This window comes from Streptomyces sp. NPDC002055, from assembly GCF_040296705.1.
Classification (GTDB): domain Bacteria; phylum Actinomycetota; class Actinomycetes; order Streptomycetales; family Streptomycetaceae; genus Streptomyces.
Genome location: NZ_JBEOXS010000005.1, coordinates 57414 through 172756, shown reverse-complemented (window position 1 = coordinate 172756; position 115343 = coordinate 57414). Strand labels below are relative to the sequence as shown.

The window sequence follows — 115343 nt, the reverse complement described above, 5'->3', positions numbered from 1 at the left end:
CGTGGTGGTGTCCGCGGTCGACTGCCCCTGCGCGGCCGAGGCCGGCGGGTAGGGCGGAACGATGTGGTCGAAGTAGCCGTCGTTCTCGTCGTAGGTGATGAACAGGGCGGTCCTGCTCCACACGTCCGGGTTCGACGTGAGGGCGTCCAGCACCTGGGAGATGTACCAGGCGCCGTAGTTGACCGGCCAGTTCGGGTGCTCGGAGAAGGCCTCCGGCGCGGCGATCCAGGAGACCTGGGGGAGCTTCCCGGCCCGCACATCGGCCTTGAGGAGGTCGAAGTAGCCCTCGCCCTTCTTGGCGTTGGTGCCCGTGCGCGCCTTGTCGTGGAGCGGGCTGCCGGGTTCGGCGTTGCGGTAGGAGTTGAAGTACAGCAGCGCGTTGTCGCCGTAGTTGCCGATGTAGGCGTCCTTGGTCCAGCCCCAGGAGCCCTTGGCGTCGAGACCGTCGCCGATGTCCTGGTAGACCTTCCACGAGACACCGGCCTTCTCCAGGCGCTCGGGGTAGGTGGTCCAGGAGTAGCCGAGCTCGGCGTTGGTGATGACCGGGCCGCCACCGCTGCCGTCATTGCCCGTGAATCCGGTGAACATGTAGTAGCGGTTCGGGTCCGTGGGACCCATCAGCGAACAGTGGTAGGCGTCGCAGATCGTGAACGCGTCGGCCAGCGCGTAGTGGAACGGGATGTCCTCGCGGGTGAGATACGACATCGTGGTGGCGGTCTTGGCGGGCACCCACTGGTCGTACGCGCCCTTGTTCCAGGCGGCGTGGCCGCCGTTCCACTCGTGGTCGAGCCCCGCGAGGAACTGCAGCCCGAGGTTCTCCGCGTCGGGCCGGAACGGCAGCACGTCCTTCGAGCCGTCCGACTGGTACCAGACCGGCTTCCCGCTGGGGAGCGTCACCGGCCGGGGGTCGCCGAAGCCGCGGACACCGCGCAGGGAGCCGAAGTAGTGATCGAAGGAACGATTCTCCTGCATCAGCACGACGATGTGCTCCACGTCCCGCAGGGTGCCCGTGCGGCGATGCGCCGGAATCTCCGCCGCCCGGGCAATACTGCCGGACAGCGCGGACATGGCGGCGGTGCCGCCGGCAAGCTGCATGAAGCGTCGACGGTTCATGGCGGTCATGGGGCTGACTCCTCGAGGTTCCGGAGTGGAGCGGGGCGGGGGCAGTGTCGCCAGGTGATCAAGAACTTTCCGTCGCGGTGGGGAAACGCCGTCGCGAAGTCTCCGTGAATGTCGGTGGCCGATGGCTGAGGGGCGCATTCCGCCGCACGGGCGGCGGAACGGTCCACGCATGCTACGGGCAAGCGGCGGATGTCGGGAGGGTGGGCATCTCACCCGTAACCGGAGCCGGATCCCGGGCAGTTGGCCGCCAGGGCGATCCCGCGCACCGAGGGGGACCCGGCCGAGGTGGGGCCCGGGAGCATCGGAGGCCACGTGGTGATATCCGCCGCGGCACTGCGTTCCGGCCACCGTGGCCGATCCGTGCGGCGCCTTCCCGGGTCGGCACCCGCACGAGCGGCATCCGGGGTTGGATGGATCCATGACTGAGCCAACCGAGGAGTTCGGCCCCACGGTCCCGGGGATGATGGAGGCCAACCGGGCCAACTGGGACGCCCGCACCCCCGTCCACCTCGCCAGCCGGTTCTACGGCCTGGCCGAACCCGGATCTCCCGACGCGTCACGCTGGTTCGCTCCGCAGGAATGGGAGGACCTCGGGGACCTCTCCGGGCGCGACGTACTCCACCTGCAATGCCATCTCGGCACCGAGACCATCGCCTTCGCCGAACGGGGAGCGCGCACCGTCGGCCTCGACATCTCCGGAGCGTCGGTCGCCGCGGCCGCGGATCTCGCGGCCCGCACCGGAGTACACGTCGAATACCTCCGCGCCAACGTGTACGACGCCGCCGACGCCCTCGGCGATCGCCGCTTCGATCTCGTCTACACCGGAAAGGGCGCCCTGTGCTACCTCCCGGACCTCGACGGCTGGGCCGAGCGGATCGCCGGACTGCTGCGCCCCGGCGGCCAGTTGTACCTCGTGGAGTTCCACCCTGTGCTCAACGCCCTGGGCCCCACCCCCGGCGACGGCGAGGGTAACGAACTGCTGCTGCGCCACGACTATCTGGAGGGCCGCGGCCCGGTGCGCCGGGACGCCACCCGCACGTACACCGACGGTCCCGCAGTGCAGGGGGCGACCGAGTGCTTCGAGTGGATGCACGGGCTCGGCGAGGTGATCGGTGCGCTGACCGGAGCGGGGCTGCGGATCAGCGGACTCCGCGAGAGCGAGGAACTGCCCTGGCCCCGCTGGCCGGAGATGGTCCGCACCGCGAGCGGTTGGTGGCGGCTTCCCGACACCTCGCCGCGCATCCCGCTGCTGTACGCGCTGCGCGCGCAGCGGTAGCCGGGGCGCCGCGGAGGGCACGGCTGTGATCCGCGTTCGGGGAGCGGTTGTGGTCGGCCGCGGTCCGGGCCGGCGCGCCGGGAACAGGGTGTGCCGCGGCATGGCCCGCCCTCCGGAGTGAGCGACAGGTGGGCCCGCCCTGGGCTCTCGTCCGGATCCGGCCCGATCCGGACGAGAGGCCCTGAGCCGACAGCGACTCAGAGTGCGGGCTGCTGCTGGGTGGAGCAGTGGATCCCGCCGCCCCCCTCGGCGATCATCGGGATCTCCACGGGCACGACCTCGCGCCCCGGGTGGAGCTCACCGATGACGGAGGCGGCGTTCCGGTCGGACTTCCGGTCACCGAAGCGGGGCACCAGCACCGCCCCATTGGCGACGTAGTAGTTGGCATAGCCGCCCAGGAAATCCGGTCCGCGCCGGCCGAGGCGGGAGGGATCCGCCTCGGGCAGGTCGATGATCTCCAGTTGCCGGCCCCGGGCGTCGGTGGCCTTCTCCAGGATGCGCCGGGACGTCTCGTAGGCCCGCTTCCAGACGGCGGCACCGTTCTCCGGCGGGCGCGACAGGAGGAGCTTGCCGTCCTCGCAGAACCGGGCCAGCGCGTCGATGTGGTAGTCGGTGATGTCCTGGCCCCGGACTCCCGGCAGCCAGATCACCTCGGTCACGCCGAGCAGCCTCTTCAGCTCCGCCTCGACGGCGTCGCGGGACATGCCGGGGTTGCGGTTGGCGTTGACCAGCGAACTCTCGGTCGCCAGCAGGGTGCCGTGCCCGTCGACCTCGAGCGCACCGCCCTCCGCGGTCAGCTGTGCGTCGATCCGCGGAACGCGGTGGCGCTGCAGAACGCCGCGGGCCACCCGAGCGTCCCTGCGGTGCTCCTGCTTCCCGCCCCAGCCGTTGAAGTGGAAGTCGATCGCCTCCAGGCCCTTGGCGCCGGCGACGAAGGTGGGGCCGCTGTCACGTATCCAGAGGTCGTCCACCGGGACGGGAACGATCTCGACATCCGCGCCGCAGGCCCGCCGGGCCGCTTTCAGCTCTCCGGGGGCGGCCAGGAGGGTGACCGGTTCGAAGTCGGCGAGGGCGCGGGCGATCCCGGCGACGTCCCGCTGAGCGTCCTCGGCGTACTGCTCCCACACGGAGTCCCGCGGCGGCCAGGCCAGGAAGGTCCGTGCGTGCTCGGCCGATTCCGCGGGCATGCGCCATGCGCCGCGCCGTGGTGCCGACATGCCCTGGGCCCCCGCCTTCGCCTCCGGACCGCTCGCGCATGCTGCCAGCCCGGCACCGCCCAGCAGGGCGGCCGCGCCCGACCGCATCAGTGACCTGCGTCGCAGGTGCTTCATGACTCTCTCCCCACACCCAGTGATCGTTTCTTGAGCCTCGTGACCGAAATCCTGACTGAAATTTCAGTCAGGAGTGACCTTAGCATTGGGGTGCGGGGTGCCGTTGCGGATTTGTGGGGCGCCTGGTGGGCCCTCCGCCGCCGTGGAGTTCGGTGCGTCCGCTGAGGGACGCTGCTGCTCGGGAGGTCCTGGTGTCCGGTCGGCGTCGCTCGGGGGGCGCTGTCGAGGCCGACACTGGCGGTGGGTGCCGGTGAGTCGGTGCGGCTGAGGGGAGGGGCGCCCGCCCGCTGCCCCGTGCGTCGGGGGCCCGGCGTTCCGCCGTCGGCACAATGCCTCTGCCCACGGCATATTTCCCCACCGCAGCGGACGGCAGCGGCGCAGACTCTGCCGCATGAGACTTCTGGTGATCGGTGGATCGGTATTCCTGGGGCGGACGTTCGTGCAGGAAGCGCTGCGGCGGGGATGGGAGGTGACGACGTTCAACCGGGGCAGGACGCAGTCGGACCCGGAGGGAGTGCACGCGGTCCGCGGTGACCGCGAGAACGAGGCGGATCTCGCACGGCTCGCCGAGGCGGGCCCCTGGGACGCGATCGTCGATGTCTGCGGCTACGTACCCCGGGTGGTCGGTGCTTCGGTCGAGGCGCTGGCCGGGTCGGCGTCGACATATCTCTTCATCTCCTCCATCAACGCCCGCCCGGGGTGGCCCGCGGAGCCGGTGGACGAGACGTCACCGCGTCACGAGAGCAGTCCGGACGCGGGCCCGGACGACGGGGACTACGGCAAGCTGAAGGTCGGCTGCGAGATGGCGGTCGAGCAGGGCTTCCCGGGGCGCACTCTGATCGTGGAACCGGGCCTGATCATCGGGCCGCACGACCGGGCCCGCCGGCTCACCTGGTGGCTCCGGCGCGCCGCGGAAGGCGGCCGGATGGTGGCGCCGGGTGGCCCCGAACGGGAGATGCAGCTGATCGACGCCCGCGATCTGGCGATCTTCGGGCTGGACCGGATCGAAGCCGAGGACTCCGGGGACTACCTGGTCAGCGGCACACCGGCGAACACCACCTGGGGGGAGTTCCTGGGTGCCTGCGTCGCGGAGACCGGCGGCAAGGCCGAACCGGTGTGGGTGGACGACGCCGTGCTCACCGAGCACGAGGTGGCGGTCTGGGAACTCCCGCTGTGGTCACCGGAGAAGGGCGACCTGTCGGCCGTCTGGAAGCCCAGCTCCGCGAAGGCCGTCGCCGCCGGGCTGTGCTGCCGTCCCGTGGCCGAGTCCATCCACGACACCGCCGTCTGGCTGTTCGGCGAAGGAGGCCTCGACGAAGCCTTCGGCGAAGCGCGCACCGGCCGGGAGGCCCGGGGGATCACTCCGGAACGTGAACGGGCTCTGTTGGCTGCGGCGGATGCGGCCCAGGCCGGCTGAGGCCGGAGAGCAGACCGGGCACGAATGCGCACCGGCCGTGGGCCGGGGCACGACCTGCCCGGGCTTCCCGGTGTTGCTGCTGCGATGCTTCGGGGGTGAGGTGGCGCCTACACGGTGCCGGGACCGTCGAGGAAGCGGAGCAGCACGGCGGCTTCCGCGCGGAGTCGCGCGGCTCGCTCGGCGTGCGCGGGCGAAGTCAACTGCGCTGCGGCGTCCAGTCGTTCCGTGACCTCGGCGCGTACGACATCCACCACACCGCGCTCGCTCAGCTCGCGCCGCACCGCTTCGGTGGCGCCGGCACCGACCGGCGACTGCTCAAGGGCCGATCCCCGGAGCTCGGCTTCGTCCACGGGCACCGCCTCGGCGTTGTCCAGGGCGGCAAGCGTTGCGCGCAGGGCGCTCACCGCGGCCTTGTCACGGGCGCGCATCGCTTCCGGCAGTGCTCGGCGCATACGGAGACGTAGAGACATGTCGGCGACCCTATGGCGGCTCCCTTGGGCCCACAACGCGATATATGTGCAGCAACGGAGTTGGGCGCTGACGCCGAAAACGGGGCCGCAACGGTGGGGGCGGTCCTGTGACGGATTGCCCCCACCACTACGGCCCGGCGTCGTGCCAAGGGTGCGGACCACCGGTCATGGTGCGAAGGCGGGCGCGGCCACTCCGTTCACCAGGTCAGCGTGTTGTCGGCCGCGGTCAGCGCGGCGAGCACGACCAGATCGGCCACCCCGAGGAACAGTCCCAGGTAGGCCCGGTTCCGGTGCCCGGTACCGCGGTTGAGGGCCAGACAGCCGAGAATGAGGGCCGCGGGGCCGAGAAACGCGTTGAAGACCAGCAGTCCGATCAGACCCAGTACGAAGGACGCGACAGCCATGCTGTCGGCATTCCGGCGGGACTTCTTGGGCGGGCGCACAGGGGTCTCGACACTCATCGTCTCTCCTTGAAGGCCAGTCGTCACGGCGAGGGAAGCGTGGGCTGTCAGCTTCGGCGGCCGTGGGCGTACCGCTTGCGGACCCCGTAGAAGACCAGCCAGGCGGTGATGGCGGCGGCCATGGCCAGTGCGACCGGCAGCGGCATATGAACCGCGGCGCCGAGGAAGACCCCGAGCAGCATCAACGCGGCTACGAGGAAAAGCATGAACATTCCTTTCTCTCAGGTGGTGTGCAGGTGCACCTGGGGATGTCGGTGGTGCGTGCACACAATCGGGTGCCCGGGGAACTCCGGTGGAAACGACAAGCCCCGGATGTGGGGGAGTTGGCGCATCGGCAGGGGCTGAATCGGCCCATCGGCAAGGGCATGGCCCGGTCCGCGGAGCGAAGAGGAACCGGCGGGCAACCGGCAAGGACGAGCCCGCCGCGGGCGACGGCCGAACCGATGACGCGGTCCTCCGGGTCACGGGACGCCCGCCGAAGGACTACGAGTCCTATGTCGCCGAAGCAGCCGACAAGGGGGCCTGGCGCGACTGAGCTGTTCCGGGCCTCACTGGTTCCGGCGCCCGTCCCACGTTTCACGAGGCTGCTCGCGTTCCCGGGCACCGGCGTGCTGTCCGAAGTCCCGTTCGCTGTGCGGGAGTCGGGCGCGGCACGACCTCACTCGGCATCGGGAATGCGTGGTTTCGGCGGCCCGATAGGTCACCCTTGTCCAGCGAAGGGTGTGAGAGGTGGCGCGCCGCGCGCTCACCCGCCCCTTCGGGCTGCGTGAACAGCGCAGAGGGGAGAAGCGCACGATGGATGGCAGACAGCTCCTGGACGGTGGGCCGGAACACAGCACCCCGGATCGCGGTGGGCCGGAACACAGCACCCCGGATCGCGGTGGGCCGGAACGGCACCTCCAGCAGCGCCCGGAGGCCGCGGCAGCTCAGACCGCCCCCACCGCCCCCTCCGCGCCGTGATCGAGCTGTCCCCCGATCAGGCCGCCCGCGCCGTGGCCTCGACCGGGTCCTTCGTGCCGGAGCCGCCGGGACCGGCAGCGCTCGCCCCGCACATCATCGTCCGTGGCGGAGCGGGCCGCTGGTGGGCCGACCGACTCGCCACCCCTCGGGCCCTGGCCGTCCGTTCCGCCGATCACTGTCTGCTCCGCGGCGACCCGCGGGTCCTCGACCCGCTCCTGCTGGCACCGTTGGACGGGACCTACGTCGATGCGCCGGACCGCTTCCTCCCGTTGCTCGGCGCGGCCTTCCGGCGGCTGACCCCTTGGGAACGCATGGTGTACGTGCTCAGTGAAGCGTCACCGGAGTTATCGGAATCACCGGTGCTGCCCACCGGACTGACGGTGCGAGAACTGGGCCCGGCCGACGCGTCCGCGATCCTGGGTGCGGGCTCCGATCTCGACTGGATCGCCGCTCCCTGGGGCGGCCCGCACCGGCTGCTGGCCGGGGGCCACGCATGGGGAGCGTTCGACGCCCAGCGTCGGCTGCTGGCCCTCGCCGCGACGTACTTCCTCGGCAGCCGTTATGCCGATCTGGGCGTCGCGACGCTGCAGAGCCACCGGCGGCTGGGGCTCGCCCGAGGCTGTGTCGCCGGGCTGTGCCGGGATCTCGGCGCCCGCGGGGTGACCCCCACCTGGACCGCCGGACGGTCCAACACGGCCAGCCGCGGTCTGGCCTGGACCTCGGGGTTCCGGCTCCACCGCGAGCTGGTCCACTACTACGTCGACACACCCGTGGCAGCGGAGACGAGCGGCGCGATGCTCCTGCCCGACGTTCCGCGCCACTCGCGCACCGCGGGGAGCCCCGTGGAGCCCGCTGGCGAGACACCCTGACCCCCCTGTGCCCTCGTCGACAGGTCTCGGGATGTGCACAAGAGCGAGGCCCCGACCGGCAGCGGACGCTGTTGGTAAATCCGTCTCGCTGGATCTCATCCAGCGGGGCGGAGTTCTGCGAAGGGTGTGGTGCGGGTGCGGGCGAGTGGTCTGCCGGTGAGCCAGGCATCAAGGCGGGCGAGGTTGATGGCGGCGCCGGTGAAGTGGTGTTGCAGCCGAGTTTTGGCGAGTCCGCGGTAGCGCGATCTGCGCAGGCCGAATGCCTGGACGCCCTGGGAGATGGTGCCCTCGACGCCGGCGCGGTGCCCGTAGCGGCGACGCCAGTGGGCACTGTCCTGCTCGACGCGGGCCTGTTGGAGGATGTCGTGCTCGGCGCGGGGCCGCAGGGTGAGGTTGCGGCCGGTCCTGGCGGTGGTGCATGAGGTCCGCAGTTCGCACGGGCTGCAGTCGCGGGCGGCGAAGCGGACCCGGGTTACTGGGGTGCCACGATGACTTTGGGCAGCGCGCCATTCGATGCTGGTTCTGCCCCCGGGGCAGGTGGCGGTGTGCCGGTCCCAGTCGATCGTGAAGTGGGTGTTGTCGAAGAAGCCGCCGCTCACTTGCTCCCGGTTGGTGATCTTCCCGACCGGTCCGACGAGGGTGATGCTGTGATCGCGGCGGGCGTGATGGATCTGCTCGGCGTCGACGTATCCGGCGTCCACCAGATGCTCGTCCGGCACCAGTCCACGTTCGGCCAAGGCGGTGTGGATGTCCTCCAACACGGCGTCGTCTCTGACCGGTGCCGGGGTGGTGTGGATGTGGGTGATCAGGTGCGGGGCATCGGGCTCGCAGGTCTCGCTGAGGTGGACCTTGTAGCCGGACCAGCCCAGATCCCGCTTCGCCCCGGTCCGCGCGTCGGGCTCGTGCGGGGTGCGTAAGCGGATCAGGCCAGGCGGGATGTTCTTCGGTTCCCGCCAGCGCAAGGCGCCGTCGACCTGGTGGAACTGCTGCACCCAGGTCTGACGGAGGAACTCCACCGCGGGCAGGCTCCGCAGGCCGGGAGGTGCCGACGCCGACCAGACGGCCTGGAGCAGCACCATGCCATCGGCCCCGCACTGGTCGCCGTGCTCGACCCGGGCGGCCCACCGGGACGGGAAGCGGCTGTCCTCCGGTCGGGCCGAGTACCGGTCGAACCACTCCGGCGCTGCCACTGTCACCAGCCAATCCCCGGCCGCCTCGGCGATCTGGTTTAGCGCCACGCGCAGCGTCTCGACCACAAACTCCAGATGGCTCAGGTCCCTGGTCGTGGCCAGTACATGGGTGGCGTCCGTGCGCTGCCGCTTGCCCGCCGTCACCAGGCCGGCCTCACCGGCGGCGGCCAGTACCGCGTCGAACACCGCCCGGCCTGCGTCCGCCTCGGCCAGCCGGGCCCGGAACTCACTCAGCACGGAGAAGTCGAAGCCGGTGTCCGCCAGTTCCAGAGACAGGGCGTATTTCCAGTCCAGACGTGAGCGGACCGCGTGCGCGGCCTGCCGGTCGGTCAGCCCCTCAGCGAACTGCAACACCGACACCAGCGCCAGCCGGGCCGGTGACACCGCCGGACGCCCCCGCACCGGAAACAGTTCCCCGAAGTCGGCGTCGGCGAAGACCGGCCCGAGCACATCCCGCATCCGCATCGCCAGACACCCCTTCGGGAACACCGCACGCGCCAGGCGCACGGTCTCCTCCGGGATCTCCGCCAGCTCCACCCCATGCAACGACACGAACCCCACCCCAGAAACACGACGACGGCCTGCACAACCCCAACGGGGTCGTGCAGGCCGTCGTCACGCAGGCCCTGGATTTACCAACAGCGTCCGGCAGCGGTCGGGGCCTGTCACCTCCGTGGAACCCTCACGTGTCCCACGGAGGGGCGTCCGGGCCCCGGACCGTCCACGGTGGGGGGGATGGACGAGGACGGCTCGGGGCCCGGTCTTGCATCTGCACGAGGTCGTCTGCCCGGTCCCGTCGCGGGTAATCCTCCGAATCCGAAGACCAGTTCGCCGGGCCTCAATCGCTCACCACCGGCTGGGCGATCGCTCACCCGCGCGGCTGTCGTGCCAGGCTTCCATCGGGACCGCGGCGATCCACCCGTCCGGGGCGGAACCTCGTCTCGGCTGACGTCGATGACATGGGGACTCCGGTACCGGGTCGCCCGTCCGGGCCGCGCCCCGGTGTGCCGGTCACTCCGCCATCCAGCCCACCGCCCGGTGGGTTGGCCGCACGCGACCGGCCGGTGCGGGTAAGGACGTCACGGACAAGGAGGCAGTGATGGCCACTGATGGATTCACCACGTGTCTGTGGTTCGACGGGCAGGCCGAAGAAGCAGCCGACCACTACATGTCGATTTTCCCGGACGCCAAGCGCGGCAAGGTCGGCCGCTACACGGAGGCGGGGCCGGGCCCCGCCGGATCCGTGCTGGCCGTCGAGTTCGAGGTCAACGGGCAGAAGTTCGTCGCCCTGAACGGCGGGCCCCAGTTCACCTTCAACGAGGCCGTCTCGTTCCAGATCTTCTGCAAGGACCAGGAGGAGGTGGACTACTACTGGAACCGGCTCACCGAGGGCGGCCAAGGGGTCGCCTGCGGCTGGCTGAAGGACAAGTACGGAGTGTCCTGGCAGGTCATTCCCGCCGGCCTCACCGACATGATCGGCGACCCGGACCCGGAGAAGGCGAAGCGCACCACGGAGGCGATGCTCTCCATGACGAAGTTCGACGTCGCCGCGCTCCGGCGTGCGTACGCGGGAGAGTAGGACCGTCCGTACGGCCCGGGGGGACCCGCCTGTGACCGGCGGAGCCGCCGAGCGTACCCGCGGCGACCGTCCGCTCAGCCCGCCGGAATCAGGCCGGTCCACCGCCTGCCGCGGGGGCGGGCACCGCGGGGCGCCGGTACACGGTCTGCTGCTCCCCGTACTCCACGATGCGGTCGACCAGTTGCATGCCGATGCCCTCGAGGAGCCGCCGGGACATGCGGTTCGTCGCCTGGGTGACGGCCACCACCTGAGCCGTCCCGGGAACGGACCGCAGCGCCCAGTCGACCGCGGCACCCACGGCCTCCCGGCCCACACCGCGCCCCCAGTGCTCCGGGAGCAGCAGATAGGAGACTTCGGTGCCTTCCCGCGCCGACCAGGGATCGATGGTGACCAGCCCGAGCACCTCGTCCGTTCCCGGCCCGGCAATGGTGAACACACCCGGCGTGCCGGCCAGCCGGGCGCGACGCGTGACGATCTTCGACTCCTCCACCGGACCGCCGAGGTAGCGCCGGACGTCCTCGTCCCGCCACAGGCGCTCGATGGGGGGCAGATCCTCCGCGATGACGGGCCGGAGGGTCAGCCGGGGGGTTCTCAGGGTGACGGGCCACCAGGAGGTCCGCGTGCGGGGAGTGGAGTTCATCCTCCGAGCCTGACATCACCGGGCCGGTCGGGGTGGAGAACTACTCGGGTACGGCTGGATGCCGCTGTGACCTTCGACCGGTTGGCGCCGATCGAAGGGGTCCGGGCATGCGTCGTGTGGCACGGCGCCCGGACCGAAGGCCATGACTCCGGATATTCCCAAGGAATTTCTGCAAAAAGAGCTTTGGAGAGTCGGCCGACGGCTCTACTCTCCGGGCATGGTCAGTGAAGAGCACCAGCGCATACTCGATCCCGAACAGCACCCGGCGGCCCTGAAGGCCCTCACTCACCCGTTAAGGATCCGGCTGCTCGGACTGCTGCGGCAGGACGGCCCGGCCACCGCCAGTGAACTCGCGGTCAGAACCGGCGAATCGTCCGCCTCCACCAGTTATCACCTGCGGGTTCTGGCCAAGCACGACTTCGTCGCCGAGGCCGAGCACCGCGACGGGCGGGAACGCCGCTGGCGCTCGGTGCACGCCGTCACCGCCTGGAACAACACCGCGATGGCCGCCTCGCCGGGATCCCGGGCTCTGGTCGGTGTCTCCCGACGGGCCCAGGTCGATCACCTGGAGCGTTCCCTCGTCCGGCACGAGCGGGACATGGCGGACGGGCGGCTCGACGCCGCGTGGCTGGAGTGCTCCGGCATCAGCGACCTGATCCTGCGTCTGACGCCCGAGTCGCTCACCGAACTCACGGCCTGCCTGAGCCGGAAGGCCGACGAACTCGCCGCACGTGACGCGGACGATCCACGGGCCCGGCCGGCCGTACTGATCGGCGCGGCCCTGCCGTTCGCACCGCACGAACCCTCCGCACCGGCCACGGACGCCGGCCCGGCGGCCGCCCCGGACACCGCGCGCCTCGGTCCCGGCGGCAGGGACCCGGGCCCGGACGGCAGGAACCCGGGCCCGGAAGACGCGACGGGCGCCGACGAGGACGCCATATGAACGGGCCCGTTCCGGATCCCCGTACCGCCGCCCGCCGGTTCGTCACCCTCACCTTTCTCTTCTGGCTCCCGGTGGGCCTTTCCGTGCCCGTACTGGTCCTGCTCCCCACCGAGCGGGGTATGAGCCTGGCCGCCGTCGCCGGACTGTTCGCCGTGCATGCGCTCACCGTCGCCGCCCTCGAACTGCCCACCGGCGGCTTGGCGGACGTCCTGGGGCGGCGTTCCGTCCTGGCCGCGGCGGGGGTGTGTCACCTCACCGCACTGGTCCTCCTGGGGCTGGCGACCACCGTGGGAACCTTCACCCTCGCCATGGTCCTGCTGGGTTCCGGCCGTGCGTTGTCGAGTGGACCGGCGGAGGCCTGGTATGTCGATACCGTGCAGGCCCACTCGGGACCGGGTGCACCCTTGCGGACCGGTCTGGCGCGTGCGGGCACTGCTACCGCCGCCGCGCTCGCTCTCGGCACCCTGGCGGGCGGCGGTCTGCCCTGGCTGCTGAGCCACTGGCCGGACGCGGGTGTGTGGCTGCGCGCCGCCGGCTCCGGGACCGTGCTGCCGCTCTCCGTCCCGTTGCTGCTCGGAGCGGTCGTCGAGCTGTTCTTCGTGGGCTACGTCATGACCTCCCTGCCGGAGCCGCCGCGCACCCGGACGACGCTGCGCGAGGTGCTGCGCACCGTACCGGTCACGGTGCTGGGCGGGCTCGGACTGGGCGTGCGCGATGCTCTGGTCCGCCGAACGCTGCTGACCAGCGGCACGCTCGGGGCAGCTCTGGCCACCACCGAACTGCTCACACCCGGACGGGCAGCCGATCTGACCGGGGCCCGTGAGTCGGGAGCGGTGGTCTTCGCGTCCCTCGCCTGCACGGGCTACCTCTGCACGGCCCTGGGCAGCCATGGTGGACCGTGGCTGGCCCGGCTGACGGGAAGTGCGGAGCGAGCGGTTCCGGTGAGTCTGGGAGTGGCGACCGCCGGTCTGCTGACGCTCGGGCTGACGGTACCGGGGACCGGCACGGGCGCCCTCGTCCTCGCCGGCCTCGGTTATGCCCTGCTCCATCTGGGCATCGGCTCGGCCGGACCCAACGGGAACGAATTGCTGCACCACCGGGTCGACGGTTCCAGGAGAGCCACCGCGCTGTCGGTCCAGTCCCTGGCCTTGCAGGCGGCCGGAGCTCTCACCGGACTGGCCGCCGGCGCGCTGCCGCCCGGCCCGCTGCCCTGGCTGCTCGGTGGCACCGTACTGCTCCTCGGCACGCTGTTGTGGATACGGCGGGGTGAGCAGACGCCGTCATCGCAGGTCGTGACGGTGTCTCAGGCGCATCCGCGTGACCGGTGCACGACGTCCGTACCGGTCACCCAGGCCTCAGGGGCCGGCCCTGGAATGGGCACCGCGCTCCAGCCCTCACGGCCGGGTCCGTCGAGGCAGGCGGACGGCACGCCCTCCCCGTGAACGCGTAGGGCGGAACGGAACTCCGGCCCGTGGTCGCTGCCTTCGCCCTTTCGGGGCATGCGCGGCGTTGTGGCGGCAGGCCCCGTCAGCTGGGCCGGCCAGGTTGTCGCCAGGGTCGGCCGCGACTCAGCGGCTCCGTCGTCCCCGGCGCCGGAAACCACATGCACCAGGGGCGTGGTGGGCGACAGAATTCCCCATGGCCTGGAACACGACGGACTCACTCGAGGAATTCCTGGCGGCCGCGGACGGCTTCCTGCGGGCGGACCCCGTCCCGCACACCGTCCTGCTGTCGGTCAGTGCCTCACTGCGGGCCGGGACCCGCAGCTACGGCGACGACGCACCGTACTACGGATGGTGGAGCTCATCGGACGGCACGGCCCGGGGAGCTCTTCTGTGCACACCTCCCTACCCGGTCGTGCTGTCGCAGATGCCGGAGGAGGCGGCCGTCGACCTGGCGACGACCCTCGCTCACCAGGGGCGTCCGGTGTCCGGTGCCACCGGGGGACGGGCGGCGGTGGAAGGCTTTGGGGCGGCCTGGCAGCGGCGGACCGGTACGGTTCCCCGCCCCGACGGCACCAACCGGCTCTACCGGCTCCACGAGCCGGTTCCGCCCCGGCCCGCGCCCACCGGTGTGGCCCGTACCGCAACCGGCGCGGACCGTGAGCTGCTCATCGCCTGGTTCGGGGCCTTCGCCGCGGAGGTCTCCGCGGGCGGCGGTGACCAGGCGTCCGCGGTGGACGACAAGCTCGAGCACGGTGGCGTCACCCTCTGGGAGGCCGACGGCGTTCCGGTCTCGTTCGCCGCGGTCAGCCGGGCCGTGGCGGGCATGGTCCGGGTCGTGCATGTGTACACCCCGGCGGGGCTCCGGGGGCGGGGGTACGCGGGAGCCGTCACCACGGCGGCCGGCCGGGCAGCGCTGGACGCGGGCGCCGACGAGGTGCTGCTCTTCGCCGATCTCGCCAACCCCACGACCAACGCGCTCTACCAGCGGATCGGCTACCGGCCCGTGGAGGACCACATCGGCCTGTCCTTCGACTGAGACTTGTTTCATTTGGTGAGGCGGCGGTGACAGATGAGGGCTGCGGCTCTGCCGACGAAGGCGAGGAAGTGGTCGGCTTTGCGCTCGTAGCGGCGGTGGAGTCGGCGGCAGCCGGCGAGCCAGGAAACAGTTCGCTCGACGGCCCAGCGGTGACGGCCGAGCCGCTGCGAGGACTCGATGCCCTTGCGGGCGATGCGGTGCCGGATACCACGCTCGCTCAGCCATCGGCGCAGGTGGTCGTAGTCGTAACCCTTGTCGGCATGCGGCTTCGCCGGCCTCCGGCGGCGCGGGCCACGGCGGGAACGGATGGGCGGATGCCACGGACGAGCGGCTCAAGGCCCTGACTGTCGTACATGTTCGCGCCGGAGAGACCTAAGGACAGCGGCAGTCCGTTCCGGTCCGTGACCAGCGGGGCGAGCTGAACTGGGAGTAGGCAGGCCACCCAGCACGACCGTGATCAATGACGGGACAGCTCTTAGCGAGCGGGCGAGCCGGAGCTGGGCAGGTCGTCTTGCAACACCCCGTGACGTGTCTCTGTGACTCGCAACGTAGCTCTGATTTCGCCGGGCACCCCAAGGTCGTGACGCATGGCGTCTCCCATGGTGTGGATCAGTGGCCAGAGTGCGTGCTGAGCTTCCGCGGCTGTTTGCAGACTCTCGCCCGGTCGCGGGTTCCCCTGCTCCTGACGCTTTACCTGCCCGTAGACACGGGTCAATGCCCCATGTACCTCCTGGGCTGCCGCGAGCACTGTGCCAGGGGCAATCATGATGGCCTCGGACCAGCCATTTCGCTGAGCGTCCTTGGCTTCCTCCAGCGTCCGCACGTCGTCGTCTGCGACCGCGCGATCCCGCATGACGTAGAGGTGTCGACTGAGGGCTGTAGCGAATTGCCGAGCATCTCGGTGCAGGTCGGTATAGCACTTGCGGCGCAGCTCGCGATCCTCGCGCGCCTCCTGGATAGCGCGGCTCAGTTCCAGCTCGCGCTGCTTGGTCCGGTCGGCACCGCGCTGAGTGAGCAACGCGCCCCCGAGGGTTCCTGCAACCCCGACTATCGCGATCAGTGCCGCTCCCATGTCCATGGGCAGCACTCTAGAAGGAGGATGAGGGCTCAGGGGAACACGGTGTTGAGCAACAAGCTCAGGGAGCAGGCCTGTTCACAGCTATGCCCGTTCTCGGGTCAGCGCAGCCCGATCGTTGCGACGGGCGCAAAGCCGACCACTTCCTTGCCCTCGTCGGCAGAGCCGCAGCCCTCATCTGCAACCGCCGCCTCACCAAATGAAACGACGTCTGAGACACAAAGGCAGACGTGCCCGGGGCTTCGCCGCCCCCTGCCGTTCCGATGCCGCCGGTCGGTCACCGAGCCGTAGGCCACCCCCGAGGGCCGACCCGTCAGGGACTACGGGAGCGCCCTGAGGCGAGCGGCGATGGTCCGCGCGCACTCCGAGGACGGGGTCCGCGTGGTGTCCACCTCCAGGTCGTACGTGACTCCCTGGTGAACCATCTCCGCCTGGGACTCGGCCATTCCGCGGATCCGGTCCCCACGGGCGAGTTCGCGGTTCGCGGCGACCGCACGCGCGCAGCGGACACCGACCCACAGCACGTCCACGCCACCGAGGGACATCCGCCACCGTCGCTGGGACGCCGCTCCACCGAGGAAGACATCGTCGATGATGATCCGGGCACCTGCCCGAGCCATCGCGGCGACTCCTGCCATCCACGCCGCTTCCAGCGTGCGGAACTCCGGACCGACAGCCACCCCGCCGTCCGCGGCGAACTCGATTCCCTCACCGGACGTCCGCAGGGACGCGGGCATCGCCTCGACGAGGGTGTCGACCCCGAGGGCAAGCCAAGGATGGGGCAGGACCGCCTGCAGACACCGAGTGATCTCGGACTTGCCGGAGCTGGACCCGCCATTCAGCACGATCACCTGGATGGTCACCGCGTCACAGTAGTGGCAGGGCCCACGAGTCCGAATCGAATTCTGTGGGCCCGCCGACATACTGAACCTATGGAGCCGTCCCCACCGATTCCCCACACCAGGTTCGGTGAGCGCCGTACCGACCGGGGCGGAGTATCCGAGGGACGGACGGGAGCCGAAGCAGATGCCCCGGCCGGGAGTTCCGGCAGGCGGGCCGGACGAAGGCCGGGCGGTCCGGGTGGGCCGGGGCATCGACCTTCGTTGTGGTGTTCCGCTTCTGCTTCCGGGACGGCCGGCTCGTCGAGAAGCGGTCGTACGAGGTCGGGGCGTAGCCGGCGGTCTCCACGGCCGGGCGATAATGACGCGCACGCATTCCACGACCTAGCAGAGCGGGAGACCGGTGATCAGGGTTCTCGTCGCCGATGACGAACCGCTCATCCGGGCGGGCATCAGGATGATCCTCACCTCGGCCGACGACATCGCGGTGGTGGCGGAGGCGGCGAACGGCCGGGAGGCGGTGGAACTCGCCCGTGCGCATGCCGTGGACGTCGCGCTGCTCGACATCCAGATGCCGGTCCTGGACGGGCTGTCCGCGCTCGACGGCCTGCGGAGCGCCGCCCCGGGGGTCAGGGTGCTGATCCTCACCACGTTCGGGGAGAGGGAGAACGTGCTGCGGGCGCTGAGCAGCGGCGGGGCCGGGTTCCTGCTGAAGGACTCGGCGCCGGGGGAGCTGATCGCCGCCGTTCGGGCCGCGGCCGGTGGCAACGCGTTCCTCTCGCCCGGTGCCACCCGCCATGTGGTGGACTCGCTGGCCTCGCCGGCCGCGGCCCGGGGCGAGGAGGCCCGGAGGCGGCTGACCGCCCTCACCGAGCGGGAGCTGGAGGTGCTGGCCCTGCTCGGCGAAGGCCTGTCGAACTCCGACGCGGGCGAGCGGATCCATATGAGCGAGGCGACGGTGAAGGCGTACGTCAGCAGGATCCTGGCGAAACTGGACTGCGAGAACCGGGTCCAGGCGGCCCTCCTGGCGCGGGACGCGGGACTGGGCGTCTGACGCCGCCGGCCGACAGCCGGAGGGCAGTAGCCGGAGGGCAGTGTTCCGAGGATGCGGCGCCGCCCTTGGACGCGGCGCCGCCCTTCCGGTGCCGCCCGGGGAAGCTGTCTCGTCCATCCGGCGTCGGGCCCCGGTCCCGGTCGATCCGTGTCCCGGCCGATCGGCCGGGCGCCCTGCCGGGGCAGGGTTTCCGCGGCACGATGGGGGGATGACCACACAGCCCTCGGCGTCCGGACGCCGCACGTGCCGCAATGCCTCCCTGTCCCTCTGGTCCCAGGACTCGGTCCTGTCGATCGGATCGGTCGGTTCGGTGCTCTCCATCGGGTCCGTCGGGTCGGTGCTGTCCGTGGGATCGGTCGGGAGCGCCCTCTCGGCCGGTTCGATCGGCTCAGCCCTGTCGCTGATCTCGGCCGGATCCTGGCTGAGCGTCGGATCGTTGCTCTCGGCCCAGTCGCGCTGGTCGGTGATGTCCTGGCGGTCGTCCCGCGGGCTGTGGTCGGCCGGAGCGGTGCTGGTGGTGACCGCGGCAGCGCTGGGCGCGCGTGGCGGCCGGCGCAACGGTGGGCCCGCCAGCGCTCTGCCGGAGTGAGGGCCCGTAGCGTCGTCGGGTCACCCGTCAGGCGTTACCCGTCGGGGGCTGCTCACCGCAGCGGGCCGTACGCCCCGGGACCGACCCGGGGCGTACGGGCCCACGAACGCGACGTACCGGCCCACGATGCCGGCGCACCGGCTGCCGGGTGCCGCGAAGACGTCAGGACAGCTTGCCGTCGTAGTCGGGCAGCTTGAACGTCTTCTCGGCATGGCCGCCGACCAGGTCGCCGGGGCTGTTACCGATGTTGGCGATGATCGTGTAGCCCTTCGCCTCGATGTCCGCCCGCCGTGCCGTCTTGTAGGCGCTGACCTCATCGAAGAGGTCCGGCAGGTCCCGCACATGGAGGCCGGACACCGGGTATCCCACCCGTTCGAGGTTGTGCCGGGTGAGCCCGGCGATGATGCCCGGGCGGGCGGTGACGAAGAAGATGCTCACTCCGCGGGCGTGGGCGGAGCGCGCGAGATCGAGCGTCGGCCGGACCGCGGGGGTCGGGTACTCCCAGAACGGGTGGAAGTCCGTTTCGAGCGAGGTGTTGTCGATGTCCAGGACGATGGCCATCTTCTCGCCGGAACCACGGGAGATCCGCTGGTCGACATAGGGGCGGGCGGTGTTCATGACCGTGTTCACATCGCGCTGCCAGGTGCCGTAGTCGACGCCCGCGAACCACGCGGGGCCGCGGCCGGACTGCTGCTGCACGGACTGCACGGACTGCACGGACTGCACGGCGGAAACGGTCTGCGTCCCGGCCGTTCTGTGCGGGACCGGGGCGGCCGTGGCCGCACTGCCGAACGGTACGACGGCGGTGACGGCCGCCGCCGCGACGGTCACCGACACCCGGGTTCTCCAACGACGTCCCTGCATGGGCCACTCCTGTAGTCGCGGTACGGCTCGAAGAGGCCCGTGACAGGGGATCAGCGGGCCGATGGCATGTTCGCGACACATGATGCACGGAATGCAACATTCCCACCATGCTTGTGTGGACGATTGGTGCGGTGGTGCTGCGCGGCGCTCTCGCTTCGTCGCAGCGCAGTGGATTTCCCCCGGTTAAGGGTGAATTGCGTGATCCCGATGCGATCTTTTCGGCCACGTGCCGGGGTGCGATCGGTCCGCAGTGCCGCCTGACGTACGCCCGGGGCGGGTGCCGGACAGCCGTCGATGGCGGGGCTTTCCCGATGGTCCCGAGTGCTTCCGGGGGCTCCGGCGGTGCGATGCCGGGCTGCGGAGGGGCCGCCGAAAAACCCGTTGCGCTGTGGCGGAGTCGTCACCTAGTGTGGCCGATGGCTGTACGCACCATCCTCTTTCGTGCGCTCCGACCGGCCCTCCGCCGCATCGAGTACGTCGCACACGAAATCGCCTCGCAGGCTCGGTTTTTCAGGGGGATCAGGAAATGCGCACCATCGGGGACCGGGGATTCGGACGTCGTGCGACGGTGCCGTGCCCGGAGGTTTCTGTCTGATGGCGGCCGCGCTGCCGCGGATCGGCATCACCGCACGCTATCGACCGGGCATCCGCAGTCATTGCATCCAGGAGGGGTACGTCGACCACGTCGCCCGGGCCGGCGGTCTGCCGCTGGTCATTCCCTACGGTGACGTGTCCCGGTGTTCCGAGGTTCTGGGTGCCCTGGACGGTCTCATGCTCACCGGGGGAGAGGACATCGATCCCTCCCGCTGCACGGGGACGATCCGACAGGACGACTACACGTACTACCCGGAGCGCGACGACTTCGAGCTCCGGCTGACGCGGGCGGCGCTGGACGCCGGTCTGCCGACGCTCGGCATCTGCCGGGGCTGCCAGATCCTGCATGTCGCGACCGGGGGCTCGCTGATCTCGCACGTCCCCGACGTCCTGGGTGATTCCGTGGCCCATCGCAGCTCACTGACCGAGCCCTCCCAGCACTTCGTCAGTCTGACGGAGGGGAGCCGGGTCGAAAGGGCCTACGCGCAGCGGTCGCTGCTGGTCACCTCCTACCACCACCAAGGCCTCCGGTTCGACGCCCGGGCGGACTCCGCCTGGCAGGTCACGGCCTGTGCCGATGACTCGCTCGTGGAGGCGATCGAATATCCGGGAGACCACTGGACGGTGGGAGTGCTGTGGCACCCGGAACTCCCGGTGAAGGAGAGCAGCGACACCTGCGACCCGCTCATCGCGGCGTTCGTCGCCGCTGCCGGAGCCGCCTGATGTTCGAGATCGGACGGCTCGGCCCCGAGGATCTCGCCTTGATCCTCGACCTCCAGGAGCGCATTCATTCCGCGCAGCCGGACCGGGACACCTTTCAGCTCAGCACGCCCGAATTCATCGCCTACTGCCTGGGGGAGGGCGGGCGTTGTTACGGCGTGCGGCACCACGGCGAAACGGTGGCCTACCGCATGGTCTACTTTCCGCGGGAGCGCGCCTTCAATCTGGCGCGGGACACCGCGCTGCCCCCGGGTGAGCTGGTCCACGCCGCCCACTGGGACACGATCGCGGTCCTGCCCCGATGGCGGGGACACGGACTGTCCGGACTCATGAACGCCCGGGCCCTCTCCGACCTCGCGGACACCGGAATCCGGCATCTTTTCGCCACGAGTTCACCCCGCAATCCGCACGGTGTCCGCTCGCTGATCGCGACGGGATTCCGTCCCGTCCGGGTGGCGCTCAAGTTCGGCGGCAAGCTGCGCTTCCTGTTCTACCGTCCGTTCCCGGGGGACTGGCCCGCGGGACACGGCCCGGTGCCCGAGCGGACGGTGGCGCTGTCCGACACCGCCGGGCTCGACGACGCCTTCGGGAGCGGCTGGGTCGGTACGGGGATCGGCCTCACTCCCGGCGCCCCCCACCTGCGGATGCAGCGGCATCCGATGCCCTTCGGCCCCTGACACATCGCGTCGCCCAGAGCACCGAGCCGCACAGCACCGGGCCGCACAGCACCACGCCCCGGAGCACCAGGTCCGCAGAGCCCCCGGGCCGCACAGCACCAGGCACCACGGCACCGGACACACGGCGCTGGACCCATGGCACCAGACCCACTGCACCGCCCACACGGCACCAGACCCACGCACCGCCCACACGGCACCGGGTCCACTGCACCAGCGGAGAGGGAACGCAGCACGATGCAGATCCTGCTCACCACACCCGACCCCGAGGTCGCGGCCTCCGACTACCTGAGGCCGGGGAACATCGTCCACGCCCCGGCCCTCCACGACGCCCCGCCCGGTGACCTGCTCGACGCGCTCCGGCGTTACGGGGCCACCGGCCTGGTCGCGGCCCGACGGCCGGAGAGCGAGGTGCTGCGGCAGTGGTCCGGGCACCACCCGGGCGGAGTGTTCGTCGGCTATGCGGCCGGCCGGCCGCCCCGAACGGCCCACCCCGGCGTCTGCGAACACCGGCAGCCGGGCGCGGGCCTGGAATCCGTCGGTGCGTTACTGCGGCGCTGCGAGCAGTGGTTCACCCTGCGGCGGCCGCCCGGCCCCGCCGGGGACCCACCGGACGGGGCGCGCCGCGACGTGGTCGTGATCGGCGCCGGCATCGTCGACCTGATCACCGCACTCCACCTGTCGGAGAGCGGCTACGCGGTGACGGTCCTCGACCGGTCACCCGAGCCCGGCAGCGCGGACTGGCACCGCTACGGCTGCACCTTCGCGGGCGACGACGCCCGGATGTTCACGCTCACCGAGATGGACTGCTACACCAACCGGGACCCCTGGCTGAACAGCCCGGACCACTTCCGCACCCCGGTCGAGAAGCTCGGCTGGCTCGCCTCGGACCGGCCGCATCCGACGCCGGAGGAAGAGAAGTGGATCGACGAGTTCGAGCGGATCCCGTCCTGGCTCACCCGCGCCTACACCGAGGACGTCTTCGCCCTGAACGCCGATGCCGGGGACCGCTGGCGTTCCTTACGGCAGCGGCACTCCGCCCTGTTCGAGGACGTGGTGCTCGCCGACGACATCCTGCGCGTCTACAGCGACCCCCTGCACCTCGGCGCGGCCCTGGCGCGCCATCGCGGCATCGGCGCGGTGCTCCGGGAGTTCACGCCCGAGGACCTCGCGCGGGACGTCCCGGCGCTGGGGCGCGCCCTGCGGGAGGGAGCGCTGAGCGGCGGCTTCCTCGTCCCCGGGTTCACCCTCAACGTCCACAAGTTCTCCCGCCGCATCATCGACCACCTCGTGCGCCGCGGCGTCTCCTTCCACTGGAACACGCCCGTCACCGGAGTGCGCCGGGACGCCGGGGGACAGGTCACGGGCTTCGACTGCCCGCTGCCCCTCCCCGCCGGCGCCCATGTGGTGGCCTCACCCGGAGCGCACGGGCAGCGCCTCCTCGACGGCTCCCCCTGCCAGGGCAGGATCCACGGTGTCCTCGGGGGCTGGCTGCGGATCAGCAACGCCGGGACGGGCCTGCGGACGTCGCTCAAGGTGGCGCGCAGGGGGCATGTCACCGAGGACGCGAACGTCACGGTGGCCCGCGACGCCGACGGCCGGGAGATCCTGGTCGTCGGCTCCGGTTACGGGTACGTCGGCAGCGACCCCGGCGCGGTGGACGGCCGGCAGCTCGACGCCGTGCGGCGCGGCATCCTCGACACCGTCCGGCGGATCCTCCCCGGCAGCGCGCTTCCCGCCCTCTCGTCGGACCCGGCGGAGAACTACGACTTCAAGTTCTGCGTCCGGCCGTGGACCTCCACATCACTGGGGCTGCACCACACCGAACGGACCGCGGGCGGCGGCCTCTTCGTCATCACCGGCGGGCACAACACCGGTGGCTTCGCCCAGGCGCCCGCCGTCGCCGGCGCCGTCCTCGCCTCGCTCCGCGGAGAGCCCCACCCCATGCACCGGCTCTACCGGCCGGACCGGTTCACCGCGTTCGCCGACACCACGACCGAGCCGGCCGCGGGAACCGCGCGGCAGCCCGTCACCTCGGCCACCTGAGCACAACCGCACCAGCCGCGCACCGTTGGGGAGAGACATGACCGGGGACCAGCCGGGACCGCAGCACACCGAGACGCCACCGCGGGCGGCGTCTCCCCTGGAACCCGAGGACTGGGAGGAGTTCAGAGCCCTCGGGAAGCAGATCATCGACGATGTCGTCGACCACTTCGCCGGGATCCGCGAACGGCCCGTGTGGCAGCCGGTGCCCGACGAGGTGCGTACCGCACTCAGTGCCGGACTGCCCACCGGGCCCCTGCCCATGACCGCGGTCTACGAGGAGTTCCGTTCGCTGATCCTGCCGTATCCGCGCGGCAACACCCACCCGCGCTTCTGGGGCTGGGTGAACGGTTCGGGCCTGCCCGTCGCCGCCTACGCCGACCTCCTCGCATCCGCCATGAACGCCACCCTGGGCGCCGGCGAGAACGCCGCGATGCTGGTCGAGGAACAGGTCGTCACCTGGCTCCAGCAGGCCTTCGACTGGCCGGAGACCGGCTCGGGACTGCTGACCAGCGGCTGCTCGATGGGCCAGATCATCGCGCTCGCCGCCGCCCGGCAGTCCCGCGCCGCAGAGTGGAACATCCGGCACGCGGGAGCGCGCGAAGCACCCCAACTCACCGTCTACGGCTCCACGGAGACCCACCACTCCTTCGAGAAGGCGGTCGAGCTGCTGGGCATCGGACGGGCCTTCTACCGCACGGTCCCCGTCGGCCCCGACTTCCGGATCGACGTCCCCGCGCTGCGCCGGGCGATCCGCAAGGACCGGGCGGAGGGCCTGCGCCCCGTCTGCCTGGTCGGCAACGTGGGCACCGTCAACACCGGCGCGGTCGACCCGCTCGACGACCTCGTGGACGTCGCGCGGGAGGAGGACCTCTGGCTCCATCTCGACGGCGCCTTCGGGGCGTTCGCCTATCTGCTGCCGGAGCGGCGCCCCCTGCTGGCCGCACTCAACCGGGCGGACTCCCTCGTCTTCGACCTCCACAAGTGGTTCTACCTGCCGTTCGACGTGAGCTGCGTGCTGGTCCGCGAGCCCGGTGCCCTCGAGGACACCTTCAGCTCGCATGCCGACTACATCAGCCGGACACCCAGCGGACCGGCCTCCAACCCGGTGGCGTTCGCGGACCGGGGCATCGAGCAGTCCCGGCGCTTCCGGGCCCTCAAGGTGTGGTTCGCCCTCCGCACGCACGGCCTCGACGGATTCGCCCGGGCCATCGCCGGAAACATCGACCAGATCGGCCACCTCACCCGTCTGGTCGACGCCTCCCCACGGCTCGAGACCGTCTCGCGCAGCCCGCTGAACATCGCCTGCTTCCGGTACGTCCGGCCGGGAGCCGGCCCGGACGAACTGAACGCCCTCAACCAGGAGATCCTCTCGCGCCTGCAACTGCGGGGTCTCGCCGTCCCGTCCCACACCCTGATCGACGGTAAGTTCGTCATCAGAGTCGCCAACACCAACCACCGGACCGTGCGGAGCGACATGGACTTCCTGGTCGACCAGGTCGTCGCCCTCGGCGACGGCCTGCTCAAGGACGGGATGCTCGACGATGGTGCGGGTGAGGGACATTAGGCAGCGCAACTACACCCTGGGGCTGCCGGCGGCGCTAGCGGCAACGGCCCTGTGGGGCTTCACCTTCCTCGGCCCAGCCGCCGTCGCACCGGTCAACATCTACTGCCTGGTGGTGGGCCGGTACGCGGTCTTCGGCGCCCTCTCCGTCGTCGTCCTCGCGATCCACCGGGACAAGCTGCGACAGCTCGGTATGCCGAACGTGCTCCGGGCGATGCACCTGGGCGTCGTCGGCTACATCGGCTTCTATCTGCTCCTGTCGATGTCCGCCGAGGTCGCCGGCGGCGTGCTCGCCTCGACCCTCACCGGTCTGATCCCCGCGATGGTCGCCCTGGTGTCGAACTCCCTGGAGAAGGCACTGGAGTGGCGGCGGCTGGTCCTGTCGATCGTGGTGATGTCCGGCGGCCTGCTGCTGGTGAACGGCGGTGCCGGCGCCCTGGCATCCGGCGACGGGCACGACACACTCGTCGGCACGGCCCTCGGCTTCGCCGCGTGCGTGGCGTGGTCCTACTTCGTCGTCGTCAACGGCCTGCTCCTCCGCAGGGCCCGGACCCCGGTCGACAACACCGTCTGGACCGCGTGCATCGGGTTGGGCGCCTGCTGCGCCTCGGTCTTCCTCATCCCCCTGGCCCGCTCGGCCGGCGGCCCGTCGCCCTTCGCCGACACGGGCACGTTCTGGACCTTCCTGGCCTGGTGCACCGTGCTCGCCGTGCTGGGCTCGTGGTGCGCCACCTGGTTCTGGAACATCGCGACCCGGCATCTGCCGACGACCCTGATGGGTCCGGTCATCGGCATGGAGGCGGTGTTCGGCGCGCTGTTCAACCTGATGTGGGAGGGCCGGCTGCCCACCTTCCACGAACTGTGGGGCGGGCTGCTCGTCATGGCCGGTGTCTTCCTGTGCGCCTATCTCTTCCACCGGGCACGGGTGGCGGCCGCCGGCTGACCCGCCGTCGGCTCATCCGCCCGCGGCCGTGGCCGGGCCCCCTGCCGACAGCGGCAGGGGGCCCGGCGTACGCCCGGTCCGCACCGGGCGTGAGTGCCTCAGCGGCCGCGTTCGGGCCGTACCGGGGCCCGGTCCTCGGCGGACCGGTACACGGAGGACGCATCGTGCACGGCGAGGTACCCGTGGCGCAGCAGCCTCCGGTAGAGACGGTCGTTCGCGACGGCGCGGCCCCGGAGGGTGACATCGCAGCGGGCCACGCCGTAGGTGTCGGTGACCGCCGCGCAGAGTGCCTGCCGTCCGGATGCGGTGCTGAACCTGACGGTCCGTCCGGCGACCGGGGAGCCGCCCGAGGTGGTGAGCGTGGCGGCCAGGTGGCTCACCGACAGCACCGGCGGACGGGCCTGCCACAGGGCCGTGGCCGGCTTCGCGTCGAGCCGGGTGCGGACCGGTGCCGCGGCGGGGACGGTGACCGCCGGGGACGGCGCCGAGCGCAGGCTGGTGGCGCGACCGGCGTTGGTCGCGGTCACCGTGAACGTGTACCGGTGGCCCGGGGTGAGTCCGGTGACGGTGACGGGGGAGCCGGTGCCCCGCGCGGTCCGGCCGCCGGGGCCGGGTGAGGTGACGTCGCGCGCCGTGACGGTGTAGCCGGTGACGGACGGGGAGCCGCTCGGGGTGAACGACACCGTGGCCCGCGCCGCCCCGGGAGTGGCCGTCACCCCGGTCGGCGGAACGGGGGAGGGCGGGATCGCCAGCCCGGCCGGGGACCCCGGAGCGGTGAGGGGCACCGTGGTCTGCCCGCCCCCTCCGGGGGCGACCTTCACCACGCGCTCGTTGCCGAAGTCCGCGATGTAGAGCTGGCCGAACGCGTCCGTGGCGAGCGCCGCCGGCACGTCCAGACCTGTGGTGGGCACCGTGACCTGCGGACCGCCGCCCGCCGGGACCTCCACCACGCGGTCGTTGCCGCTGTCGGCGATGAACAGGTTCCCCGCCGTGTCCAGCGCCAGCCCGGTCGGCTGGTTGAGCCCGTTGGTGGGCACGGTGGTCTGCGGGCCGCCGTCGGCCGGCACCTTCACCACCCGGTCGTTGACGAAGTCGGCCACGAAGAGATTGCCGAGGGTGTCGAGCGCCAGCCCGTACGGGTGCGTGAGCCCGGTGGTGGGGACGACGGTCTGCGGGCCGCCGCCGGCCGGCAGCCTCACCACCCGGTCGTTGAAGCTGTCGGAGACGAAGACGTCCCCGTCCGCGTCGAGCGCCAGGCCGATCGGCCGGTTCAGACCGGTGGCCGGCAGGACGGTCTGCCCGCCACCGCTCCCCGGGACCTTCACCACCCGGTTGTTGCCGGTGTCGGAGACGAGGACGTTCCCGGCGGCGTCCGCCGCCATGCCGGTCGGCCGGGTCAGGCCCGTGGTGGGAACGGTGCTCTGCCCACCGCCGTCCGCCCGCACCTTCAGGACCCGGCCCCCCGCGTAGTCGGAGACGTACAGCGGCGCGCTGCCCGGCACGGGTGCGGGCGGCGCGGCGGCGGCCGGCGGCGCGGTCACCAGACCCGTCGCGCACAGCAGCGCCGTCCCGGCCGCCGCCGTCGCCCGGCGCCGCCAGGTCCGGTGACCACCCATCAGAAAATCCCCGGCGTACGGACGCTGCCCGCGGCCGGCGGGGACCGGCGTGTCATGGGGACCGGGCACTGCAGTGCGTCGCATGACACACCCACCTCTCCTGGACGGTCGGACAGCCGCCGACCTTAGAAGCCGGTCCACGGAGGGACTGCTGCGCCACGCCCCCGGTGCGGGGCATCCACTCCAACGGCCGGAGGCTGCCCACGCGGCGGCGGTCCGCCGCCCGGGTGCCTCCGGCCGTCGTGGACGAGGCGCGGGGCGGGCCGGCGACCGGCGTCGGAGCCGATCGCCCCGCCCCGCGCTGCCGCCGCCGTCCCGCCCGGGAGCGGGGCAGCGGCGGCAGCCGTGCATCAGCTGCCGGAGGCGACGTCCTGCTGGTCGGGCACGACACTGCCGTCCTGCCGCAGCACCGGGCCCATCGAACCGTCCGGGTTGTTGTAGCCGGCGGTGGAGCACGGGTAGGGCGTCTTCTTGCGGGGCATCGGCTCGATGAACATCGGGTTCACCAGCCACCGGCCGTCCGCGTCGTCGTAACCGCGGCACATGAACTCGTCCTTGTTGCGGTTCAGCACGAGGTGCGCGCCGGTGGCGTCGCCGACGAACGTCACATCGGTGTTCGCGTCGCCGCCGCCCACCACGATGCGGTGCGCAGCGTCCTGCCGCTTCCAGGCCGCCGCACCCTTGATGCCGAAGATCTCCTGGTTGATCATGCAGCGCTTGCCGTCGATGTACGGGATGGCCTCGCCCTGCCCGGCCGGCACATCGCCGCACCCCTGCGTCCCGGTGGTGATCCGGCCCTTGCGGAGCACACTGCGGATGGCGATCGTGTGGTCCCGGTCGATGCCCACACCGCCCGCCCAGGCGTCGGTGATCGGCTCGGCGCCCGCGGAGACGATGTAGACGTCGAACCCGGCCTTCCGAAGGGTGCGGATCAGGTCCTTCTGCTGCGGGTAGTAGCGCAGGTAGCCGGGGATGGTGTGGGTGCCCACGGTGCGCTTGCTCCCCACGGGGGCGGCCAGGAACTCGGCGCGCGCCTGCCGGGCGAACGAGGTGAGCCGGTCGGGGGTGTGCCCGGCGAACAGCTGCGGCACCCAGGCGTACTCCGGCACCGTCCGGCGGTGGTTCCAGCGGCCGGCGAAGGCCTCCTCCCCGTCCATGGTCTTCGCGGTGCTGCGGATCTCGAAGATCTCGTCGGCGCACCGGGTGTCGGTGGAGGTGCGCAGGGGTGCGCCCACCGGGACGGAGGTGCCGCAGGCCTCGGTGAGGGCGCGGTCGGCGGCCGGGGTGAGCCACTTGCTGGTGGCGCTCCAGCTCTTGGGCCGCAGGATCTTGTCGTGCTGCAGGGCCCAGGCGAGCGTGGCGTCCGTGGTGTCGTTCTTGACGACGGTGTTGTCCCAGTCGAAGGCGGCCACCGGACGGCCGTCCGGGCCCGGCTTCCCGCACCGGCCGCGCTCGTCGATGACCTGCTGCAGCCGGGCGCGGTTGTCGCCGTACCAGGTGAGGTCCCGGGACAGCTGCGGACACGGGGCCGAAGAGGTGACCGAGGCCCCGGCGGGGGCGGCGGAGTCGGCCGTGGCGGGAACGACGGCGACGACCGTGGCTGCGGCGGCGAGGCTCAGGGCAGCCGGTATGGACATGTTGCGCATGGACACTCCGGTGATGACGGTGGGAGGCACACCGTACCCGGGGCCGGGCCGCGCCGCGCGGCAAGTATGCACCGAGGAATGCGGCCACGGCCAGGGGCTTTGTGCCCGGCACGGGACACACCGTCCGGCCCCGCGGGCACCGGCCGGACGGTGTGTCGGGTGCGGTCCGGAGCGCGCGGCAGCGGTGCGCGCAGCACCGGCGTTCGCACGCGGGGCGGCCCGGGCGGACCTCCCGGATTCCCGGTTCCCCGCCGGAACCCGCGTCCCGCCGTGGCAGGCGTCAGCGGGCGTCCACGCGGACGGCTCCCGTACCGGCCGGGAGGTCCTTCCCGGGACTCCCGGGAGCGGAAGTCGCCATCCCGGCCAGCGCGGTGACGATGCTCCGGGTCCAGGAGAGCCGGCACTCCTCGCGGCGGCCGGGGTCGTCGCAGGCCGGATATCCGAACCCGCCGTCCGGATGCTGCTGGGCGAGCAGGAAGCCGGCCAGGTCGCGGGTGAGGCGGTGCCCGGCATGGCCGGCCCGGACCAGTTCGCGCAGCAGATGAGCCGCCTTCCCCAGGTGGTACGTCCGCCGGGCGTCCAGCAGCTCCGCGACGCACGCCTCCGGGGTACGGCCCGCCGCAGCGGCCGCGCCCCCGGTCAGCTTCGCCGCGCGCCGCACGTCGATGAGGCCCAGACCGGCGAGGCGGCGGACGTTCTCCGCCGCGTCCGCGGGCACCGCGTCCAGCGAGCCGATGACCGCGGCGGTCGCCCCGAGGAACCGCTCCAGGGACGGACAGGCCGCTCCGGACGCGCGCAGCGCGACGGCGAACTCCCCGGCCACCTCCATGCCCTGCTCCTGCCACACCTCCGGTCCGGCGTCGGCGAGCCGGTCCGCGAAGTGGCGCAGGGCCGGTACGGCGAGCTCCGGCTCCCCGAGGGCGGACGCCCCGCACGCCGCCGCGGCCACCGCCGGAAGCCCGGTGCGCACGGGATGGCGCACTCCGTTCCCGGCCAGCCACGCGACCGCTCGCCGGAGGGGCCCGGCCGGCTCGGTCCCCGCAGGGGGAGCCGGCGGCGGGGGAGTGTCGGTGATGTCGGGGCTGCGGTCCAGCAGGCCGGCCAGGGCGGCGACGATCGTGGTGTGGTAACCGTCCGCCCAGCGCCGGTACTCCGGGTCGCTGTCGGCGAAGTGCGGGTGCACGATGCCGCTCGGCCCGTTCACCCGTCCGTCCGGCTCCTGAACGGCGGCCAGGAACTGCCGGGCCTCGTCCGCGGCCGGTGACTCCTTGACGCCGAGGCACAGCAGACAGCAGAGGAGTTCGCCGACCAGATCGGCGTTCCGCCGGGCGCGGCAGACGACCAGGAGGGCATCGAGGAGCTCCACGGCCTCCCCGGGGGCGAAGCCGCGCGGCCAGCGGGGGCGCCGCAGTCCGAAGTCCGTGACATAGAAAACCGTATGGGTGACCGCGTAGATGTCGCGGTCGGTCAGCTTGAGGACATTCGGACGGTTGCAGAGCAGGGAGAACGGCAGCACGTCGTCCATGGCGGGCAGGGTGTGCTCGATTCCGCAGACCTCGAGCGTGTGCAGCAGGTCCAGTTGGCGATAGGGGATCCGCTCGAAAGCGGTGGCGTACCCGCCCGCCGCGGCCTGTTCCACGAGATGCCGGAAATCCGGGTCCTCGAATCCGCAGAGGCGCAGCGCGGCATAGGTTCCGGCGTAGAGCAGCAGTGCGTCCTCGTCGCGGGCGATGAGTTCGCGATAGGACGGCCGGGCCGCGATGTGCCGGATCTGTTCCAGCAGCGACGCGTAATCGTTCTCCAGCGGGGACGGAACGAGCCGTGCCCGCAGTCCGACCAGGAACGCCGTCTCGATCAGCGCCTTGCGGACGAAGAGCACCTCGTCGGGGCCGACGTCCCCGGGGTCGATCAGGGTGCGGCGCGCAGCGAGCCAGGCGACCGCCCGTTCCTCCACTGCGCGCCCCGACGACGATCGGCGGCCGGGCCGGTCATGGTCCATGGAATGTCTCCCGCCGATCATCGACTTACCGGTGAATTCAGTTGGCTGCGCCGGCTTCGGCCGACTCGGCGACCTCATTGGCGACGACGAGGACGTACCGCTCCCAGGCAAGGACATATCCTGCGACGTCCTCGAGCTGGCTGACCTGGCCGACTATGCGCTCCAGCGGAACGGTGAGATCGACGAGGCCACTGGTTCTGACGAAGTCCAACGCCTTACGGGCGTCGACGGGCGGGGGGCACGGTGTGGACATGGTGTTTCTCCTGTGGGTGGTCCGACAGTTGTCGCGAATATCGCCACCCCGCATGGTCAAGTAACCAATTTCCCTTTTCCATGCGCCAGTTCGAAGTGCCGCAGCCCTTTTGCCACGGTGAATCGCCGGAGTCAAACCACTCGGACGGGGGACGCATTGGTCCCGCTTTCGAGCCGCTCCCCAATCTACTGTCGAGGCGCTCCGCGGCCCGTCGGGAGTGGGACTTCCGGGGCAGGCGGGACGGGCGGGGCGAGGTCCGGAGGTGGCCCCGGTCCCGTCGGCGGTGAGCCGGCACAGTCGTTCGCTCGTCGCCGCCCCGCCCCGCCCCGCCCCGCTGCGCCGGCCGGGGCGTCGGCCGCCCCGGCCGGGCTCCGTGTCACGACGGGTTGGGCGGTCCGGGCGGGAACGGGATCTCGGCCAGCACCGGGATGAGTGACTCCTCCTCGTAGTCGAGGTGGGCGGTCAGTTCTTCGGACATCCGCTCCAGTTCGCTGCGGAACCGGTGGGGATCGGCGGTGCCGATGCTCCCCAGCAGGCCGACGAGTTCGTCCTTGATGCGGCCGACGGTCCGGTGTTCGGTGCGCAGCCGGTCGAGAGCCGCACGCAGATGAGGATGATGGGCGTCGAGGGAAGGAAAGACATGGTCGTCCTCGCTGGTGTGATGGAACGTCAGGGCCTGGCAGAAGGCGAGACAGTGCTGCCGGATCTGCAGTCCCAGGCCCGGCGCGGGCGGCGCACCGGAACCCTCCGCCGCTGTGGCCGGGCGTGCGGCGAAGTGGGCGTCCGCCTCGGCGCGCACCTGCTGCAGCTGTGCGCGCAGCCAGGTGTGGACCTCGATCAGCTTGTCCGCCAGATTGGTGATCTCGCGGGGCGCCTCGTCCGGGCCCGGCTCGGAGCGCTCCAGCATCACGACCGGCAGGGTCCGCGCGGTGCGGGCCTGGTAGTCGGCGAATCCGGGCGCCGCGTCCACCACCTGGGCGAACAGCCGGTCCCTATGTGCGCCCTCGGCGGGCACGGCGACGGCCGAGAACTCCTCGGTGCCGGACTCCACTTGGACCAGCGGGTGGGCGAGCAGGTTGTGATACCAGTCCGGATGGCGTGGCGCACCGGCGGCGGACGCCACGACGAGCAGCCGGTCGCCGTCGCGGAAGCAGGCGAGCGGGGTGGTGTGCTCCTTCCCCGACGTGGTGCCGGTGGTGGTCAGCAGCAGGAGGTCGCTGCCTTCGAAGGGACCACCGACCTTTCCTCCCCGGGCTCGGAACTCCTCGATCACCGATCGATTGAAGGGCGGGGTCATACGGTGTGGGGTCTCCCAACAGGATGAAGTGGACCCGCGACGGGCGCGCGGGAACGGAGATGGCGCGGGGCGCAGGCAGCACGCCGGGACGCACGACCCCTCATCCGGAGGCGGAAACCCGTGGCTCACACCGAGCGGGGAACGGACGCCGTGACGGCTCCACGAGGGAGGCGAGGTCGGACGGCTCGGTGCGTGAGGTCACGCCGCGACGGCGCGGCCTCGCGGAGGACGAGGGACGAACGCGGACGTGGCTGCGTCGGACGCGGAAGGCGTCGGATGCTGCTACGTCAGACGCGGAAAACGGAGTGTGTACTCACGGCATCGTCCCTCTGTGACAGTGCTCGCCCGGCTGCCGACCTGCCCACTGCTCTCCGGTCGGCGCCACGTGGCACGCGGACCATTAGAGCCAGCCGGTGGCGGCATGTCAACGCGGAATCCGGGCCGGGCGGCCCGGTGTTCCCCGTGCGGCCCGGAACGGCCACCACGAAGCCCATCGCTGTGAACGGAAGCGGAGTCGCCGCGAGGTGTGGACGGGACCGGGCGGGCTGCGCCGACGCAGGGCCCCGGTGGCGGTCGCCCCGGCGGCGGTGACCGCCGCCAGGGCCCGCGGATTCGTGCGGTTCAGAGCTCCCGGGCGGGTTCCGGGTCCGGCCGGAGCTGCTTCTCCAGCAGGGTGACGTCGTAGACGCCGCCCAGCCCGCCGTCCTTCGGCCGACGGGCGTCCACGACGGTGTAGCCCGCCGCCTCGTAGTACGTCCGGAGCCGGGGGTTGGAGGCCAGGCAGTCCAGCCGGCACACCTCGCGGCCGGTGGCGGCGATACGGCGCTCGGCCGCGGCCAGCATCCGGCGCCCGGTGCCCGGCGAAGCCACCCGGCGGTCGGTCATCAACCGGTGCACATAGCCGGCGTTCGGCGGCCGGTGGCCCCAGGCCGCCCGGTCCTCCCACCACAGCTCCCAGGCCCCGGCGACGGGTCCGTCGGGAGCGAGGGTGGCGATCCACACCTCGCCGTCCTCGAGCCGGGCCCGGAAGTGCTCCTCGCCGAGTTCCCCGGGCTTCCACTGGTCGATGCCTTGGGCGGCCTGCCACTCGGCCGCCGCGTCCCGGAGGCGGACGAGCTCGCTCAGATCCCGTTCATCGGCACGCCGGAAGGAGAGTTCCGTGTCCGGTGCCGGTTCGAGCAGCTTCCGGCGCAACGCGGAGACGACCCGGGCGCCGTCCGGCCCGAGCACCTGACTGCTGTAGTTGCGCACCGAACCGTGCCGCTGCGCCAGGGCGGACAGGAACAGGCTCATCACCTCGCCCGGTGCCCGGCCGTATCCGGGCCAGGCCGGTACCCCGCCCCCGTGGTCGGTCCGCCAGTCGGCGAGAAGCCGCTCCGTGGCGAGCCCGGTCAGGGCGAAGTCCGCGACGATGTCGGCTTCGGAGACCCCCAGCAGGTCCAGGACAACGGCGGAGAGCAGACCGGTGCGGTCCTTCCCCGACGTGCAGTGGAATACCACGGGGCCGTCCTCGGCGGCGATCACCTCGAGGGCCCGCCGCAGTTCCCGGACGCCGTCCTCGGCGACTTCCATGTACCGCTCGGCGAGGAACGGCCCGGTCTCCACCTCCGGGCCGAGGCCCGCCTGATCGTAGGGGCGGTGCTCGATGCCGAGGTGGTGGTAGGCGAAGGACGGATGCTCCGGAATGCGGCCCTTGGCCTCGATCTCCCAAGGATGGCGCAGGTCGATGACCGTGCGGATCCCCAGGGCCAGGAACCGTTCCCAGTCATCGCCCCGGAGTTTGCCCAGTGAGTCGGAACGGAACATCCGTCCCCGGCGCACCGTCCGGCCGTCGTCGGTCGCATAGCCGCCGAGATCACGGAAGTTGTGCAGTCGATCGAAAGGCAAAGGTATGTTTTTGTCCACGGATCAACACTCTATGTCCGGCCGACACTGTCTGCTCCGCCAGGCCTGGAGCACCAGGGTTCCCTCGTGAGGATGGTGTACATCGCGGAGCTCCTGGACCCGGCCGCCGACTCGGCGGGATGCGGGGGAGTGCGCAGGGAGAGGTGACGGGGCTGCCCCGCCCGTCCAGTCGGCCTGGTCGTCGGAACTCTCTTCGGCGCGTAGGGCTCCCTGGGACGGCGGTGGGGCGGGAGCGTCGGCGTCGGCTGAGGGGTCCTACCGCGTGACGGTGAGGTCCACGTGCGCCGTCACCGCGTCTCCCTGGCGCCGTGGTGCGATGCCGATGCGGGTGATGAGGCGGTGGACGGCGGTGTTGTCGGGCGTGGTGTGCACGATCAGCGCTGCGGACCCGTCGGCGCGGGCCCGGCGGACGAGCAGGTCGAGGACCGCGCCGCCGATGCCCTGACCGCGGTGGGACCGGCCGATCCAGAGTCCCGCTTCGACGGTTGCCGGTGTGTCCGCGACCGGGCAGAGCCGCGCCGCCCCCACCACGGTCCGGTCCACGAGGACGGCGAAGGTCCTCTCCACCGGATCGGCCGCCAACGACCTCGACCGGTGGAAGCGTTCGAAGGCCTGACGGCGGGCGGCGGTCCACCCCGGTGGCCCGGGCAGCGGTGGCATCACCTCACCGGGATCCGCGTCCGCCACCGCGGTGCGGAGCAGTTCCTCGAGGAGCGCGTGGTCCAGGAGGCGGAGGGTCACGTCGGAGCGCATGAGCCCACCTTGTCATGGTGGGGCTTCCCGTACCGGAGCGCGGCGAGGCCGAATGCCAGGCCACCGAGAGCGAACCACGGATTCCACAACGCCAGCGACCACGCCCGCTGTTCCGGGGAGACGGAGACGACATCCCCGGATGTGTCCGCGAGGAGCAGCACCTCGATGCCGATGCCGCGCGTCAGCAGCAGGATGCCGATTCCCCAGCCCGCCGAGCCGATGAGCAGTCCCGGAACGCCGCCTGGCCGGGGGCGGGTGAGGAGCCAGGCCGGCAGCGTGGCCGCGAGGCAGAGCAGTCCCACGCCCCACAGGCCGAACACCACGAACCACTGCGGGCGTTCGGCGGCCAGTGCCTCGCCTGCCGACACGCTGAGGCCGCGGTCGCCGCCGAGGGCCCAGTAGAAGTGCAAAGCGGCGAATGCCACCGCCCAGAGCGAGGCCGCCCGGCCGTACACCGCCGTCGGCTTGCTGCCCGTCTCCATCTCTCCCCCGCCCCGCGAAGTCCGTCCTCGCTGCCACCACGACACCGTAGCCGCTCCCGGCTCCGCCTCGGCGGTCCGCTCGCCGAGGGTGCCCCTTCGGTGAGCGCGCCGGACAACGCGGCCGGCCGGGCACCGGCGGTGCGGGCCACGGCCCTTGAACAGCCGGGGTCCGATTCATGAGGGTGTGCCGGTGCCGGGAGCGCGTACCGTGCCCGTATGCCCGAGCTCCAGTTGCTCCGCCTCGACCACGCAACGGCCCTGCTCGCCTTCGAGCGGGAGAACCGTGCGTACTTCGCCGCCTCCGTACCGGACCGCGGTGACGACTACTTCGCGCACTTCGACGCCCGGCACCGCGGGCTCCTCGCCGAGCAGGCCGAGGGTCGGTGTCTCTTCCATGTCCTGGTGGGTGATGCCGGCGAGATCGTGGGGCGGGTCAACCTCGTGGACGTGGCGGACGGTTCCGCCGAGCTCGGGTACCGGATCTCGGAGAAGGCCGCCCGCCGGGGCCTGGCCACGGCAGCGGTCCGGCAGATCTGCGGACTCGGCGCCACGGAGTACGGCCTGAGCACACTGAGGGCCGCTGTGACGCTCGACAATGCGGCGTCGCACGCGGTACTGATCCGTACCGGCTTCCGGGCTGTCGGCGAGACCGTCCTCGACGGCCGCCCGGCGACCTCCTATGTGCGGTACCTGAGCGGAGGGTGTGCGGAGGCCGAGGGCAGCTGAATCGGCAGTGCGGATGAGCCGATGTCGAAGCCGAAGCCGAAGCCAAAGCCGAAGCCGAAGCCGAAGCCAAAGCCGAAGCCGATGTCGAAGCCGGTCCCGGGCCGCGGATGAGTGTGTTGTCGGTAGAAGCGAATCCGCGGAAGCAGAAGGGTTCGGACCCGCCCTGACCCTGTGTGCGGACCGGAAGCACGCGCAGGGATATATGATGGATAATCTATCCAAATCGGCGTGTTGCTCAGAAAACGGGCATAGCCGTCATAGCGTCTCCCTCGCCAAGGACTCGATCAATCGCGGATCGTGTCGACTCGCATGAAGGTGGAGATGTGATGCGCAAGCTTCGCAAGGCTGCTCTTGTGGCCGCCATGGTCGGTAGCGTCAGCATGCTCGGGGGGACCGTTGCCTCGGCCCACGACGCCCACAAGTCCCACAAGCACCGGGACGCCGACGTCGTCGACGTGAACTACTGCAACCAGCGCTCGGAGAACCACAACGAGACGTCGCAGAACGGTCTCGTCAACCTCTCGAACACGCCCATCACGCTGCTCGGCTCCGGTCCTTCGGAGGCGACGGCGACTCAGCAGATCTGCGGCGACAAGAACTGGCGTAACGACATCGAGGCCGACACGGACTCGGGTGACGCCGACGGTGAGCTGAACCTGGGGCTCCCGCTCTGAGACCCGCACCGCTCTGAGGGAACAGTCCCCGACCTGGGCAACCGGCCCGGGTCGGGGACTGTTCCTGTTGTCGTCGCCGACTGTGACGCGCGGGTGCGGGTCAATGGGGCCGGCTGTGACGCGGTGCGGGTCAGCCGCTCCGGCTGTCGGGGACGCGCCGGAGCCGACTACCGCCCGGGGCGCCGCGCAGTACCAGTGCGACCACCACCGCGCCGACGGCGAGCGCCACAGCGCTGCACCCGAAGGCGGTGCGGTAGCCGCGCAGGGCCGCCGCCGGGCCGCCGCCCGCGGCCGTGACCACGGTGGCCAGCACCGCGGAACCCAGGGCTCCGGCGATTTCGATGACCGCATTGAACACGGCGCCCGCCACCCCGGCGTCCCGGTCCCCGACTTGGTCCAGTGCCGTGGCCGACCCCGCCGCGAACATCGGTCCCACACCCGCGGACAGCACCAGCAGACCCGGCAGCACATGAGCGCCGTAGTCGCCGCCGCCACTGACCCGGCTCAGCAGCAGCACACCGGCGGCCGCGGTGACCAGACCACCCGCCATCAGGGGGAGCGGCCCGGTACGCGGCAGCAGCCGCCCGCCCGTTGAGGCCGCCGCGGCCATTCCGGCCGAGAACGGCAGGAAGGCCAGACCCGAGGCCAGCGCCGACATCCCGAGGCCGCGCTGCAGGTAGTAGCTCAGCAGGAGGAAGATGCCGGTGACGGCGAGCCCCCCGAGCCCCACCGCGAGCAGTCCGGCGGCCCTTCCGCGGTGGGCGACGACGTGCAGGGGCAACAGCGGGTGCTCGCCCCGCCGTTGCAGCAGCAGGAACACCCCGAGCAGGGCCGGCGCCGCGATGAAGGCGCCCAGTGCCTCCGGCGAGCCCCAGCCGTGCTGTTCGGCGGCCGTGAACCCGTACACGGGGGCGCCCAGGCCCAGTACGGCGGTCAGCGCGCTCGGCAGACCGGGGAGCCGGACGTCGTCCGCCCGGCTCTCGTCGAGGACCCGCGGCGCCGCCGCTGCCGCGAGCAGGGTGAACGGCACCGCGATGAACATGCACCAGCGCCACGACGCGAACTGCGTCAGGACGCCGCCCGAGAGCAGGCCGATCGCGGAACCCGCGCCGGTGACCGCGCCGTAGACGCCGAACACCGCCGCACGCTCGGCCGGGTCGGTGAACGTGACGGTCAGCAGCGACAGCGCGGCCGGTACCAGCAGGGCCGCGAAGGCCCCTTGGCCGGCCCGCATCGCGAAGAACATGGGCCCGTTCACCGCCAGTCCGCCCAGGGCGGAACAGCCGGCGAACCCGCAGAGGCCCAGCACGAGCGCCCGTCGGCGTCCGGTGCAGTCGGCGATCCGGCCGCCGGGCAGCAGCAGGGAGCCGAAGGCCAGCATGTAGCCGGTCACGCCCCAGGAGCGGGCGGATTCGGAGATGTGCAGTGCGCGCTGCACCGAGGGCAGCGCGATGTTGGTGATGGAGGCGACCAGCACCACGGTCAGCTGAGCCAGGCAGATGACCGCGGCACCCAGCCTCCGGCGGCCGCGGGCCGCCTCGGGACACGGCGTCGTCAGAGGGGTGAGCATGGACAGGGGGAACCGTTCCGTCTACGGGACGGCCCGCGGGCCGCCCCGGTCTGCAGGGGGGGATGCGAGGAGGACGGACAGCCCCAAAACCCGTGAAGGGAGCGGCGCGCGGAACAGTGGAGCCGTGGCGCGTCAGGCCGGGGCAGCCGTCGTGCGCGGGCGCCTGGTGATCCACACCAGCCCGGCGGGCCGACGGTCCATGGCCCGGGCGACGCGACGGAACGTGGCCATCACGAAGCGGACCGCGCGCCGTGCACGGTCTGCAGCTTCGGACATCAGGAAGGCCACCATCGCCGCCACTGTACGGATTGTGGTCCGGAGCCGCACATCTGATGTGCGGGTTGCGGTACGGGGCCGCCCATCCGACGTCCGCCGGAATCGGGAGGTGACGCCGGGCCGGTCATCCGTCCGCTCCTGTCATGCTGCTGCCTGCCTCTTCCCGTCCGCCCGACGGTCCGCCCCTCCCGGGGACGTCGGCGCCGTCCCCGGGACGAACCGATGGCGTCGCCCCTCGCGACAGCGTGCCCCACCTCCTCCCGACAGAGCGCCCCCACGACTACCGGCGCCGGGCCCTTGGTTAGGGTGCTCCGGCGTCACCGCATCCGGGTGCCGCGCACGAACCGAGGGGGAACCACCGTGGCCAGCCCGCCGCCGCACGGCTCGAACCCGTACGCCCAGCCGCCCCGACCGCAGCCCGGCGCACCGTACCCGCCGCAGCCCGGCGGCTGGGGAACCCCGCCGCACTGGGGTGCACCCGGGTACCCCCAGGGACAGCCGGGGGGACCGGCGTTCGCCGGGCCGCACGCGCACCCTTATGCTCCGCAGCCCGCGCCGTACCCCGGCGGTGCGCCCGGCTGCCGGTTCTGCGGTGCGCAGCCCGCGGTCCAGGCCACCGTGCGCGGTCACCAGGGCATGGTCGTCATCATGCGGTTCCTGAAGACGACGGGGCCGTTCTGCCGGAACTGCGGGCTGGCGACGCTCCGCGACATGTCGGCCAACACCCTGGTCGCGGGGTGGTGGAGCCCGCTCTCCACCATCTTCACGCCGATCACCCTGCTGATGAACTTCCTCGGGCCGCGCTCCGCCCTGGCACGGCTCGCGCCCCCGGCCGGCGGTTTCCGGCCCTCCCTGGACCCCGGCAGGCCTCTGACGCGTCGGCCCCAGGCCCTGCTGTTCCTCGTCCCGATGCTGCTCGTCCTCGTGGCGATCCCCGTGCTGATCGTCATCGGTGCGGTGGCCGGTGACGGGAGCCCGGACGGGGGCGTTGAGCGGGCCGAGACGCTGACCGTCGGCGACTGCGTGCGGAACGAGGGCGACTGGAAGGACCAGGACCTGCGGATCACCGACTGCGGGGCGCCGCAGGCGGAGTACACGGTGAGCCGCAGTCTGGACGAGCAGGGCGAGAAGTGCGCCGACGGCGAGTACTACGCGGACCTCAAGTACGGCAAGGGCGGCACGACGAGCCTCTGTCTCAAGACCCTCTGGTAGCGGGGAGACGGCCCCGGACGGGGCCTTGGGCAGTCGGCCCTCCCCTGAAATGCGGTTCCACCGCCGAACACTCGCCGCCCGTACGGACGTTGCGTGCCTGCCGTGCCTGCCGTGCCTGCCGTGCCTGCCGTGCCTGCCCGGGCTGACCGGGCTGACCGGCGGGGCGGCGACGGCGAGCGGTGACGCACGGCTGCGGGCAGCACCCCGGCCGGGGGCGGCGCGGACCGTTCACCCGGCCGTCGGTGCGGCGAATTGCCCGGCCGCTGCTGCGGCGAACAGGTGATGACGACGGGTCGGTGCAGCGGCGCAGGGGGCAACTGCCCCGCCCCGGTGGAGGATGTCAGCCGGACGCCGGGCCGGTGCCCGGCCCGGACGGCCGACGGCCCCGGGAGCCCGCGGAGACGGAGAGGCCGTATGTACGCAGTACTCGTGACGCTGACGATCGAACCGGTGCTGGCACCGGTGGCCGCCGCCGCGTTGATGGAGGACATCATGCCGAGCGTGCGCTCGGCCCCCGGCTTCATCGCCGGGTACTGGATGGAGCCGGTCGACGGCCGCGGGCTCTCGATGGTGCTGTTCGAGAGCGAGGACGAGGCCCGAGCGGCGACCCCGCCCGCCGTCGACTGGACGGCCCCCGGGGTCACGATCGAGGGCACCGAGGTCCGGCGGGTGGCCGCCACGGCACCCTGAGGCGACCGGTGCGGCCCGTGGTGCGCCCAAGGTGCGCGGAACCGGGTGGCCCCGGTTCCGCGCACCGGGAGGTGCCGCCGGCTCAGACCAGCGCGTTCTTGTAGAAGATGTTGGAGCGCCGGTCGCCCTGGTCGCCGGAGGCGAAGCCGAGGAACAGCCGGGCCTCACCGGAGTCCGTGCGGTAGACGGCCATGCCCTCGGCCTCACGGAAGGACAGCGACTCGCCCGCCTTCGTCAGCACCGGACCCTCCTTGATCCTCCCGGTGTTGAGATCGATGCTCGTGATCTCCGAGTCGACCACGTTGCCGTTGGTGGTGTAGTCCGTGCCCGTCAGGCAGTACAGGTACTGGCCGTACGCCGTGTAGCCCTGGAACTTCGCGGACTTGGTGGGCAGCGCGGGCTGGGGGAAGTTCACCTTCGGGGTGCCGAAGGTACCCGCGGACGCCGCGGCGAGGTCGTAGACGGCGATGCGCTTGGCCCCGTCCTTGTGGTAGCGGGTGACCAGGTTGTTGTGGACCGGGTCGATGGCGCAGGTGTACTCCGTCGCGCCCGCGATCGGGGCGAACTTCCGGATCGCGGTTGAGGTGTTGGACAGCGAGCCGCCCTTCACGAACTTGAAGCGGCCCAGCCGGGTCCCGAAGCCGTTGTCGGCGTCGACCTCGGTCCACAGGTAGCTGTCGGTGCCGCTCGGCTCGACGCCGAAGGCCACGCCGTGCCCGAACCCGGAGAGGTGCATGTACGAGACCTGGTCGCCGGCGAAGTCGAGCTGGGTGACGCAGAGGTTGCCGAGCTTGTCCTGGCCGCTGCCGTTGCGCAACTGGGCCACGAAGAGACGCTTGTTGACCTGGTCGAAGGCGAAGCTCTGCTGCACGGTGTCGTCGTGCAGCGTCTTGCCGCGGAACAGGTCGTAGGACGGCTGCGTCAGATCGAACCGGGCGGAGGCCGGGACGGCGGCGGAGGCCGCGGCGGCGCCGTGGCCGAGTCCGAGGGCGGCGAGGCCGAGGCCGCCGCCGGCGCGGAGCAGACCGCGGCGGCTCAGCGGGGAGCCGGAGTTGCGGGGAGACATGTGTTCCTCCAAGGGGGAGTGCAGTCGAGTGAACGGCAGGTGGCGCCCGGGAGCGGGAAGGGGGCGGGCGCGGTCCGGACCGGATGCGGACGCCGGGGCGCTCCCGCCGCGGGGTGCGGCGGGAGCGCCTTCGGCGGGTGCCGGCCGGTGCTCCGAGGCGGCTACGCCTTGCCCGAGTAGTACGGGGAGCAGTAGGAGTTCAGGCCCTTGACCAGGCACACCCGCAGCCGGACCGTGGATCCCTCGGTCAGATCGCCGGTCTTGTACGGGCTGAGGTACGGGGAGTCGTGGCCCCGGGTGGAGACCGTGCGGTAGCCGCCGCCGGTGTCGAGGATGGCCTCGACGCCCCAGCCGTCCGCCAGCGGGTCGACCGCCTGGATCGCGTCGCCGGGGACGTCCTGCGCGGGAATCGGGTCGGCCTGCCAGTAGGCCATACCGGCGTAGCGGCCGTGGTTGTAGACCACGACGCCGAAGGACTTGCGCGGATCGTCCTGGAACTTGTAGGTGACGCTGGGTTCCGCGGCCTGAGCCGCGGTCGCCCCCGAGAGCGTCCCGCCCATCAGCAGGGCGCCGGCCGCGGCCAGGACGGCCGCCCGGTTTTCGGTCTTCACTTTTCATCCCCCCAGGGATCATCTGTCTGAACCTGATCATCTTTAGTGGCCGAATATCGATGCAACAGCAGGTTTTCGGACGCTTTCTCGGCGATATTCAGTCAGAACCGGACCTCGGGAGGCACTCACCATCCGGCCCCCGGCCCCCGGCCCCCGGCCCCTCGGCATCCGCGGTCGCACCGGGAGTGTCGGGGGTGCGGTCCCTTCACGGGCACGCCTCCACTCGACTCCGAAGGGGGACGCGATCGTCGGTGACTGTGGCTCACCGCCGGGCTCTCCCACCAGATGGCCGAGCACCGGCCGGACGCGTTCGCGGGGGTGCGCCGCCTGTTCACCGGCGGTGACGTGGTCTCCCCGCACCACGTCAACGCGCTGCTGTCCCGCCACCCGGGGCTCACCGTGGTCAACGGCTACGGCCCCACCGAGAACACCACGTTCACCTGCTGTCACCTGCTGCGCGAGCCGCTGCCCGCCGGGAGCGCGACCGTGCCGATCGGCACCCCGGTGGCCGGCACCCGGATCTTCGTGGTCGACCGCGGTGGCCGGCCGGTGCCCCCGGCGTGCCCGGCGAGCTCTGGGCTGCCGGCGACGGCCTCGCGGCGGGCTACCTGGGCCTTCCCGAGCAGACTCGGGAACGTTTCCCCGTCCCCGGCACCGGGCGGCTGACCGGCATCCGCTGCTACCGCACCGGCGACCTGGCCCGTTTCCACGCTGACGGAACGCTGGAGTTCCTCGGCCGTGAGGACGGCCAGGTGAAGATCAACGGCCACCGGGGTCGAACTCGGCGAGGTCGAGCAGGCGGTGCTGGCACAGCCCGGCGTGCGCGGCGCATGCGTCCTGGTGGAGACCGACCCGCTGGGCGGCAAGCGCCTGGCCGCCCATATCGCCGGGGACGACAAGGGACTGGCCAGGGCGGTGCGGGCGGCGTTGCGGGCCGTCCTGCCCGGATATCTGGTGCCGGCCCGCTACATCGTCACCGACAGTCTCCCGTTGACCGCCAACGGAAAGATCGACCGAGCCCGGCTGCGAGCCGGTGAGAGCGAGTCCCGATGAGCACGACCGTGCGGCAGACAGTCGCCGACATCTGGTCCGAGGTGCTGGGCACCGCGATCGACGAGGAGTCCGACTTCTTCCTCCTCGGCGGCCACTCCCTGCTCGCCACCCAGATGGTGGCCAGGCTGGAAACGGCGCTCGGCGTCAAGGTCTCCCTGCGCGAGGTCCTCGACCACGCGGAGTTCGGCGAGTTCGCCGACCTGGTCACCCGGCGCCTCGACACCGCCGCCCAGAGCGCCTAGGAGCCGTCGCACATGTCCGCACCACAACCGCTGCCCACGCTCAGCCTCAGGAGGGCAGACTGCTGATGGACCGGCGCGGCGACCTGGGCTTCCCGTCGATCCGCACCATTCCGCAGGCCTTCCGCGTGCGCGGCCCGCTCGATGTGTCCCTGCTCGACCGGGCCCTGACACTCTTGACGGAACGTCATGAAGCGCTGCGCACCCGCCCGGTCGGTCCTCCACGGAGGACCGACCGGGCTTCATGGCGGGATCAGGGCAGGTCGAACGGCAGAGTGAGGCCGTCGAGTGCCCTCGCACAGCGGCAGTCGTGGCCCTCCGGGAGAGCACGCAGCGTCTCCAGCACCAGCCCGCGCAGTCGTTCGGTGTTCTCGGCGAACACCGCGAACACCTCCTCCTGGCCCACGCTCTCCTCCGCGTCGATGCCCGCGTCGAGGTCGGTCACCAGGGCGACCGACGTGTAGCAGAGGGCCAGTTCACGGGCGAGGACGGCCTCCGGGTGGCCGGTCATGTTGACCAGGGACCAGCCGGCCGAGGCGAACCACTGAGACTCCGCACGGGTGGAGAACCGAGGCCCCTCGACCACCACCATGGTGCCCCCGTCGGTGGCCCTCGTACCCGTCGCCACCGCCGTCTTCAGTACGGTCTCCCGGCCCCGGGCACAGTACGGATCGGCGAGGGACACATGCACCGCGCCCCGGTCGTAGAAGCTCTGCACCCGGCCGGAGGTGCGGTCCACGAACTGATCGGGCACCACGATGCTGCCCGGTCCGAGGTCCCGCCGCAGCGAGCCGACGGCACACGGCGCCAGCACTTGGCGCACTCCGAGCGAGCGCAACGCCCATAGATTGGCACGGTAGTTGATGCGGTGCGGCGGGAGTGCGTGCCCATGGCCGTGCCGGGGCAGGAACGCCACCCGCCGGCCGGCGACGGTGCCCACCGCCGGCGGGGCGGACGGCCGGCCGTACGGGGTGTCGACCGCGACCTCCTCGGCGTCCTCGAGCAGGTGGTAGAAGCCGCTGCCGCCGATCACGCCGAGTTCGGCGATCGGGCCCGGCCGGTGGTCCGCTGTCATGTCGGGGGTACCTCGCGTTCGGGGGGTGGAGTGACCGGTGGGTGCGTCAGGGGAGTCGTCGGGGTGGCGGAGCAGCCGGATCCGGTCGAGCGCCGGCACCGTGCGATGGCCGGGGACGACCGGCCCTCCAGGGTCACCCGCCCGGCGCAGGCCGATGGTCAGCCAGCCGGCTGCCGCTGCCGCGTCGAGCTCCGCCGCGACATCGCTGAGGAAGAGCGTCCGCTCCGGAGCGGTGGTGATCGCCCGGCTGATGGCCCGGTAGGAGTCGGCCTCCCGCTTGGGGCCGGCGTTCGCCAGGTCGAAGTGGTCCAGCAGCAGTCCGGACAGATCGCCGTGATTGCTGTGCCGGAACCAGTCCCGCTGTGCTGCCGCCGAGCCCGACGAGTAGACATGGGCACGGATGCCCTCCGCCTGCCAGCGCCGCAGCGCCTCCGGGACGTCCGGGTAGACATGACCGGTGAGGGCCCCAGCGGCATATCCTTCGGCCCAGATCAGGCCCTGGACGGTCTTCAGCGGCGCCGCCTTGACGTCCTGGTCGGACCAGGCGGACAGGGCCGCGACGGCTTCGGCCTCGTCCGGCCGCGGCGACCCGGTCACCGCGGCGACCTCCGCCAGCAGTGCGGTGTGGTCCGGGCTGCCCCGGTGCTCGACGAACCACGCGGCCAGCCGCCGCCGAGCGTAGGGGAAGAGGACCTCGTGCACATGGGTCGCGGAGCCGGTGGTCCCCTCGATGTCGACGACCACGGCCGTCACCGTCTCGGTGATCACTGGCCGCTCGCCGTCAGCGCTTCGAGCCGGGGGAACCGTTCTGCGATACGGGTACCGGTGAAATCGCCCACCCAGCCGTTCTCCTCCTGGAAGAACCGGATGGCGGCGAAGTCCGGGCGCGGGCCCATGTCGAACCAGTGCGGGGTGCCGGCCGGGACGGAGAGCAGATCGCCCGCCTCGCAGACCACCGCGTACACCCGGGACCGCAGATGAAGAGAGAAGCAGCCTCGCCCGTGGACGAAGAAGCGCACCTCGTCCTCGGCGTGCCGGTGCTCGTCGAGGAAGGCGGAGCGTGCCTTCGCCGCCCGTTCGGCCCAGTGCGGCCCCTCCTCGGGGTGCAGCCGGGCGACGTCCACGACCTGGAGGCCCTCCCGCGTGCACAGCTCGTCGATCTCTGTCCGGTAGCGGTCCAGGATCTCGTCGGTCGCGGTCCCGGCGGTGAGCGTGCCGTGCAGCGGCCAGCGGCGGAACTCCACCGCGCACTCCAGCAGGGCTTCTGTAATCTCCCGGGGGTCGCGGGTCCGCAGCAGGACGGTGTCCGGTGCGTCGTCCGGCATGACCTGAAGCAGGGTCATCGGCTCTTCCTCTCCGTGGTATCCACGGCATCCGTGGCGGGCGCGGTGTCCGGCGCGGGCCGGGCACCGAGCAGCAGGAGCCGGCAGATCGACTCCAGGCACTCCAGCCGGTTCCGGGCCTGGGCCAGGTCGGATCCCCAGGCGGTGATGCCGTGGTCGGCGATGAGCAGGCCGGGCGGTGCCTGCGGGGTGCTGCCGAGGTAGCGGGAAACGTCCTCGGCGATCCGCGGCACTTCGGACCAGTTGGGGAAGACTGGCAGGTCAGTGGCGGCCGGATCGGCCAGGCCCAGTCCCTTGAGCAGTTCGAAGCGCTCCAGCCGCAGTGCGGTCACCCGGTCCGTGGACACCCGGGAGGCCACCGCGGTGGCGTACGGCGCATGCACATGGATCACCGCACCGGCCCCGGTGGTCCGGTAGACCGAGGCGTGGATGGCCGTCTCGGCGGAGGCGCGCAGCGTTCCCTTCCCCACCGGCTCCCCGGTGGCCGCGTCCACGGTGACCAGGTCGTGCTCGGTCAGTTCGCCCTTGTCCCGGCCACTGGCCGTGATCAGCGCATGGCCGGACGGACCGGGCAGCCGGACGGAGAGGTTGCCGGAGGTGCCGGGCATCCAGCCGCGCTCGTAGAGGGCCCGGGCGAAGGAGGCCGTCCGGCACGCGAGTTCCTTGCGCACGGGTGCGTCTCCGTCGGGCACCGGGGTCGGCGCACCCGAGGCGAGGGCGGCGGCCGGCGCGCCGGGCTCGGTGACACCACCGCCGTGCGGGGTGCGCACCGCGGGGCCGTCCGCGTCGGGGCGGAAGACCCCGTCCTCCGAGACCACGGCAGTGATCAGCGCCCCGGGGGTGATGTCGAACGCCGGGTTGAACACCGCCGCGTGAGCCGGGGCGACCGCCCGGCTGGCGAACCCGGTCACCTCGGCGGCAGGACGCTCCTCGACCACGATGCCGGATCCGTCGGCCAGGTCGCGGTCCCAGGACGACTCGGGAGCGATGACCACGAACGGGATCCGGTGCCGGGTGGCGGACACCGCCAGACCGTAGGTGCCGATCTTGTTGGCCGTGTCGCCGTTCGCGGCGATCCGGTCCGCGCCCACCAACACGCAGTCCACCATGCCCCGGGACATCGCGGCGGCGGCCGCGGCATCGACGCACAGCCGGTGCGGCACCCCCGCCCGGCCCAGTTCCCAGGTGGTGAGCCGGGCTCCCTGGAGCAGGGGCCGGGTCTCGCCCACCAGCACCTCGGCGACCCGGCCGCGTTCGGCCAGTTCCAGGATGGTGCCGAGTGCAGTGCCGACCGCGGCGGTGGCGAGGCGGCCGGTATTGCAGTGGGTGAGAATCCGCAACGGCCGGTCCGGCACCAGGGCGCTGACCAGGTCGGCGGCGTGCCGCACCGCGGCCCGGTTGACCGCCGCGTCCTGGGCGAGCATCGACCGTGCCTCGGCCAGCACTGCCTCGGGCCCTTCGCCGAGCCGCGCCAGGGCCCGGCGCACGGCCCACGCGAGATTGACGGCCGTGGGCCGGGCCGCGGCGATGGCCGCGCTGTCGCGCCGCACCGCGTCCTCGTCCACGCGGCCGTCGCCGTCCTGGTGGAGCCGGGCGGAGAGAGCCACGCCCAGGGCGCCGGCCAGACCGATGGCGGGCGCGCCGCGGACGGCCAGGGAGCCGATGGCGTCGATCAGCTGATCGACCGTCTCCAGCCGCAGCAGCCGGTACTCGTGGGGCAGTGCCCGCTGGTCCACCACGACCACGGCGCCGTCGTCCCAGGTCAGCGAGGAACTGTTGTGGACCGGGTCGGTGCTTCCGCCCGGGCCGGGTGCCGGGGGCGGCGCGGAGCCCTCGGCCCGGCCGGGGCCGGAGGCCGGGAGGGAGTCAGGGCCCGGTGTGTGCACGGTGCGTCGGTCCTCCCTCATGCGGCCACCGCCCTGCGGGGTCCCGCCACCCGGTCGGTGCGTTCCCAGGAGTCCGGAAGCTCACGGCCGACGCGGGTCTCCACCGCGACACGGCCGGCGGGGTCCTTCCGCAGCAGCGCCTTCAGGGGGGTGTCGCAGATTCGATCGGCGATGGTGTCGGGGGGACCTTCGGTCACCGACTCCGAGGTGAACAGACGACGGGGCATGGCTCTCCTGGGGTTCGACTGGAGTCAGACAACAGGGAAGGCGGCCGTATCCGAACAGGCGTCGGACGGCATCCGCACGGATTCGGCGGGGGAACGCTGAGCATTACGGCGGCGAGGCCCGGGAGTCGCGCGTCGGCCCGGTAGAAACGGCGGCCGGGAGGCGAGGGTGCCGGGGTGCTACGGCTTCCATGTTCCGTGGCACGTAAGGGAGTTGAGCCTCCGGAGCCGTGGGTCGGCCCGATGGCAGTCAGGACACTACCCTCGATCAAGTACCCTGGCGCTGTTGCGCACGTCACACCGGTGCGGTCCCGGACGGAGCCGTCGTTCCCGGACGCGGAGCGGCATCAGTGCCGACGGGTGGTTCAGGGGAGCGCGGTGCCGGGTGCCGCCGGCACGGACGCCGCCGTGGCCCGGCTGCGTTCTGCCCAGCGCGCGGTGGGCGGCACCGCCAGCCCCGCCGCCAGGAACACTCCGCCGAGCAGCAGCGCTCCGGTCCCGCCGCCGTCGACCAGCGCCCCGGTGGCCACCACCGGGGTGAGGATCTGTCCGAGGTCGCGCCCCATCCCGTACAGGCCTTGGTACTGGCCGACGGCGTCCTCCGGAGCCAGTTCGAAGGAGAGCCCCCAGGAGCCCGCCGCCTGGAGCAGTTCACCGGCGACGTGCACGGCGCAGCCGGCGATCAGGAAGGCGCCCGCCACCCATGCGGAGCGTCCGTCGGCAGCGGCGAAGAGGATGCAGCAGGCCGCGAGCAGCAGACCGCTGCGCGACTGCGCGGAGGCGGCGCCCGCGACCGTGTCGGTACCCCGGCTGGCCCGCACCTGAAAGACCGTGGCCGCCACCGTGTTGATCAGGGCGAGGAGCGAATAGAGAGCCACCGGAGCGTTGGTGCGCGCCGCGATGAACAGCGGCAGGGCGACGGTGAAGAGGCCCAGATTCATGCCGAGTACCCCGTTGAGCAGGGTCAGGGCCGCGTAGGGGCGGTCGCGCAGCGCGACCCGGCGCGGGCCGTCCTGCTTCCTCGGCACCGGAGGAACCGCGGGTACGCGCAGCGTGGCAAGTGCCGAGGCGAGGTAGCACGCGGCGGCGCCCAGCATCACCAGGACGTAGGCGGTGCGGGTGTCCCGGAGCAGCGCGGCCCCGGCCAGCAGTGCGCCCAGGGACCAGGCCGCATTGGTCACTGACCGCAGATAGGCGCGGGTGCGCACCCGGTGCTCGGTGGGCACGGAACCGGCGATCAGTGCGCCCTCGGCGGCGAGTCCGGCCGATTCGAAGAAGGTGACCAGGCACGCCACCACGAGGAAGGCGGCGAAGTTCCCGACCAGTGTGTAGCCGCACAGGAGCAGGGCCTCCGCGGCGCGGACCACAGCTCGTACGCCCCGGGGGCCGAGCCGGTCGGCGAGGTGTCCGGCCGGGATGCCGGCCAGCAGCCCCACGAGCGAGGCGAGAGTGAGACCCAGCGCCACCCGGGAGGCCGGCAGGTCGACCGAGCGGGTCAGATAGAGGGGGAGCACCGTGTAGAAGAGGCCGCGCCCGACTCTGCTGGTGAAGGTGGCGAGGGCGAGCGGGCGGACGGGCCCGGGAGCCGGCACCACCGCCCGCCGCAGTGCCTGGAGTTGGGGGCCCGGCATCGTTCTCCCTCGGTCGTGGGGGCCCGAGGCGCGAGGAAGCGGGCGGCGGTCCGGCACGCGGCGGCGGACCCGCCGCCGGTGCCCCCGGGTATGGCGAATCTGTCGGGCGCGGGGAACGGATCCGGACCGCGGGAACGGCTCCGCGATCGCTCTCCCAACCCCCGACCGGTGGCGGAAACCCGCCGACCAGACAGACGATCTTGCTGTGGGCGGCACGGGGAATCAAGGCGCTGAACCGGCCACTCCGCGTCTAAATCCGGCCAGCTGATGCGGAATGGAGTCAAGAAAGGGGTCCGGTCACTCTTCGTGACGGAGTGTTCTTCGTCACCTCGACAGGATGTGTGGCCCATGCATAAGGTCACGATCAAGGTCCGGACAGGAAATCTCATAAACCTGGACTGCTTCCCTTACGTTCATAGAGCCGGGAGCAAACTGTGTCCTCTTCCGTTCCACCATCCCTCTCGACGTCCGGCAGACCCTCTCCACTGGGCGGCGGATGGTCGGGCAGTTCTCTTGCGGACCATGAAGATGCGTGGCGAATTCCCCTGCCTGCCGATGTGGCGGCCGAGTTGACCGCCGCGTCCCGCGCGGCAGTCGCAGGAAACCTGCGGCCCGATCTCATGGCACCCCGCCCCGTCGGGCTGGAACTGACCGAAGCCTTCACCGCCGAACTCCACAGCAGGATCGCCGGTAACCCAGGATTCGCCGTCATCACCGGATTCCCCGTGGACGCGACCGATCCGCGGGAAACCGAAATGGCCTACTGGTTCCTCGGGCTTCTGCTGGGGCGCCCGGTTTCGCAGAGCGCCAAGGGGGACCTGCTCGGCCGGGTCGAGGACCGGGGCGCGGACATCGCGAGCCCTGTCCAGCGAGGCTACGAGAGCTCCGCGGAACTGCCGTTCCACGTCGACCGCACCGACGTGATCGGGCTGCTGTGCGTGCGTCCCGCGGCTTCCGGCGGGCTGAGTCGCCTGGTGTCCTCCCGGACCGTTCACGACCTGCTGCTCGCGGAACGGCCGGAACTCCTCGCCGAGCTCCGCCGGCCATACCCCAACGACCGGCGCGGAGAGGAGCAGCCCGGCCAGCCGCCCTGGTCCGGCATCCCCGTCTTCAGCCAGGTCGACGGCTCCTTCGCAACCCGCTACGTACGCCGGTTCATCGAGGGATCCCAGCGCCACCCCGACGCTCCCCGGCTGACCGGGCGACAGACAGCCGCCATGGACGCGGTGGACGAGATCCTCCGTCGCCCCGGGGTCAGCCTCGACATGGAGCTTCGCCGGGGCGACCTGCAGTTGATCAACAACTTCCACATCCTGCACGCCCGTACCGCCTTCGCCGACGGCGGCGGACGGGGCCGGCTGCTGTTGCGTCTGTGGCTGGCCTTCGCCGGCAGCCCCGCACTGCCCGGTCACTACACCTCGCTCTATGGAGCCACCGCTGGGGGCAGTTACCGCGGCGGGGTCTGGCCGACCGGGGCGACCCCGGCCGAGTTCGGCCGCCCGGTGGCCGAACTCGGATGAGCGGTGCCGCCCCGGAACCGGACGCCGGGGCGCACCACCGTGCACCGGAGCTCGCCGGGATCCCGCGGGTCGACCTCCTCGAGTGCGCCTGGGTACCGGGTGCCCCGAACGCTCGCGGGGCCCCCGGCTCGCTGCTGCTGCTGCACGGTTTCGGCGACGACGGCACCGCGCTGCGCGGAATCGGCGACGCCCTGTGTCCCGCCGGGACTCTCGCGGTCTACCCGACGCTGCGTGCCCATGGCGGTAGCCCCTTTCCCGAATGGGGCTACTCGCCGCTGGACTTCGCAGCCGACATTCACCGGATCGCCGACGCATTTCCGCGTCCCGTCCATGTGGTCGGGCATTCCTACGGAGCCTTGATCGCTGCCATTTCGGCGGTTATGCTGGGGCCCGATCGAATCGGTAGCGTCGCCCTTCTCGACCAGTCCTTCGAGCCTTTCGAGGATCGTTACGAGGCCGATGAATGGGCCGAGGCCAGCTTCCTTAAATGGCACTACGACTACACGCATCTCTTCGATTCCCTCACCGCTCTTGGTATTCCGGTTCTCACGGTGATCGCCCGTGAGAGTCCCGTGGTTCCGGCAGAGGAAAGAGAACGCATGCTCGCCCGTCGCGGCGACAAGTTCTCCTGTGTCCTCGCCGGTGGCACCCACAAAGGTTTCCTGCAGCGCTCCGCCGCCGAAATCCTGCGTGATTTCTACGGCCACCATTTCCCGAAGGCTCCACCCCTGGAGACGTGTACGTGACAGCAGAGAACGGCCCGGCCGCGGAGGACACCCTCACGGCCCTGCTCCGGATCCACCGTGAGGTACTGGAGAAAGAGGCCGTCACCCCCACCGACAACTTCTACGACCTGGGCGGCAACAGCCTGCTCGGCATGCGGATGATCAAGCGGATCGCCGAGGTCCTGGGCGTCCGTACCCCGGCCAAGGCCGTGTTCACCGCTGACTGCGTCCAGGATCTCGCCGCACAGGTCGACGCGGCCCGGGAGCGTGCTGCGTCGGCCGCAGCACCGGCCGACGCCGGGAGCGGTTCCGGCCACCGCGGGCGCGCTTCCATGGCCCAGGAGTGGGCCGTGCTCGCGAGCCTCGACGACCCGGACGCCCCCGCCCTGCAGTTCCACGTCGTCTACCGGTTGCGCGGCCCCCTCGACTCCGACGTGCTGCGCGGGGCACTGCAGGCCCTGATCGACCATCACCCCACCCTGCGCACCGGCTTCCGGGTCCAGGACGGCACCGTCCTCCAGGACGTCGTCGCCGGTGCCGCGGCCGACCTCGTCCTCGAGGACGTCTCCCGGCTGCCGGAGGACGAGCGCACCGACCAGGCCCTGCAGATCCTGGAGAAGGAGGTGCGGCGTACCTTCGACCGCACCACGCCCCCGCTGGTCCGTGCCGTCCTGGTGCGCTCCGCGCCCGAGGACCATCATCTGGCCCTGGTCTTCGACCACATCGCCGCCGACGGCTGGTCGCTGGACATCATCACCGAGGACCTCGGCGCCGCCTACCGTGCGCTGGCCACGGGGGAGCGGCCCCAGCTGCCCCCCGCCGGTGCCTACCCGGACTGGGCGGCCCGGCAGTGGGAGGGCTACGGGAACGGCCGCGCCGACGAGGTCGCCGACTACTGGAAGAGCCAACTCGGCCCCGACCCGGCGACCTTCGCCCTGCGGCTGCCCGGTTACCGGACCAACACCGGGCTGAGCGAGCCGGACGCGCTGAGCGTGGATGTCCCGGCGGAGACCGGGACGGCCCTGCACGGACTGTGCCGGGAGCTGCGCACCACGCCGTACGTGGTCGCCCTCGCCGCGCTGAAGGCGCTCATCGCGCGGCAGACCGGCCTGGCCCGGGTCACCGTCCTCACCAGTTGTGCCAACCGCCTGGACCCCGAATTCCAAGGCACCGTCGGCTGGTTCGCCAACGGTGTCTTCCCCACCACGGACATCGGCACCGCGCAGAGCTTCCGCGACGCCGTCGAAGCCGTCCGCGAGACCACGCTCGCCGCCACCGCACACGGCGACCTGCCGGCCTGGTACGTCCGCCGCCGGATGTGGCCGGAGATTCCCAGCGGCTTCCGCAAGGACCCCGGCGTGTACTTCATGTTCAACGAACTGTGGGGCAGGTCGCTCCGACTGGGCGACGCGGCCGTCGAACCGGTCTTCCTCGACGAGACGGCCGACTCGCCCGGCCTCCATATGTGGCTGCTCCAGGACGGCGCGGTGCTGCGTCTGCAAGCCCTGTTCCACCGGTCGGAGTACCCGGCCGACTACGTCCGCGGCTTCGCCGGGGAGTTCCTCGCGGCCATCGCCGCACTGGCCGGGCGGCCGGACGAGCCGTTGCGCGACGTCCTTCCGCACGGTGCCTCCTGACCAGCCCCACCACTCACCGAAACAGGTACCGCATGCCCGTCATCGATCACGACGCCTATCACCGGGACGGCTACCACCTGCTTCCCGGCCTCCTCGACGAGAAGGACCACCGCCGCGCCGTCGAGTTCTTCGACACCCTCGACGCCGCCCGTGACGTCCCGGCCTCCTACGAACCCGAGTACGACGAGGCCGACGGCGTCCGCAGGCTCCGCAAGCTCCGCCGGCTGCTGTGGAACGACCCCGAGATGTGGGGTCCGCTGCTGAACCGCACCGGCGCCACCGAACTGGCGCGCCGGGTCATCGGGGACGGCGCCGCCGCGGTCTTCCACGCGGCCTTCCTCAAGCCGGCCCGCGTCGGCACCGAGGTGGCCCTCCACCAGGACCAGGCGCTGTGGACCTACGAGTACCCCAAGGCCTTCAGCGTCTGGTTCGCCCTCACCCCGGTCTCGCCCGCCAACGGAGGACTCTTCGGCTGCCCCGGATCGCACGCGGACGGCCGCATCACCCACCGGGACCGGCCGCACTACCGCTGGCACCCCTGCCTGGACGTCGCCGAGGACGGGCTGCGCGAGCCGGTGCAGTTCGAACTCCGCCCCGGCGACGGGGTGATGTGGGACCGCCACTTCGCCCACGGGAGCGCCGCGAACACCTCGGCCCAGGACCGCCGCGGCATGGTGGTGGTCTTCGCCGACGCGTCCGACCCCGAGTTCCGTGCCAAGGACGGCTTCCCGCTCGCGGACCTGACCGCCATGGGCAGTGAGTGACATGACCGCGCGCCGATCAGAACCGCAGGAGATCATGTGACGTACATCATCGACAGCACACTGCGCGAGGGGATGCAGTCGGCGCACGGCCGCTTCACCCTCCAGCAGAGCGCGGAAGTCGCCTCGCTGCTCGCGCGCTGCGGAGTGGACACCATCGAGTGCGGCCACCCGGCCAGGGACGAGGACGAACTGCGGCGCGTGGCCGCCGTCGTGGAGGCGGCGGGCGCAGTGCCAGTCCTGGCCCACGCCCGCGCCGATGCCGACGACATCGAGGCCGTCGCCAAGACCGGCGCCGCCTGGGTGGGCATCTTCCTCGGGGTCAACGAGACCTCCCGGCGGTCCCGGCTGCCCGGCCGCACCCTGGAGGACCTCTACGGCCGGATCCAGGAGAGCGTCAGCCACGCCCGGAGCCTCGGCCTGCGCGTGCGGTTCACCGTGGAGGACAGCAGCCGCACCGACACCGGCGAACTCGTCGAGGCCTACCTCATCGCGCTCGAGGCCGGAGCCGAGCGGATCTGCTTCGCCGACACCCTCGGCGTCATGGAACCGCAGGAGGTCCGCACCCGCATCCAGGAACTGCGCCGGCGATGTCCGGGCAGCGACATCGAGGTCCATCTCCACGACGACCGCGGACTCTCCCTCGCCAACGCCCTGGCCGCCGTCGACGGTGGTGCCACCTGGATTTCGACCTCCGTCAACGGGCTCGGCGAGCGGGCCGGCATCACCGACTACGCTGCCCTCGCCGTCAACCTGCATCACCGCGGCAACCGGGACATGGCCGACGGCGACCTGCTCAACGAGCTCAGCCGGCGCGTCGGCGCCTACTCCCGGTCCATGCCGGACCACCGCCGGCCGGTTGTCGGCCGTGACGTCTTCCACCACGTGGCCAAGTTGCACGTCCGAGCCGTCGAGCGCGACCCCAGCTCCTACGAGTGGGTCGACCCCACCACCGTGGGCCGCACCAGCACCGTGCAGCGCGACGCACTGCCGGACGAGCCCGAGCAGTGGATCGTCGACCCCAAGGTCATCTCCGCCACCGAGCTGCGCTACCACCGCGCGGGCCCCGGCGAGCGGTACGTCCTGGTCGACAACCGCTTCGTGCCCGGCGCGGACCAGTACTGCATCGCCCGCCGGATCCCGCAGCTCGACGACTACGGCGCCGGGCACGTGGACACCCATGTCCACCATTGCGACAGCCTGTTCATCTTCCTCGGCGAGAACGCGGGCTACGACGGCCTCCGGGTCGAGGTGACCCTCGGCGACCGGGTCTTCCCGGTCCAGAGCCCCGCCTCGGTGTTCATCCCCGCCGGGGTCGCCCACGGCTACCGCGTCGTCGGCGGCGCGGGCACCTACCTCAACCATGTCCTCGCGGGCGACTACAACTCCAGCCTGCTCGACCCCGTCGGGAGCCACCGATGACCACCACCACAGAGAACACCGAGAACACCAAGTCCGCCGCCTGGGACCTCATCGGGTCCCTCTTCTGGGAGTCGGGGCGCACCACGGCCAAGCCCAGCGACGAGGAGATCGGCCTGTTCCTCGACGGCATCCCCGCCGGCGCCCGCTGCACCGTCATCGGCGCCTCCACCAAGGACCTGGTCGAGGCCCTGCTGGCACACGGCGCCCAGGTCACAGTCCTGGACTTCTCCCAGCGGATGTGCGACGACCTGCGGGAGGCCCTGCCCGTCGGCTCCTGCCGGGTCCTCCGGCACGACATCACCCGGCCCGCCCCCGACGAGCTGCGCGGTACCCAGCAGTTCGTCCTCAACGACCGACTGGTCAACCGGTTCAGCGAGACCGAGGCCCGCCGCGGGCTCGAGGGAATGCTCGACCTGCTCGCCGACGGCGGCCAGATCCGCGCCTCCATCAAGCTCGGCCTGTACCCGATGGACGAGCGCATGATCGCGACCGGCCGGGAACGCGGCTGCCTCGACCGCTTCTACGACGCGGAGGCCAAGGTCGTCGACTTCTCCGCGGCCGGCGACGTCCTCGACGACGCGCTGCTCCCGCACGGCGACATCGACCCCGAGCTGCTGCTGGAGTGGTACCGCGGCCGTGGCCGCGAACAGCGCTTCGACCACGAGGACATCATCGCCCTGCTGGAGCGCGCCGACGTGGCCGGGCGCGGCCTCGAACCGGTCTCGGCCACCGAGTTCGGCCAGGCCCCGAACACCCGGATGTACACCGCCGCCGCGGTCGCCACCCGTCGGGGCGCCTGACCGATGTGCGGAGTCGTCGCAGTGAGCCTGGCTCCCGCGGCAGCCGGAGCCGGGCCCGGCACGGGAGCCTCCGGCCTGGCCCGCTCCGGGATCCGACGGCTGCTCCACCGCGGGCCCGACGGATACGGTGTCACCGGAGACACCCGGTCCGCGGTCGCCATGTGCCGGCTGCGGGTGCGCAGCCGGCCGGCCGACACGGTCCCGTTCGGCACCGGCGCGGCGTCGCCCGCCCACGCCTACAACGGTGAGGTCTACGCGGTCGGCGACCGGGCGTGGGCCGGGACCGGGCCGGTCACCGTCCCGGCGGGCGGTCTCGACGAGTGCGAGGCCGTCGACGGCCACGAGGCGTCCTGCCTGGACGGGATGTACGCGCTCGTCCGCCGGGCTCCCGACGGCTCCGTGGAGGTGAGCCGCGACCCGCTCGGGATCAAGCCCCTCTACCTGCGCCGTCACCCGGACGGCGTCGCGGTCGCCTCGGAGATCCCGGCGCTCCTGGGCCTGTTCGGCCCGGCCCGGATCCGGCCCGCCGCCATCGCACAGTTCCTGCTGCTCGGCCGAGTGGTGGACGGCGGGACCTGCTACGAGGACATCGAGCCGGTACCGCCCGGTGCCCGGCTGCTGCTGAAGGAGGGCCGCACCGGGGGCCTCGCAGGCGGACCCGCCTGGGTGCGGGAGGCGGACCCGCCGCTGCTCCCGGCCGCCTCCCGGGAAGCGGCGGCTTCGCCACAGGCGCTGCGTGAGGCAGTCTCCCGGGCTGTGGACCGGGTACTGGTCTCGGACCGCCCGCTGGGCCTGGCACTCAGCGGCGGCCTGGACTCCACGGTCCTCGCCACCGAGCTCGCCCGCCGCGGCGTCACCGATCTCTCGACGGTGAGCGTGGTCCCGCAGGGCAACGGCGACGGGGTACGGGACATCGCCTCCCTGGGCCTGCCCGGCACCGCCTGGCGCAGCTGGCGACACCGCTGGATCGAGTTCGGCCCCCGGGACCTGCTGGACGGCTGTGCCGATGCGGTCGCCGCGCTCGGTGAGCCGACTGCCATGACCAGCGTCCCGATGTACGCGGCGCTGGCCCGGCTCGCCCGCGAGAGCGGCATTGTGGTGCTGCTCGTGGGGGAGGGCGCGGACGAGCTGTTCGGCGGGTACCGCAGCTATCTGGGCCTCACCGGGGCCGGGAACGCCGCCGGATTCTACCTTTCGCCGCAGCGGGACCGGCTGGTCCGCCGCCTGCTCGGCGAGGAGGCGTGGGCCGCCGCCCGGGACGCCCTGGTGGCGGCACTGCCCGATCCACAGGGCAGGCCCCCCGCCGAGGTGGTCCGGGAATTCGAGTACCAGCACAGTCTGGAACCCCTGCTGCGTCGCGCGGACCACCTGCTGATGGCCCACGGCGTGGAGGGCCGGACCCCGTTCCTGCACGGCGGACTGCCTCGGCTGGCCGCGTCGATTCCGTTCGCGGAGCTGGTGCGCGAGGGGCGCACCAAGGTGCCGCTGCGCCGGGCCTTCGCGGCCGAACTCCCGCACTACCTCGACGAGGTCAAGAAGCCGTTCCGGGCGCCCGTCGACGACTGGCTCACCGGTCCGCAGTATCCCGTGGTGGCCGCGCGGCTCTCCGCGCACCGCGCCGGACTCACCGCGGCCGGACTCCGGCCCGAGGGCCTGGACGACCTCGAGCGCGGGCTGGCCGCGGGCGACCCCACGGCCATCGGCCTGGTCTTCGCGATGCTGACGCTGGGCGCCTGGCTGGACGGGGCGCCCGGATGACGACGGCCCGGCCGCCGGTCCGGACGACCCGGAAAAGAAGGTGACGACATGTCAGACAGCAATGCCCCCCGAGCCGCCCGGCGTCGAGGCCCTGCGACCCTGCACGGCGCGGTCGCCCGGCAGGCCCTGCTGCGCCCCGATGCCATCGCACTGGTCCACGGCGAGAAGCGCGTCGGCTACGCCGAACTGGACGCCGCTGCGGACTCCTTCGCCGCTGTCCTGCAGGACCTCGGGGTCCGCCCCGGGCACCGGGTACCGGTACTGCTGCCGCGCTCCCCGGAGCTGGTGGCGGTGCTGCTCGCGGTGCTCAAGTGCGGCGCCGCGTATGCCGCCGTGGACCACCGGTGGCCCGTCGAACGGGTGCGCTCGGTGCTGCGGACCCTGGACACTCCGGTGCTGGTCGCCGATCCCACCGATACGGCGCTCGCGGTGCCGGCATGGGCACCGCCCCCGGGCGGACTGCCCGCCGCCGTCGCGGCCGGAGGGGCTCCGCGCCCCACCGACGTCGACGGGGCCGCCCCCGCCATGGTGTTCTTCACCTCGGGCACCACCGGAACCCCCAAGGGGGTGCTCTCCCCGCATCGTGCCACGCTTCGGCTGTTCAGCGGCCCGACCTTCGCCGACTTCGGCCCCGGACGGGTCATGCCGCAGGCGGCACCGGTGCCCTGGGACGCCTTCGGACTCGAACTGTGGGGCATGCTCACCACCGGCGGGTGCAGCGTGATCGTCGACAGGGACCAACTGTTCCCGGACGACCTGCGCGACCTCGTCAAGTCCGCCGCGGTGGACACCCTGTGGCTCACCGCGTCGCTGTTCAATCTCTTCGTCGACGAGGACCTCGACTCCTTCACCGGGGTGCGGCAGGTGATGACCGGCGGGGAGCGGCTGTCCGTGCCACACGTGCGAGCCTTTCTGCAACGTTTCCCGCAGACGGCGCTGCTCAACGGCTACGGACCGGTGGAGAGCTGCGTCTTCGTCACCACCCGGGCGGTCCGCCCCGCCGACTGCGGCCTGCCCGGCGGCATCCCGGTCGGCCGGCCCGTCCCGGGCACCGCGGTCCACCTCCTCCACGGCACCGCCTCCGTACCCGCCGACGAGCAGGGCGAGATCTGCGTGGCCGGGGACGGACTGGCGCTGGGCTATCTCGGGGATCCCGCGGCGACCGCCGAACGGTTCGTCACGGTGCGGTTCGACGGCGTCCCGACACGGCTGTACCGCACCGGAGACCTGGGCCGGCTGGACGAGGCGGGAGTACTGCACTTCGTCGGCCGGGCCGACCGACAGGTGAAGATCTCGGGCTACCGGGTCGAACCCGCCGAGATCGAGGCCACCGCGCTGACCCTGCCCGGCGTCCGGGAGTGCGCGGTCGTCCCCGTCCCCGGGCCGGACGGCACCGTGGACCGGCTGGCCCTGTTCTACACCGCCGACGCGGAAGCCGAGGAGCCCGGGAGGATCCGCGATGCCCTCGCGGCTCGGCTTCCCCACTACATGGTGCCACCCACCGTGCGCCGTACCGCCGGCCTCCCCAGGACCGCCAATGGCAAGCTCGACCGGGCCGCACTGTGCGACCGGCTGGGCGCGACGGCGTCGAACCCCACAACCGGAGAGTGAACCCGACGCTATGACGAGCAGTCAGATTCCCCGAACGCCGCGGAACGGCGCGCCGCACGAGCAGCCGGCCGGCGGTCCGGGAGCAAGCACACCTGCCGGGCCTTTCGCCCCCGCCCACCTGCCGGGGCCGGGCCGCGACGCGCTCCACTACCCCCTGGCCCGGATCGCCGCGGCGGTCGGCGCCGAGCTCGCCACGATGCCCTACACCGTTCGCCTGCTCCTGGAGAACGCCGCCCACCTCGCGGCCACGGGGCGGGCGGCTCCGCAGGCGGTCGAGGCGGTGGCCCAGTGGGCGGGCGGCGCCGGTGCCGACGGCGACATGGCCTTCCAGCCGTCCCGGGTACTGCTCCAGGACTACTCCGGCGTACCCGTCGTCCTCGACCTGGCCGCGCTGCGGGCCTCGGCCGTCCGGCAGGGACTGCCCGCCGACCGGGTGCGGCCGGTGATGCCCGCGCATCTGGTCGTGGACCACACCGTGCGGGTGGACGCCGCAGGCAGCCCGGACGCCCTCCGCATCAACACCGACCGGGAGTTCGCCCGCAACGGTGAGCGCTACGCCCTGCTGCGCTGGGCGGAGCAGGCGTTCCCGGAACTGCGGGTGGTCCCGCCGGGCAAGGGCATCATCCACCAGGTCAACCTGGAACGGCTGGCGCAGGTGGTGGCCCTGGGCGAGGACGCCGACGGCCGGCCGCTGGCGCGTCCCGACACCGTGCTCGGCACCGATTCCCACACCCCGATGGTCGGCGGGCTCGGCGTGCTGGCCTGGGGTGTCGGCGGTATCGAGGCGACGTCCGTCCTGCTCGGCGAGCCGGTGCTGCTCAAGCCGCCGCGCGTAGTGGGGGTGCGGCTGACCGGACGGCTGCGCCCCGGATCCACCGCCACCGACCTGGTGCTGACGCTCACTCACCAGTTGCGTCGGCACGGCGTCCTGGGGGCGTTCCTGGAGTTCCACGGTGAGGGCTTGGCCGGTCTCGGGGTCCCGGACCGGGCCACCCTGGCGAACATGGCCCCCGACTACGGTGCGACGACCTCGCTCTTCCCGGTCGACGCGGAGACGCTGGCGTTCCTGCGTGCCACCGGCCGGTCCGACCGGCACGTGGAGTTCGTCGAACGGTACTGCCGGGCCCAGGGGCTGTTCCACGAACCCGGCAGCGCGGAGACGGTGCGGTATGCCGAGGAGCTGACTCTCGACCTCGGAACCGTCGAACCCTGCATGGCAGGGCCCAGCAGGCCCGACGAGCGGGTGCCGTTGCACGCCGTTCCGTCGAGTCTCGACACGGTACGCCCCGGCCCGGCGGCCGAGGCCGCACCGGCCCCCGCCGCTCCGGCCGACGGCGCGGTCGTCATCGCCGCTCTCACGAGCTGCACCAACACCTCGCACCCGGGTTCGATGATCACCGCCGGTCTGGTGGCCCGGCGCGCGGTGGAGCTGGGACTGACCGTTCCGTCGTGGGTCAAGACCAGCCTCGCACCCGGCAGCAGGACCGTTCCCGCCTATCTGGACCGGGCCGGTGTGCTGCCCGCACTGGAGAAACTCGGCTTCGGCGTCGTGGCCTTCGGGTGCACCACCTGCCACGGCATGAGCGGACCACTCACCACGCGGGCCGCCCGGGCGGTCGCTGAGGACGACCTGCTCGGTGTTGCCGTGCTCAGTGGGAACCGCAACTTCGAGGGCCGGATCCACCCCCAGGTACGGGCTTCCTACCTGGCCTCCCCGGGACTCGTGGTCGCCCACGCCCTGGCGGGCACCGTGATGCGTGACCTGACCGTCGAACCGGTGGCCCTCGCCCCTGACGGCCGTGAGATCCACCTGAGCGATCTGTGGCCGACGCCCGAGGAGGTCTCCGCAGCGGTGCACGACGCGATCGGGGCCGAGCTCTACGAGGCCGCCTACGCGGACCTGTTCGACGGCGACGCCCGCTGGCACGCGCTCGATGCCCCCGAGGGTGAGCTCTACGCCTGGCCCGAGCAGTCGGACTACATCCTGGAGCCGCCTTATGTCGACGCCGCACCCGGCGTCGGCTCGCACGGCGACGAACTCACCGGTGCCCGGGTGCTGGCCCTGCTCGGCGACAGTGTTTCCACCGACCACATCTCTCCTGTGGGCGCCATCCCGCCGGACGGTGAAGCCGGGCGCTACCTCACCGGACTCGGTGTCCTCGAGGAGGCGTTCAACAGCTTCGGGGCACGTCGCGGCAACCACCATGTGATGCTCCGGGGCACCTTCGGCAGCCCGCGGCTGCGCAATGCCATGGCGGACGGCAGGGTGGGTCCGTGGACCCGGCACCAGCCCAGCGGCGCTCTGCTGTCCGTCCACGCCGCGGCCGAGGAGTACCGGGCCGCCGGCGTCCCGCTGGTCGTGGTGGCCGGCCGGGAGTACGGCTGCGGCAGCGCCCGTGACTGGGCGGCCAAGGGCACGGCCCTCCTGGGGGTGCGGGCGGTGCTGGCGGAGAGCTTCGAACGCATCCACCGGAGCAACCTGGTGGGGATGGGCGTGCTTCCGCTGCTCTTCCCCGCCCGGGAGAACGCGGGCAGCCACGGCCTGGACGGTACCGAGGAGATCGATCTGTGCGGTCTGTCCGGGCTCCGTCCCCGCGGGCCGGTCACGGTCCGGCTGCGGTGCCGGGACGGATCCGTGACCGAACTCGTAGCGACCGCTGCTGTGGAGACCGACCGGGAAGTGGAGTATCTGCGCGCCGGGGGAGTGCTGCCCTGCATTGCCGCCGGACTGCGCCGGCCCTGACCGTGCGGCGACAACCGGGGGCGCGTACCCGCCGTACGGACAACCGGAGGGGGAGAGCCCGGGGTGCGGACTGTCGGAGTGCGGCGCCGCCGTCGGGCTCCATGCCGGTCTCCGCTTCGGCACGTGCGGGGCTCGGCCGCCGGGGCCCACGCCGGTGGGGGTCGGACAACCGCAGTGCGGACAGCCGGGTTGCGAGCCGACCGAGGGGTCGGCCGAGGCCCCGGCTGTCCGCACTGTGGCGAGCGGAAGCGGTCTCAGCGGGCGGATTCGTCCGCGGTCTCCGGCGCTGTGGGCTCGAAGGTGACGCTGCTCGCGAACCAGTCGGCCAGGCCCCGCATCCGTGCTTCGGTCTCCCGGACGTCGGCGCCCGATACGACGGCCAGTCCCGCCCGCAGGTGCGAGGCCACGGTGACATCGGGCATCACCGCACCGGCCCGGGTGTCGATCTCGGCGTGGACGACACCCGGACGGGCCAGCACCTCGGCCGCTGTGGGGACCGAGCGGACCAGTCCTTGCGGGGCCGGCAGGTTCATCCCGCCGAACACGACACCTTCGGAGTGGACGGGTTCGGCGACCACCTCTGTGGGCCGGCCGAGGACCAGCCGTGCCCACTCGTCCCGCAGACCGACCCCGAAGGCGCGTTCCACGACGTCGTCGGTCCGGCCGCCGCCGACCCGGGCGGCACACTCGCCGAACACGACCCTGCCCTCCTCGACGAACACCTCGAGATGGAAGACCCCGTCCTCGCATTCAAGAGCCTTCAGTGAGCTCTCGACGACGGCGCGGGTATCGGCATAAAGGTCCGGACACTCCGCGGGCGGCAGTGCGATATGAGCGACCAGACCGCCGTTGTGGACCTCGATGAGATTCTGCAGGTAGCGGGAAATGGACAGTACCTTGATTTCCCCGCCGCGTATCAGGCCGTCCACCTGGAACTCCTGGCCCGGAATGAATTCTTCCACCAGCCAGGGGCCGCTGCCGCTCTGTGCAGCACTTTCCAGCGACGTTTGCAGGGACTCCGGACCGTTGATGAGGAAGGTATTCCGGGCCCCTCCGCCGTCGAGCGGCTTGAGGACGCTCGGGAAATTCACCGCGGCGGGCACCGCGTCGAGGTCGTCCACGACCGCGCAGCGCGCCGTCGGGACGCCGGCGTCCCGGACCCTGGACTTCTGTACCGCCTTGTCCCGCATCGCCAGGGTTCGCCGGGTCGCGGCGCTGCCGGATCCGCCGAGGTCGGAGATGACCGCGGCGGACGTCAGGCAGAACTCCAGTCCGCTGCAGACCGCGGCGAAGTCGCTGGTGAAGAGGTTGTTGCGTGCCAGGGCGGCCAGGACGCCCTCGGTGTTCGTCGGGTCGGGAACCACCAGGACGCGGGGCCGGGCCTCGGAGTTCCGGGCGGTCTCGGCATCGGCCGGGGCCACCACGCAGGTGACCCGGGCCCCGGCCCGTCCCAGCGCGGCGACCGCGCGGGTCATCCAGCCGACGTGGAGAACCTCAGGGGGCTGCGACATCTCATGACTCCCGGATGTGTGGATTCGGAGGAGATTCATCCCAGAGGGGAAGCGCGTTTCCCCGTTAATTCGCGTGCGCGACTATGTGTGAATGCGGGCAGCCGAAGAAGTCGCTGCCTGTAGATGGAAACAAAATCTAGTGTCCGGCCGCTCCGGCTGTCCATGTGATCAAGGTCACCGGGATCCGGTATCCGCTTGCCGGTATTTTTCGACGTGTTGGTCGATAGCGTGGTGACGCATGGTCAGGAGCCGTAAATAAGGCGACCGGCGCGGCCCTCCACGCCGACGGGCCTTGAACGGGGAAATGAATGAACCGAACGAAACCGACGCGGCTGATGCGATCCCTTCTGCCGCGGTCGCGAACGGTGTGGGTGCTCGCCCTGAGCACCCTGGCGCGCAGCATCGGCCACGGCATCGTCGTCACCGTCTCCGTCCTGTACTTCACCTACTCGGTCGACATCCCGGCCGCCCGGGTGGGTCTGGGACTCACCGTGGCGGCCGTGGTGGGCATGGTGGTGAGCATCCCCGCCGGGCACCTCTCGGATCTGCTCGGCGCCCGCACCGCATCCACGGCCTTCGTCCTGATGCAGGGGCTGACCCTGTGGGGTTACACCCTGGTGGGCGGGTTCGCCGGTCTGCTGGTCGCGGCGAGCCTGGTCGCCGTCGCCGAGTCGGCTTCCGGTGCGGCCCGCGGGGCGCTGGTCGCGCTCGCCGTCGAGGCGCCGGAGCGGGTGCGCACCCGGGCCTATCTGCGCTCGGTGACCAACGTCGGATTCTCCCTCGGCACGGTCGTCGGCGGCCTCGCCCTGAACCATGACACCCGCACGGTCTACCTGGCCGAACTCTTCGTCGGTGGAGCCGTGTTCCTGGCCGCGGGCCTGGTCTTCCTCGCTCTGCCCCACCTCCCCCCGGTGCCCCGCGCGGACCCGGGGGCATCCCGCTGGCTGGTCCTCAGGGACCGCCCGTTCGCCGTGGTGGGCCTGCTGAACGCCGTACTGATCATGAACTCCGGCATCCTCAACGTCGCCTTGCCGATCTGGATCGCCGAACGGACCGAGGCCCCCGCATCGGTCTTCGCGGCGCTGCTCCTCGTCAACACCGTCCTGGTGGTGCTCTGCCAGGTTCCGGTCAGCAGGGGGGCGGAGGACATCCCCGGCGGCGCCCGGGCGCTGCGCCGCTCCGGACTGTGGCTCGCCGCCTGCTGCGGCGTGTTCGCACTGGCGGCCGGTCAGTCGGCCTGGGTCGCGGTGGGCGTACTGGCCGTCGGCGTGGTCCTGCACACCATCGGCGAGCTGCTGTACAGCGCCGGATCCTGGGCGCTCTCCTACGAACTGGCTCCCGACCACGCGCAGGGGCAGTACCAGGGCATGTTCGGACTGACCACGCAGCTCGGCACGGCGGTGACCCCGGCGGTGACCACGGTGCTGATCGTGGGGTACGGCTGGGTCGGCTGGGCGGTGCTGGCCGCGGGCCTGGCCGCCGCCGGGCTGGCGGCCCCCGCCGTCTCCCGCTGGGCGGAGCGCTCCCGTCCGTACGCATCCCCGGTGCCCGTCGAGGGCTGAGGCCGACGTGCGGACCGGGCCGGATGGGGGAGCGGTGTCCAGGCGCTGCGAGCACGGCAGGGAGCACGGCACAGTCTCGAGTGGTGACCGGAGAACTCCACCGGAGCGCAAGGGGCCCGGCAGCACCGACCCTCGCGCCCAAGCCCTGCCGGGCCGCCTGCGCACCACACAGTCGCTCCGCTGACAGGCCTCCCGGGCAACCGCCCCGCGGGCCGCTGCCCGTACCGCCCGTCGGCCGGATCCGGTCACCGGCCCGTGCCGCACCGGCCCGTCCACAGCCGGCCCGCACACCGCGCACACCAACGCACCGATCGCACACCGCTCCACCCGTTTCAGGAGGACTCGCGTGACCAAGGAATTCGACCCCGACTTCGGCCTCACGGCCCAGGACTACGGACGCCACCGGGCCGGCTTTCCGCCTGCCCTGATGGAGCGTCTGAGCTCCTCCGGCATCGGCGTGCCCGGGCAGGACGTCCTCGACATCGGCACCGGAACCGGCAGCCTCGCCCGGCTCTTCGCCCGGTCCGGGGCCACCGTGACCGGCATCGACCCGGCCGCCCCACTCCTGGAGCAGGCCCGGGAACTCGACCGGGCCGCCGGAGTGGAGATCGGCTACCACGTGGCCACCGCCGAGCGAACCGGCCTGCCCGACGCCTCGTTCGACGTGGTGGCGGCCGGACAGTGCTGGCACTGGTTCGACGCACCGGCCGCCGCCGCCGAAGTGCGGCGCCTGCTGCGCCCGGGCGGCCGGGTGGTCATCGCCCACTTCGACTGGCTGCCGCTCCCGGGCAATGTCGTCGAGGCCACCGAGGCGCTGATCACCGCCTTCAATCCGGCCTGGACCATGGGCGGCGGCACCGGGCTCTACCCGCGCTGGCTCACCGACCTGGCCACGGCGGGGTTCACCGGCATCGAAACGCTCTCGTTCGACCTCGACGTTCCGTACACCCCCGAGGCCTGGGAAGGCCGCATCCGCGCCAGCGCCGGAGTCGGGGCCAGCCTGACACCGGAGCGTGTCGAGGAGTTCACCGCGCAGCTCGACGCGGTGCTGCGCAAGGACTTCCCCGGCGAGGTGCTCCAGGTCCCGCACCGTACCTGGGCGGTCACCGCCGTCGAGCGCGCTGCCGGGGAGCCTGCGTGACCCCCGCCCCGTCGGTGGCCCCCGGGGGAGCGGGGCCGGCACTCGCCGCTCTGCTCGGCGCCTTCCGCCCCGCGGGGCCGCCCGGCATGGAGGTACGCGAACGCCGCAGCCGGCTGGCCGACTTCGTCAGAGCCGCCGAACCCCGCTTCCACCGCGCGCCGCAGTCCGACCGCGAGCGGCTGCGCCGGCTGCTCGGCTGGGACGATGCCTCCCTGCATCGCTTCGTCGAGGCACCCATGGTGGTGCACAGCTCGACGCACGCGAGTATGAACGCCTTCGCCCCCATGGTGGCGTTCCCCTGGTTCGCCCTGCGGATCATGACCGAGGCCGCGGGACGGGCCGACGCGGGCGGCCACACTCATCTGCGCACCTTGCTCACGCACAACAACCTCAGCGACAACCGGTGGAAGCCGCACGTGTGGTGGCGGCTCGACGACCGCGGCAGGCTGGTGCGCCACCAACTGTTCAGCAAGCAGCCCCGCTTCAAGCACCGGATCCTGCTCCGCCAGCCCGTCCCGGATCTCTCCGGGACGGCCGCCGACGGATTCTGCGAGGCGGACCGGGAAGCGGTCGGCCTCGCCCGGTACACCACGAACTTCGCGTATTTCGCCACGGTCTATCGGCTGGCGCTGGAACGGCGCACAGAATTGCACGTCCCCGGCGGAACCGTGGAAATTCCCGTCGACATGATGAATGCGTTCTCCCTCGGCGGAAAGGCCTTCCCACGGTGGCGGGAGGCGCTCTATGATCAAGGCCTCGTCCTCCGGCGGGCGGGTGGCGACGACGAACTCCACGCACTCGACCGGAATGCGGCCGCCGGATGCGACGCACCGGACCCGCTGCACGTGAGATCCACCCTCTTCTGTCCCAACTACATCAACGTCGGGCACGCATTCCGCATGGGGCTGAGCGTGTCCATGGGAGCGGACCGGATGGCCTCGTACGAGGCCGATATGTCCGGGGTCCTGAGCACCTTCTTCCGGGCGATCGGCGAGGACGTCCCGTTCCCGCAGTTCCTCGGTGTGTCCGGTATCGACCTCGAGCGGCTGCTGCCGCTTCCCGACTCCCTCACGGCCCGGCTCGTGGAGGAGGGCGGCAAGCCGTCCCTCCCTCTGTACGTGGCTGTCCACGGTGACCGGCTGCGGCCGGCGCTCGACGCGGCGCTGAGCGAGCCCACGGGCTCCCTCGCTTCCGTCGTCACCCGCCGGGTACCGGTCCCGGCCTGATTCCCGCCAGGGCCCGGGCGGCCCTCCGCCCGGCCCCCGGCCGCACTCCGCAATTCCGCTGTGGAACCGCCGCGCCCGCGCGCGTACCGTCCCCGCATGAATGACGAACACCGTTCCGAAGGTGTTCTCCGCCCAGCTCGCAGCAGCTCGCGAAGCCTTTATCAGGCGACAGGAGAAAGCATGGCCGAGTACAAGGAATTCGGTATCATCATCCGCCGCGCCGAACTTGAATTCACGGAGGAGGACGGGGTTCTGGTCAGCCGCCCCGTGGGCCCTCACGTGGCAGCGGAGCACGTCTCCGTGGACATCGTCCGCATTCCCCCCGGCCGCAGCTGGAATCACACCCGGTACACCGAGGAGGAGACCACCGCGATCGTCTTCACCGGATCCGGAACGGCGCGGATCGGCGACCGCACCGAGACGGTGAACAAGGGGGCCACCGCCTATGCCCCCACCGGGCTGCCGATCGGCTACACCGCCGACGGCGACGCGGAACTCACGGTCTACTTCTGGCGTGCCCCGCTGCCCGAGGGCGCGAAGCGCGGCAGCGACCCCACGCTGTTCAACACCGTCCACGACTCCTCCGCGGGCATCCGGCAGTTCGCCGGAACCGGTGAGATCGCTCCGGTCGACAACGAACTGCGGGCTTTCATGAACTTCCCGCACTGGCCCGGCAACGGCTGCGCCCATCTGTGCATCAACACCGGCATGGCCGCCCCCGGCAACACGTTCAACATCCACGGCCACCCCGGGGCGGAGGACGCCCTCTTCGCGCTCGAGGGCCGCGGCCAGTTCTTCCTCGGTGACCAGTGGATCGACGTCGGGCCCGGCGACGGTGTCTACGCCCGCACCGGCGCGCTGCACGGTACTCGCAACCCCGACCGAGCGGACGCCGCACCGCTGTTCATCTCGGTCGGCGGACCGGCACCGTTCGACGCCGCTCTGTACCGCGCGGCCGGGCTCTCCCCCGAGGTCGTCTGACCCGGGCCCACGCCCAGGCGTGTCACCGGCCGCCCGCCGGCGCGGGCGGCCGTCCTCACCACGACCAACGACCGAAAGGGGCCGGACATGCCCGTAGTCACCGTCGACTGGTGGAGCGGTCAGGACCATGACCGTCGCCGCCGGCTCGTCCAGGAGGTCTCCGAGACCGTCTCCCGCATCGCCGACTGCCCGCTGCAGGCCGTCACCGTGATCGTCCGCGATGTCGAGCCGACCCACTGGGGAAGCGGCGGCACTCTCGCGGCGGACCACTGACACCGGCCGCCACACCGTCGTCACATCTCGAGAAAGGTCATTCCATGGGTCTGCCGGCCAAGGACGGCACGGTCGTCCGGGCACAGGATCTCGTCTACCGCCCCGTCGGGGGCTGCTCCGTGGCCACCGCGGTCGGGCCCGGCCTGGGGGCCGGTATCGTGCGCCTCGACGTCGTCGACGTGCCTGTCGGGGGCCACTGGGAGCCCGCCGACGCCCTCGAGGAGGAGAACGTCGTCGTCGTCTTCGCCGGCGGCGGGCACGCCACGTCCGGCACCGAGCGGGCGCCGGTCCGGCGCGCCGACACCGTCTACGCACCCACCGGCGACGGCTTCAGCCTCGCCGCCGACGGCACCGAAGGGCTCACCGCATACATCTGGCGCACCCGGCTGCTGCCCGGCCGCACCCCGGGTTCCAGCCCCCGGCGGTTCAGCAACCTGTGGGCGGAGGAGACTCAGCTGCGAGGCTTCTCCGGCACCGGCCAGACGTCCGCCTCCGACCGCACCGCCACCATGAACTTCCTGTTCTGGCCCGGCACCGGCACCCCGCAGCTGTGCCTGCACTGCGGGGTCATGCAGCCCGGCGAGTACTTCAATGTGCACGTCCATCCCGAGAGCGAGGAGGCCTTCATCGCCTTCGAGGGCCACGGACAGCTCTACCTCAAGGACCGCTGGATCGACGCGGCACCCGGCGACGTGCTCTTCGCCCCGCCGGGAGTGCCCCACGGCACCCGCCATCCGGAACAGGACCCGGCGGCCGGCCGGTTCGTCACCTGCGGCGGCCCCACCCCCTTCGACCCGGTTCTCTATCAACGGGCCGGTGTCCCGGCCGAGGTGAGGTGACGTCACGGTGTGCCGCATCTTCGGATACTTCGACGCCCGCACCACCCCCCACGAACTCCGGGCCGCCTCCGCCCTGCAGCGCCACGGCGGTCCCGACGCCCAGACATTCGCCACCGGGCCCGGCTGGGGCCTGGGCAGCAACCGGCTCGCCGTCACCGACCCCGGCGGCGGCGTTCAGCCCTACCGGCTCGGCGACGGGATCACCGTCGTCTTCAACGGGGAGATCTACAACCACGCCGAGCTGCGCCGGCGGCTCGCGGCCCGCGGCCACCAGTTCGAGGACGACTGCGACGGGTCGGTTCTCCCGGCTCTCTACGCCGAGTACGGCCCGGACTTCACCGATCACCTCGACGGCATGTACGCGGTCGCCGTGCTCGACCGGCGCCGCGACCCCACGCTGCTGCTGGCCACCGACGATCTCGGCATGAAACCGCTCTACTACCACTGGGACGCCCAGCGGCGGGAGCTCCACTTCTCCTCGGAACTGCCCGCCCTGCTCGCCTTCCGTGCGGTTCCCGTCGAGGTGTGGGAGCCGGGGCTGGACGCGTATCTCTCGACGAAGACCCCGTTCGGCGAGGAGACCATGTTCCGCGGCATCCGGGTGCTGCCCCCGGCGGCCACCGCGCACCTCGACCGTTCCCGGGGCCTGCGGATCGTCCGCCGGGACACCGCTGTAGTCCCGGCCGCACCCGAATCTCCGGCCGGCCCGGGCGCGCGGGTGCGGTCACTGCTCACGGCCGAAGTGGACCGGCTGGTCCGCGCCGACGTTCCGGTCGCCCTCGTCACCAGCGGCGGCCTCGACTCCGGTCTGGTTTCCGCCCTGGCCGCCCGCCGGGTCCCGGGGCTGCACAGTTTCAACATCGCCTACACCGGGACCTGGCCCGCCGACGAACGTGCCTTCGCCCGGGAGACGGCGGAGTGGAACGGCACCCGGCACCATCAGATCGAGATCGACCCGGCCCGCTTCCCCGAACTGCTGCCGGACGTGGTGGGGCACCTGGGCCAGCCCAACGCCGATCCCATCACGCTGAGCACCCGCGCCCTCTTCAGCGCGGTGCGCGAGGCGGGCTTCACCGTGGCGCTCACCGGCGACGGCGCGGACGAGGTGTTCGGCGGCTACGACAGGATGGTCACGGCGCTGCGCACCCCGCCCGGCCAGGACTGGGTGACCCGGTACGTCGACGCGCTGGCCGCGGTCCCGCGACGGCTCCGCAACGAGCTCTACTCCGCGGAGTACCGGCACTTCGTCGCCGCCCGCGGATCCGCCGCCGACCGCATCGCCGAGGAGCTCGGCGCGTCCGTCGGCCCCCGGGTCCGGACGCTGACCGAGTTCGAGTCCGGAGTCCGGATGCCCGCCTACCACCTGCGGCGGGTCGACCACCTGTCCATGGCCGCCTCCGTGGAGGTCCGGCTGCCGTTCTGCCAGCCGTCGGTGCAGCGCCACGCCCGCGCGCTGCCGGAGGAGGCCAAGGTGGCTGCACGGGGCGGCGGGAAGCGGGCGTTGTACGCCGCCGCTGAGGGGCTGCTGCCGCCGTCCGTGCTCCAGCGCCCCAAACAGCCGTTCACGCTGCCCGTCACGGCGATGCTCGCCCCGGGGCAACCGCTGCTGGAATACGTCCGGGAGCTGCTGGCACCGGGCCGGCTCGCCCGCAGCGGCCGACTGGACCCGCACCGTGTCGAACAGCTCTTCCAGGAACAGCTCACCCGGCCGAACGACCGTGCTGCACTCGCCCTGTGGGCGCTGGCCGTCCACGTGCTGTGGCTGGACCGGTTCTTCCCCGCGACGGCCACGGCGGACGCCTCCGCGACCGACCCGTCGGTGCTCACCGCGCAGGCGGCCGCCCCGGCACCCCCGGCCATCCGGCCCCCGGCGGCAGCCGCTCTCTCAGCTCTCCCGGGGGCCGCCCGGTGATGGGCCAGCTCGCCCAGGCGGTCGGGGCACCCTGCCCGACCCTGGTGCTCGAGGCCGCCGGGCTGCCTGCCACCGATGCCGCACTGCGTCCGCTGCTCACCGAGGTCCGCGGCCGACTCGCGGCAGCCGGTGCCGGGCATGTCCTGAAGATCGCTCTCCTCGCCCCCTCCCCGCACCCGCTGTTCGACTTGGACTACCGCTTCGTCCAGTGCCTGCCGGGCGGACCGGACGAGTTCGACTTCCTCGGCAGCTGCGGCCACTCCATCCTGGCCTCCGTGCTGGTCGCCGCCCGGCGCGGACTGCTGCCCGGGCTCGCACCGGGGGACCGGATACGGCTGCGCGTGCTCAACAACGGTGACCACGTGGTCTGCGAGGTCGACGCGTCGGCCCGCCGGGACGCCGCCTTCACGCTGCACTTCCTCCAACAGCCCGACACCCCGCTCCGCCGACTGCTGCTTACCGGCCTTCCCGTCGACCGGCTCCCCGTGGACACCGGCGTTCAGGACGCGTCGCTGGTCTCCCTGGGCAACCCCTATGTCTTCGTCGACGCGCGGGACCTGGGACTTCGGACCCGGGAGGAACTGTTCCACGCCGGTGACGAGATCTTCGAACGGATGGGCAGAATCCGCACGGCCGCGACCGACCTGCTGCGCTGGCCGAGCGGAAGCGTGTTCCCGAAGATCGCCGCGGTCGGGGTCTACGAGCCCGGCCTGCTCAGCGCCCGGGCGATCTCGGTGCCCCGATGGCACCCCACCCTGGCGTTGACCGGCATCACCTGTCTGGCCGCCGCGGCCTGTCTGGAGGGCACTCTCCCGGAGCTGCTGCAGCGGGAGGCCGCGGGCGGCGCCGGGCCCCCCGGGCCTGCCGCACAGCAAGGCACCGCGGGCCGCTCCGTCCGGATCGACACGCCCGGCGGCGCCGCCCGGGCAGCCGTCCACCTCGCCGACACGCCCGGCGGGCCCGTTCTGCAATGGGTCAGCGTGGGCCGCAAGCACGTCCGCCTGGAGTCGGACCCGCTGGACCTGACCTTCCGTGACATCTCCGTGGCCGAGGAGGCCGAACCGTGTCTTCCGCTGACGGTCTGAACGACCTGGCGACTGTTCCCACCCGCGAGGCGCTGTACGAGGACCACCGCCACCTTCTCGACCTGCTCCGGTCGGGCGCCGCCGAGGCGGACGACGCCGGGCGGCTGCCGCAAGCCGTGCTCACGGCGATGCGCTCGTCCGGCATCCTTGCCGCTGCCGTGCCCCCGGAGTACGGCGGGCCGGGAGGCGGAGCGCTGCTCACCAACCGGCTGATCGAACACGTGGCGGAGGCCGATCCGTCGGCCGCCATCATCCTCTACCAGCACTACGCGGTCAGCGCCCGGATCGGCGAGCGGGGGACTGCGGAACAGCGGGCCCACTATCTGCCCCGGCTCGCCTCCGGGGAATGGATCGCCGCCTCTGCGTGGAGCGAGAGCGGAGCCGGGGCCGACAAGCGCAACATCGCCACCACGGCCCGCCGGGTGGACGGCGGATGGATCCTGGACGGCGCCAAGACCTTCACCACCGGTGCCGGACTGGCGTCCTTCTACTTGGTGCTGGCGCAGTCCTCGGAGCCGGACGGCCGGGAGCTGGCCTACGGCACCGGCGGCCAGACCTTCTACCTCGTCGCCGCCGACAGCCCCGGCCTGGTCGCCGACGCCGGCATGGACCTGGTGGGCATGCGGGCCTCCGCCACGGGCTTCGTGGAACTCCACTCCTGCTTCGTCCCCGATGCGGCCGTGCTCGGCCCGGTCGGCGAAGCTGCCTCGATCATCGCCGAAGTCCGCGACTGCGGCGCCACCCTGGGCGCCGTCGCCGTCGGGATCGCCGAAGCCGCCCACCGGCTGGCCGAGGCGCACGCCCGCGCCCGCGGCCTGGACGGACAGCAGGCGGTCCGTTTCCGGCTGGCCGACCTGGCCGGCCGGGTGGAGAGCGCGCGGGCGATCGTCGAACGGGCGGGCCGCCGGGAGAGCGATGCCCCCGGCCTCACCACTCTGCGCAGCAAGCTGGTCGCTTCCACACTCGCCGAGGAGACCTGCCTGGAAGCCCAACGGCTGCTCGGCAGCACCGGTTTCCTGCGCAGCCACCCGGTCAACCGGCTCGCCCGCGACGTCCGCGCGGTGGGCTTGATGGGCCCCACCAACGACCTGTGCCGCCAACTCCTGAGCGAGAAGTGAGGACCGGACCATGGACGAGTACCCCACACCCGTGCGATACGACCTCGTGATCAGCGGAGGCCGGGTGGTCACCCCCGACGGCGTACTGGAGCGCACGGTGGCGGTGCACGACGGGCGGATCCACGCCCTGCTGCCGGCCGGCGCAGCACCCCCCGCACTCCGCACTCTCGACGCCGCCGGCCGGCACGTCCTCCCCGGTGTCCTGGATTCCCATGTCCACTTCCGGACACCGGGACTCACGCACAAGGAGGACTGGGCGCACGGAAGCCGGGCCGCGGCGGCGGGCGGCGTGACCACCGTCATCGACATGCCGAACACCCGCCCCGCACTGCACGATCCGGACGACGCGCCCGCCAAGGCCGCACTCATCGAGGGCACCTCGCTGGTCGACTACCGGTTCCACTTCGGCGTCGGCACCGGCACCGTGGACGCCCTGCAACGCCTGACCCCGCGCGTGGCGACATCGGTCAAGGTCTTCATGACGGGCCATCACACCGCTCCCGACGTCATCCGGGACCCGGTGCTGCTCGACCGGATCTTCGCCGTGGCGGCCGAGCGGGGCCTGCGGGTGGTGCTGCACGCCGAGGACGACGCGGTCTTCTCCCTGCTCGACGCGGACCGGCCGGAACCGAGCAGGTACGAGGCGTACGAGCCCGCGCGCCCCCGCACCGGCGGCATCGTCGCCGTTGCCCGGGTGATCGAGCTGGTGCGCCGGCACGGTACCGCGGCGCATGTCCTGCATGTGTCCAGCGCCGAGGAATGCGAGCTGCTGCTCGCCGCCCGGCGGACCGGGCTCCCGGTCACCTTCGAGACCACCCCGCACCACCTGACCTTCACCCGGGCCGACACGCGCAGGCTGGGGGCGCGGATCAGGCTCAGCCCGGCCATCCGCGAACCACGGGATCAGGACCGGCTGTGGGACGCACTGATCCACGAGGGGCTGGCCACCATCGGAAGCGACCACGCCCCGCACACCATCGAGGAGAAGACCCGGCCGCCCGCCGACGCCCCGCCCGGGCTGCCCGGGGTGCAGGAGTTGCTGACCGCGGTCGTGACCGGGATGCGCCGCCGCTGGCCGGACCGTCCGGTGGACGACCTGCTCGCGCTGGCCGCCCGGCTCTGCTCGACCCGCCCGGCGGACCTGTTCGGGCTCGGCCACGGCAAGGGCCGGATCGCGGTGGGCTACGACGCGGACCTCGTTGTGTTCGACGCCGACGCCACCTGGTTCCTGACCGCCGACGCGGTGCGTTCCAAGTGCGGCTGGTCGGCGTACGAGGGGTCGACGTTCACCGGCCGTCCCGACATCACGGTGCGGCGCGGCGAGGTCATCTGGGACCGGGCCACCGGCACCTTCGGCCGCCCCGACGGCCAGTGGCTGGACGCCCGCGCCCCGGCCGACGGGCTGCCCCCGGCCCCTCCCGGCCCGGCCCGGCAGTACATACCCGCCTGACACCGGCAGGGCGCGGAGCGGGGCTGCTCCGCCCGCTCCGCGCCCGTCGCTCACCTCGGCAGCGGCACAGTCACCCGGAGACGCCGGAACCGGACCTGCCGGGGCGACGGACCGCGGCGCGGAGGAACCTGCTCCGGAAGGCCGGGAAGCCGAACGGATGCGCCCGCTCACCCTGAGTGGTGCAGCGAGTGGTACAGCGGGACGAACCGGTCATAGTTCCGGGCCTCCGGCATCCACTCGCGAGAACTGGATCACATCAGGGCAGCATTTTGAGCCACCTGGGCAGTACTGTCACCGACAAGCTTGGGTTTTGCACGGGGCAGGTAGAAGGGATCGGGCAATGTTCCGCAAGGTGCTGGTCGCCAACCGTGGAGAGATCGCCATCCGCGCTTTCCGGGCCGGCTATGAGCTCGGGGCGAGGACCGTCGCCGTGTTCCCGCACGAGGACCGTAACTCGCTGCACCGGCTCAAGGCCGACGAGGCGTACGAGATCGGCGAGCCGGGACACCCGGTGCGTGCCTACCTCTCCGTCGAGGAGGTCGTCCGGGCCGCGCGCCACGCCGGTGCCGACGCGATCTACCCCGGATACGGATTCCTGTCCGAGAACCCCGACCTCGCACGGGCGTGCGAGGAGGCGGGCATCACCTTCGTCGGCCCGAGCGCCGACATCCTGGAGCTCACCGGCAACAAGGCCCGTGCCGTCGCCGCGGCCCGCGCCGCCGGTGTGCCGGTGCTCGGCTCCTCCGAGCCGTCGACCGATGTGGACGAGCTCGTGGGGGCAGCCGACGAGCTCGGCTTCCCGGTGTTCGTCAAGGCCGTCGCCGGCGGTGGCGGCCGCGGAATGCGCCGCGTCGAGGAGCCCGGCGCGCTGCGCGAGGCCGTCGAGGCGGCGTCCCGCGAGGCCGAGTCCGCGTTCGGCGACCCGACGGTCTTCCTGGAGAAGGCCGTCGTCGAGCCGCGCCACATCGAGGTGCAGATCCTCGCCGACGGCGAGGGCAACGTCGTCCACCTCTTCGAGCGCGACTGTTCGCTGCAGCGCCGCCACCAGAAGGTCATCGAGCTGGCGCCCGCCCCCGACCTCGACCCGGAGCTGCGCGCCCGGATCTGCGACGACGCGGTGAAGTTCGCCCGGCAGATCGGCTACCGCAACGCCGGCACCGTGGAGTTCCTGCTCGACCGCGACGGCCGGCACGTCTTCATCGAGATGAACCCCCGCATCCAGGTCGAGCACACGGTGACCGAGGAGATCACCGATGTGGACCTCGTGCAGTCGCAGCTGCGCATCGCCGCCGGCCAGACCCTCGGCGACCTCGGCCTCTCCCAGGACACCATCCGGCTCCACGGCGCGGCGCTCCAGTGCCGCATCACCACCGAGGACCCGGCCAACGGCTTCCGCCCCGACACCGGCATGATCAGCGCCTACCGCTCGCCGGGCGGCTCCGGCATCCGCCTGGACGGCGGCACGGCTCACGCCGGTACGGAGATCAGCGCCCACTTCGACTCGATGCTGGTCAAGCTGACCTGCCGGGGCCGCGACTTCGACACGGCCATCGGCCGCGCCGCCCGCGCCGTGGCCGAATTCCGCATCCGCGGTGTGTCCACGAACATTCCCTTCCTGCAGGCCGTGCTGGACGACCCGGACTTCCGGGCCGGCCGGATCACCACGTCCTTCATCGAGCAGCGCCCGCACCTGCTGACCGCACGGCACTCCGCCGACCGCGGCACCCGGCTGCTCACCTACCTCGCCGACGTCACGGTCAACAAGCCGCACGGCGAGCGGCCCCGGCTGGTCGACGCCCGCAGCAAGCTGCCGGCGCTGCCCGCGGGCGAGCCGCCGGCCGGCTCGCGGCAGAAGCTCGCGGAGCTCGGCCCGGACGGATTCGCCCGTTGGCTGCGCGAGTCGCCCACCATCGGCGTCACCGACACCACCTTCCGGGACGCCCACCAGTCGCTGCTCGCCACCCGCGTCCGCACCAAGGACCTGCTCGCCGTGGCCCCGGTCGTCGCCCGGACCACGCCGGAGCTGCTGTCCCTGGAGTGCTGGGGCGGCGCCACCTACGACGTCGCCCTGCGGTTCCTCGCCGAGGACCCCTGGGAGCGGCTGGCCGCCCTGCGCGAGGCCGTCCCCAACATCTGCCTGCAGATGCTGCTGCGCGGCCGCAACACCGTGGGCTACACGCCGTACCCCACCGAGGTGACGAACGCCTTCGTCCAGGAGGCCACCTCCACCGGGATCGACATCTTCCGGATCTTCGACGCCCTCAACGACGTCGGACAGATGCGCCCCGCGATCGACGCCGTCCGGGAGACCGGCTCGGCCATCGCCGAGGTCGCCCTCTGCTACACCTCCGACCTGTCCGACCCGTCGGAGACGCTCTACACGCTCGACTACTACCTCAAGCTGGCCGAGAAGATCGTCGACGCGGGCGCCCATGTGCTCGCGATCAAGGACATGGCCGGACTGCTGCGTGCCCCGGCCGCGGCCACCCTGGTCTCCGCCCTGCGCCGGGAGTTCGACCTCCCGGTGCACATCCACACCCACGACACCGCGGGCGGTCAGCTCGCCACCTACCTCGCGGCCATCCAGGCCGGCGCGGACGCGGTGGACGGAGCCGTCGCCTCCATGGCCGGCACCACCTCCCAGCCGTCGCTGTCGGCCATCGTGGCCGCCACCGACCACTCCGAGCGGCCCACCGGGCTGGACCTCCAGGCGATCGGCGCCCTCGAGCCGTACTGGGAGGCCGTCCGCAAGATCTACGCCCCCTTCGAGGCCGGTCTCGCCTCCCCGACCGGGCGGGTGTACCACCACGAGATCCCCGGCGGCCAGCTCTCCAACCTGCGCACCCAGGCCATCGCGCTCGGCCTCGGCGACCGCTTCGAGGAGATCGAGGCCATGTACACCGCCGCGGACCGCATCCTCGGCCACCTGGTGAAGGTCACCCCCTCCTCGAAGGTCGTCGGTGACCTCGCGCTGCACCTGGTCGGTGCCGGGGTCTCGCCGGAGGACTTCGAGGCCGAGCCCAACCGGTTCGACATCCCGGACTCGGTCATCGGCTTCCTCCACGGCGAACTGGGCACCCCGCCCGGCGGCTGGCCCGAGCCGTTCCGCAGCAAGGCCCTGGAAGGCCGCAGCGCCGCCAAGCCGACGCCGGAGGAGCTCTCCGCGGAGGACCGCGAGCAGCTGGACACGGACCGCCGCAGGACCCTCAACCGGCTGCTGTTCCCCGGCCCCACCAAGGAGTTCGAGGCACACCGCGACGCCTTCGGCGACACCAGCGTCCTGGACAGCAAGGACTTCTTCTACGGTCTGCGCCCGCAGCAGGAGTACACGGTCGACCTCGACCCCGGTGTGCGGCTGCTGATCGAGCTGGAGGCCATCGGCGACGCCGACGAGCGCGGCATGCGCACCGTGATGTCGAGCCTGAACGGCCAGATGCGGCCGATCCAGGTGCGGGACACCTCGGCGGCGTCCGACATCCCGGCGACGGAGAAGGCCGACAAGTCCAACCCGGGCCACGTCGCCGCGCCGTTCGCCGGTGTGGTGACGCTGACGGTCTCCGAGGGCGACCGGGTGGAGGCCGGCGCCACCGTGGCGACCATCGAGGCGATGAAGATGGAAGCCACCATCGCGGCGCCGAAGGCCGGCACGGTCTCCCGCCTCGCCATCAACACGATTCAGCAGGTGGAGGGCGGAGACCTGCTCGTCGACCTCGGCTGAGCCGACGGTCCTGACGGGCCGGCCCCGGGCCGGAACCGACGGACCGGGAGTGGGGTGCGGGTGTGGGCGGAGTGCCGCCGGCCCGCACCCCACTGCTGTCTGTCTGTCTGTCTGCCTGCCGCCGCGGCCGGCCTCCCGCCGGTCGGGCGTGTGCGCACCTCCGGTCGGTCGCGTGCGCGGCTGGGAGGCGGTCGCCCCGCACCGCACGGCCCCCGTGCCCGTCGTCAGCCCTCGGGGTCCCAACGGTCCAGTGAGAGAGCGTTCTTGGCGTGCTCCATGGACGCCTCGGAGGCGGGACGGCCGGAATTCTCCGTGGCCAGCGCCTGGTTGAGGGAGACGAACTCACGCATCCGCCGCTCGTAACGGGAGTACCCGGCACGGTGCTCGCCGTGCGCGTCGGCGAGGCAGTCGGCCAGTACATAGGCACCCACCAGCGCCAGGCTGGTGCCCTGCCCCGACAGCGGGGACGGGCAGTAGCCGGCGTCACCGAGCAGCGCCACCCTGCCCCGCGACCAGTGGTCCATCCGGATCTGGGCCATGGCGTCGCAGTAGAAGTCGGGCGCGTCGCGGGCGGCTTCGGCGAGACGGACGCCCTCCCATGCCAAGGACGCGAGCCTGTCGGCAATGAGGCCCCGGAGGGTGCCGTTGTCGCGGAGTTCCGGGGCCAGGGGAGCCGACTCGAAGCCGAAGGCGATCCTGAGCTCGGTGTTGTCGCGCACGGGCATGATGCCGAAGCCGGCGTCGCCGTCCCGCAGCCACAGCTGCCAGTCCTCCAGGCCGAGGAAGTTGTCCGCGCCGAACACCGAGAGGTAGCTGCCCAGGTGACGGGCGAAGCGCTCCTCGGGGCCGAAGGCCAGCCGCCGGACGGTCGAGTGCAGCCCGTCGGCCCCGACCACGAGATCGAACCGGCGGCACGCCGCGTGGGCGAACTCGACGTGCACGCCGAGTCCGTCCTCGTCGAGCGCGGTGACGCTGTCGCCGAAGAGGTACTCGACATCGGCGCGCGTGTGCTCGTGCACCATCCGCACCAGGTCCTCGCGCAGCACCTCGATGTCGTCGCTGTCGAGCCGGCCGCTGCTGAACGTGGCCTCGGTGGAGCGATCGATCTCCTGTCCGTCGGGGCCGAGGACCGACATGCCGCGCATCCGTGTGCGGACGCGGCGCGCCCGGTCCAGCAGGCCCATCCGGTCGAGCACGTCGAGCGCGACGCCGCGGACGTCCACCGCCTGACCGCCGGGTCGGGGAGCCGGGGCGCGTTCGACGGCGGTGACCCGGAAACCACGGCGGTGGAGCCAGTGGGCGAGCACGGGCCCGGCGATGCCGCCGCCGGAGATGAGAACGGTCTGCACGGTGAATCCTCCAATACGCTGTACGCGCACTGAACGTACGGCGTACGTGCACCCGCTTCAACTGGCTCAATGAGCCTTCTGTCCTAGGGCAGTTGGGCTCCGTCCGGCATCCTCGCTGCTAACCTCTGCGCTAGTACAGGACAGGAAGGCGGCGCGACGTGACGGAGCACACAGGACCATCCGGCCGGCCGCCCTACCGGCGCATCGTCGACGACATCCGGCGACGCATCCTCGACGGTGACCTGGCCCCCGGGGACCGGGTCCCCTCGACCCGACGGATCGCCGCGGACTGGGGCGTCGCGCTCGCCACCGCCACCAAGGCGCTGACCACCCTGCGCCTGGAGGGCCTGGTCGAGGCCCGCCCCCGGGCCGGCACGGTCGTCGCCGGAACCGCGCCCATCGCCCCGCCCCGCAGGCACGCCTCACCCGCCCCGGCCCCCGAACCGGAGCTCACCCCCGAACCGGAGCTCGCCCTCGACCGGATCGTCCGCGCGGCCATCGACATCGCCGATGCCGAAGGGCTGTCGGCACTCTCCATGCGCGGGGTCGCCACCCGGCTCGGCGTCGCCGTCATGTCGCTCTACCGGTACGTCCCCAGCAAGGACGATCTCGTCCTGCACATGGCCGACGCGGCGTTCGGCGAGGAGAGCTACCCCGACGATCCGCCCGAGGGCTGGCGCGCCCGCGTCGAACTGGGCGCCCGGACCTTCTGGACCCTCTACCGCCGGCACCCGTGGCTGGCCCAGCTCGGTTCCCTCACCCGCCCGTTGCCCCTGCCCCGTCTGATGGCCCATGGCGAATGGATGCTGAGCGCTCTCGACGGCCACGGCCTGGACCCCACCGTGCTGTTCGACATCCACGTACTGATCTACAGCCATGTGCAGGGCCTCGCGGTCCATCTGGAGCGGGAGGCGCACGCCGAGGCCGCCACGGGCCAGTCGGAGGACCAGTGGATGGACAGCCGCGCCCCCGACTTCGAGGGCCTGATGGCATCCGGCCGCTTCCCGGCCTTCACCAAGGTGGTCGGGTCCTTCGGCGAGGGGTACGACTTGCGTCTCGACGCCCTCTTCGCCTTCGGCCTCGGGGCACTCCTCGACGGCCTGACGCCCATCATCGAAGGCGGCCGGGGCCGCACGCGGCCGGCCACGGGGAATCCCGGAGTCCGGGTCGCGGGCTCGACGCCTTGAGCGATGTCCTGCTACCGGCGATGCTCGCCGCGCGGCCCGTCATGGTCCTGGGGTGCTGAGTGCTGTCGGCCTCGCGGGTGTGCAGGGGCTCTCGCCGGCGCCCTTTGATGCACGCCACCGGACCACGCGACGTCATCGGGTCCTCATAGCGCAAGCACCCCTCAGAACGGACGGGCGTACGGCCGCTCCCGCACCCGGTCGTACACCTCGCGCAGCCAGGGCTGACGCACCGCGGGCAGCCGGGCCAGGGTGTGCAGGAAGGCTTCCCCGTCGGGCCGGAACCGTTCCCAGGGATGCAGGGGCAGCGGATCGTCCCGGAGTACGCCGTCGGGCAGTCCACCCGTCACGGGAACGGGCAACCGTGCGCGGGGGAACGTCAGATGCAGCCACACATCGGCCGCCAGCGGCACGGCGGTGGTGGGGCCCGGCGGCTGCCACACCTGCCCGGTCTGCGGATGGCGCGGCACCAGGGCGATGTCGGAGGCCGGGCCGGGCGCCGGCAGGCCGGGCCCGGCCAGGACCACGCGCCGCGCGGGCCGCCCCGGCGGGAGCAGCATGTCGAGTGCGGGGCCGAACGTCTCCGCCGGCAGCCCGGCGGGGACTGCCACCGGTGTGCCGGCCGAAGCGGCCACCAGGTGGGCCAGGGACGTCCCGACCGCCGCCGCCCACCCCGGACTCCACGCCCCGGACGGTTCGACCGGCGGCGTGTCCTCCCATTCCTCAGCCAGCGCCTCCCAGGTGACCGTCGGGCGATCCGGGCCGGCGGGGAGGCGGCGCACGGCGCCCGGGTCGAGCCACACCGCCTGCCAGTACGAGCAGTCGTCGACGCGGGTCGCCACGGCCCGACCGCAGTGCACGCAGGCCAGGTTCGGCCCGTCCCGCCCGTCGAGCCCCAGGCAGTAGCCGTCGCACCGTTCGGGGATCAGGTCGACGGTGCCATCAGGAGTCGGGGAGAATGGTGTGATGAGGTCATATTCCCGTTCCGTCGTGCTGGTCTGTGCCGGAGTCCTCGCCCTGCTGTCCGGCTGCACCGCCGACGGCGCGACCCGCTCCGAGAAGCCCGTCGCCACTCCCGGCCCCACGGCCACCACCACAGCCGCCTCGGCGGACGCGGCCCGGCTCGCCCAGCGCTACCGGCGCGCCGGCGGACTCCGGCAGGTCTACGGAATCGAGCGGCGCGACGGCCCCGGCGGCGCACCGCTGCTGATCGTGCGGACACGCGATGCGGACGAAAGTGCCGCGACCTTCGACGAACTGAAGGGCTCGATCACGAGGTTCCTCGCCCGTGAGCAGGGCCTCCCCTTGCGGAAGGGGTACTTGATGGACGTCCTCGGCCCGGACGGCTCGCTCCAGCACCGCTTCGACGCCCGGCCCTGAGTTCCGATCCGAACGGCAGGCCGGAGGCCGAACGTCGGGGCCCCGGGCGCGGTGAGGCTCGTGCCGCGACCCGTGACCGTGGCGGCGCCGTCTCCCCGACCCTGACGCAAGTGTGGTGGTGACCGCCGTTCGTCAGGCTTCCCTTCGGCGGGTCTCCAGCAGGAAGCAGCCGAACTCGACGGCCCGCAGGTGGACCGCTGCGACCTCGGGGTCGGAGTACAGCTCCTCCAGCTCCTTCTCGAGAGCGGTGCGCCCGCCCGCCGACCGGGCCGGGGCGGAGCCATCGGACTCCTTGTAACGCCCGCCCAGAATGCGGCCGTCCGCGGCGTACGCCCGCAGCACGCGGCGGTCACCGCACAGGGCCTGCGGGAAGCCGGCCCCGGCGGGCCCGCCGCAGTCGTCGATGTGGATGAACACCGGACCCGTCTCGTTGTGCGGTCCCGGGTCCGCGCCGGTCTCCGCGGCCCAGCGTCGCAGCGGTGCGTAGGAGACCAGCGCGATCCGCTCGCCGGGCTCGGTCCGCCCGAAGCAGCAGCGGAGTGGGTTACCGCCCTCCGCATTCTCGGTCAGCAGCCGGGGAGGGTTTCCGGAGTCGTCCCGGTCGCGCAACTGCCGCAGCACATCCCGGGGAATCGCCCGGATCTCATAGCTCGTCGTCATGTGCTCATGCTGGCCCGCCGTCCCTGGCGGGCACCGGCGGCAATCGGACAGCGCGTTCGTCCCGGGGAACGGGCAGGGAGCGGCTTCACGGGCCCGGTGCGGGCGCATCGACGAGGTGCGGCTTCCGTCGGGACGGTCCGTCGTCCGTCGTCCGAGGACGTCGTCCGGGGTCCGGTGAGCGGGAGGAGGAGGTGAGGAGTGGCTGCGTCGCTCCGTTGGCCGGACCGCGGTCGGCGCGCCGGTCGCCCTCGGGACAATGGGGGCGTCCGCCGCAGGGTCCACGAGCCGTACCGGAAGCAGCAGACCGGACGTGTCGGGCAAAGGTGAGGGAAAGGTGCGCTCCGGGCGAAGTGGCCCCGCGGGTGCGGCGCGACAGCATCACCCGGAGGGGCGGCGTGCCCGGCGGCCCGTCGGCGGGCCGCCCGGATCCGTCGGGCTATCCCGCGGTTCTGCCCGGGATCCCGTTCCGGCGGCGCAGCTCGCTGAAATCGAGGGCCTCCTCCGTCTCCCGCTTCACCTGCTGCATGGTCTGGCGGGCCTCGGTGAGGACGTCACCGTGTTCCTGGACGAGGCTGTCGTAGATCGGCGCCTGGGGACGATCGTCGGCCGGCATGGGGGAGTGCTCCCTGAGATCGGGTACGTGGGGAAGGCCGTCCGTGGTGTCAGCGGTCGGCCGGAGAAGACCTTACGTGCCCGGAAGGCAACCGTGAGCACCGGACCTCCTCCCCGGAGGAACCGGGGTGCGCAGGACGCGCCGCGGAGCGCCGCCGGTCGCGGGTCTGCGCGCCTCGCGCGCCGCTGACCTGGTGCGATGCGCGAGGCGGGTGGATCGGGCCGCCTGCGCGGAACACCTCCGGCGCGCCGTGACGTTCTGCGTCTTCTGCCGGGTAGCAGGGGTGATGTCGGGTACTCGGAGGCTATGCCTGGATACACCGTTTCTCCGACGAAGAATCCTGTGCACTCCGCCCTGCGCGCGGCTCCGGACGGACCGGGGCGGCATCGCCGCCCGACGCGTCGTGCCGGACGCCGGCGGCGGAGGCTGTTCGCCTACCGCGACGTCGAAATCGTCGCGACCCCGGCCCCCTCTCCCGAGGACGCCCGGTGCCTGCTGCTGGTGCACGGCCGGTGCGTGATCGGCAACCTCACCTACCGGCTCTGTGAGCACTGCTCCACCGGAGTGATCACAGCGGCGGAGTTCTCCGGCGCGCTCCGGGCCGGTGGTCTGGGCACCCGGGCCATGTGCAGCCTGCGGGCACGCCATCCCGGAATCTCCTGGTGCACCGTGCTGCACCGCAGGGCCACGCGCGTTCTCATGCGCCGGCTGCGCATCCCTGAGACGTCGAGCAGCCCCTGCCGCCATCTCGCCGCCCGTTCTCGGTAGGCGCCGCACCTACGCTCTCGTCCGTGTCCGCCACACACCGCGGGTCCCGTCCGCGGTGTGTGGCGGGCCCGTTCGGCGAAGGCCCGCAGAAGGGCCCCCGAGGAAAGCCCTGAACTTGCCCTGAGGCGGGGGAGGAACGTCGGCGTCGGCACGCAAGGCCCTCCGGTCGTCCCGCCTCCGGTGGCGGTGAATCCGGCATGGCCTCTCCCGTGTGGCCTCGGCAGGCAACCTGCGGGCCTTCCCGGCGGTCCTCACCCAGGAGTGGGTGATCGGTCGTCCGCCTCGTGGGCACCGCGCGGTTCCCGCTGCGGTGCCCACCGGTAACCGGCCGGCCGTCGACCGCAACGTGTCGAAGATCACGGCATACCTCGGCGGATCCGCCCTCCCGGCTGGAGGCGCCCCCAACAGTCCTGGTCAGAGGGGTGTTTGCCCCAGGTCGGGGGTTCTCGGGAGGTGCCGGAAAAGGTGTGTCACGTCCCTTCATCAGGCTGCTTGCCATGATCAAGAGGCAATCATTCGGTAAAAACAGTTCAACTTCTTTCATGTGGCGGTCATTCTCTCTTCGTTCTTACTGACTATTCGTCATCCCCCACGAGGAGACCGAGTGATATCTGCCTCCCCGCAGCGCCGTCGCATCACCGCGGCGGCGCTCACGGCCACGGCGGCCATGGTCGCCGCCGGACTTGCCGGATCCGCTTCGGCGCAGCCGCTGTCGGCCGCCGAAGCATCCGCGCAGTCCAGTCGGGACAGCGCCATCACCCACGCCGAGGCGAACGTGGCCCGGAACGCCGCCGCGTTCGGCTTCGGCAAGGGCCAGGAGCTCAAGGTCAAGGACGTCGTCATCGACTCCGACGGCACCCAGCACGTCCGCTTCGACCGCACCTACCGCGGACTGCCGGTCGTCGGCGGTGACTTGGTGGTGCACCAGTCCCGCACCGGCTCCTACCAGGGCAGCACCCGGGCGAGCGAGGGGAAGGTGGCGGTCGAGTCCGTCTCTCCCGCCGTCTCGCCCAAGAACACCGCGTCGAACGCGCTGAAGCGTGCCGACGGTGTCCGCAACGCCACCTCCAAGCCGGTGCTCGTCGTCTGGGCGGCAGCCGAGGGCGCCCCGCGCCTCGCCTGGCAGACCACCGTCAGCGGCTCCGGAGCCCACGGCGAGCCCGCGGGCAAGGTCGTGGTCACCGACGCCGCCACCGGCCGGCAGATCGAGACCTATGACGCCAAGCACCAGGCGAATCGTTCCGGCATCGGCCGCTCGGAGTACACCGGGAAGGTCCGTCTGGACACCACCCGGCAGTCCAACGGCCGCTACGCGCTGAAGGACCCGAAGCGCGGCACCGTGACCAAGGACGCGCGCAACGCCGACGCCGACTCGGTGAACGCCTCCACCGGCAAGCTCTTCACCGACGCCGACAACGACTGGGGCGACGGCAAGAAGTTCTCCACCAACCGCGCCACCGCGGCGGTGGACGCCCACGCCAACACGGCCATGACGTGGGACTACTACAAGAAGAAGTTCAACCGTCGGGGCATCAAGAACGACGGCAAGGGCGCCACCGTCCTGGTCCACGTGGGCAACAAGTGGGACAACGCCGCCTGGGACGACGCGTGCTTCTGCATGATGTCGGGTGACGGCAACGGGTCCAACGACCCCGAGCAGGTCGACCTGGACACCATGGGCCACGAGATGACCCACGGCGTCACCAGCGCCACCGCCAACCTGCGCTACAGCGGTGAGTCCGGCGGCCTCAACGAGGCCACCAGCGACATCCTCGGCACCATGGTGGAGTGGCACGCCAAGAACCGCTACGACAAGCCGGACTACCTCTTCAGCGACCAGTCCACCCCGCCGTGGCTGCGCCGCTTCGACAAGCCGTCCCTCGACGGGGCCTCCAAGAACTACTGGAGCTCCCGGGTCGGCCAGGAGGACGTGCACCACTCCTCCGGCGTGGGCAACCACTGGTTCTACCTGGCCAGTGAGGGCAGCGGCAAGAAGAAGATCAAGGGCATCACCTACAACAGCCCGATCTACCGCGGCTCCTCCAAGGTCACCGGCATCGGCAACGGCAAGGCGTCGAAGATCTGGTACCGGGCGCTGACCCGCTACATGGTCTCCACGACCAACTACCACGGTGCCCGCAAGGCGACGCTGAAGGCCGCCGCCGACTTCTACGGCAAGCGGAGCAAGGAGTACAAGACGGTCGGCAAGGCCTGGGCCGCCGTCAACGTCCGCTGACCCCGGCACCTCCACGGTGCGGCCCCTTCCTCCTGTGAGGGGGCCGCACTTGGGCGTTCGGGTCGCTCCGCGCGACGCAGGGGGCCCGGCAGGCGTCTGCCTGCCGGGCCTTCGCGGTACCCGGTGCGGGCTCGTCGACGTCGGTGCACCGAAAGGAAGGCGGCACCGTTGCCGGAGTTCGCCATCCGGCCCACCGGACGGCCTCCGACCTCCCCACGCCTGTGGCGGCGACGGCCCGCACGGTGGACACCGCTGGAGGCTGTCCCGGATCTCCCTACCTGGAATGCTGGAATGGAACTCCGGGCAGCTTCCGGCATCCTTGGCGCCGAGTGCGCACCCGGCCCCCGGCCCGATCCCGGCCCGATCCCGGCCCGGTGACGGCTGCACGGCCGCACGGCTGAGGGGACACCGGCCGGTGGGCCGACGCCGTGGGGCGTGACGAGACGACAAGAAGGTGACGCATGAGCGAAGGTGGCGCATGACGGGGCGGAGCGAGCTGGAAGCGGTGGCCGCATTGCAGGACTCCTGGGACACGGCCGAAGGCTGGGCGCGGCAGGGCGACGCGGAGCGGGTCGGCGCTCTCGGCCGGGTGCTCGCCGAGCGGTACGAGGCTGCCGCGAAGGCGGTGCGCGGTCTGGACTCGCAGCTGGGGCACCTGATGCGGGTGCTCGCGCTCACGCCCGGCAGGCCCTTCGTGGAGCAGCTGCTCGTGCTGCACCGCGAGAGCCGGGAGCGTCCCGAGGGGATGCGTCCCCGCCTGCTCGCCTCCCTCATCGCGGAGGGGCAGCCCCTCCGGGACGCGGCGTACGTGCTCTCCGACGAGGCGACCAGGTCGGGCGACGAACTCAGGGCCTGTCTGTACCACGAGTTGCTGCTGCGCGGTGAGAACGCCGACGAGCTGCACCGCCTCGCGGGCACCGCGTTCATCGTTCCCGAGTGGCACCGCCTCGCCTGGCTGCCGGACCGGCTGGCCGACATGGAGTACGGCGGGGAGTTCCCCGGCCGCTCCTACCGGGGAGCCGTCGGTGTGGGCTACCCGGACATGGCGTCGCGGCAGTGGGTGGACGCGGCCGCGCGGCGCGCCGCCGCCCGGTACCCGGTGCACGAGTCGACGCCGGCGCATCTCGTCGAGGCCATCGGCGGGCCGCCGTCCGTCGGCGGATGGGGCGGCTACGAGGTCCGGGTCTTCACCTCGCGGGAACGGATCGACCCGGCGGACCTCCCCGGTGTGCTCGCCGGGCTGCCCATGGACTGCGTGGCCGGCCTGGGGGAACTGAGCCGCTTCGAGGCCGGGCCCTGCCCGCTGGACGAGGTGTGGCAGACGCTGTTCGCGACGGCCTCGGCCGGCGGAATGTACGCATCCGGAGTGCACGGTGCCTATGGGCGCCTCAGCGCCTGGCGCTCGATCGCCGGACTCGTCGGCGCGAAGCGGGACGCCGGTGCGGCGGAGGTGGAGCGGCTGGCAGCGGCCTGCACATGGTTGCGCTTCGAGGCCGGCACCGAGTGGTTCCACAACGAGATCAACGACTACGGGATCGCCGCCGTGGCGCCCGGTGGCCGCCGGATCGCCGTGCTGGCGGCCACGGACACGGACTGAGGCCCACCCTCCACGGCTCGTTGCGAGGGGCCTCGGAGCCCGGACTCCCGGGGGACTCCGTGCACCTCTCTCCATCGGATCTCGATCTGACGTATGACGAGTGGGCGACGGAGACGGCCGACCGGACCGTGCATGCCGTGATGCGGCCTGACGGCCGTCGGCGGACCTCAGCGCCGTTCGAGTGCTCCCCGGACGAATGCCGCCTGACCGGCGTGCTGGAGGTCGTCGGCGATGACGCTCACCAGCCGGACCCCGAGGGTCACCGGGGGATTCCACGCCTCGTCCACGACCCGGTCCAGCGTCGAACCGTGGAGCCCCCGCACGAAGCCGACCGTCCGCTCGTGCACGGCGTCGGCATAGCCCAGCAGCAGACCGGCGGAATCGACGCGTACCTGCCCGACCTGGCTGCTGGAGTGGCCGAAGCCGGTGGCATCCACGGGGAACGGCAGCACGAACCGCTCCGCCCACCCCTCGGCGCTCCACACCTGCTCCCGGCCTGCTGCGTCCGCGATGTGATCGTCCTGAATCCGGGTGAGGTGCCATACCAGCCAGGCGATCGAATTCGCTCCCGGATCGAGGCGTGCGTGCAGATCCTCGGCCGAAAGACCCTCGACGGCTCCGTGCACGGACTCCTGAATGCGTTCGAACGCATCGATGAGCAGGCCGGCGGTGTTCATGAGGCGGTCCCCGGTGGTCGTGGCAGGGGTGCGGACCCCTCACTGTGGCGTGCCTCGGTGTGCGGTGCCGTGTGACACGCCCCTCCGGGGCGGCAGCGGGCGGCATTCGCCCCGGAGAGGCCGCGAGCAGGCTCCGATGAGGTGTTCCGCGTGACGTGACCGCGGCCTGCGGGCGGGGCTCCGGTGCCGGGTTCCCGGCCTCCCGCTCACCGGTCTGTCGGGCGGTGTCCCCGGCACCCGTTCGGATGAGCGGGCGTCCCACGTCCGGCTCCATCGCACCCGTCAGGAGTACCGGCCCGCCGGAATCCGCAAGGCAGTCGGTCGTGCGGCACCGCACGGCACACGACGCTCCCCGTGAGCCACCGGGGTGAATTCCCCGAACCCGCTCTGGTTGCGGTGTTCGGACGCGCTGACATATTGGTAACGCTCGCGTCATTCTCCAGCCAGTCGGGAGAAGAACACCGGGCATGTCCCCGAGTAAGGAGTGAGGAATGCGCACCTCCGTCACAGTGTCTCTCCTGGCTGTACTTTCGGCTGCCACTCTTGGCATTGCGGGTTCGGCTGCTTCCGCCGAGGAGCTGCACACCCCCGCGAGCAGCCGGACGCAGGACGATCCCGCGGACAGCCGAATGCAGGATGAATACACGGATGGCCAGATGCAGGAGGAATCCGCGGACAACGGTCAGCGTGACGAGTCCGAGGAGAATGCATCGCGGCAGGACGAATCCGCCGAGAGCCGTGGACAGGAAGAATCCGCGGAGAGCCGCGGGCAGGACGAGCCCGCGGTCGAGAACTGGCAGGAATGGCCCGCGGGCAGCATTGAGTGTGCCAATGGCGAGCAGACCGTTTCCCCGTCCGTCGGCGGAGTCGTCGGCGAGGCGTCCCAGGAGCCGCAGGGGTCGGTCGTGTGCCAGCTCGGTGAGGGCAATTCGGCCGTCACCTACCAGCCGAGCATCTTTTTCGTGAACACCGGCACGATCGCCATTTCCCCGCCGCCGACCCAGGCCGCCTCGGCCCCGGCGCAGGACGCCTCCGCCCCGGCGCAGGCCGCCTCCGCCCCGGCGCAGGACGCCTCCGCGCCGACCCAGGACGCCTCCGCTGCGGCCCAGGCCTCGCCCGCTCCGGCCGCCTGAGCGGATCCCCGCACGCCCGTCCGCAGGCCCTCACCTCTTCCGTGAGGGCCTGCGGCACGTCCCGTGGGGGTCGGTCCACTGGGCAGTGCGGCGGTTCGAGCCCGGGGGCGGGGCCAAGGCCTGCCGCCGTCCCCGGGGGTGACGGGCGAGGGTCAGCGCAAGGTGTTGCGTGCGGCGGAGAGTGACGGCATGGCGCCGGCCGATGCTGCGGACGTGCCGCACAGGGCTTTCGACACCAGCTTCTCGAAGTGCGCGCCCTGCGAGGAGTCCTCGCCGTAGGGGTTGACCGACATCGCCAGCCGGTGACGGCCGTTCTCACTGCCGAGCATGACCGTCGAGTATCCGTCGATGCCGCCGAGGTGACCCCACCGCGGTCCGCAGGAGGTCCGCATGCGGACCACTCCGAGTCCGTAGTCCGCGTCCAACTCGGGCGCCGGAACGGTCCTCTTCATCTCCTTCAGCTGGGCGGCCGGCAGCAGGCGGCCGCCGAAGAGCGCAGCGAAGAAGCGGTTGAGGTCCCGGGTGGAGGAGATGCCGGCGCCGGCCGCGTTCGCGACGCTGGGGTTGAGGCGGCTGATGTCCACCGGCCCCTCGGGCAGCGGCAGATAGCCCTTGGCGTGCGGTCCGGGGATGCGCGTGGAGGTGTTGGGCATGCTGGTGTCCGTCAGCTTCAGCGGGCGGATGATCCGCCGTTCCACCTCGCGCTGCCAGGTCCGTCCCGAGACCTTGTCGATGAGCATCCCGATGAGAAGGTAGTTGGTGTTGGAGTACTTCCAGCCGCGGCCGGGCGGGAAGGAGGGGGCGTGCCGGCTCGCGATGTCGGCCAGCTGCTGCGGGCGGTAGCTCTTCCAGCGGCCCTCGGCCAGGTACCGGCGCAGATCTGCCTCGTTCTCGATGGCGAACTGCGGGTCGTTGGTGTAGTCGAAGAGTCCGCTGGTGTGATTGAGCAGCTGCCGGACGGTGATCTTCCCGGCGTTCGGCACCACGCCGGGCAGGTACCGCCCCACCGGGTCGTCGAGCCGGATCCGCCGCTCTGCCACCAGCTGCAGGGTCACCGTGGAGACGAAGGTCTTGGTGACGCTCCCGATCCGGAACCTGCCGTCGGCCGGGGCCCGTTCCCCGGTGGCGAGATCGGCCTTCCCGGCGGCTCCGCGCCACTCGACCCGTCCGCGGTCACGCAACTCGGCGAGCGCCGCCGTCGCGCCCGCCTTGTCGACCAGGGCCTTGAGTTCCGGCCCCAGATCGGTGGGGCCGCGCCGGCCCTCGGACACCGGTGCCGGTGCGGCCGGGGCGGCCGACGCCACCGGCGCGAACGCCGGCAGACTCGCTCCGGCCAGTACCAGAGCGCACACCCGGAGTCCGATACGCCGTCGCACCGATAACTGCATGTCGGTCATGTGCTTCCCTCCCGGGGCCGGATGGTCGGCCCCCTCACGCCAAGGTTCTCAGCCCGGGCCCACGCGGCGCGTCCTCCCACGGGAGCAGACCGCGCTTCCACCTCAAGGAGGATCCCGGACCGGTCGGGCGGGTCCGGCTGATCGCCGGGACCCGCCCCGCCCGGCCCTCCCGCGATCGGCGGACCGCCGCCCGGAGGGCCGTCGAGCCCGGCGTGTCAACGCGTGGCCGAGCCGAATGCCTTGGCGAAGTCGTTCGCCGACTGGTCGACGCCGCTGCACGTTGCGGCGGCCCGGCCGCCGGAGCCACCGGGGCACGCCTTGTCGCGGCTCGCCGACCACATCGACACCCATGCCATGTCCTTGGACCGGGCGAAGCGGGCGACCTTGGCCGCGTCGGCGACGGTGAAGACCTCTTCCTTCACGTCGTTGACGCCGATCATCGGGGTGACGGCGATGTGCCGCCAGGTCTCCGCGTCGGAGGTGCCGAGGACGCCCTTGAGCGCCTTGTGCGTGTTCTCGACGGCGTCGATGGCGTAGTCCCCCATCCTGCCGTCCGGGTCGGGTGCCGGGGACGCGCCGTAGTTCATCGCCATCACGTTGACCGCGCCGATGTCGACACCGTGCGACTTCGCGTTGCGCAGCAGCGACACGCCGTCCGGGGTGAGGCCGCGGGGCAGCACCGGCAGAGTGAACGACACATCCAGGCCCGGGTGCGACTTCTGCAGCGCCGCGATGGCCCGGTTCCGCCGGTCGTTGCCGGCGTCGTCGGCCAGCGCACCGTTCTCGATGTCGAAATCGACCCTTTTCAGCTTGTAGTGGTCGATCACCTGGGAATAGGCGGAAACCAGCTTCGGGACGGACGGGCACGACCTGGCCAGCTCGTGGCCGCTCTGGCCGCCGAAGGAGACCCGGACATCGCCGTCGGCCGACCGCAGGTCGCCCAGTTTCGCCGCCACCCGGTCCCGGCCGAGCGGGGTGGAGCCGCCCCACGCCGGTGTGCAGCGGCCGCTCGGCCCCACAAAGGCGAGGGTGTAGTCCTTCACGCCGATGGTCCGTGCGGCGCCCGTCACATCGAAGGACGCCGCCAACGAGGTGTCGACGTACGGGGCGAAGGGCACGGACACCGGCTTCGGCTCCCGGGGGGAGGGGGCCGAGGACGGCGGATCGGCGTCGTCACGGCCGGTGGGAGCGGGGTTCGCGGCCGGCGGCCGGTGCGCTGCCGTGTCGCCGTCGCCGCTCAGGGCCCACGCCGCACCGCCGATCACACCCGCGATCACCACGGCGCCGCCCGCCAGCCATGCGCCCCGGGCCAGGCCCCCCGTGGTGGACCGGCGGGATATCGCACCGTCGGTATCGGGCTCGCGGGCCGCCGTTCCGTGGCGTGCCTTGCGCCGTCGTCCGGTGGGGCGTTGGGGCGGGAGGGAGGTCATAAGACCCTTTCGGCAGGGGGTGGTGCAAGATTCACATGGTAGTGCGGCGTCCTGTCGCGTACCCCGGGATCGGCCGGACGCCGCCGGACCAGCGAGGATCACCCGCCGACGGGAATGCGCAGTCGCGTCGCTGGAGCTGCGGAGCCCGCGGGCCGTCCGCGCGGGGAGCCCCGGCCCGCATCCGTACCGCGGTCCGGCGCCGAGCACCGGTTGCCCATCCGGCGGTGGACACCCCGAGGACGGCTTCCCGTCGGAGGACGGGCAGGGATCCCCGGCGCGCGGCGGGCGGAAGCGGTAGAAGGGAGGTCATGACCGAACCCCACAGCACGCACCACATCACCATCACCGGTGATGAGGTCACGAAGGTCTTCACCTCCTGGAGCCGCGGTGAGCCGCTGCGGGAGTGGCGGGGGCTGACCCTGCTGGACACCTACGCTCCGGGGCTCGCCCCGCGGCCGATCGCGGCCCGGCTCGACTCCGAGCCGCCCGCACTGACCATGACCCGGATCGACGGCACCCCGCTGCGCGGAACCACCTGCACACGGCGGTCGATCCGGGCGCTCGCCGATGGCCTGACCGCGCTGCACGACGCCGTGCCCGCCGGTGTGCTCGCCGAGGTCCCCCGGAGTGCGTGGAGCGCGGACCGCGCCGACGCACGCGTCCGCCGCTGGATGGCCGGGCGCCCCGCCGTGCCGCGGTCGCCGGTCGTCGGCAGGGCGCTCGCGGCGGGGGAGACGTGGCTGGCCGTCAACCGGCTGGAGACGGTGTCCGGGGCCGACGCGGTCCGCCCGGTCTTCGGGCACGCCGACGGAAACCTGGCCAACGGTCTCGACGACGGCCGCACGGTCCGACTGATCGACTTCGAGGACTCCGGCCGCAGCGACCGGGCCTTCGAACTCGCGGAGATCGTCGGTCATCCCTCCACCTGGGTCGACACCGCCGGATTCGATGTGCCGTCCTTCCTGGCCCGGTTCGACCTCCCGGCTGCCGAACAGGCGCGCCTCGAGCACATCCGCCGGCTCATCGCCCTGCTCTGGCTGGCAGCTCTTCTCGACGATCCGGGGGCGTGCCGCCGCAACCCTCCGGGAACCGATGAGCGCCAGGCCCGGCGCGTGCTCGCTCTCCTCGAATGAGCTCCGGATGGGGCCGACTCCGGAACGGAGCCGTGGTGCTTTGCCCCTGGTACGGCACATCGGCCGTGATGTCCGCATGCGCCAGTGCCGATCGCCTCATTCCTCGGTGAAAGAGTCCCACCCGATACCAAAGGCCGGGAAACGGGCACGAGGTGCGGGGGTCGATCAAGCCGGACCGGCTGCGCGAATCGGAATTCACGCAGCCGAACCGGCCGGTGATCGCGTACCGCGAGGCCGAAATCCCCATAACAGTGGATTGTCCTCGCGGGCGCCGGATCATTTGGGGTCGTGGTGCCGTTGATGTCGGGAATGGGGAATCCGAAATGATGCCGACTGGTTATCGAATCGCAGGCGCGGGCCTGGTTTTCACGCACTCGGCCCCGGCTATGTGCAGGACATGAGCGATACCCGCGAACCCATGCCCGCAAACAGCCCCTATGGCGCCTATGACCGAAACCACTCCGGTGCCGGTGCACATCGGACGGCCTTGGTCCTGCACACGATCGGTGATGTGGCCGCAGGCTTCCTGGGGCTGTGGATCCTGCTGTACCTGCTCGAAGCCAACCAGGGGAATGTCTTCGTCGATTTCGTGCACGGAGTGGCCGACTTGCTCGCCTGGTGGTCCCAGGACATCTTCACCATGGAGAGCGAAGGCGTCCGTGTTTTCCTCAACTACGGTCTCCCGGCGGCTCTTTATCTGCTGATCGGGCACGGGGTCGCCGCGCGGGTTCGCCGCGTCTGACCCCGGACCACCGCCCCCCTCGGATCCGGCAGAAGGTCCGCGATCGTGTCACGCGGAACGATCGCGGACCTCTGGCCCCCCGCCCCTGGGTGGAACCCACGGCTGCTTCCGGTACCGCCCTGTCCTCCGCGTTCTTTCCCGGTCGACGAACCTGAGCATCCCGGGCCCCGCTCGCGTCCGCCTCGCCGACGAAGAGCCTTCGCCCGAGCGCCGGTCGCCTTCGCCGGACGGCCCCCTCCCGCGCCGGAGCAGCCGCACCGTCCTCACGACCTGCGGAGCCCCGCGAGCGCCGGGCCGCGGACACCTTCTCCTCACCACCCGGACACCGCCCGTTCCGCGGATCCGCGCATCCTCCCGCCGTCGTGCTGCTGTGCCGCACCACGTCGGCGAGAATCCTGGGCCCAACCCAGGTGAACAGCAGTCCCCGTCCGCGTTTTCCCTGCCCAGGTGGGGGATGCGAGCAAGTCCCGCGCGGCGGCTCGACTTGACGCGGGAGTCCCGGAGGATCAATCTCCTGACCAAGAGTTCGAGGGCACCCTCGCAGCTCCGTCGATGCCGGTGGTCCCCACCCGGCCGTCGGCGCCTGTCCGTGCACCGTCTCCCCATGTGAAGGTCCCGCCAGCGACATGCACCGCCCATCGAGCAGCCCGGTGTGTTCACACCCGCTGCGATTAAGGGTGCCGACGTCGCCCCTCACCCCCGCAGGACCTGTACGTGACCCACCCGCACGAGGAGACCCGTGTCCGACCCCCTGGCCGCGCCCGACGACTCACCCCTGTCGCAGGCCTTCCGCGAGCTGTCCGAAACGATGCGGACGGACCTGTCGAACGCCCTTCGCGACCACGCCGACAGCGAGGCGCCGCTGCTGGAACCGGGGACCGACGCCGACTCCCCGCCGGCCCTCGCCCTGGACGGGTTGTACGAGGCCTACCTCCGGGCCTATGCCGCGCGCTCGCGCAGCCGGACGTGCCGGCACCTGACCGCGGTCCTGGGGGACACCGTCCGCAACGGCAACTCCACCCGCTCCCAGGACTTCGACGAGCACGCCGACACCTGTGAGAACTGCGCCCGGGCCCGGACCGACATCGTCGCCATCCGCACCGGGGAGTACGCCTTCCTCTCGGCGGTGCTGTCGGCGGGCACGGCCGACGGGCCGTCGGACCGCCCCGCCGCACGGAAGGCCGCCGCCTCGAAGACCTCGGCCCCGCCGGCGCCCGAGACCAACAGGACCTGGCCGGTGGGGCTGTTCGGAACCTGGGACGGCGGCCGGCGGTTCCTTCCCGCCACCCCGGCGGGTCTCGCCGCGGTCGTGGCCGTCGCGGTGGTGGTCACCACGGTGGCCGCCGTGGGCGTCACCGTCCACATCCTGACGGACGACACCCCCGCGCCCCCTGAGCCCCTGGCCCGGGAAACCTTTCCCGTCCCCGGGACGACGGCAGCCGCGCCGACCGCCACCCGCACCGTCTCGGCGTCCCCGAGCCCCACCCCGAGCCGCACCACGGACAAGCCGCGTGAACGCCGGAGCAGCAAGCCGGCCGCTGAGGCCGTCGCTTCCGCTTCCTCCGCCTCGCCGACCGCTCCGGCGGGGTTCCAACTGGTCAACCGGGCGACGGGCCTGTGCGTGGGGATCGTGGACGCCGCCAAGGACGAGGGCGCCATGCTGCAGCTCCAGACCTGCGACACCTACGACGCGGCGCAGCGCTGGCGCCGTGACGCGGCGAGCCAGGGCAACACCTACGCACTGCGGAACACGGGCAGCGGAAAGTGCCTCGACGGGACGTCCGGTGGGGGAAATGTCGTCCGCGTGGTCCAGCAGAAGTGCGCTCCCGCCGAGAGCCGGCCGTCCCAGCTGTGGACCTTCCAGCCCGAACCGGATTCCTCCGGCTACCGGTTGCTGTTCGTTCCACAGGTCAGCGACACCGACTACGCCTCGCATCTGTTCGGACCCGAGGACTGGCACGAGAGCAAGCCGCCGGGGAAGGGGACGTACCTGGCGCACCAGCCGAATTACTACAACTCCGCGAGCTTCGTGTTCACCATGCGCGACGGGGCGTGACCGGAATTCCGGTCACGGCCAGTGGGTGAGGGGCGAGGCTTCGCGGAACTGGCGGGGCCTCGCTCGCAAGGTGGCCGGTGCTCCGCCCTTCCGGCCGAGGCAGGAGAGAGGGGGGCCGGGAGCGCGGTTGCGGCGGCCCGCGATCGGCGCACACTGGAATAGGACGGCTGCACCGGAAGGATTGACGTCATGGCCACCATTCGCCGGCCCACCGAAATCGAAGCCTCCGCCATCGAGGTCTACCGCATCGAGCTCGACGACGACGAGCAGAAGGAGCTCCTTGCGGACCCGGAGAAATTCATCAGGGGCCTTCTGGAACGGGATGGTTACACGGTCAACCGAGTGCTGATCGATACGCGTATCGGGGACGCGGAGGGGTGTCCCGGAGGCTCCTACGAACTGGTCCACCTCCTCTCGCCTCCCCACCGGCGCTCCGATCACGCCCTGCGCTGCATTCCTCTCAAGTGACGCCCTGCCTCTTCAAGTGACGCCCTGCCTCCCACGTGACACGGAGCCGGGACTCCTTCCTTACCGGGCGGGCCGGGTGACGGTGCCGCACCTCTTCGGGATGCGGCACCGCGGTCTGAGGTGATGGCCGGGAAGCAGTGGTACCGGTCCGGGCCGCCGACGAGGGTGCCCTGTGCGAGACGCCCCGTGCGAGGGAGAGGCCGGACCATCCTCCCGTCGGGCGGAGGGGCTGCCTCCACCGATGCGTACGGTTTCCTCGCCGTGTGGCGGCTCCCCATGGAGTCGTGGTTCCTCGACGTACCCCCATTTCTGAACGGCGCCGGTGCGGAGTGTCGCGCGGCGCCGTCGCTGATCAGCGCCCGTCCCGCATGGGGCGTATGCGGGGGTGTTCCCGGATGCCGCGGCTGCCCGCGCGACGGTTCTCTCCGGGAAGCCGGCGCCCGGGCCGAAACGGAATCCTCCGTTTCTGCCGGCGCCGCCAGGTGGATTCGGCCAGCCTGACTGAAACTGTCTGATTCTCGATGCCCGGTGTTCGAGATTGCGCATGGAAGTGACAGTTTCGTTGTGCTTCTTGGCTGATGCGTGCCAACATGCTCAAGGTTGTTGATCACTGCTCAGGGCTGCGGGTGCAAGGGGGACATGGGCGTGCGCCACTTCAGGATTCTGGTGGCTGCCAACGGAATATCCGCGTACGGCAGTTATCTCAATCTGGTGGCGCTGAATGTATTCGTCTACCACCTCACCGAAAGCGCCTTCCTGGCCGGCCTGTTCATGGCGGTCCGGCTGCTGACGAGTGTGGCGGCCGGTTTCGTCAGCGGAGCGCTCGTGTCCCGGGTGGACCGCAAGCGGCTGATGATCGGCGCCGACCTGTCACAGGCGACGGCTCTCGTCGCCATGCTGCTGGCCCCCGAGAGCGTGGACCTCGCGGCGCTGTTCGGGCTCGCGCTGATCGCGGGTACGTGCTCGACCCTGTCGCAGGTCTCGCTGCGCAGCAGCATCCCCGAAATCGTCGGGGCGGAGCACCGGGCCAAGGCCAACGCCAGCCTGGTGACGGCCCGTTCGCTCGCCATGATCGCCGGATTCGCCTCCTCCGGCGTGGTCGTGTCGGAGTGGGGCTACACGGCGGCCTTCGTGCTGGACGCCGTCACCTTCGCCGTCTCCGCGCTGGTGCTGTCCCTGCTGCCGATCAGGACCCGCGCCGAGGCACCCGCGCCGGAGGAGCCGGAGCCGGCGGAGGGCACCGGAAAGCCGCGGTGGGCCGCCCTGGTCCTGCTGCGCTCGATGCCGCTGGTCGCCCTGATGATCGCCGTCCGCGCCGCCGACGGCCTGGGCTCCTCCTCGCACAACGTCGCGCTGCCGGTCTACTCGGCCGGCCTCGACCCGGCCGATCCGGCCGTCTTCATCAGCCAGTTCTGGGCGACCTGGGCCCTGGGCAACATCGCCGCCCAGGTGGTGCTGGAGCGCTACGTCAAGAAGGCGGGACACACGCCCGGCGAGCGGGTCTTCGCGCTCGGCGCCTGTGTGATGTCGCTGATGTTCATCCTGGTCTTCTCCGGCCTGCCCACCCCCCTGGCCGTCGCCGTGGCACTGCTCGCCGGAATGGCCGACGGGCTGACGGAGATCGCGTACGTCTCCCGGCTGCAGAGCACCCCGGACGAGCAGCGGGGGCGGCTCTTCGGGCTCTCCGCCTCGGCCGAGAACGCCGGCTTCGGCCTCGGCATGCTGGTGAGTGCCGCCCTGCTGGAGCGCTTCACGCCGCTCCAGGTCGTGGCCGCCTTCCACGGTTCGGCCATCCTGCTCTGCGCAGGTCTCCTCGTCCTCCTGGTCCGGCGCGGTGCCGGACAGCGCCGCGCCGCGGCCTCCGGCGTGCCGGAGCCCACGGAGGCGCGCGGTCCGGACGGTCGGTCGCGGACGGCCGAGGCGTCCGGGGCGGCGCCGCCGTCCGACAAGCGCAGACCGGACCGCGCGTCACGGAGCGCCGCGACGACCGGGGCGGTCGCGCCACCGGACGGCCGCGGCCCGGACAGCGAACGCACCTGACCCCTACCCGGAAAGACCCCACGGACATGGCACTCCCTGACGACCGGCGTGTGGCCGTGATCGGCCTCTCCTTCCGCTTCCCGGGCGCGGACACCCCGCACGACCTCTGGCGCCTGGTGCGCGGCGGGGAGAACCACATCCGGCGGTTCACCGCGGCGGAACTCGCCGCCGCCGGCGCGACCGCCGAGGACTGCCGGTCACCGGAGTTCGTCGGAGCCAGCGGCGTCCTGGAGGACGTCGCGTCCTTCGACGCGCCGTTCTTCGGGATGAGCGCCCGGGAGGCCACACTCACCGATCCGCAGCAGCGGATGTTCCTGGAGTGCGCCCACCACGCGCTGGAGAACGCCGGCTACCCCCGGGAACGCGGGGGAGCCCGTACCGGTGTCTTCGCGGCCACCGGCTACCACCTGTACTCCCTGCACACCTACCTGCTCAACAACGTCCTGCCGGGGCAGACCGGTGACGACTGGGTCACCCGGATGCAGACCACCGTCGGCAACTACGCCGACTTCACCGCCACCCGTACCGCCTTCCGGCTCGGTCTCACCGGTCCGGCCGTCAACGTGCAGACGGCGTGCTCCAGTTCGCTCGTCGCCGTGCAGCTCGCCGCGCAGTCGGTGGTCACCGGGGACTGCGACATCGCGCTCGCCGGCGCCGCCGCGGTCCATGTGCCCCAGGCCCTGGGCTACCGCTATGTGAAGGGATCGATCCTCTCCAAGAGCGGCCGGTTACGCCCCTTCGACGCCGGGGCGGACGGCACCGTCGGCGGCATGGGGGTCGCCGCCGTGGTCCTCAAGCGGCTGGACCGCGCCCTGGCCGACGGCGACACCGTCCACGGCGTGATCCGCGGCTGGGGCGTCCGCAACGACGGTGCGGACAAGGCCGGGTTCACCGCCCCCACCGTCTCCGGCCAGCGCGCCACCATCCGCCGGGCACTGGACGTCGCGGGAGTCGGCGCGGAGACGATCGGCTACCTGGAGACCCATGGCACCGGCACGTTCAAGGGCGACCCGATCGAGTTCGAAGGGGCCCTGCTCGCCCACCGGGACGACACCGACCGGACCGGCTACTGTGCGCTGGGCTCCACCAAGGCCAACATCGGCCACCTCGACGTGTGCTCCGGCCTGGCGAGTCTGATCAAGACGCTGCTGGTGCTCCGGCACGGGGAGATCCCGCCGATGGCGGGCTACTCCCGGCCCAACCCGGCGCTGCCGCTGGACGGCAGCCCCTTCTACATCCCCACCGAGGTCCGCCCCTGGCCGGAGCAGGACGGCCCGCGGCGGGCGGGGGTCACCTCGCTCGGCGTCGGCGGCACCAATGTCCACCTCGTGGTGGAGCAGGCCCCGCCGCCCGCGCCGCGGCCCACCGGCACCGCACCGGCCCCCGGCCTGCTCCTCGTCTCCGGACGGAGCAGGGAAGCACTCGTCGCCAACGCGGCAGCCCTCCGCGACCAGGTGCGGGCCCACCCCGGGACGGCCCTGGAGGACGTGGTCACGACCGCATCGGCCGGCCGCTCCCACGGACGCCACCGCCTCACGGTCCGCGGTACGGATCCGGCCGCGTTCGCCGACGCGCTGGACACCTGGCTCGCGGAACCGGACGCGGCGACGGGCCTCGCGGAACCGGACGCGGCGACGGGCACGGAACCGGTACGGTCCGGAAGCGGCACACCGGCAGGGGCCGCGGTGGCCACGGAGGTTCCAGCCGGCCCAGCGGCGGACATCGCCTTCCAGTTCTCCGGTCAGGGCAGCTCGTACCCCGGCATGGCCGCGGACCTGTACGAACGGTTCTCCCCGGCGCGGGACGCCCTCCGCCACTGCGACCGGCTCCACCGGGACCTGTACGGCACGTCGCTGCTCGACCCGCTGCTCGGCACCGTACCTGCGGAACAGCGGCCGCTGCCCGACGGGCCGGACGGGATCCGGGACACCGCGACCGTCCAGCCCGCGCTGTTCGCCCTTCAGTACGCCGTCGTCCGGCTGTGGCACGCCGCCGGAGTGACGCCCGCCCTGGTGGCGGGGCACAGCGTCGGGGAGTACGCGGCCCTGTGCGCGGCGGGCGCCCTGCCGGTCGAGGACGGCCTGCGCCTGGCGGCCGAGCGCGGCCGGCTGATGCAGCGGCTCTGCGCACCGGGCGGGATGGTCGCCGTGCTCGGAGACCGGGAGACGGCGCGGCTGTTCGCCGCCGAGGTACCGGGAATCTCCCTCGCCGTGGTCAACGGGGAGCGCAACCACGTGCTGGCCGGGGACGCCGACGCGGTCGACCGGCTGTGCAAGCTGCTGGCCGACCGGGGGCAGCTCCACGAACGGCTGCCGGTGGACCGGGCCTTCCACACCGCCCTGATGGAGCCCGCTCTCGAGCCGCTCCGGGCCGTCGCCGCGGGCATCACGCTGCGGCCCACCACCGTGCCGTTCCTCAGTGGCGTGGACGGCCGGCTCCACCCGGCAGGCTGGACACCGGACGCGGAGTACATCCTCCGGCAGACCCGGGAGCCGGTGCGCTTCGACACCGTGCTCCGGGAGATCGGACACCACGGACCGGCGGCCGTACTCGAAATCGGCCCGCACACCACCCTGAGCGGGCTGGCCCGCCGCGCCGTCCCCGGCCTCACCGCCGTACCGACGCTGCGCCGCGGGGCGGGAGAGGACCCCCTGTGGAGCGCCGCGGCGGCCCTGCACGGGGCGGGCTGTGACATCGACTGGGAGACATTGCTGGAGGGCTGCGGGGGCCGGCGGATTCCGCTGCCCGGCTACCGGTTCCAGCACAGGACGTACTGGACGGGTCCGGAACCGGTACTCGACCGGGCCGGGGCAAGTGCAAGGGCAAGCGAGGGGAACGCAGTGGTACAGGACAAGGCATCCGTCGAGCGGGTGCTGCGGCACGTGATCGAACTGAGCGCACAGCATCTCGGGTACGAGCAGGACGCCATCTCGGCGACGACCTCCTTCTTCGATCTGGGTGCCGACTCGCTCCAGATGATCCAGGTGCTGCGCGAGCTGGAGGAGACCCACCGGGTCAAGGTCTCGATGCGCGAGCTGTTCGAGGAGGCGAGCACACCCGGCCTTCTCGCGGAGCTGATCGCCGACCGCACCGGGGACGGCGCCGCCCCGGCCGGGGCCGGGCACGCGACCGCCCGGCCGTCCGCGGAGGCCGACGCGCTCTCCGCAGCCCCGCCGGCCTCGCCGGTGGCACCGCTGAACGGGGCGAGCACGGTGGTTCCGGCCCCTGCTCCGGAGCCCGTTGCTCCTGCCGTGCCGGCGTTCCCCGCCTCCGGAGCGTCCGCCGAACCGGCTGCTCCCGCGGCGTCCGCCGAACCGGCCGTTCCCGCGGCGTCCGCCGAACCGGCCGTTCCCGCGGCGTCCGCCGAGCGCATCGTGCCCGCCGCCCCCGCCGCATACGCCGAACCGGCGGCCGGTCCCGACGGGTCCGCCGCACCGGTGACCCGGGCCGAGCTGGAGAATCTCGCGCGCCAGCTCCAGCAGCTCACCGGCATCCAGCGCACCATGCTGGTGCAGATCTCCCAGCTGACCCAGCTCATCGCCGAGCGGCAGCCCGCCGTACAGCCGGCCGGGGAGCTCACCGACGGCCAGGTGCAGCGGTGACCGGGCTCGGACGGATCTCCGCGGCCATCGAGGACGATCTCGCGGCGATGGCAGAGCAGTTGTCGGCCGCCCTGCCGCAGCCCGTCGCTCCCGCATCGCAGCCCGCCGCTCCCGCATCGCCGCCCACCCCTTCGGCATCACAGCCCGTTGCTCCGGCATCGCGGCCCGGTTCCGCCGAGCCGGACCTCGGCGCCGCGGTGTCGCAACCGCCCGCCGCCGAGCCCGCCGCCTCCGCACGCGGGCAGCTCGGCCCCCGGATGACGGTCTCCCGTACCTCCGGCATGGCGTCGGAGGGCGACGGCGGATCCCGCCGGGCGCACGTCGACGACCTCGTCCGCCGCTACACGGCCAGGACCCCCACCTCGAAGCAGCTCGCGGACCGCTACCGGCGGGTCCTCGCCGACAGCCGGGCCGTGGTCGGATTCCGCAGCAGCACCAAGGAGATGCTCTACCCCATCGCGGGCCGGCGGTCCTCCGGATCCTCGCTCGAGGACGTCGACGGCAACCGCTACGTGGACATCACCATGGGTTTCGGCACCCTGCTCTTCGGCCACGAGCCCCCGTTCGTGCGGGAGGCGGTCCGGGAACACCTCGGCCGCGGCATGCAGTTCGGTGCGCGTAACACCGAGACCGGTGAGGCCGCCGAGCTGCTCGCCGGGCTGACCGGGATGGACCGGGTGGCGTTCGCCAACTCCGGTACGGAGGCCAATGCCGCCGCGATCCGGCTGGCCCGCGCCGCCACCGGCCGCAACAGGATCGTCACCTTCCACGGTGCGTACCACGGCCATGCGGACAACGTCCTGGGCCGCTCCTCCCCGACGGCCGACGGCCGCCTCACCGTCCCCGTCTCCACCGGCATCCCGCGCAGCGCGGTGGCCGACCTGACGGTGCTCGACTACGGCCGCGACAGCAGTCTGGAGGCGATCGAGCGGCATGCCGCCGACATCGCCGCGGTCGTCGTCGAGCCGGTGCAGAGCCGCAACCCCGCCCTGCGGCCGGTCGAATTCGTCCGCCGGCTGCGCGAGGTGACCAGCCGCCACGGCATCGTGCTGCTCTTCGACGAGATGCTCACCGGCTTCCGGCCGGCCCAGCGCGGGGCGCAGGAGCTCTACGGCGTCACCCCCGACCTCGCCACCTACGGCAAACTGCTCGGCAGCGGCTTCCCGATCGGCGCCATCGCCGGCCGGCCGGACATCATGGACGGGATCGACGGCGGCTTCTGGCAGTACGGGGACGACAGCTACCCGGAGCGGGAGACGACCTTCTTCGGCGGCACCTACATCCAGCACCCGGTGTCCATGGTGGCCGCCACGGCCGTCCTCACCGAGCTCCGGCAGCAGGGCCCCGGCCTCCAGGAACGGCTCAACGCCCGCACCGACGCCCTGGCCGCCTCCCTCAACGCCTTCTTCGAGGCCGAGGAGTTCCCGCTGCGGATGCGGCACTTCGGCTCGATGTTCCGCTTCGAGCACCAGGCCGACATGGAGCTGCTCTACCACCATCTGATGCTCCGCGGTGTCTTCGTCTGGGAGTGGCGTAACTTCTTCCTCTCGACGGCCCACTCGGACGAGGACATCGAGTTCCTCGCGGACGCCGTCCGGGAGTCGCTGCGCGAACTCCGCCGGGCCGGCTTCTTCACCGGCACGGGCCGGCGGACCGCCCCCTCGACGACTCCGGCCGCGGTCGCTCCGGCCCGCGAACGCGCTCGCACCGTCGCGCTCAACACCGCGGCCGTCCGCACTGCCGCCACGGTGACCGCCGCGACCGGAACCGCCGAGACCCGGACTGCCGCGACCCGAACGGCCGACGCCGGGACTGCCGACACCAGGATTGCCGAGACCGGGACTGCCGACGGGCGGACTGCCGGCGGGCGGACCGCCGACAGGGAAAGCGCCGTTCCCGGACGTCCCGCGACCGGCGAAGCGCCCCCGCGCACCACCGACTTCAGCCTCTACTACTTCGGCGACTATCCGCAGGAGCACGCCTCCCGGCACGGCAGGTACGAGCACATTCTGCGCACCGCCCGCTACGCCGACGAGCACGGCTTCCATGCGCTGTGGATGCCCGAGCGGCACTTCCACGCCTTCGGCGGCCTCTTCCCCAACCCGGCCGTTCTCGCGTCCGCCCTCGCCCGCGAGACCAGCCGCATCCGGCTCAACGCCGGGTCCGTCGTCCTTCCGCTCCACGATCCGATCCGGGTCGCCGAGGAGTGGTCCATGGTCGACAACCTCTCCGGAGGCCGGGTCGGCATCGGCTGTGCGAGCGGCTGGCACGCCAACGACTTCGTCTTCTTCCCCGACCGGTACGGGCGCCACAAGGAGACGATGTACGAACAGGTCGCCCAGGTGCGCCGGTTGTGGCACGGCGACGCAGTGCGGCGCCGGACCGGCGACGGGGACCAGGACATACGCATCTTCCCCGCGCCCGTCCAGGACACGCCCCCGATGTTCACCGCCGTGGTCGGCAACCCGGACTCCTACCGGCTCGCCGCCCGGCACGACCTGGGCATCGTCACCAACCTCATGGCGCAGAGCGTCGAGCAGCTCGCGGAGAACATCGCGCTCTACCGCCGCACCCGCGCCGAGCACTCCCTCGACCCGGACGCGGGGAGGGTGGCGGTCCTGCTGCACACCTACCTCCACCCCGACCACACGACGGCCCGCACCGAGGCCTACGGCCCGCTGTCCCGCTACATGCGGTCCTCGCTGTCGCTCTTCGGCGGGTTCAGCAACAGCCTCGGCCACCGGGTCGATCTCGCCTCGCTCAGCGAGGACGATCTCGACACGCTGTTCCGGCGCGCCTACGGCCGCTACTGCGACCAGCGGGCCCTGATCGGCACCGCGGAGACCGCCGCCCCGGTCGTGGCGGCGGTGCGCGCCGCGGGAGCCGACGAGATCGCGTCGCTCATCGACTTCGGTGTGGCCCCCGACGCGCTGTACTCGGGCCTGGCGGAGCTGAACACCCTCCGGCGCACCGTCCAGGAGCGGGAGCGGGCGGAGCAGCGACCGGACCGGACGGAGCAGCGAGGGGGCCGGCCGGAGACCGCGGCCCGGGAGCAGGCGGTGACCGGTGCGCCGCGGCCGGCGCACCCCGCACCGCAGCCCGCTGCCGACCCCGCCGCGGGGGCCGGCCGGCCCCACGAGGACGACGCACCGCTCTCCAGCGGCCAGCAGCGCATCTGGTTCCTGGAGCGCATGCTGCCGGGCCGGACGGCCTACAACGAGGTCGCCGCGATCGACCTCGACGGCCCGCTCGACCTCGACGCCCTGCGCACCGCGCTCGACCGCCTCGTGGCCCGGCACGCGAGCCTGCGCACCGTCTTCCGGGAGACCGGCGGCGAGCCGCGTCAGATCGTGTCGCCGCCTGCCCCGGCCGACTTCGAGGTCCTCGACCGCCGGGGTGACGAGGCGGCGGTCCGCGCGGTGCTGACCGCCGAGAGCGCCCGCCGCTTCGACCTCGCACAGGGCCCGCTGTTCGTGGCCCGCCTGGTCACCACCGACGAGGACCACCACGTCCTCGTCCTCTCCATGCACCACATCGTGGTGGACGCGGCCTCGGCGACCGTCCTCGCCCGCGATCTGTCGGCCTTCTACCGGGCCGCCACGACGGGAACGCCCGACGGCCTCCCCGTCCTCACCCGCCGGTACACCGACCACGTCCGCACCCGGCTGGCGGAGCAGGACACCGCCGACGTCCGGGCGGACCTCGCCTACTGGACCAAGACCCTGAGCGGCACACTGCCCGAGACACAGCTGCCGACCCGCGGGCCCCGGCCCGCGATGATGACCTCCAACGGACGGGCCGTCTTCCGCACCCTGGACGCCGGACTCTCCGAGCGGCTGCGCGCCCTGGGCCGCGCCCACCGCAGCACCCTCTTCATGGTGCTGCTCGCCGGCTACGGGGCCATGCTGAACCGGGTCACCGGGCAGCGGGACATCATCATCGGCACCCCCGCGTCGGACCGCCCCCGCGGCACGGAGGACCTGGTCGGATTCTTCGTCAACACCCTCGCCCTGCGCCTCGACCTGAGCGGCGATCCCGACTTCGGCACCCTGCTGCGCCGGGTGCGCGGCGTGGCCCTCGACGCGTACGACCACGCATCGGTGCCGTTCGAGGACGTGGTCCGGGCCCTCGGCCCCAGCCGGGGAACGGACCGCACCCCCGTGTTCCAGGTGATGGCGGAGTTCGAGAGCGACGAGCCCTTCCGCTTCGACCTGCCCGGGGTCCGCGCCACCGCCCTGGAGGCCGGCCCTGACAAGGCCCTCACCGACCTGACGGTGTACTTCACCGACCGGGCCGAGGGCATCCGCTGCCACATCGAGTACAACACCGACCTCTTCGACGCCGCGGCGGTCGACGGGTTCTTCGACTCCTTCCACGGCATCCTCGCAGCCGCGGCCGGCGCCCCGGACACCCCGCTGTCCCGCCTCGCCGCCGACCCGCGGCCCCGCCCCGTCCCGACAGCCGACGGGGACGAGAGCCACGGCGGTGCCGTCACCGCCGAGGTCCGCACCGACTCCGGGAGCGGGAACGTCTCCGAGGGCGACCCGGTCCCCGGGGCCTGGGAGAACGGCCCGGTCCACGCGGTCGACGCGACCACCGTCCACGAGCTGGTGCTCCGCCGCGCCGCGGAGCACCCGTCCCGCACGGCCGTCGTCTCCGACGGCTTGGCCCTCAGCTACGGGCAGCTGGCGGACCGGTCCGCCCGGCTCGCCGCCGCCATCGGGGAAGCGGTGGGGGAGGCCGGGCCGGACGGCGTGGTCGCGCTGTGGCTGCCCCGCTCCCCGGATCTGATCGTCGCCATGCTCGCGGCGCTCCGGGCCGGATACGGCTATCTGGCACTGGACCCGGCGATCGGCCGGGCACGGGCCGAGTCCGTGCTCGCGGGGTCCGCGGTGCGGGCCGTGGTGAGCGACGCCACCCACACCGGCACCGCCCCGCCCGCACCACCGGCCGGCGCGGTGCTGCTCGACATCGCGGACCGGCCCCGCGGCGCCACCGCCACCAGCGCTCCGCACTCCTCGGCCGCCCCGGGCGCGGAGCCGGCGTCCGCAACGGCCTCCGGGCCGTCGGGAAGCAGCGCCGACGCACTCTGCTACGTCGTGCACACCTCAGGAACGACCGGACCGCCGAAGGGTGTTGCCGTCACCCACCACAGCGTCGTCAGCCTGTGCCAGTGGTACCGCCGCCGCTTCGGCCTCCGCCCCGGCGACCGCAGCGCGCTGGTGTGCAGCCAGAGCTTCGACGGCTCGGTCCTGGACATCTGGCCGGCCCTGACCGCCGGCGCGTCGGTCGCCGTCGCCGACGACCGGACGCGTCTCGACCCGGTCGCCCTGGCCCGCTGGTACGGGGCGTGGCAGGTCACCCACTCCTTCCTGCCGACCGCCCTGGGCGAGGCGGTGACCGGCCTCGGCCCGGACCGCCGACCGATGAGCCTGCGTCACCTGCTGGTCGGCGGGGACGCCCTGCGCAGCCGGCCGGCGGCCGGCACACCGTACGAGGTCGTCAACATCTACGGGCCGACCGAGACCACCGTGCTGTGCACCACCACGACCGTCGAGCCGGACGGGGCACCGGGCACGCCCATCCCGATCGGCCGGCCCGTCGACAACGTCCGGCTGAGTGTCCTCGGGGCCGCGGGGGAGTCCGTACCGGTGGGCACCGTCGGCGAGCTGTACGTCGGCGGGGCGGGCCTGGCACGCGGCTATCTCGGCCGCCCCGAGGAGACGCAGCGGCGCTTCGTCTCCCTGCCGGGATCGGACGGCCGCTGGTACCGCACCGGCGACCTGGTGCGCTGGACCCCGGACGGCGTCCTGGAGTTCCACGGGCGCACCGACGACCAGGTGAAGATCCGCGGCTTCCGGGTGGAGCCGGAAGAGGTCACGCGGACGCTCGCGGACGCGGCGGACGTGCGGGAGGCCGTGGTGCTCGCCCGGCGGAACGCCGCGGGCGAGGCGTATCTCGCCGCGTTCGTGGTCCCGGCCGGGCCCCCGCCGGAGACGGAGCACGAACAGCAGCGGTGCGCCGACCGGTTGGCGGACCTGCTCGCCGACCGGCTCCCCGAGTACCTGGTACCCCGCGCCTGGGTCGTACTGCCGTCGTTGCCCCTCACCGGCCACGGAAAGCTGGACCGCGCGGCCCTGCCCCCCACGCCACTGGTGACCGGGCGCCCCGGAGCGGCGGAGCACCCCGAGCCAGTGGCACCGAACGAGCCGACACCTCCGGCACCGTCACGGGACTCCCTGGAGACCCGGCTGCGGGAGCTGTGGGCCGCCGAGTTCGAGGTCGAGGTGGACGCCATCGGCCCCGACACCTCGTTCTTCGACCTCGGAGGCCACTCGATCACCGCGATCCGCCTGCTCAACAGCGTGTGGGAGGCACTGGGCACGGAGTACCCGATGGCCCGCTTCTACCAGGAGCCGACGGTACGGGCCATGGTGGCGGAGCTGGCCGGGCCGCAGGAAGCCGGACGCTCCGCGGAGCCGGAAGCACGCGTCGGAGGCCTGCTGTGACGCCGAGCGGGACCTCCACCGCCATGGTGGAGGAGGAGAGACGCAGGTCGGCGGGTGCCGGCACGCCGAACGTCGGCTCGCCGGACAGGGCGACGCACGACACCGGCACACCGGACCTCGGGACGCTGGACGGGCTGTCCCCCGAGGACCTGCTCTCCCGGCTGGGAGAGCTGGGGGTGCGCCTCGGCGCCGAGGGCGACCGGCTGCGCTACGACGCGCCGGCCGCCCTGGCCGGTCCGGCCCTCCTCGGGCTGCTCCGGCGCCACAAGCCGCACCTCCTGGCCCTGCTCACCGGTGGCAGGCCCGTCACCGGCAGCAGGCCCGTCACCGGTAGCGGGTCCGGGGCAAGCCTCTCCGGAGCAGCCGCTCCCGGGCCGGATGCGCTCGGATGGTCCGCTTCCGGGGAGACCGCCCCCGAGATCGAGACGGTCGCCCCGGCCACCCTCCAGCAGACCGGCTTCATGACCGCGCACTACAGCCACCCGATGCCGCAGGTGCTCAACGTCGCCATGCGCCTCACCCTCACCGGCGCACTGGACGTGACGGCGCTGCGCACCGCCCTCACCCGGCTCGTGGCCCGGCACGAGTCGCTCCGGCTCCGTTTCGCCCGCGGCAGTGAGGACGCCGATACGTGGCGTCAGATCGTCCTGAGCCCCCGGCCCGTACCGCTCCCGGTCGAGGACCTCACCGCCCTGGACGAGCGGGCCCGCGTGGACGCGGTGGACCGGATCGGCTCGGAACTCGCCGGCACGCCCTTCGACCCCGAAGCCGGAGTGGCGCCGGTGTTCCGGCTGCTCGCGCTGGGGGAGTCCCACTGGGTGCTGATGTTCTCCCTGCACCACTCGACCTGCGACGGCTGGGCCGTCAGCGTGCTGCTGCGGGACTTCGCCGCGCTGTACGCGGAAGCGGTGACGGGTGTGCCGCACGGTCCCGACGATCCGGCCCCGCGCTCCACGGCGTACGTGCGATGGCAGCAGGAGCACTCCCGGCTGCGCGCCGACGAGCGCAAGAAGGCCTACTGGGCACGGAAGTTGGACGGAGCCTCCTTCCGCCTGGAGCTGCCCACCGACCGGCCCCGCCCGGAGCGGTTGAGCGGCCGGGGCGACACGGTCGTCTTCACCGTTCCCGCCGCTGTCCGTGCCGGTGTGGAGGCCCTGGCCCGCCGGCGCGGCACCACACCGTTCGCCGTGACCGCCGCCGCCCTGGGAACGCTGCTCTGCCGTCTCTCGGGCCGGCCGGACGTGCTGCTCAACGTCCCCTACGCCAACCGAGAGCGCCGGGAGTTCGAGACGCTGCTGGCCTGCACGGCGTCCTCGATCCCGCTGCGGATCCGTGCGGACGGCAGTCGGTCCTTCACCGAACTGGTGGAGGAGACCGGCCGGGACGCGATGGCGGCGATCGACCACCTGATGCCGATGTGGGAGGTCGCCAAGGCGGTGCGGGAGCGAACGACGTCCGACATGCCCGACCGCATACCGGTGGGCTTCCACTACCAGAGCTCGCTGGAGCTGGAGATCGAACTGCCGGGGGTGAGCGTGGCGGTCGACGACCTCGCGGCCCCCGTGGCCCGCGCGGAGTTCGGCTTCGGCCTGATCCCCACCGGCGATGTGCTGATGGGCTACATCGGGTACTCGACCGACCTGTGGGACCACGCGCGCATGGAGCGGCTGGCCGAGTCCTACGTCCGCCTGCTCGCGGACTCCGTCCGGAGCGAGGGCGAGCTCACGGGGAGGACCGGGGACGGAGCCCCGCCGGCCGGCGCCCTCGGCGTGTCCTGACCGGAGGGTCGCGGCGATGAACGGCCGCGCCCGCGGAGGCACACCTCGCGCGGACGCGGCCGGCCCGCCGGGAGGGCCGCCGGAGTCCCCGAACCGGGCCGACGGCCCTCGGGCCGGAGAGGGCCCGGGGCACCCCTTCAGGGCCGACAGACCCTTCGGAGCAGCCCACAGCCCTCTCGGGGCCACGGATTCAGGGCCAACGGCCCACCCCGGTGCTTCGGGCCCTCAGGCCTCTTCCGGGCGCCCGAACGGTTCGACACCCACGATGCGGCGCACCCGCAGCGGCTCGATGACCACGCTCACCCGCCGCTCCTCGGGGAGCAGCCACTCGTACGGCGTCCCGAGGTACTTGTCCGCCAGCCGGTCCATGTCCCGGTCCGCCTGCTCGCCTTCGACGAAGCGGATGACGCGGCCATGGATCTGGACGCGGTCGAAGGGGTTCTCATGGTCGGCGTGGGAGAGGCACACACGCGGGTCGTGACGCAGGTTGCGTTCCTTCACCCGGCCCACCGAGGTGTTGAACCAGGGAGTGTCCCCGTCCAGTCCGACCCACATGGGGCTCACATGCGGCGATCCGTCCGGGTTCGTGGTCGCCACGAACCAGACCGCCGCCGAGGTGAGGCGCTCCCGAATGTCCTCCGTCAACTTCCGCACGTCGTACCTTTCATGATGGTGCCTACGCGGCCGTCGCCGGCCGTCCGTACCCACCCTGTCAGGTCACTTCGGAGCCGGTTGACGCGGGATCAGACGCGGAGGCGGTCCGCGGTGCCGGAGTGCTCCCTGAGGAAGTGCAGGACGAGCGGACCGGCGACGGCCCGGAACTCGTCGAAGTACGCGTGCCGCGCTCCGGCGATCAGCTCCAGCCGGGCACCCGGGATGCGCTCCGCGAGCAGGGGAGCGTTGGCGGTGGGGTTGAGGAGGTCGTCGCTTCCGTGCACGACCAGCGTGGGGGCACCGATGCCAGGGAGCGCGTCCCAGGTGTCGTGGCCGTTGCTCGCGGCCAGATGCCGACGGCGCGCGTAGGCGGGCATGGTGGGGTCACCGAGCGTGGTGCAGGGCCCAGGGTGGGCGGCCGTCCAGGCCGGGGTGTACATCAGGGCGAGCAGGGCCTGCCGGGCCGCGGGCTCCGGCCGGGCCAGTGACGCGCGCACGTCCCGGTCACGTTCGATGCCGTGCCGGCCGCCCGGTGAGGTGCAGCCGAGGACCAGTGCCCGGACCCGGTCCGGATGGTGGGCGGCGAGACACTGGGCGACCCGGCCGCCCATGGACGTGCCGTAGACGTGGGCCCGGTCGATGCCGAGGTCGTCGAGTACCGCGAGCGCGTCCCGGGCGAACCCCTCGGTGTTGTACGGCTCGTCGGGCTTGTCGCTGTCGCCGGTGCCGCGGTAGTCGAGGGTGATGGTGCGGTGGGCTCTCTCGAAGTCCTCCCGGACACCGTCCCACCAGTGGTGGGAGTTTGCCTGGCCCGCCAGGAGAACGAGCGGGTCACCGGCCCCTCGGACCTGGTAGGCGATGCGGACCCCGTCCGCGCTCACGGCGTGCGGCACAACATGTCTCCCAACAGTGCGCGTGCGTTCCCAAGTATCCCCGGATTCCCCGGTATCCCCGATTCCGCGTACCGCTGTCGGCCGGGTACGGCTCTCCGCTCCGGACCTGCGCGCGGGACTGCGGACCGCGCGCAGGTGCCAGCGGCTCGCGCTCGCCGGCAGTCCTCTGTTCCCGCGGACTTCCCGCAGACCTTCCGCGGACTTCCCGCGCGCCGGGCCGCCGCGGCCCACGTCCGGCGTGGCCTTGCGGTGGCGTAAGGTCCCTGGTCGTGACCGTGTTGCGTGGTGTCTCCGTCGTCCTCCGTCCCACCGCACCCGACGACGTTCCCGCGCTGGCCGCGATCAGGGCCACCCCCGAGGTCCGCGCCCGGTGGAGGGGCGAGGACGATCTCGGAGCGGACGTCGCGGCGGATCTGGCGGACCCCGACGTCCATCCCTTCACCGTCGAGCACGAGGGGCGCGTCGTCGGCATGATCCAGTGGTACGCGGAGGAGGAGCCCGACTACCGGCACGCGGGCATCGACATCTTCCTCGCCCCCACGGTGCACGGCAGGGGCCTCGGCTGCGACGCCGTCCGCACGCTCGCACGGCATCTCATCGACGACCACGGCCACCACCGGCTGGTCATCGACCCCGCCGCCGACAACACCGCCGCGATCCGCTGCTACGAGAAGGCCGGCTTCCGGCCGGTCGGGATCATGCGGCAGTACGAGCGCGGCACGGACGGCACCTGGCACGACGGACTCCTGATGGACCTGCTGGCCGCCGAACTGGTGCGCTGACATTCCCTGTCGAGGCAGCGTGCGGAGTCGAGACAGCGTGCGGAGCTTGCGGCTGTCCTGGTGGGCCGGCCGTCGAGTGGTCAAGCGGGAGGGGCCGGAGGCCGGGGCGAAGTCCGGATGACTGCGATGCCGACGGCCAGGGCCCAGTAGGCGACCAGGGCGGCGGTCAGGGCGGTGGTGCCCCAGCCGACCGCGCTGCAGAAGTCGGCGGCATCCCTCCCGAAGAACAGGGACGGCACGAACGCAAGGTTGACCACGGCGACTGCCTGGGCGAGCCGCCCGGTCCATGCCGGCAGTGCGCCGCCGCGGACGGTGGCAAAACCGGCGGTGGCGGCAGAACAGCGGTGAGAAGCCGGTGCCGGACCGCGCGGCGTGAGCTGCGCCTCATTGGCATGTCTGCTTCACGATGTCGTCACACAACAGTCGCATCGTGTGCACTCGGTGAGGTCATGGCCATGGCAAGCTCCTGGCCGAATGACCGTCACTTCGTGCCACCGGCCGTCCCGTTACGGCCGGCGGGTGGCGCGCCGATCAGGAGAGGACA

At 72.0% G+C, this 115343-nt stretch carries 92 protein-coding genes and 4 pseudogenes (1 of these 96 only partly in view); 56 read left to right on the top strand and 40 right to left on the bottom strand.

What is annotated here, in order from left to right; genetic code table 11:
* Window positions 1-1122: the 5' portion of a phosphocholine-specific phospholipase C gene (locus ABT112_RS04465; protein WP_351505437.1), read on the bottom strand. Its footprint begins 957 nt before the window's first position; the window shows 1122 of its 2079 coding nt (coding positions 1-1122); its start codon is at window positions 1120-1122; the stop codon falls past the left edge of the window.
* A gap of 418 nt (window positions 1123-1540) precedes the next feature.
* On the opposite strand from ABT112_RS04465, the gene ABT112_RS04460 reads away from it, so the two are divergent.
* On the top strand, window positions 1541-2398 hold the full coding sequence (locus tag ABT112_RS04460) for a class I SAM-dependent methyltransferase (protein ID WP_351505436.1): 858 nt from the start codon (window positions 1541-1543) through the stop codon (window positions 2396-2398).
* 197 nt (window positions 2399-2595) lie between these two features.
* On the opposite strand, the gene ABT112_RS04455 is transcribed toward ABT112_RS04460, so the two are convergent.
* Window positions 2596-3729 carry an agmatine deiminase family protein gene (locus ABT112_RS04455; RefSeq protein WP_351505434.1) on the bottom strand — a complete coding sequence of 378 codons (1134 nt, stop codon included), beginning with the start codon at window positions 3727-3729 and terminating at the stop codon, window positions 2596-2598.
* A gap of 391 nt (window positions 3730-4120) precedes the next feature.
* On the opposite strand from ABT112_RS04455, the gene ABT112_RS04450 reads away from it, so the two are divergent.
* Window positions 4121-5146, top strand: a complete 1026-nt coding sequence (locus ABT112_RS04450) for an NAD-dependent epimerase/dehydratase family protein (protein ID WP_351505432.1) — start codon at window positions 4121-4123, stop codon at window positions 5144-5146.
* 107 nt (window positions 5147-5253) lie between these two features.
* Here the strand turns inward: ABT112_RS04450 and ABT112_RS04445 are convergent, their stop codons facing one another.
* From ABT112_RS04445 to ABT112_RS04435, 3 genes are all read right to left on the bottom strand, one after another.
* Entirely contained in the window at window positions 5254-5574 is a 321-nt protein-coding gene (locus tag ABT112_RS04445; protein WP_351505495.1) for a GatB/YqeY domain-containing protein, read from the bottom strand.
* Window positions 5575-5813: 239 nt separating this feature from the next.
* Window positions 5814-6077, bottom strand: a complete 264-nt coding sequence (locus ABT112_RS04440; RefSeq protein ID WP_351505430.1) for a DUF4190 domain-containing protein — start codon at window positions 6075-6077, stop codon at window positions 5814-5816.
* A 47-nt stretch (window positions 6078-6124) separates the two neighbouring features.
* Window positions 6125-6283: a hypothetical protein gene (locus ABT112_RS04435; protein ID WP_351505427.1), complete on the bottom strand. Its 159-nt coding sequence runs from the start codon at window positions 6281-6283 to the stop codon at window positions 6125-6127.
* 750 nt (window positions 6284-7033) lie between these two features.
* Between ABT112_RS04435 and ABT112_RS04430 the strand changes: the two genes are divergently transcribed.
* Window positions 7034-7906, top strand: a complete 873-nt coding sequence (locus ABT112_RS04430) for a GNAT family N-acetyltransferase (RefSeq protein WP_351505425.1) — start codon at window positions 7034-7036, stop codon at window positions 7904-7906.
* A gap of 95 nt (window positions 7907-8001) precedes the next feature.
* Here the strand turns inward: ABT112_RS04430 and ABT112_RS04425 are convergent, their stop codons facing one another.
* A complete protein-coding gene (locus tag ABT112_RS04425) occupies window positions 8002-9648 on the bottom strand; it encodes an IS1182 family transposase (protein WP_351505423.1) in 1647 nt (548 codons plus the stop codon).
* 547 nt (window positions 9649-10195) lie between these two features.
* Between ABT112_RS04425 and ABT112_RS04420 the strand changes: the two genes are divergently transcribed.
* Window positions 10196-10675 (top strand): VOC family protein, encoded by a 480-nt coding sequence (locus ABT112_RS04420; protein WP_351505421.1) that lies wholly within the window; start codon window positions 10196-10198, stop codon window positions 10673-10675.
* An 88-nt stretch (window positions 10676-10763) separates the two neighbouring features.
* On the opposite strand, the gene ABT112_RS04415 is transcribed toward ABT112_RS04420, so the two are convergent.
* Window positions 10764-11315, bottom strand: coding sequence for a GNAT family N-acetyltransferase (locus ABT112_RS04415; RefSeq protein WP_351505418.1), 552 nt, complete (start codon window positions 11313-11315; stop codon window positions 10764-10766).
* 217 nt (window positions 11316-11532) lie between these two features.
* Here ABT112_RS04415 and ABT112_RS04410 point away from each other — a divergent pair, with 217 nt between their 5' ends.
* From ABT112_RS04410 to ABT112_RS04400, 3 genes are all read left to right on the top strand, one after another.
* Complete coding sequence (locus ABT112_RS04410) at window positions 11533-12258, top strand: ArsR/SmtB family transcription factor (RefSeq protein WP_351505416.1); 726 nt, start codon at window positions 11533-11535, stop codon at window positions 12256-12258.
* Window positions 12255-13700, top strand: coding sequence for an MFS transporter (locus ABT112_RS04405; protein ID WP_351505414.1), 1446 nt, complete (start codon window positions 12255-12257; stop codon window positions 13698-13700). The genes ABT112_RS04410 and ABT112_RS04405 overlap by 4 nt, the downstream gene beginning before the upstream one ends.
* A 196-nt stretch (window positions 13701-13896) precedes the next feature.
* Window positions 13897-14739 (top strand): GNAT family N-acetyltransferase, encoded by an 843-nt coding sequence (locus tag ABT112_RS04400; protein ID WP_351505412.1) that lies wholly within the window; start codon window positions 13897-13899, stop codon window positions 14737-14739.
* Between the two features lie 8 nt (window positions 14740-14747).
* Here the strand turns inward: ABT112_RS04400 and ABT112_RS04395 are convergent.
* The 3 genes and pseudogenes from ABT112_RS04395 to cpt all read right to left on the bottom strand — a co-directional run.
* Window positions 14748-15148 (bottom strand): annotated as a pseudogene (locus ABT112_RS04395) (IS5 family transposase); the annotation flags it as partial.
* Between the two features lie 66 nt (window positions 15149-15214).
* The gene (locus tag ABT112_RS04390; protein WP_351505409.1) at window positions 15215-15817 is read right to left on the bottom strand and encodes a hypothetical protein; all 603 of its coding nucleotides are present in this window, start codon (window positions 15815-15817) and stop codon (window positions 15215-15217) included.
* Window positions 15818-16134: 317 nt separating this feature from the next.
* Window positions 16135-16677: a chloramphenicol phosphotransferase CPT gene (gene cpt / locus ABT112_RS04385; RefSeq protein ID WP_351505407.1), complete on the bottom strand. Its 543-nt coding sequence runs from the start codon at window positions 16675-16677 to the stop codon at window positions 16135-16137.
* Window positions 16678-17056: 379 nt separating this feature from the next.
* Here cpt and ABT112_RS04380 point away from each other — a divergent pair, with 379 nt between their 5' ends.
* Window positions 17057-17707, top strand: a complete 651-nt coding sequence (locus ABT112_RS04380; RefSeq protein WP_351505404.1) for a response regulator — start codon at window positions 17057-17059, stop codon at window positions 17705-17707.
* 208 nt (window positions 17708-17915) lie between these two features.
* Window positions 17916-18296 (top strand): hypothetical protein, encoded by a 381-nt coding sequence (locus ABT112_RS04375; RefSeq protein ID WP_351505402.1) that lies wholly within the window; start codon window positions 17916-17918, stop codon window positions 18294-18296.
* A gap of 162 nt (window positions 18297-18458) precedes the next feature.
* Here the strand turns inward: ABT112_RS04375 and ABT112_RS04370 are convergent, their stop codons facing one another.
* Window positions 18459-19160: an HAD family acid phosphatase gene (locus ABT112_RS04370; RefSeq protein ID WP_351505400.1), complete on the bottom strand. Its 702-nt coding sequence runs from the start codon at window positions 19158-19160 to the stop codon at window positions 18459-18461.
* A gap of 594 nt (window positions 19161-19754) precedes the next feature.
* Here ABT112_RS04370 and ABT112_RS04365 point away from each other — a divergent pair.
* From ABT112_RS04365 to ABT112_RS04345, 5 genes are all read left to right on the top strand, one after another.
* Window positions 19755-20477 carry a gamma-glutamyl-gamma-aminobutyrate hydrolase family protein gene (locus tag ABT112_RS04365; protein ID WP_351505398.1) on the top strand — a complete coding sequence of 241 codons (723 nt, stop codon included), beginning with the start codon at window positions 19755-19757 and terminating at the stop codon, window positions 20475-20477.
* Window positions 20477-21151: a GNAT family N-acetyltransferase gene (locus ABT112_RS04360; protein ID WP_351505396.1), complete on the top strand. Its 675-nt coding sequence runs from the start codon at window positions 20477-20479 to the stop codon at window positions 21149-21151. Before ABT112_RS04365 ends, ABT112_RS04360 begins: the two co-directional genes overlap by 1 nt.
* Window positions 21152-21385: 234 nt before the next feature.
* Entirely contained in the window at window positions 21386-23194 is a 1809-nt protein-coding gene (locus ABT112_RS04355; protein ID WP_351505394.1) for an NAD(P)/FAD-dependent oxidoreductase, read from the top strand.
* 37 nt (window positions 23195-23231) lie between these two features.
* Window positions 23232-24758 (top strand): pyridoxal phosphate-dependent decarboxylase family protein, encoded by a 1527-nt coding sequence (locus ABT112_RS04350; RefSeq protein ID WP_351505392.1) that lies wholly within the window; start codon window positions 23232-23234, stop codon window positions 24756-24758.
* On the top strand, window positions 24745-25698 hold the full coding sequence (locus tag ABT112_RS04345; protein ID WP_351505390.1) for a DMT family transporter: 954 nt from the start codon (window positions 24745-24747) through the stop codon (window positions 25696-25698). The genes ABT112_RS04350 and ABT112_RS04345 overlap by 14 nt, the downstream gene beginning before the upstream one ends.
* A 98-nt stretch (window positions 25699-25796) precedes the next feature.
* On the opposite strand, the gene ABT112_RS04340 is transcribed toward ABT112_RS04345, so the two are convergent.
* The 8 genes from ABT112_RS04340 to ABT112_RS04305 all read right to left on the bottom strand — a co-directional run bounded on the left by ABT112_RS04340 (window position 25797) and on the right by ABT112_RS04305 (window position 35649).
* Entirely contained in the window at window positions 25797-27398 is a 1602-nt protein-coding gene (locus tag ABT112_RS04340; protein ID WP_351505387.1) for a fibronectin type III domain-containing protein, read from the bottom strand.
* A gap of 266 nt (window positions 27399-27664) precedes the next feature.
* Window positions 27665-28960: a haloacid dehalogenase-like hydrolase gene (locus tag ABT112_RS04335; RefSeq protein WP_351505385.1), complete on the bottom strand. Its 1296-nt coding sequence runs from the start codon at window positions 28958-28960 to the stop codon at window positions 27665-27667.
* 280 nt (window positions 28961-29240) lie between these two features.
* Window positions 29241-30959 carry a DUF6895 family protein gene (locus ABT112_RS04330; protein ID WP_351505383.1) on the bottom strand — a complete coding sequence of 573 codons (1719 nt, stop codon included), beginning with the start codon at window positions 30957-30959 and terminating at the stop codon, window positions 29241-29243.
* Between the two features lie 37 nt (window positions 30960-30996).
* Window positions 30997-31212 (bottom strand): hypothetical protein, encoded by a 216-nt coding sequence (locus ABT112_RS04325; protein WP_351505381.1) that lies wholly within the window; start codon window positions 31210-31212, stop codon window positions 30997-30999.
* 376 nt (window positions 31213-31588) lie between these two features.
* Window positions 31589-32509 (bottom strand): nitroreductase/quinone reductase family protein, encoded by a 921-nt coding sequence (locus ABT112_RS04320; protein ID WP_351505379.1) that lies wholly within the window; start codon window positions 32507-32509, stop codon window positions 31589-31591.
* Window positions 32510-33130: 621 nt separating this feature from the next.
* Window positions 33131-34396 carry a GNAT family N-acetyltransferase gene (locus ABT112_RS04315; protein WP_502975238.1) on the bottom strand — a complete coding sequence of 422 codons (1266 nt, stop codon included), beginning with the start codon at window positions 34394-34396 and terminating at the stop codon, window positions 33131-33133.
* Window positions 34397-34669: 273 nt separating this feature from the next.
* Entirely contained in the window at window positions 34670-35167 is a 498-nt protein-coding gene (locus ABT112_RS04310) for a GNAT family N-acetyltransferase (protein WP_351505375.1), read from the bottom strand.
* Window positions 35152-35649, bottom strand: coding sequence for a DUF3995 domain-containing protein (locus tag ABT112_RS04305; protein ID WP_351505373.1), 498 nt, complete (start codon window positions 35647-35649; stop codon window positions 35152-35154). Before ABT112_RS04305 ends, ABT112_RS04310 begins: the two co-directional genes overlap by 16 nt.
* A gap of 216 nt (window positions 35650-35865) precedes the next feature.
* Between ABT112_RS04305 and ABT112_RS04300 the strand changes: the two genes are divergently transcribed.
* Both ABT112_RS04300 and ABT112_RS04295 read left to right on the top strand, forming a co-directional pair.
* Window positions 35866-36375, top strand: coding sequence for a GNAT family N-acetyltransferase (locus ABT112_RS04300; protein ID WP_351505371.1), 510 nt, complete (start codon window positions 35866-35868; stop codon window positions 36373-36375).
* 326 nt (window positions 36376-36701) lie between these two features.
* Window positions 36702-37049, top strand: coding sequence for a hypothetical protein (locus ABT112_RS04295; RefSeq protein WP_351505369.1), 348 nt, complete (start codon window positions 36702-36704; stop codon window positions 37047-37049).
* A gap of 130 nt (window positions 37050-37179) precedes the next feature.
* Here ABT112_RS04295 and ABT112_RS04290 read toward each other — a convergent pair whose 3' ends face one another.
* Window positions 37180-38619 carry an MFS transporter gene (locus ABT112_RS04290; RefSeq protein WP_351505367.1) on the bottom strand — a complete coding sequence of 480 codons (1440 nt, stop codon included), beginning with the start codon at window positions 38617-38619 and terminating at the stop codon, window positions 37180-37182.
* Window positions 38620-38751: 132 nt separating this feature from the next.
* Window positions 38752-38895, bottom strand: coding sequence for a hypothetical protein (locus tag ABT112_RS04285; protein ID WP_351505365.1), 144 nt, complete (start codon window positions 38893-38895; stop codon window positions 38752-38754).
* A gap of 648 nt (window positions 38896-39543) precedes the next feature.
* Between ABT112_RS04285 and ABT112_RS04280 the strand changes: the two genes are divergently transcribed.
* Both ABT112_RS04280 and ABT112_RS04275 read left to right on the top strand, forming a co-directional pair.
* Entirely contained in the window at window positions 39544-40107 is a 564-nt protein-coding gene (locus ABT112_RS04280) for an LppU/SCO3897 family protein (protein WP_351505364.1), read from the top strand.
* Between the two features lie 414 nt (window positions 40108-40521).
* The gene (locus ABT112_RS04275) at window positions 40522-40797 is read left to right on the top strand and encodes a hypothetical protein (protein ID WP_351505362.1); all 276 of its coding nucleotides are present in this window, start codon (window positions 40522-40524) and stop codon (window positions 40795-40797) included.
* Between the two features lie 82 nt (window positions 40798-40879).
* Here ABT112_RS04275 and ABT112_RS04270 read toward each other — a convergent pair whose 3' ends face one another.
* On the bottom strand, window positions 40880-41863 hold the full coding sequence (locus tag ABT112_RS04270; protein ID WP_351505360.1) for a phage baseplate protein: 984 nt from the start codon (window positions 41861-41863) through the stop codon (window positions 40880-40882).
* A gap of 161 nt (window positions 41864-42024) precedes the next feature.
* Window positions 42025-42474: a hypothetical protein gene (locus ABT112_RS04265; protein ID WP_351505358.1), complete on the bottom strand. Its 450-nt coding sequence runs from the start codon at window positions 42472-42474 to the stop codon at window positions 42025-42027.
* A 285-nt stretch (window positions 42475-42759) separates the two neighbouring features.
* Here ABT112_RS04265 and ABT112_RS04260 point away from each other — a divergent pair, with 285 nt between their 5' ends.
* The 3 genes and pseudogenes from ABT112_RS04260 to ABT112_RS04250 all read left to right on the top strand — a co-directional run bounded on the left by ABT112_RS04260 (window position 42760) and on the right by ABT112_RS04250 (window position 43769).
* Entirely contained in the window at window positions 42760-43140 is a 381-nt protein-coding gene (locus ABT112_RS04260; RefSeq protein WP_351505356.1) for an AMP-binding protein, read from the top strand.
* Between the two features lie 132 nt (window positions 43141-43272).
* A pseudogene (locus ABT112_RS04255) lies at window positions 43273-43527 on the top strand (AMP-binding enzyme); the annotation flags it as partial.
* Complete coding sequence (locus ABT112_RS04250; protein WP_351505354.1) at window positions 43524-43769, top strand: phosphopantetheine-binding protein; 246 nt, start codon at window positions 43524-43526, stop codon at window positions 43767-43769. The pseudogene ABT112_RS04255 and the gene ABT112_RS04250, both read left to right, overlap by 4 nt.
* A gap of 250 nt (window positions 43770-44019) precedes the next feature.
* On the opposite strand, the gene ABT112_RS04245 is transcribed toward ABT112_RS04250, so the two are convergent.
* The 6 genes and pseudogenes from ABT112_RS04245 to ABT112_RS04220 form a co-directional block, all read right to left on the bottom strand.
* Entirely contained in the window at window positions 44020-44841 is an 822-nt protein-coding gene (locus ABT112_RS04245; protein ID WP_351505494.1) for an S-methyl-5'-thioadenosine phosphorylase, read from the bottom strand.
* 141 nt (window positions 44842-44982) lie between these two features.
* Window positions 44983-45585: pseudogene (gene mtnC / locus ABT112_RS04240) on the bottom strand (acireductone synthase); the annotation flags it as partial.
* A gap of 20 nt (window positions 45586-45605) precedes the next feature.
* Window positions 45606-46184, bottom strand: coding sequence for a 1,2-dihydroxy-3-keto-5-methylthiopentene dioxygenase (locus tag ABT112_RS04235; protein WP_351505351.1), 579 nt, complete (start codon window positions 46182-46184; stop codon window positions 45606-45608).
* Window positions 46181-48091: an S-methyl-5-thioribose-1-phosphate isomerase gene (gene mtnA / locus ABT112_RS04230; protein WP_351505349.1), complete on the bottom strand. Its 1911-nt coding sequence runs from the start codon at window positions 48089-48091 to the stop codon at window positions 46181-46183. Before mtnA ends, ABT112_RS04235 begins: the two co-directional genes overlap by 4 nt.
* Before the next feature lie 68 nt (window positions 48092-48159).
* Window positions 48160-48297 (bottom strand): annotated as a pseudogene (locus tag ABT112_RS04225) (S-adenosylmethionine synthetase N-terminal domain-containing protein); the annotation flags it as partial.
* A gap of 362 nt (window positions 48298-48659) precedes the next feature.
* Window positions 48660-49925, bottom strand: a complete 1266-nt coding sequence (locus ABT112_RS04220) for an MFS transporter (protein WP_351505347.1) — start codon at window positions 49923-49925, stop codon at window positions 48660-48662.
* Between the two features lie 620 nt (window positions 49926-50545).
* Here ABT112_RS04220 and ABT112_RS04215 point away from each other — a divergent pair.
* The 9 genes from ABT112_RS04215 to acnA are packed head-to-tail and all read left to right on the top strand — an operon-like array spanning window position 50546 to window position 62902.
* Window positions 50546-51445: a TauD/TfdA family dioxygenase gene (locus ABT112_RS04215; RefSeq protein WP_351505345.1), complete on the top strand. Its 900-nt coding sequence runs from the start codon at window positions 50546-50548 to the stop codon at window positions 51443-51445.
* Window positions 51442-52191 carry an alpha/beta fold hydrolase gene (locus ABT112_RS04210; RefSeq protein WP_351505342.1) on the top strand — a complete coding sequence of 250 codons (750 nt, stop codon included), beginning with the start codon at window positions 51442-51444 and terminating at the stop codon, window positions 52189-52191. Before ABT112_RS04215 ends, ABT112_RS04210 begins: the two co-directional genes overlap by 4 nt.
* On the top strand, window positions 52188-53807 hold the full coding sequence (locus ABT112_RS04205; protein ID WP_351505340.1) for a condensation domain-containing protein: 1620 nt from the start codon (window positions 52188-52190) through the stop codon (window positions 53805-53807). Before ABT112_RS04210 ends, ABT112_RS04205 begins: the two co-directional genes overlap by 4 nt.
* Window positions 53808-53839: 32 nt before the next feature.
* Window positions 53840-54571: a phytanoyl-CoA dioxygenase family protein gene (locus ABT112_RS04200; RefSeq protein WP_351505338.1), complete on the top strand. Its 732-nt coding sequence runs from the start codon at window positions 53840-53842 to the stop codon at window positions 54569-54571.
* 36 nt (window positions 54572-54607) lie between these two features.
* Window positions 54608-55990, top strand: coding sequence for a hydroxymethylglutaryl-CoA lyase-like TIM-barrel protein (locus ABT112_RS04195; RefSeq protein WP_351505336.1), 1383 nt, complete (start codon window positions 54608-54610; stop codon window positions 55988-55990).
* Window positions 55987-56790 carry a class I SAM-dependent methyltransferase gene (locus ABT112_RS04190; protein WP_351505334.1) on the top strand — a complete coding sequence of 268 codons (804 nt, stop codon included), beginning with the start codon at window positions 55987-55989 and terminating at the stop codon, window positions 56788-56790. The genes ABT112_RS04195 and ABT112_RS04190 overlap by 4 nt, the downstream gene beginning before the upstream one ends.
* A gap of 21 nt (window positions 56791-56811) precedes the next feature.
* Window positions 56812-58548, top strand: coding sequence for an asparagine synthetase B family protein (locus ABT112_RS04185; protein ID WP_351505332.1), 1737 nt, complete (start codon window positions 56812-56814; stop codon window positions 58546-58548).
* 48 nt (window positions 58549-58596) lie between these two features.
* On the top strand, window positions 58597-60159 hold the full coding sequence (locus ABT112_RS04180; protein ID WP_351505330.1) for an amino acid adenylation domain-containing protein: 1563 nt from the start codon (window positions 58597-58599) through the stop codon (window positions 60157-60159).
* A 10-nt stretch (window positions 60160-60169) separates the two neighbouring features.
* Window positions 60170-62902 (top strand): aconitate hydratase AcnA, encoded by a 2733-nt coding sequence (gene acnA / locus ABT112_RS04175; protein ID WP_351505328.1) that lies wholly within the window; start codon window positions 60170-60172, stop codon window positions 62900-62902.
* A 254-nt stretch (window positions 62903-63156) separates the two neighbouring features.
* Here the strand turns inward: acnA and ABT112_RS04170 are convergent, their stop codons facing one another.
* Window positions 63157-64413 carry an ATP-grasp domain-containing protein gene (locus tag ABT112_RS04170; protein WP_351505326.1) on the bottom strand — a complete coding sequence of 419 codons (1257 nt, stop codon included), beginning with the start codon at window positions 64411-64413 and terminating at the stop codon, window positions 63157-63159.
* 335 nt (window positions 64414-64748) lie between these two features.
* Here ABT112_RS04170 and ABT112_RS04165 point away from each other — a divergent pair, with 335 nt between their 5' ends.
* The 11 genes from ABT112_RS04165 to ABT112_RS04115 all read left to right on the top strand — a co-directional run bounded on the left by ABT112_RS04165 (window position 64749) and on the right by ABT112_RS04115 (window position 79718).
* Window positions 64749-65975 (top strand): MFS transporter, encoded by a 1227-nt coding sequence (locus tag ABT112_RS04165; RefSeq protein ID WP_351505324.1) that lies wholly within the window; start codon window positions 64749-64751, stop codon window positions 65973-65975.
* 346 nt (window positions 65976-66321) lie between these two features.
* Complete coding sequence (locus ABT112_RS04160) at window positions 66322-67116, top strand: class I SAM-dependent methyltransferase (protein ID WP_351505322.1); 795 nt, start codon at window positions 66322-66324, stop codon at window positions 67114-67116.
* A complete protein-coding gene (locus ABT112_RS04155) occupies window positions 67113-68342 on the top strand; it encodes a hypothetical protein (protein ID WP_351505320.1) in 1230 nt (409 codons plus the stop codon). The genes ABT112_RS04160 and ABT112_RS04155 overlap by 4 nt, the downstream gene beginning before the upstream one ends.
* A gap of 180 nt (window positions 68343-68522) precedes the next feature.
* Window positions 68523-69323, top strand: coding sequence for a cupin domain-containing protein (locus ABT112_RS04150; protein WP_351505318.1), 801 nt, complete (start codon window positions 68523-68525; stop codon window positions 69321-69323).
* Between the two features lie 87 nt (window positions 69324-69410).
* Window positions 69411-69596: a tautomerase family protein gene (locus ABT112_RS04145; protein WP_351505316.1), complete on the top strand. Its 186-nt coding sequence runs from the start codon at window positions 69411-69413 to the stop codon at window positions 69594-69596.
* A 44-nt stretch (window positions 69597-69640) separates the two neighbouring features.
* Window positions 69641-70435, top strand: coding sequence for a cupin domain-containing protein (locus ABT112_RS04140; protein WP_351505314.1), 795 nt, complete (start codon window positions 69641-69643; stop codon window positions 70433-70435).
* A 7-nt stretch (window positions 70436-70442) separates the two neighbouring features.
* Window positions 70443-72347, top strand: a complete 1905-nt coding sequence (gene asnB, locus ABT112_RS04135) for an asparagine synthase (glutamine-hydrolyzing) (RefSeq protein WP_351505312.1) — start codon at window positions 70443-70445, stop codon at window positions 72345-72347.
* Window positions 72347-73432 carry a PrpF domain-containing protein gene (locus ABT112_RS04130; RefSeq protein ID WP_351505310.1) on the top strand — a complete coding sequence of 362 codons (1086 nt, stop codon included), beginning with the start codon at window positions 72347-72349 and terminating at the stop codon, window positions 73430-73432. Before asnB ends, ABT112_RS04130 begins: the two co-directional genes overlap by 1 nt.
* Window positions 73411-74550, top strand: coding sequence for an acyl-CoA dehydrogenase family protein (locus tag ABT112_RS04125; RefSeq protein ID WP_351505308.1), 1140 nt, complete (start codon window positions 73411-73413; stop codon window positions 74548-74550). The genes ABT112_RS04130 and ABT112_RS04125 overlap by 22 nt, the downstream gene beginning before the upstream one ends.
* Window positions 74551-74560: 10 nt before the next feature.
* Window positions 74561-76000 (top strand): dihydroorotase, encoded by a 1440-nt coding sequence (locus ABT112_RS04120; protein WP_351505306.1) that lies wholly within the window; start codon window positions 74561-74563, stop codon window positions 75998-76000.
* 340 nt (window positions 76001-76340) lie between these two features.
* Complete coding sequence (locus ABT112_RS04115; RefSeq protein WP_351505304.1) at window positions 76341-79718, top strand: pyruvate carboxylase; 3378 nt, start codon at window positions 76341-76343, stop codon at window positions 79716-79718.
* A 224-nt stretch (window positions 79719-79942) separates the two neighbouring features.
* Here the strand turns inward: ABT112_RS04115 and ABT112_RS04110 are convergent, their stop codons facing one another.
* Window positions 79943-81067, bottom strand: coding sequence for an FAD-dependent monooxygenase (locus tag ABT112_RS04110; protein WP_351505302.1), 1125 nt, complete (start codon window positions 81065-81067; stop codon window positions 79943-79945).
* 158 nt (window positions 81068-81225) lie between these two features.
* On the opposite strand from ABT112_RS04110, the gene ABT112_RS04105 reads away from it, so the two are divergent.
* A complete protein-coding gene (locus tag ABT112_RS04105) occupies window positions 81226-82254 on the top strand; it encodes a TetR/AcrR family transcriptional regulator C-terminal domain-containing protein (protein WP_351505300.1) in 1029 nt (342 codons plus the stop codon).
* A 161-nt stretch (window positions 82255-82415) separates the two neighbouring features.
* On the opposite strand, the gene ABT112_RS04100 is transcribed toward ABT112_RS04105, so the two are convergent.
* Complete coding sequence (locus ABT112_RS04100) at window positions 82416-83093, bottom strand: hypothetical protein (protein ID WP_351505298.1); 678 nt, start codon at window positions 83091-83093, stop codon at window positions 82416-82418.
* Between the two features lie 124 nt (window positions 83094-83217).
* Between ABT112_RS04100 and ABT112_RS04095 the strand changes: the two genes are divergently transcribed.
* Window positions 83218-83631, top strand: a complete 414-nt coding sequence (locus tag ABT112_RS04095) for a hypothetical protein (protein ID WP_351505296.1) — start codon at window positions 83218-83220, stop codon at window positions 83629-83631.
* 132 nt (window positions 83632-83763) lie between these two features.
* Here the strand turns inward: ABT112_RS04095 and ABT112_RS04090 are convergent, their stop codons facing one another.
* Complete coding sequence (locus tag ABT112_RS04090; RefSeq protein ID WP_351505294.1) at window positions 83764-84291, bottom strand: DUF1203 domain-containing protein; 528 nt, start codon at window positions 84289-84291, stop codon at window positions 83764-83766.
* 436 nt (window positions 84292-84727) lie between these two features.
* Window positions 84728-84904, bottom strand: a complete 177-nt coding sequence (locus ABT112_RS04085) for a hypothetical protein (protein WP_351505292.1) — start codon at window positions 84902-84904, stop codon at window positions 84728-84730.
* A gap of 342 nt (window positions 84905-85246) precedes the next feature.
* Here ABT112_RS04085 and ABT112_RS04080 point away from each other — a divergent pair, with 342 nt between their 5' ends.
* The 3 genes from ABT112_RS04080 to ABT112_RS04070 all read left to right on the top strand — a co-directional run bounded on the left by ABT112_RS04080 (window position 85247) and on the right by ABT112_RS04070 (window position 89505).
* Window positions 85247-85672 carry a hypothetical protein gene (locus tag ABT112_RS04080; protein ID WP_351505290.1) on the top strand — a complete coding sequence of 142 codons (426 nt, stop codon included), beginning with the start codon at window positions 85247-85249 and terminating at the stop codon, window positions 85670-85672.
* Window positions 85673-86276: 604 nt separating this feature from the next.
* Window positions 86277-87908 (top strand): M4 family metallopeptidase, encoded by a 1632-nt coding sequence (locus ABT112_RS04075; protein WP_351505288.1) that lies wholly within the window; start codon window positions 86277-86279, stop codon window positions 87906-87908.
* A gap of 478 nt (window positions 87909-88386) precedes the next feature.
* Complete coding sequence (locus ABT112_RS04070; protein WP_351505286.1) at window positions 88387-89505, top strand: DUF6183 family protein; 1119 nt, start codon at window positions 88387-88389, stop codon at window positions 89503-89505.
* A 167-nt stretch (window positions 89506-89672) separates the two neighbouring features.
* Here ABT112_RS04070 and ABT112_RS04065 read toward each other — a convergent pair whose 3' ends face one another.
* On the bottom strand, window positions 89673-90182 hold the full coding sequence (locus ABT112_RS04065) for a mycothiol transferase (RefSeq protein WP_351505284.1): 510 nt from the start codon (window positions 90180-90182) through the stop codon (window positions 89673-89675).
* Between the two features lie 491 nt (window positions 90183-90673).
* Here ABT112_RS04065 and ABT112_RS04060 point away from each other — a divergent pair, with 491 nt between their 5' ends.
* A complete protein-coding gene (locus ABT112_RS04060; RefSeq protein WP_351505282.1) occupies window positions 90674-91315 on the top strand; it encodes a hypothetical protein in 642 nt (213 codons plus the stop codon).
* Window positions 91316-91467: 152 nt separating this feature from the next.
* Here ABT112_RS04060 and ABT112_RS04055 read toward each other — a convergent pair whose 3' ends face one another.
* Together ABT112_RS04055 and ABT112_RS04050 are read right to left on the bottom strand one after the other, a co-directional pair.
* Window positions 91468-92712, bottom strand: coding sequence for a serine hydrolase domain-containing protein (locus ABT112_RS04055; RefSeq protein ID WP_351505280.1), 1245 nt, complete (start codon window positions 92710-92712; stop codon window positions 91468-91470).
* 215 nt (window positions 92713-92927) lie between these two features.
* Window positions 92928-94142, bottom strand: coding sequence for a chitinase (locus ABT112_RS04050; RefSeq protein ID WP_351505278.1), 1215 nt, complete (start codon window positions 94140-94142; stop codon window positions 92928-92930).
* 308 nt (window positions 94143-94450) lie between these two features.
* Here ABT112_RS04050 and ABT112_RS04045 point away from each other — a divergent pair, with 308 nt between their 5' ends.
* The 8 genes from ABT112_RS04045 to ABT112_RS04010 all read left to right on the top strand — a co-directional run bounded on the left by ABT112_RS04045 (window position 94451) and on the right by ABT112_RS04010 (window position 112470).
* The gene (locus ABT112_RS04045; RefSeq protein ID WP_351505276.1) at window positions 94451-95275 is read left to right on the top strand and encodes a phosphotransferase family protein; all 825 of its coding nucleotides are present in this window, start codon (window positions 94451-94453) and stop codon (window positions 95273-95275) included.
* Window positions 95276-95693: 418 nt separating this feature from the next.
* Window positions 95694-96017, top strand: coding sequence for a hypothetical protein (locus ABT112_RS04040; RefSeq protein WP_351505492.1), 324 nt, complete (start codon window positions 95694-95696; stop codon window positions 96015-96017).
* Window positions 96018-96756: 739 nt separating this feature from the next.
* Entirely contained in the window at window positions 96757-98073 is a 1317-nt protein-coding gene (locus ABT112_RS04035) for an RICIN domain-containing protein (RefSeq protein WP_351505274.1), read from the top strand.
* A gap of 189 nt (window positions 98074-98262) precedes the next feature.
* Window positions 98263-98541, top strand: coding sequence for a hypothetical protein (locus tag ABT112_RS04030; RefSeq protein WP_351505272.1), 279 nt, complete (start codon window positions 98263-98265; stop codon window positions 98539-98541).
* Between the two features lie 645 nt (window positions 98542-99186).
* Entirely contained in the window at window positions 99187-100581 is a 1395-nt protein-coding gene (locus ABT112_RS04025) for an MFS transporter (RefSeq protein WP_351505270.1), read from the top strand.
* Window positions 100582-100607: 26 nt separating this feature from the next.
* Window positions 100608-104183, top strand: coding sequence for a type I polyketide synthase (locus ABT112_RS04020; RefSeq protein ID WP_351505269.1), 3576 nt, complete (start codon window positions 100608-100610; stop codon window positions 104181-104183).
* Between the two features lie 59 nt (window positions 104184-104242).
* A complete protein-coding gene (locus ABT112_RS04015; protein WP_502975240.1) occupies window positions 104243-110692 on the top strand; it encodes a MupA/Atu3671 family FMN-dependent luciferase-like monooxygenase in 6450 nt (2149 codons plus the stop codon).
* Complete coding sequence (locus ABT112_RS04010; protein ID WP_351505268.1) at window positions 110689-112470, top strand: condensation domain-containing protein; 1782 nt, start codon at window positions 110689-110691, stop codon at window positions 112468-112470. Before ABT112_RS04015 ends, ABT112_RS04010 begins: the two co-directional genes overlap by 4 nt.
* 225 nt (window positions 112471-112695) lie before the next feature.
* On the opposite strand, the gene ABT112_RS04005 is transcribed toward ABT112_RS04010, so the two are convergent.
* Window positions 112696-113124 (bottom strand): PPOX class F420-dependent oxidoreductase, encoded by a 429-nt coding sequence (locus tag ABT112_RS04005; RefSeq protein ID WP_351505266.1) that lies wholly within the window; start codon window positions 113122-113124, stop codon window positions 112696-112698.
* Between the two features lie 89 nt (window positions 113125-113213).
* Window positions 113214-114017 carry an alpha/beta fold hydrolase gene (locus tag ABT112_RS04000; RefSeq protein ID WP_351505264.1) on the bottom strand — a complete coding sequence of 268 codons (804 nt, stop codon included), beginning with the start codon at window positions 114015-114017 and terminating at the stop codon, window positions 113214-113216.
* A 275-nt stretch (window positions 114018-114292) separates the two neighbouring features.
* Here ABT112_RS04000 and ABT112_RS03995 point away from each other — a divergent pair, with 275 nt between their 5' ends.
* Window positions 114293-114799 (top strand): GNAT family N-acetyltransferase, encoded by a 507-nt coding sequence (locus ABT112_RS03995; protein ID WP_502975239.1) that lies wholly within the window; start codon window positions 114293-114295, stop codon window positions 114797-114799.
* Between the two features lie 80 nt (window positions 114800-114879).
* On the opposite strand, the gene ABT112_RS03990 is transcribed toward ABT112_RS03995, so the two are convergent.
* Window positions 114880-115056: a hypothetical protein gene (locus ABT112_RS03990; protein WP_351505262.1), complete on the bottom strand. Its 177-nt coding sequence runs from the start codon at window positions 115054-115056 to the stop codon at window positions 114880-114882.
* Window positions 115057-115343 lie beyond the last annotated feature (287 nt).

What these genes read in the sequence shown, in the direction of transcription:
- ABT112_RS04460 (WP_351505436.1), top strand. Translation starts at nt 1,541, where the DNA reads ATGACTGAGCCAACCGAGGAGTTCGGCCCCACGGTCCCGGGGATGATG.
- ABT112_RS04455 (WP_351505434.1), bottom strand. Translation starts at nt 3,729, where the DNA reads ATGAAGCACCTGCGACGCAGGTCACTGATGCGGTCGGGCGCGGCCGCC.
- ABT112_RS04450 (WP_351505432.1), top strand. Translation starts at nt 4,121, where the DNA reads ATGAGACTTCTGGTGATCGGTGGATCGGTATTCCTGGGGCGGACGTTC.
- ABT112_RS04445 (WP_351505495.1), bottom strand. Translation starts at nt 5,574, where the DNA reads ATGCGCGCCCGTGACAAGGCCGCGGTGAGCGCCCTGCGCGCAACGCTT.
- ABT112_RS04440 (WP_351505430.1), bottom strand. Translation starts at nt 6,077, where the DNA reads ATGAGTGTCGAGACCCCTGTGCGCCCGCCCAAGAAGTCCCGCCGGAAT.
- ABT112_RS04435 (WP_351505427.1), bottom strand. Translation starts at nt 6,283, where the DNA reads ATGCTTTTCCTCGTAGCCGCGTTGATGCTGCTCGGGGTCTTCCTCGGC.
- ABT112_RS04420 (WP_351505421.1), top strand. Translation starts at nt 10,196, where the DNA reads ATGGCCACTGATGGATTCACCACGTGTCTGTGGTTCGACGGGCAGGCC.
- ABT112_RS04415 (WP_351505418.1), bottom strand. Translation starts at nt 11,315, where the DNA reads ATGAACTCCACTCCCCGCACGCGGACCTCCTGGTGGCCCGTCACCCTG.
- ABT112_RS04410 (WP_351505416.1), top strand. Translation starts at nt 11,533, where the DNA reads ATGGTCAGTGAAGAGCACCAGCGCATACTCGATCCCGAACAGCACCCG.
- ABT112_RS04405 (WP_351505414.1), top strand. Translation starts at nt 12,255, where the DNA reads ATGAACGGGCCCGTTCCGGATCCCCGTACCGCCGCCCGCCGGTTCGTC.
- ABT112_RS04400 (WP_351505412.1), top strand. Translation starts at nt 13,897, where the DNA reads ATGGCCTGGAACACGACGGACTCACTCGAGGAATTCCTGGCGGCCGCG.
- ABT112_RS04390 (WP_351505409.1), bottom strand. Translation starts at nt 15,817, where the DNA reads ATGGACATGGGAGCGGCACTGATCGCGATAGTCGGGGTTGCAGGAACC.
- ABT112_RS04375 (WP_351505402.1), top strand. Translation starts at nt 17,916, where the DNA reads ATGACCACACAGCCCTCGGCGTCCGGACGCCGCACGTGCCGCAATGCC.
- ABT112_RS04370 (WP_351505400.1), bottom strand. Translation starts at nt 19,160, where the DNA reads ATGCAGGGACGTCGTTGGAGAACCCGGGTGTCGGTGACCGTCGCGGCG.
- ABT112_RS04365 (WP_351505398.1), top strand. Translation starts at nt 19,755, where the DNA reads ATGGCGGCCGCGCTGCCGCGGATCGGCATCACCGCACGCTATCGACCG.
- ABT112_RS04360 (WP_351505396.1), top strand. Translation starts at nt 20,477, where the DNA reads ATGTTCGAGATCGGACGGCTCGGCCCCGAGGATCTCGCCTTGATCCTC.
- ABT112_RS04355 (WP_351505394.1), top strand. Translation starts at nt 21,386, where the DNA reads ATGCAGATCCTGCTCACCACACCCGACCCCGAGGTCGCGGCCTCCGAC.
- ABT112_RS04350 (WP_351505392.1), top strand. Translation starts at nt 23,232, where the DNA reads ATGACCGGGGACCAGCCGGGACCGCAGCACACCGAGACGCCACCGCGG.
- ABT112_RS04340 (WP_351505387.1), bottom strand. Translation starts at nt 27,398, where the DNA reads ATGCGACGCACTGCAGTGCCCGGTCCCCATGACACGCCGGTCCCCGCC.
- ABT112_RS04335 (WP_351505385.1), bottom strand. Translation starts at nt 28,960, where the DNA reads ATGCGCAACATGTCCATACCGGCTGCCCTGAGCCTCGCCGCCGCAGCC.
- ABT112_RS04330 (WP_351505383.1), bottom strand. Translation starts at nt 30,959, where the DNA reads ATGGACCATGACCGGCCCGGCCGCCGATCGTCGTCGGGGCGCGCAGTG.
- ABT112_RS04325 (WP_351505381.1), bottom strand. Translation starts at nt 31,212, where the DNA reads ATGTCCACACCGTGCCCCCCGCCCGTCGACGCCCGTAAGGCGTTGGAC.
- ABT112_RS04320 (WP_351505379.1), bottom strand. Translation starts at nt 32,509, where the DNA reads ATGACCCCGCCCTTCAATCGATCGGTGATCGAGGAGTTCCGAGCCCGG.
- ABT112_RS04310 (WP_351505375.1), bottom strand. Translation starts at nt 35,167, where the DNA reads ATGCGCTCCGACGTGACCCTCCGCCTCCTGGACCACGCGCTCCTCGAG.
- ABT112_RS04305 (WP_351505373.1), bottom strand. Translation starts at nt 35,649, where the DNA reads ATGGAGACGGGCAGCAAGCCGACGGCGGTGTACGGCCGGGCGGCCTCG.
- ABT112_RS04300 (WP_351505371.1), top strand. Translation starts at nt 35,866, where the DNA reads ATGCCCGAGCTCCAGTTGCTCCGCCTCGACCACGCAACGGCCCTGCTC.
- ABT112_RS04295 (WP_351505369.1), top strand. Translation starts at nt 36,702, where the DNA reads ATGCGCAAGCTTCGCAAGGCTGCTCTTGTGGCCGCCATGGTCGGTAGC.
- ABT112_RS04290 (WP_351505367.1), bottom strand. Translation starts at nt 38,619, where the DNA reads ATGCTCACCCCTCTGACGACGCCGTGTCCCGAGGCGGCCCGCGGCCGC.
- ABT112_RS04285 (WP_351505365.1), bottom strand. Translation starts at nt 38,895, where the DNA reads ATGTCCGAAGCTGCAGACCGTGCACGGCGCGCGGTCCGCTTCGTGATG.
- ABT112_RS04280 (WP_351505364.1), top strand. Translation starts at nt 39,544, where the DNA reads ATGCGGTTCCTGAAGACGACGGGGCCGTTCTGCCGGAACTGCGGGCTG.
- ABT112_RS04275 (WP_351505362.1), top strand. Translation starts at nt 40,522, where the DNA reads ATGTACGCAGTACTCGTGACGCTGACGATCGAACCGGTGCTGGCACCG.
- ABT112_RS04270 (WP_351505360.1), bottom strand. Translation starts at nt 41,863, where the DNA reads ATGTCTCCCCGCAACTCCGGCTCCCCGCTGAGCCGCCGCGGTCTGCTC.
- ABT112_RS04260 (WP_351505356.1), top strand. Translation starts at nt 42,760, where the DNA reads ATGGCCGAGCACCGGCCGGACGCGTTCGCGGGGGTGCGCCGCCTGTTC.
- ABT112_RS04250 (WP_351505354.1), top strand. Translation starts at nt 43,524, where the DNA reads ATGAGCACGACCGTGCGGCAGACAGTCGCCGACATCTGGTCCGAGGTG.
- ABT112_RS04245 (WP_351505494.1), bottom strand. Translation starts at nt 44,841, where the DNA reads ATGACAGCGGACCACCGGCCGGGCCCGATCGCCGAACTCGGCGTGATC.
- ABT112_RS04235 (WP_351505351.1), bottom strand. Translation starts at nt 46,184, where the DNA reads ATGACCCTGCTTCAGGTCATGCCGGACGACGCACCGGACACCGTCCTG.
- mtnA (WP_351505349.1), bottom strand. Translation starts at nt 48,091, where the DNA reads ATGAGGGAGGACCGACGCACCGTGCACACACCGGGCCCTGACTCCCTC.
- ABT112_RS04220 (WP_351505347.1), bottom strand. Translation starts at nt 49,925, where the DNA reads ATGCCGGGCCCCCAACTCCAGGCACTGCGGCGGGCGGTGGTGCCGGCT.
- ABT112_RS04215 (WP_351505345.1), top strand. Translation starts at nt 50,546, where the DNA reads ATGGCACCCCGCCCCGTCGGGCTGGAACTGACCGAAGCCTTCACCGCC.
- ABT112_RS04210 (WP_351505342.1), top strand. Translation starts at nt 51,442, where the DNA reads ATGAGCGGTGCCGCCCCGGAACCGGACGCCGGGGCGCACCACCGTGCA.
- ABT112_RS04200 (WP_351505338.1), top strand. Translation starts at nt 53,840, where the DNA reads ATGCCCGTCATCGATCACGACGCCTATCACCGGGACGGCTACCACCTG.
- ABT112_RS04190 (WP_351505334.1), top strand. Translation starts at nt 55,987, where the DNA reads ATGACCACCACCACAGAGAACACCGAGAACACCAAGTCCGCCGCCTGG.
- ABT112_RS04180 (WP_351505330.1), top strand. Translation starts at nt 58,597, where the DNA reads ATGTCAGACAGCAATGCCCCCCGAGCCGCCCGGCGTCGAGGCCCTGCG.
- acnA (WP_351505328.1), top strand. Translation starts at nt 60,170, where the DNA reads ATGACGAGCAGTCAGATTCCCCGAACGCCGCGGAACGGCGCGCCGCAC.
- ABT112_RS04170 (WP_351505326.1), bottom strand. Translation starts at nt 64,413, where the DNA reads ATGTCGCAGCCCCCTGAGGTTCTCCACGTCGGCTGGATGACCCGCGCG.
- ABT112_RS04165 (WP_351505324.1), top strand. Translation starts at nt 64,749, where the DNA reads ATGCGATCCCTTCTGCCGCGGTCGCGAACGGTGTGGGTGCTCGCCCTG.
- ABT112_RS04150 (WP_351505318.1), top strand. Translation starts at nt 68,523, where the DNA reads ATGGCCGAGTACAAGGAATTCGGTATCATCATCCGCCGCGCCGAACTT.
- ABT112_RS04145 (WP_351505316.1), top strand. Translation starts at nt 69,411, where the DNA reads ATGCCCGTAGTCACCGTCGACTGGTGGAGCGGTCAGGACCATGACCGT.
- ABT112_RS04140 (WP_351505314.1), top strand. Translation starts at nt 69,641, where the DNA reads ATGGGTCTGCCGGCCAAGGACGGCACGGTCGTCCGGGCACAGGATCTC.
- ABT112_RS04130 (WP_351505310.1), top strand. Translation starts at nt 72,347, where the DNA reads ATGGGCCAGCTCGCCCAGGCGGTCGGGGCACCCTGCCCGACCCTGGTG.
- ABT112_RS04120 (WP_351505306.1), top strand. Translation starts at nt 74,561, where the DNA reads ATGGACGAGTACCCCACACCCGTGCGATACGACCTCGTGATCAGCGGA.
- ABT112_RS04115 (WP_351505304.1), top strand. Translation starts at nt 76,341, where the DNA reads ATGTTCCGCAAGGTGCTGGTCGCCAACCGTGGAGAGATCGCCATCCGC.
- ABT112_RS04095 (WP_351505296.1), top strand. Translation starts at nt 83,218, where the DNA reads ATGAGGTCATATTCCCGTTCCGTCGTGCTGGTCTGTGCCGGAGTCCTC.
- ABT112_RS04090 (WP_351505294.1), bottom strand. Translation starts at nt 84,291, where the DNA reads ATGACGACGAGCTATGAGATCCGGGCGATTCCCCGGGATGTGCTGCGG.
- ABT112_RS04085 (WP_351505292.1), bottom strand. Translation starts at nt 84,904, where the DNA reads ATGCCGGCCGACGATCGTCCCCAGGCGCCGATCTACGACAGCCTCGTC.
- ABT112_RS04070 (WP_351505286.1), top strand. Translation starts at nt 88,387, where the DNA reads ATGACGGGGCGGAGCGAGCTGGAAGCGGTGGCCGCATTGCAGGACTCC.
- ABT112_RS04065 (WP_351505284.1), bottom strand. Translation starts at nt 90,182, where the DNA reads ATGAACACCGCCGGCCTGCTCATCGATGCGTTCGAACGCATTCAGGAG.
- ABT112_RS04060 (WP_351505282.1), top strand. Translation starts at nt 90,674, where the DNA reads ATGCGCACCTCCGTCACAGTGTCTCTCCTGGCTGTACTTTCGGCTGCC.
- ABT112_RS04055 (WP_351505280.1), bottom strand. Translation starts at nt 92,712, where the DNA reads ATGACCGACATGCAGTTATCGGTGCGACGGCGTATCGGACTCCGGGTG.
- ABT112_RS04050 (WP_351505278.1), bottom strand. Translation starts at nt 94,142, where the DNA reads ATGACCTCCCTCCCGCCCCAACGCCCCACCGGACGACGGCGCAAGGCA.
- ABT112_RS04045 (WP_351505276.1), top strand. Translation starts at nt 94,451, where the DNA reads ATGACCGAACCCCACAGCACGCACCACATCACCATCACCGGTGATGAG.
- ABT112_RS04040 (WP_351505492.1), top strand. Translation starts at nt 95,694, where the DNA reads ATGCCCGCAAACAGCCCCTATGGCGCCTATGACCGAAACCACTCCGGT.
- ABT112_RS04030 (WP_351505272.1), top strand. Translation starts at nt 98,263, where the DNA reads ATGGCCACCATTCGCCGGCCCACCGAAATCGAAGCCTCCGCCATCGAG.
- ABT112_RS04020 (WP_351505269.1), top strand. Translation starts at nt 100,608, where the DNA reads ATGGCACTCCCTGACGACCGGCGTGTGGCCGTGATCGGCCTCTCCTTC.